At 70.1% G+C, this 111,902-nt stretch carries 110 protein-coding genes and 3 pseudogenes (2 of these 113 cut by a window edge); 50 read left to right on the top strand and 63 right to left on the bottom strand.

Going from position 1 to position 111,902, the window contains the following annotated elements:
- From SROS_RS36965 to SROS_RS36910, 13 genes are all read right to left on the bottom strand, one after another.
- Positions 1–31: the start of a DegT/DnrJ/EryC1/StrS family aminotransferase gene (locus SROS_RS36965; protein ID WP_012894065.1), read on the bottom strand. 1,130 nt of this gene lie to the left of the window's left edge; the window shows 31 of its 1,161 coding nt (coding positions 1–31); it begins with the start codon at positions 29–31; the stop codon falls past the left edge of the window.
- The gene (locus tag SROS_RS36960) at positions 28–1,119 is read right to left on the bottom strand and encodes a GNAT family N-acetyltransferase (RefSeq protein ID WP_012894064.1); all 1,092 of its coding nucleotides are present in this window, start codon (positions 1,117–1,119) and stop codon (positions 28–30) included. Before SROS_RS36960 ends, SROS_RS36965 begins: the two co-directional genes overlap by 4 nt.
- Entirely contained in the window at positions 1,116–2,027 is a 912-nt protein-coding gene (locus tag SROS_RS36955; RefSeq protein ID WP_012894063.1) for a glycosyltransferase family 2 protein, read from the bottom strand. Before SROS_RS36955 ends, SROS_RS36960 begins: the two co-directional genes overlap by 4 nt.
- Positions 2,028–2,130: 103 nt before the next feature.
- Positions 2,131–3,369 (bottom strand): cytochrome P450, encoded by a 1,239-nt coding sequence (locus SROS_RS36950; RefSeq protein WP_012894062.1) that lies wholly within the window; start codon positions 3,367–3,369, stop codon positions 2,131–2,133.
- On the bottom strand, positions 3,370–5,529 hold the full coding sequence (locus tag SROS_RS46470) for a lipopolysaccharide biosynthesis protein (RefSeq protein ID WP_012894061.1): 2,160 nt from the start codon (positions 5,527–5,529) through the stop codon (positions 3,370–3,372).
- Positions 5,522–6,346, bottom strand: a complete 825-nt coding sequence (locus SROS_RS36940; protein WP_012894060.1) for a polysaccharide deacetylase family protein — start codon at positions 6,344–6,346, stop codon at positions 5,522–5,524. Before SROS_RS36940 ends, SROS_RS46470 begins: the two co-directional genes overlap by 8 nt.
- Positions 6,343–7,284, bottom strand: a complete 942-nt coding sequence (locus SROS_RS36935; RefSeq protein WP_012894059.1) for a glycosyltransferase family 2 protein — start codon at positions 7,282–7,284, stop codon at positions 6,343–6,345. Before SROS_RS36935 ends, SROS_RS36940 begins: the two co-directional genes overlap by 4 nt.
- Before the next feature lie 2 nt (positions 7,285–7,286).
- The gene (locus SROS_RS36930) at positions 7,287–8,117 is read right to left on the bottom strand and encodes a glycosyltransferase family 2 protein (RefSeq protein WP_012894058.1); all 831 of its coding nucleotides are present in this window, start codon (positions 8,115–8,117) and stop codon (positions 7,287–7,289) included.
- A gap of 153 nt (positions 8,118–8,270) precedes the next feature.
- Positions 8,271–9,401, bottom strand: coding sequence for a GNAT family N-acetyltransferase (locus SROS_RS36925; protein WP_012894057.1), 1,131 nt, complete (start codon positions 9,399–9,401; stop codon positions 8,271–8,273).
- On the bottom strand, positions 9,398–9,769 hold the full coding sequence (locus SROS_RS48220; protein ID WP_012894056.1) for a hypothetical protein: 372 nt from the start codon (positions 9,767–9,769) through the stop codon (positions 9,398–9,400). Before SROS_RS48220 ends, SROS_RS36925 begins: the two co-directional genes overlap by 4 nt.
- A 152-nt stretch (positions 9,770–9,921) precedes the next feature.
- A complete protein-coding gene (locus SROS_RS36920) occupies positions 9,922–11,700 on the bottom strand; it encodes a sigma-70 family RNA polymerase sigma factor (RefSeq protein ID WP_012894055.1) in 1,779 nt (592 codons plus the stop codon).
- Between the two features lie 186 nt (positions 11,701–11,886).
- A complete protein-coding gene (locus tag SROS_RS36915; RefSeq protein WP_245564418.1) occupies positions 11,887–13,656 on the bottom strand; it encodes a substrate-binding and VWA domain-containing protein in 1,770 nt (589 codons plus the stop codon).
- A gap of 175 nt (positions 13,657–13,831) precedes the next feature.
- Positions 13,832–14,455 carry a cation efflux transmembrane domain-containing protein gene (locus SROS_RS36910; protein WP_012894053.1) on the bottom strand — a complete coding sequence of 208 codons (624 nt, stop codon included), beginning with the start codon at positions 14,453–14,455 and terminating at the stop codon, positions 13,832–13,834.
- 158 nt (positions 14,456–14,613) lie between these two features.
- Here SROS_RS36910 and SROS_RS36905 point away from each other — a divergent pair, with 158 nt between their 5' ends.
- Positions 14,614–15,396 (top strand): DUF4184 family protein, encoded by a 783-nt coding sequence (locus SROS_RS36905; RefSeq protein WP_012894052.1) that lies wholly within the window; start codon positions 14,614–14,616, stop codon positions 15,394–15,396.
- Positions 15,389–16,267, top strand: a complete 879-nt coding sequence (locus SROS_RS36900; protein WP_012894051.1) for a TrmH family RNA methyltransferase — start codon at positions 15,389–15,391, stop codon at positions 16,265–16,267. Before SROS_RS36905 ends, SROS_RS36900 begins: the two co-directional genes overlap by 8 nt.
- A gap of 110 nt (positions 16,268–16,377) precedes the next feature.
- Here SROS_RS36900 and SROS_RS36895 read toward each other — a convergent pair whose 3' ends face one another.
- Positions 16,378–16,749: a winged helix-turn-helix transcriptional regulator gene (locus SROS_RS36895; RefSeq protein WP_012894050.1), complete on the bottom strand. Its 372-nt coding sequence runs from the start codon at positions 16,747–16,749 to the stop codon at positions 16,378–16,380.
- 108 nt (positions 16,750–16,857) lie between these two features.
- On the opposite strand from SROS_RS36895, the gene SROS_RS36890 reads away from it, so the two are divergent.
- The 3 genes from SROS_RS36890 (at position 16,858) to SROS_RS36880 (ending at position 19,683) form a co-directional block, all read left to right on the top strand.
- Complete coding sequence (locus SROS_RS36890) at positions 16,858–17,484, top strand: NAD(P)-dependent oxidoreductase (protein WP_012894049.1); 627 nt, start codon at positions 16,858–16,860, stop codon at positions 17,482–17,484.
- A 176-nt stretch (positions 17,485–17,660) separates the two neighbouring features.
- Positions 17,661–18,590, top strand: coding sequence for a zinc-binding dehydrogenase (locus tag SROS_RS36885; RefSeq protein ID WP_012894048.1), 930 nt, complete (start codon positions 17,661–17,663; stop codon positions 18,588–18,590).
- Positions 18,591–18,774: 184 nt separating this feature from the next.
- Positions 18,775–19,683, top strand: coding sequence for an NADP-dependent oxidoreductase (locus SROS_RS36880; protein ID WP_012894047.1), 909 nt, complete (start codon positions 18,775–18,777; stop codon positions 19,681–19,683).
- 284 nt (positions 19,684–19,967) lie between these two features.
- Here the strand turns inward: SROS_RS36880 and SROS_RS36875 are convergent, their stop codons facing one another.
- The 6 genes from SROS_RS36875 to SROS_RS36850 form a co-directional block, all read right to left on the bottom strand.
- Positions 19,968–20,759 (bottom strand): SDR family NAD(P)-dependent oxidoreductase, encoded by a 792-nt coding sequence (locus SROS_RS36875; RefSeq protein WP_012894046.1) that lies wholly within the window; start codon positions 20,757–20,759, stop codon positions 19,968–19,970.
- Positions 20,760–20,807: 48 nt separating this feature from the next.
- Positions 20,808–21,500, bottom strand: a complete 693-nt coding sequence (locus SROS_RS36870; RefSeq protein ID WP_012894045.1) for a GntR family transcriptional regulator — start codon at positions 21,498–21,500, stop codon at positions 20,808–20,810.
- An 82-nt stretch (positions 21,501–21,582) separates the two neighbouring features.
- Complete coding sequence (locus tag SROS_RS36865) at positions 21,583–22,353, bottom strand: acetoacetate decarboxylase family protein (protein ID WP_012894044.1); 771 nt, start codon at positions 22,351–22,353, stop codon at positions 21,583–21,585.
- A gap of 49 nt (positions 22,354–22,402) precedes the next feature.
- The gene (locus SROS_RS36860) at positions 22,403–23,152 is read right to left on the bottom strand and encodes an amino acid ABC transporter ATP-binding protein (protein WP_012894043.1); all 750 of its coding nucleotides are present in this window, start codon (positions 23,150–23,152) and stop codon (positions 22,403–22,405) included.
- Between the two features lie 4 nt (positions 23,153–23,156).
- Entirely contained in the window at positions 23,157–24,260 is a 1,104-nt protein-coding gene (locus tag SROS_RS36855; protein ID WP_012894042.1) for an amino acid ABC transporter permease, read from the bottom strand.
- A 2-nt stretch (positions 24,261–24,262) separates the two neighbouring features.
- Positions 24,263–25,135, bottom strand: a complete 873-nt coding sequence (locus SROS_RS36850; RefSeq protein ID WP_012894041.1) for an ABC transporter substrate-binding protein — start codon at positions 25,133–25,135, stop codon at positions 24,263–24,265.
- A gap of 233 nt (positions 25,136–25,368) precedes the next feature.
- Between SROS_RS36850 and SROS_RS36845 the strand changes: the two genes are divergently transcribed.
- Entirely contained in the window at positions 25,369–25,899 is a 531-nt protein-coding gene (locus SROS_RS36845) for a GNAT family N-acetyltransferase (protein ID WP_012894040.1), read from the top strand.
- A gap of 108 nt (positions 25,900–26,007) precedes the next feature.
- Entirely contained in the window at positions 26,008–27,099 is a 1,092-nt protein-coding gene (locus tag SROS_RS36840) for a winged helix DNA-binding domain-containing protein (protein WP_012894039.1), read from the top strand.
- 32 nt (positions 27,100–27,131) lie between these two features.
- Here the strand turns inward: SROS_RS36840 and SROS_RS36835 are convergent, their stop codons facing one another.
- Both SROS_RS36835 and SROS_RS36830 read right to left on the bottom strand, forming a co-directional pair.
- On the bottom strand, positions 27,132–28,064 hold the full coding sequence (locus tag SROS_RS36835; RefSeq protein ID WP_245564417.1) for a D-alanyl-D-alanine carboxypeptidase family protein: 933 nt from the start codon (positions 28,062–28,064) through the stop codon (positions 27,132–27,134).
- A 156-nt stretch (positions 28,065–28,220) separates the two neighbouring features.
- Positions 28,221–28,754: a DedA family protein gene (locus SROS_RS36830; protein WP_012894037.1), complete on the bottom strand. Its 534-nt coding sequence runs from the start codon at positions 28,752–28,754 to the stop codon at positions 28,221–28,223.
- A gap of 149 nt (positions 28,755–28,903) precedes the next feature.
- Between SROS_RS36830 and SROS_RS50275 the strand changes: the two genes are divergently transcribed.
- Positions 28,904–29,425: a hypothetical protein gene (locus tag SROS_RS50275; protein ID WP_012894036.1), complete on the top strand. Its 522-nt coding sequence runs from the start codon at positions 28,904–28,906 to the stop codon at positions 29,423–29,425.
- Here the strand turns inward: SROS_RS50275 and SROS_RS36820 are convergent.
- The 3 genes from SROS_RS36820 to SROS_RS36810 are packed head-to-tail and all read right to left on the bottom strand — an operon-like array spanning position 29,415 to position 34,727.
- Positions 29,415–32,798 (bottom strand): ATP-binding protein, encoded by a 3,384-nt coding sequence (locus SROS_RS36820; protein ID WP_245564416.1) that lies wholly within the window; start codon positions 32,796–32,798, stop codon positions 29,415–29,417. The genes SROS_RS50275 and SROS_RS36820 overlap by 11 nt on opposite strands.
- 41 nt (positions 32,799–32,839) lie before the next feature.
- Positions 32,840–33,901, bottom strand: coding sequence for a lysylphosphatidylglycerol synthase transmembrane domain-containing protein (locus tag SROS_RS36815; RefSeq protein ID WP_012894034.1), 1,062 nt, complete (start codon positions 33,899–33,901; stop codon positions 32,840–32,842).
- A 34-nt stretch (positions 33,902–33,935) separates the two neighbouring features.
- Complete coding sequence (locus SROS_RS36810; protein WP_012894033.1) at positions 33,936–34,727, bottom strand: PIG-L family deacetylase; 792 nt, start codon at positions 34,725–34,727, stop codon at positions 33,936–33,938.
- A 102-nt stretch (positions 34,728–34,829) separates the two neighbouring features.
- On the opposite strand from SROS_RS36810, the gene SROS_RS36805 reads away from it, so the two are divergent.
- Complete coding sequence (locus SROS_RS36805) at positions 34,830–35,948, top strand: glycosyltransferase family 4 protein (protein ID WP_012894032.1); 1,119 nt, start codon at positions 34,830–34,832, stop codon at positions 35,946–35,948.
- A 134-nt stretch (positions 35,949–36,082) separates the two neighbouring features.
- On the opposite strand, the gene SROS_RS36800 is transcribed toward SROS_RS36805, so the two are convergent.
- The gene (locus SROS_RS36800; protein ID WP_012894031.1) at positions 36,083–36,469 is read right to left on the bottom strand and encodes a hypothetical protein; all 387 of its coding nucleotides are present in this window, start codon (positions 36,467–36,469) and stop codon (positions 36,083–36,085) included.
- A 134-nt stretch (positions 36,470–36,603) separates the two neighbouring features.
- Between SROS_RS36800 and SROS_RS36795 the strand changes: the two genes are divergently transcribed.
- Positions 36,604–37,971, top strand: a complete 1,368-nt coding sequence (locus tag SROS_RS36795; RefSeq protein ID WP_012894030.1) for an APC family permease — start codon at positions 36,604–36,606, stop codon at positions 37,969–37,971.
- Positions 37,972–38,148: 177 nt separating this feature from the next.
- Here SROS_RS36795 and SROS_RS36790 read toward each other — a convergent pair whose 3' ends face one another.
- The gene (locus SROS_RS36790) at positions 38,149–39,378 is read right to left on the bottom strand and encodes a hypothetical protein (protein ID WP_012894028.1); all 1,230 of its coding nucleotides are present in this window, start codon (positions 39,376–39,378) and stop codon (positions 38,149–38,151) included.
- Positions 39,379–39,741: 363 nt separating this feature from the next.
- Between SROS_RS36790 and SROS_RS36785 the strand changes: the two genes are divergently transcribed.
- Positions 39,742–40,107, top strand: a complete 366-nt coding sequence (locus SROS_RS36785; protein WP_012894027.1) for an STAS domain-containing protein — start codon at positions 39,742–39,744, stop codon at positions 40,105–40,107.
- A 38-nt stretch (positions 40,108–40,145) separates the two neighbouring features.
- Here SROS_RS36785 and SROS_RS36780 read toward each other — a convergent pair whose 3' ends face one another.
- Entirely contained in the window at positions 40,146–41,288 is a 1,143-nt protein-coding gene (locus SROS_RS36780) for an ROK family transcriptional regulator (RefSeq protein WP_012894026.1), read from the bottom strand.
- 45 nt (positions 41,289–41,333) lie between these two features.
- On the opposite strand from SROS_RS36780, the gene SROS_RS36775 reads away from it, so the two are divergent.
- Positions 41,334–42,530: an MFS transporter gene (locus SROS_RS36775; protein WP_012894025.1), complete on the top strand. Its 1,197-nt coding sequence runs from the start codon at positions 41,334–41,336 to the stop codon at positions 42,528–42,530.
- A gap of 155 nt (positions 42,531–42,685) precedes the next feature.
- On the opposite strand, the gene SROS_RS36770 is transcribed toward SROS_RS36775, so the two are convergent.
- Entirely contained in the window at positions 42,686–43,522 is an 837-nt protein-coding gene (locus SROS_RS36770; RefSeq protein ID WP_012894024.1) for a helix-turn-helix transcriptional regulator, read from the bottom strand.
- 102 nt (positions 43,523–43,624) lie between these two features.
- Here SROS_RS36770 and SROS_RS36765 point away from each other — a divergent pair, with 102 nt between their 5' ends.
- The gene (locus SROS_RS36765) at positions 43,625–44,347 is read left to right on the top strand and encodes an SDR family oxidoreductase (RefSeq protein WP_043653699.1); all 723 of its coding nucleotides are present in this window, start codon (positions 43,625–43,627) and stop codon (positions 44,345–44,347) included.
- A gap of 8 nt (positions 44,348–44,355) precedes the next feature.
- Positions 44,356–44,724 (top strand): hypothetical protein, encoded by a 369-nt coding sequence (locus tag SROS_RS36760; protein ID WP_012894022.1) that lies wholly within the window; start codon positions 44,356–44,358, stop codon positions 44,722–44,724.
- Positions 44,725–44,929: 205 nt separating this feature from the next.
- Here the strand turns inward: SROS_RS36760 and SROS_RS36755 are convergent, their stop codons facing one another.
- Both SROS_RS36755 and SROS_RS36745 read right to left on the bottom strand, forming a co-directional pair.
- Entirely contained in the window at positions 44,930–46,156 is a 1,227-nt protein-coding gene (locus SROS_RS36755) for an ROK family transcriptional regulator (RefSeq protein WP_012894021.1), read from the bottom strand.
- 417 nt (positions 46,157–46,573) lie between these two features.
- Positions 46,574–46,858, bottom strand: a complete 285-nt coding sequence (locus SROS_RS36745; RefSeq protein WP_012894020.1) for a hypothetical protein — start codon at positions 46,856–46,858, stop codon at positions 46,574–46,576.
- A 229-nt stretch (positions 46,859–47,087) separates the two neighbouring features.
- On the opposite strand from SROS_RS36745, the gene SROS_RS36740 reads away from it, so the two are divergent.
- From SROS_RS36740 to SROS_RS36730, 3 genes are read left to right on the top strand one after another with little or no spacing between them, the layout of a single operon-like run.
- Positions 47,088–48,521 carry a helix-turn-helix domain-containing protein gene (locus SROS_RS36740; protein WP_012894019.1) on the top strand — a complete coding sequence of 478 codons (1,434 nt, stop codon included), beginning with the start codon at positions 47,088–47,090 and terminating at the stop codon, positions 48,519–48,521.
- The gene (locus tag SROS_RS36735) at positions 48,521–49,429 is read left to right on the top strand and encodes a phosphotransferase enzyme family protein (protein ID WP_012894018.1); all 909 of its coding nucleotides are present in this window, start codon (positions 48,521–48,523) and stop codon (positions 49,427–49,429) included. Before SROS_RS36740 ends, SROS_RS36735 begins: the two co-directional genes overlap by 1 nt.
- Before the next feature lie 24 nt (positions 49,430–49,453).
- A complete protein-coding gene (locus tag SROS_RS36730) occupies positions 49,454–49,888 on the top strand; it encodes a hypothetical protein (RefSeq protein ID WP_012894017.1) in 435 nt (144 codons plus the stop codon).
- Between the two features lie 178 nt (positions 49,889–50,066).
- Here SROS_RS36730 and SROS_RS36725 read toward each other — a convergent pair whose 3' ends face one another.
- Both SROS_RS36725 and SROS_RS36720 read right to left on the bottom strand, forming a co-directional pair.
- The gene (locus SROS_RS36725; RefSeq protein ID WP_043653692.1) at positions 50,067–50,942 is read right to left on the bottom strand and encodes an SRPBCC family protein; all 876 of its coding nucleotides are present in this window, start codon (positions 50,940–50,942) and stop codon (positions 50,067–50,069) included.
- Complete coding sequence (locus SROS_RS36720) at positions 50,935–51,492, bottom strand: helix-turn-helix domain-containing protein (RefSeq protein ID WP_012894015.1); 558 nt, start codon at positions 51,490–51,492, stop codon at positions 50,935–50,937. The genes SROS_RS36725 and SROS_RS36720 overlap by 8 nt, the downstream gene beginning before the upstream one ends.
- 157 nt (positions 51,493–51,649) lie before the next feature.
- On the opposite strand from SROS_RS36720, the gene SROS_RS36715 reads away from it, so the two are divergent.
- From SROS_RS36715 to SROS_RS36705, 3 genes are read left to right on the top strand one after another with little or no spacing between them, the layout of a single operon-like run.
- Positions 51,650–52,828, top strand: coding sequence for a 4-hydroxybenzoate 3-monooxygenase (locus SROS_RS36715; RefSeq protein WP_012894014.1), 1,179 nt, complete (start codon positions 51,650–51,652; stop codon positions 52,826–52,828).
- Entirely contained in the window at positions 52,821–53,498 is a 678-nt protein-coding gene (gene pcaH / locus SROS_RS36710) for a protocatechuate 3,4-dioxygenase subunit beta (protein WP_012894013.1), read from the top strand. Before SROS_RS36715 ends, pcaH begins: the two co-directional genes overlap by 8 nt.
- A complete protein-coding gene (locus tag SROS_RS36705; protein WP_012894012.1) occupies positions 53,498–53,965 on the top strand; it encodes a peptidase associated/transthyretin-like domain-containing protein in 468 nt (155 codons plus the stop codon). The genes pcaH and SROS_RS36705 overlap by 1 nt, the downstream gene beginning before the upstream one ends.
- 41 nt (positions 53,966–54,006) lie before the next feature.
- Here the strand turns inward: SROS_RS36705 and SROS_RS36700 are convergent, their stop codons facing one another.
- The 3 genes from SROS_RS36700 to SROS_RS36690 form a co-directional block, all read right to left on the bottom strand.
- A complete protein-coding gene (locus SROS_RS36700) occupies positions 54,007–55,764 on the bottom strand; it encodes a bifunctional metallophosphatase/5'-nucleotidase (protein WP_012894011.1) in 1,758 nt (585 codons plus the stop codon).
- A 102-nt stretch (positions 55,765–55,866) separates the two neighbouring features.
- Positions 55,867–56,511, bottom strand: coding sequence for a response regulator (locus SROS_RS36695; protein ID WP_012894010.1), 645 nt, complete (start codon positions 56,509–56,511; stop codon positions 55,867–55,869).
- Complete coding sequence (locus SROS_RS36690; protein WP_012894009.1) at positions 56,508–57,674, bottom strand: sensor histidine kinase; 1,167 nt, start codon at positions 57,672–57,674, stop codon at positions 56,508–56,510. The genes SROS_RS36695 and SROS_RS36690 overlap by 4 nt, the downstream gene beginning before the upstream one ends.
- Positions 57,675–57,784: 110 nt before the next feature.
- Between SROS_RS36690 and SROS_RS36685 the strand changes: the two genes are divergently transcribed.
- Complete coding sequence (locus tag SROS_RS36685; RefSeq protein ID WP_012894008.1) at positions 57,785–58,459, top strand: hypothetical protein; 675 nt, start codon at positions 57,785–57,787, stop codon at positions 58,457–58,459.
- 130 nt (positions 58,460–58,589) lie between these two features.
- Here SROS_RS36685 and SROS_RS36680 read toward each other — a convergent pair whose 3' ends face one another.
- Both SROS_RS36680 and SROS_RS36675 read right to left on the bottom strand, forming a co-directional pair.
- Complete coding sequence (locus SROS_RS36680; protein WP_012894007.1) at positions 58,590–59,570, bottom strand: aldo/keto reductase; 981 nt, start codon at positions 59,568–59,570, stop codon at positions 58,590–58,592.
- The gene (locus SROS_RS36675; protein WP_012894006.1) at positions 59,567–59,929 is read right to left on the bottom strand and encodes a MerR family transcriptional regulator; all 363 of its coding nucleotides are present in this window, start codon (positions 59,927–59,929) and stop codon (positions 59,567–59,569) included. Before SROS_RS36675 ends, SROS_RS36680 begins: the two co-directional genes overlap by 4 nt.
- 266 nt (positions 59,930–60,195) lie before the next feature.
- Here SROS_RS36675 and SROS_RS54635 point away from each other — a divergent pair.
- The 4 genes and pseudogenes from SROS_RS54635 to SROS_RS36655 all read left to right on the top strand — a co-directional run.
- Positions 60,196–60,732: pseudogene (locus SROS_RS54635) on the top strand (DUF998 domain-containing protein); the annotation flags it as partial.
- A gap of 88 nt (positions 60,733–60,820) precedes the next feature.
- Positions 60,821–61,153 (top strand): YnfA family protein, encoded by a 333-nt coding sequence (locus tag SROS_RS51420; protein ID WP_012894004.1) that lies wholly within the window; start codon positions 60,821–60,823, stop codon positions 61,151–61,153.
- A gap of 70 nt (positions 61,154–61,223) precedes the next feature.
- Complete coding sequence (locus SROS_RS36660; protein ID WP_012894003.1) at positions 61,224–62,291, top strand: AI-2E family transporter; 1,068 nt, start codon at positions 61,224–61,226, stop codon at positions 62,289–62,291.
- Positions 62,292–62,393: 102 nt separating this feature from the next.
- Positions 62,394–63,836, top strand: coding sequence for a WGR domain-containing protein (locus SROS_RS36655; protein WP_012894002.1), 1,443 nt, complete (start codon positions 62,394–62,396; stop codon positions 63,834–63,836).
- A gap of 117 nt (positions 63,837–63,953) precedes the next feature.
- On the opposite strand, the gene SROS_RS36650 is transcribed toward SROS_RS36655, so the two are convergent.
- Positions 63,954–64,424: a hypothetical protein gene (locus tag SROS_RS36650; protein ID WP_012894001.1), complete on the bottom strand. Its 471-nt coding sequence runs from the start codon at positions 64,422–64,424 to the stop codon at positions 63,954–63,956.
- A 106-nt stretch (positions 64,425–64,530) separates the two neighbouring features.
- Here SROS_RS36650 and SROS_RS36645 point away from each other — a divergent pair, with 106 nt between their 5' ends.
- A complete protein-coding gene (locus SROS_RS36645; RefSeq protein ID WP_012894000.1) occupies positions 64,531–65,055 on the top strand; it encodes a GNAT family N-acetyltransferase in 525 nt (174 codons plus the stop codon).
- Positions 65,056–65,179: 124 nt separating this feature from the next.
- Here SROS_RS36645 and SROS_RS36640 read toward each other — a convergent pair whose 3' ends face one another.
- From SROS_RS36640 to SROS_RS36625, 4 genes are all read right to left on the bottom strand, one after another.
- Positions 65,180–67,573 (bottom strand): Tex family protein, encoded by a 2,394-nt coding sequence (locus SROS_RS36640; RefSeq protein WP_012893999.1) that lies wholly within the window; start codon positions 67,571–67,573, stop codon positions 65,180–65,182.
- 118 nt (positions 67,574–67,691) lie between these two features.
- Positions 67,692–67,901, bottom strand: a complete 210-nt coding sequence (locus SROS_RS36635) for a hypothetical protein (protein WP_012893998.1) — start codon at positions 67,899–67,901, stop codon at positions 67,692–67,694.
- A 50-nt stretch (positions 67,902–67,951) separates the two neighbouring features.
- A complete protein-coding gene (locus SROS_RS36630) occupies positions 67,952–68,797 on the bottom strand; it encodes a DUF4097 family beta strand repeat-containing protein (RefSeq protein WP_012893997.1) in 846 nt (281 codons plus the stop codon).
- Between the two features lie 57 nt (positions 68,798–68,854).
- On the bottom strand, positions 68,855–69,379 hold the full coding sequence (locus SROS_RS36625) for a toxin-antitoxin system HicB family antitoxin (protein ID WP_043653688.1): 525 nt from the start codon (positions 69,377–69,379) through the stop codon (positions 68,855–68,857).
- Positions 69,380–69,759: 380 nt separating this feature from the next.
- On the opposite strand from SROS_RS36625, the gene SROS_RS36620 reads away from it, so the two are divergent.
- From SROS_RS36620 to SROS_RS36570, 12 genes are all read left to right on the top strand, one after another.
- Positions 69,760–72,324, top strand: a complete 2,565-nt coding sequence (locus SROS_RS36620) for a glycosyl hydrolase family 18 protein (RefSeq protein ID WP_012893995.1) — start codon at positions 69,760–69,762, stop codon at positions 72,322–72,324.
- A 327-nt stretch (positions 72,325–72,651) separates the two neighbouring features.
- Positions 72,652–73,770 (top strand): ABC transporter substrate-binding protein, encoded by a 1,119-nt coding sequence (locus SROS_RS36615; RefSeq protein WP_012893994.1) that lies wholly within the window; start codon positions 72,652–72,654, stop codon positions 73,768–73,770.
- Positions 73,770–74,522, top strand: coding sequence for an ABC transporter permease (locus tag SROS_RS36610; RefSeq protein WP_012893993.1), 753 nt, complete (start codon positions 73,770–73,772; stop codon positions 74,520–74,522). The genes SROS_RS36615 and SROS_RS36610 overlap by 1 nt, the downstream gene beginning before the upstream one ends.
- Positions 74,519–75,265, top strand: a complete 747-nt coding sequence (locus SROS_RS36605; protein WP_012893992.1) for an ABC transporter permease — start codon at positions 74,519–74,521, stop codon at positions 75,263–75,265. Before SROS_RS36610 ends, SROS_RS36605 begins: the two co-directional genes overlap by 4 nt.
- Positions 75,262–76,038 carry an ABC transporter ATP-binding protein gene (locus SROS_RS36600; protein WP_012893991.1) on the top strand — a complete coding sequence of 259 codons (777 nt, stop codon included), beginning with the start codon at positions 75,262–75,264 and terminating at the stop codon, positions 76,036–76,038. The genes SROS_RS36605 and SROS_RS36600 overlap by 4 nt, the downstream gene beginning before the upstream one ends.
- Positions 76,022–77,392 carry an amidohydrolase family protein gene (locus SROS_RS36595; RefSeq protein WP_012893990.1) on the top strand — a complete coding sequence of 457 codons (1,371 nt, stop codon included), beginning with the start codon at positions 76,022–76,024 and terminating at the stop codon, positions 77,390–77,392. Before SROS_RS36600 ends, SROS_RS36595 begins: the two co-directional genes overlap by 17 nt.
- Complete coding sequence (locus SROS_RS36590; protein WP_012893989.1) at positions 77,377–78,177, top strand: MBL fold metallo-hydrolase; 801 nt, start codon at positions 77,377–77,379, stop codon at positions 78,175–78,177. The genes SROS_RS36595 and SROS_RS36590 overlap by 16 nt, the downstream gene beginning before the upstream one ends.
- Positions 78,162–79,013: a sulfurtransferase gene (locus SROS_RS36585; protein WP_012893988.1), complete on the top strand. Its 852-nt coding sequence runs from the start codon at positions 78,162–78,164 to the stop codon at positions 79,011–79,013. Before SROS_RS36590 ends, SROS_RS36585 begins: the two co-directional genes overlap by 16 nt.
- Positions 79,010–79,618, top strand: a complete 609-nt coding sequence (locus SROS_RS36580; protein WP_012893987.1) for a YceI family protein — start codon at positions 79,010–79,012, stop codon at positions 79,616–79,618. Before SROS_RS36585 ends, SROS_RS36580 begins: the two co-directional genes overlap by 4 nt.
- 54 nt (positions 79,619–79,672) lie before the next feature.
- Positions 79,673–80,371 (top strand): GntR family transcriptional regulator, encoded by a 699-nt coding sequence (locus SROS_RS48210; protein WP_052317115.1) that lies wholly within the window; start codon positions 79,673–79,675, stop codon positions 80,369–80,371.
- Positions 80,368–81,801, top strand: coding sequence for an MFS transporter (locus tag SROS_RS36575; protein ID WP_012893985.1), 1,434 nt, complete (start codon positions 80,368–80,370; stop codon positions 81,799–81,801). The genes SROS_RS48210 and SROS_RS36575 overlap by 4 nt, the downstream gene beginning before the upstream one ends.
- Positions 81,802–82,010: 209 nt before the next feature.
- On the top strand, positions 82,011–82,568 hold the full coding sequence (locus SROS_RS36570; protein ID WP_012893984.1) for a hypothetical protein: 558 nt from the start codon (positions 82,011–82,013) through the stop codon (positions 82,566–82,568).
- Positions 82,569–82,708: 140 nt separating this feature from the next.
- Here the strand turns inward: SROS_RS36570 and SROS_RS48205 are convergent, their stop codons facing one another.
- The 3 genes from SROS_RS48205 to SROS_RS36555 form a co-directional block, all read right to left on the bottom strand.
- Positions 82,709–82,918, bottom strand: coding sequence for a hypothetical protein (locus SROS_RS48205; protein ID WP_218919745.1), 210 nt, complete (start codon positions 82,916–82,918; stop codon positions 82,709–82,711).
- 210 nt (positions 82,919–83,128) lie between these two features.
- Complete coding sequence (locus tag SROS_RS36560) at positions 83,129–83,512, bottom strand: VOC family protein (RefSeq protein WP_012893983.1); 384 nt, start codon at positions 83,510–83,512, stop codon at positions 83,129–83,131.
- Positions 83,513–83,715: 203 nt separating this feature from the next.
- Entirely contained in the window at positions 83,716–84,321 is a 606-nt protein-coding gene (locus tag SROS_RS36555; RefSeq protein WP_012893982.1) for a hypothetical protein, read from the bottom strand.
- Between the two features lie 210 nt (positions 84,322–84,531).
- Between SROS_RS36555 and SROS_RS54630 the strand changes: the two are divergent.
- The 4 genes and pseudogenes from SROS_RS54630 to SROS_RS36540 form a co-directional block, all read left to right on the top strand.
- Positions 84,532–84,693, top strand: a pseudogene (locus tag SROS_RS54630) (helix-turn-helix domain-containing protein); the annotation flags it as partial.
- A gap of 116 nt (positions 84,694–84,809) precedes the next feature.
- Positions 84,810–85,043 (top strand): annotated as a pseudogene (locus tag SROS_RS54625) (integrase core domain-containing protein); the annotation flags it as partial.
- Positions 85,044–85,362: 319 nt separating this feature from the next.
- Positions 85,363–85,527 (top strand): 50S ribosomal protein L33, encoded by a 165-nt coding sequence (rpmG, locus tag SROS_RS36545; RefSeq protein ID WP_012893981.1) that lies wholly within the window; start codon positions 85,363–85,365, stop codon positions 85,525–85,527.
- A 2-nt stretch (positions 85,528–85,529) separates the two neighbouring features.
- On the top strand, positions 85,530–85,775 hold the full coding sequence (locus SROS_RS36540; protein WP_012893980.1) for a type B 50S ribosomal protein L31: 246 nt from the start codon (positions 85,530–85,532) through the stop codon (positions 85,773–85,775).
- Between the two features lie 192 nt (positions 85,776–85,967).
- On the opposite strand, the gene SROS_RS36535 is transcribed toward SROS_RS36540, so the two are convergent.
- On the bottom strand, positions 85,968–86,813 hold the full coding sequence (locus SROS_RS36535; protein WP_012893979.1) for an LTA synthase family protein: 846 nt from the start codon (positions 86,811–86,813) through the stop codon (positions 85,968–85,970).
- Positions 86,814–87,203: 390 nt separating this feature from the next.
- Here SROS_RS36535 and SROS_RS51415 point away from each other — a divergent pair, with 390 nt between their 5' ends.
- Positions 87,204–87,581 carry a patatin-like phospholipase family protein gene (locus SROS_RS51415; RefSeq protein WP_052317114.1) on the top strand — a complete coding sequence of 126 codons (378 nt, stop codon included), beginning with the start codon at positions 87,204–87,206 and terminating at the stop codon, positions 87,579–87,581.
- Positions 87,582–87,674: 93 nt separating this feature from the next.
- Here the strand turns inward: SROS_RS51415 and SROS_RS36525 are convergent, their stop codons facing one another.
- The 11 genes from SROS_RS36525 to SROS_RS48905 all read right to left on the bottom strand — a co-directional run bounded on the left by SROS_RS36525 (position 87,675) and on the right by SROS_RS48905 (position 97,470).
- Positions 87,675–87,986, bottom strand: coding sequence for a hypothetical protein (locus tag SROS_RS36525; protein WP_012893978.1), 312 nt, complete (start codon positions 87,984–87,986; stop codon positions 87,675–87,677).
- A 299-nt stretch (positions 87,987–88,285) separates the two neighbouring features.
- The gene (locus tag SROS_RS36520) at positions 88,286–88,996 is read right to left on the bottom strand and encodes a hypothetical protein (protein ID WP_012893977.1); all 711 of its coding nucleotides are present in this window, start codon (positions 88,994–88,996) and stop codon (positions 88,286–88,288) included.
- Positions 88,997–89,083: 87 nt separating this feature from the next.
- Positions 89,084–89,341, bottom strand: a complete 258-nt coding sequence (locus SROS_RS36515) for a cellulose binding domain-containing protein (protein WP_081453305.1) — start codon at positions 89,339–89,341, stop codon at positions 89,084–89,086.
- Complete coding sequence (locus SROS_RS36510) at positions 89,310–89,744, bottom strand: VOC family protein (RefSeq protein ID WP_012893976.1); 435 nt, start codon at positions 89,742–89,744, stop codon at positions 89,310–89,312. The genes SROS_RS36515 and SROS_RS36510 overlap by 32 nt, the downstream gene beginning before the upstream one ends.
- A gap of 151 nt (positions 89,745–89,895) precedes the next feature.
- Positions 89,896–90,381 (bottom strand): cellulose binding domain-containing protein, encoded by a 486-nt coding sequence (locus SROS_RS36505; RefSeq protein ID WP_043653677.1) that lies wholly within the window; start codon positions 90,379–90,381, stop codon positions 89,896–89,898.
- A gap of 166 nt (positions 90,382–90,547) precedes the next feature.
- Positions 90,548–91,582: a lytic polysaccharide monooxygenase auxiliary activity family 9 protein gene (locus SROS_RS36500; protein WP_148269312.1), complete on the bottom strand. Its 1,035-nt coding sequence runs from the start codon at positions 91,580–91,582 to the stop codon at positions 90,548–90,550.
- A 471-nt stretch (positions 91,583–92,053) separates the two neighbouring features.
- A complete protein-coding gene (locus SROS_RS36495) occupies positions 92,054–92,725 on the bottom strand; it encodes a hypothetical protein (RefSeq protein WP_012893973.1) in 672 nt (223 codons plus the stop codon).
- Positions 92,722–93,951: an AAA family ATPase gene (locus tag SROS_RS36490; protein ID WP_012893972.1), complete on the bottom strand. Its 1,230-nt coding sequence runs from the start codon at positions 93,949–93,951 to the stop codon at positions 92,722–92,724. The genes SROS_RS36495 and SROS_RS36490 overlap by 4 nt, the downstream gene beginning before the upstream one ends.
- A 217-nt stretch (positions 93,952–94,168) precedes the next feature.
- Positions 94,169–94,834, bottom strand: a complete 666-nt coding sequence (locus SROS_RS36485; protein WP_012893971.1) for a hypothetical protein — start codon at positions 94,832–94,834, stop codon at positions 94,169–94,171.
- Between the two features lie 41 nt (positions 94,835–94,875).
- Complete coding sequence (locus tag SROS_RS36480) at positions 94,876–95,766, bottom strand: 5'-methylthioadenosine/S-adenosylhomocysteine nucleosidase family protein (protein WP_012893970.1); 891 nt, start codon at positions 95,764–95,766, stop codon at positions 94,876–94,878.
- A gap of 9 nt (positions 95,767–95,775) precedes the next feature.
- Positions 95,776–97,470, bottom strand: coding sequence for a hypothetical protein (locus tag SROS_RS48905; protein WP_012893969.1), 1,695 nt, complete (start codon positions 97,468–97,470; stop codon positions 95,776–95,778).
- Positions 97,471–97,611: 141 nt separating this feature from the next.
- Between SROS_RS48905 and SROS_RS36470 the strand changes: the two genes are divergently transcribed.
- Positions 97,612–98,325, top strand: a complete 714-nt coding sequence (locus SROS_RS36470) for an NUDIX hydrolase (protein WP_012893968.1) — start codon at positions 97,612–97,614, stop codon at positions 98,323–98,325.
- Between the two features lie 82 nt (positions 98,326–98,407).
- Here SROS_RS36470 and SROS_RS36465 read toward each other — a convergent pair whose 3' ends face one another.
- Positions 98,408–99,622, bottom strand: a complete 1,215-nt coding sequence (locus SROS_RS36465; protein WP_245564413.1) for a DNA sulfur modification protein DndB — start codon at positions 99,620–99,622, stop codon at positions 98,408–98,410.
- Between the two features lie 661 nt (positions 99,623–100,283).
- On the opposite strand from SROS_RS36465, the gene SROS_RS36460 reads away from it, so the two are divergent.
- From SROS_RS36460 to SROS_RS36450, 4 genes are read left to right on the top strand one after another with little or no spacing between them, the layout of a single operon-like run.
- Complete coding sequence (locus tag SROS_RS36460; RefSeq protein WP_245564411.1) at positions 100,284–101,987, top strand: DNA methyltransferase family protein; 1,704 nt, start codon at positions 100,284–100,286, stop codon at positions 101,985–101,987.
- A 50-nt stretch (positions 101,988–102,037) separates the two neighbouring features.
- Entirely contained in the window at positions 102,038–103,672 is a 1,635-nt protein-coding gene (locus SROS_RS36455) for a class I SAM-dependent DNA methyltransferase (protein ID WP_012893965.1), read from the top strand.
- Positions 103,673–103,685: 13 nt separating this feature from the next.
- On the top strand, positions 103,686–104,873 hold the full coding sequence (locus SROS_RS48190) for a restriction endonuclease subunit S (protein WP_169369469.1): 1,188 nt from the start codon (positions 103,686–103,688) through the stop codon (positions 104,871–104,873).
- A complete protein-coding gene (locus SROS_RS36450) occupies positions 104,870–108,088 on the top strand; it encodes a type I restriction endonuclease subunit R (RefSeq protein ID WP_012893963.1) in 3,219 nt (1,072 codons plus the stop codon). Before SROS_RS48190 ends, SROS_RS36450 begins: the two co-directional genes overlap by 4 nt.
- Positions 108,089–108,147: 59 nt before the next feature.
- Here the strand turns inward: SROS_RS36450 and SROS_RS36445 are convergent, their stop codons facing one another.
- Together SROS_RS36445 and SROS_RS36440 are read right to left on the bottom strand one after the other, a co-directional pair.
- Positions 108,148–108,447 carry a DUF397 domain-containing protein gene (locus tag SROS_RS36445; RefSeq protein ID WP_012893962.1) on the bottom strand — a complete coding sequence of 100 codons (300 nt, stop codon included), beginning with the start codon at positions 108,445–108,447 and terminating at the stop codon, positions 108,148–108,150.
- Positions 108,448–108,486: 39 nt separating this feature from the next.
- Positions 108,487–109,350, bottom strand: coding sequence for a helix-turn-helix domain-containing protein (locus SROS_RS36440; RefSeq protein ID WP_012893961.1), 864 nt, complete (start codon positions 109,348–109,350; stop codon positions 108,487–108,489).
- A gap of 216 nt (positions 109,351–109,566) precedes the next feature.
- On the opposite strand from SROS_RS36440, the gene SROS_RS36435 reads away from it, so the two are divergent.
- Together SROS_RS36435 and SROS_RS36430 are read left to right on the top strand one after the other, a co-directional pair.
- Positions 109,567–109,842: a hypothetical protein gene (locus SROS_RS36435; RefSeq protein ID WP_012893960.1), complete on the top strand. Its 276-nt coding sequence runs from the start codon at positions 109,567–109,569 to the stop codon at positions 109,840–109,842.
- Entirely contained in the window at positions 109,839–110,246 is a 408-nt protein-coding gene (locus tag SROS_RS36430; protein ID WP_052317113.1) for an ATP-binding protein, read from the top strand. The genes SROS_RS36435 and SROS_RS36430 overlap by 4 nt, the downstream gene beginning before the upstream one ends.
- Positions 110,247–110,306: 60 nt before the next feature.
- Here SROS_RS36430 and SROS_RS50265 read toward each other — a convergent pair whose 3' ends face one another.
- Both SROS_RS50265 and SROS_RS36425 read right to left on the bottom strand, forming a co-directional pair.
- Entirely contained in the window at positions 110,307–110,879 is a 573-nt protein-coding gene (locus SROS_RS50265) for a hypothetical protein (protein ID WP_012893959.1), read from the bottom strand.
- Positions 110,876–111,902, bottom strand: the 3' portion of a protein-coding gene (locus SROS_RS36425) for a hypothetical protein (protein ID WP_012893958.1). It continues 1,175 nt past the right edge of the window; only the last 1,027 of its 2,202 coding nucleotides appear in the window; the start codon falls outside the window, past its right edge; the stop codon is at positions 110,876–110,878. The genes SROS_RS50265 and SROS_RS36425 overlap by 4 nt, the downstream gene beginning before the upstream one ends.

Raw genomic sequence — 111,902 nt, 5'->3', positions numbered from 1 at the left:
CACGCATGATCGACTCAAGTGCGGTGCTCATCGGGCCCTCATCCGGGTCCGCAGGCCGCCGTAGCGCTTCATGGCCCGGTCGGCCGCGCCGTACAGGGCCGGGGTGTCGAGGATGAACTGCCGCACCCGCCGGACCGGCGCGCTGCGCAGCCAGTGCGCCGCCGCGCCCGCCGACCGCCGCCGCACGCATCCCTCCGTCACCGGCTCGCCCCGGCTGCGCAGCGCCTCCTTGTACTCCGAACCGGTGCCGACCCCGAGGTCCATCGAGCGGATCCCGGTCGCCGCAGCCGCCTCGGCCATCCTCAGGTGCTGGATCAGGCCGGGGGAGTATCTGGCGAAGGCCGGGTCGTAGGCGGGGAACCAGCCGACCAGGGTCGTGTCCGAGCGCAGGCCGAAGTGACCCGCCACCGGCCTGCCGTCGCAGTAGAGCATCGACAGCGGCCCCGCGAAGTCGGCGGTGTCGATCGCGTGCAGCCGCTCGGCGAGCTCGACCACCCACGGCCTGCCGAACCGGTCCGGGCGGCCCATCCGCAGGTACTGCTCCGACTTCCAGCGGCGCAGCAGGCGGAACTGCTCCTCGTCGCGGACCGCGAAGTCGAAGGTGAGCTCGCCGGCGTCGCGGCCGAGCTTGCGCTCCTTGTAGAGGGTGGACTTGAGGAACTTGGGGGAACGCTCGCGCAGCCCTTCCAGGTAGGCCGGGTAGCCGCCGGCGAGGTCGAGGACGACCGCCTCCTGGCGCAGGACCTCGAACGGCTGGAACCACGGCTGCCCGCCGACCAGGCAGCCGAACTCCCACACGTGCAGCCCGCAGCCCCTGAGCAGTGCCTCCGCGCCGAACTCCGCGCCGGGCGCGTGGACCACCCCCTGGCAGAGCGACACCCAGGCGCCCAGCGCGGTGCCCACCCCGCCGGAGTGCCGTTCGAAGGGGAAGAAACCGGCCGGCCCGCTCCCCTCGGAGATCACCGCGACCCGTGCCCCGGCGCTGACCTCACCCATCGCGATCACGAAGTCAGGGCTGAGGAACGGGTTGGCCAGGTGTGGGGTGGCGCGCTGCATCGCGCGCCAGGCCGTGACCTCGGCCGGGCCGAGCTCTCCCGGCCGGATGACGTCGATCCTCATATTCCGCGGCCCATCCGGTGCAGCCGGCCGACGATCGCCCCGGCGGGCACCCCGGCGGTCACGGCCAGCGCCAGGTAGGCGCGGGGCTCCCAGGGACGCCGCCGCACGGTCCGGCCGATCCAGCGCAGGGCCTGCGAGCCGCGCCCCAGGGCGGCCTCGGCGAAGGCGATCTTCCCGGCGAGCTGGGCGTAGCCGCCCGGCGCTCCCGCGAACTCCGGGTACCGCTCCAGCATCCAGCGCAGCGCCGAGGAGATCGTCTCGCTGGACTCGACGACGGAGAAGTGGGAGGCGTTGTGCAGCCTGACCTGCACCCCCGTCCCGGCCAGGTTGGTGATCGGTCCGTACCGGGCGGCCCGCAGCAGCAACTCGTAGTCCTCGCCGTACCCGCCGGGCAGTTCCTCGCTGACCAGCCCGAAACCGTTGACCAGCGCCTCGCGGCGCATCAGGTAGGTGGAGGGATGCATCGAGGGGAGCTGCCCGCGCAGCAGGTCCCGCAGGGTCACCGTCGGCGCGGTCACGGATCTGGCGAAGGCGACCTCGTCGTTGAACAGCTCGATCCCGCATGTCGCGAAGTGGCCGGCGCCGAGCGCGGTGACCTGTGACCTGAGCCTGTGCGGCAGCCAGAGATCGGTGTCGTCGCAGAAGGCGACCAGCTCTCCGTCGTCGAGGAGCACACCGGTGTTGCGGGCCCCGGCGATCCCCGGGCTCCGCGTGTTCGAGGTCACCACGACCCGGCGGCCCGGGGTGTCGAGGGCGAACGACCCGTCCGGCGGGCTCTGGTCGAAGACGGCGACACAGGTCAGATCGCCCGGGTAGTCCTGGCCGAGGATCGAGTCGATCGTCTCCTGGAGCAGCCCGGTGCGGTTGCGGGTCGGGATCACCACGCTGATCGCCGGCCAGTCGTTCACGGCGGGTCCTTTCTCTCGGAAGCCGGAGCTCTCGGAAGCCGGAGCCCCCTCACGGGCCAGAGCCCCTGGAAGAAGCCGGAGCCCTGGGAAGATCGGTGCCCTCTCAGAAGTCGAAGCCCAGGCGCCGGACGCCGTTGTCGAAGTTGGAGGGCGGGTGTTCGGGCTCGCCCACGGCCCGGATGCCGGGGAGCCGGGTGAACAGCTCACGGAAGATCACGGTGATCTCCCGCCTGGCCAGGTGGGCGCCGAGGCAGAAATGCGGGCCCGGCCCTCCGAACCCCACGTGCGGATTGGGCGAGCGGGTGATGTCGAAGGCGTCCGGCGCGGTGAAGACCGACCCGTCACGGTTGGCCGAGACGTAGAGCAGCGCGACCCTGTCCCCGCGCCGGAAGGCGTGGCCGTTCAGGTCGCAGTCCTCGGTCACCGTACGGCGGAACTGCATGATCGGCGTCGCGTGGCGGACGATCTCCTCGACCGCCGTCGGGATGTGCCGGTCGTAGTCGGACAGCAGCAGCTCACGCTGCTCGGGATGGACGGAGAGCAGGTGGAGCCCGTGCGCGATCGCGTTGCGGGTGGTCTCGTTGCCCGCCACGAGGAGCAGGGTGAAGAACGAGCCCAGCTCCCGCGCGGTCAGTCGCTCGCCGTCGACGTTCGCGTGGACCAGCGCGGAGACCAGATCGTCGGACGGCTCGTCCCTGCGCCGCCGCCCGAGGCGGATCACCAGGCGCTGCAGGCTCATCAGCGCCGAGGCGTTCCGCACCCCCATGCGCAGTGCCCGCAGCACGTCGGAGCGGACCCCCGAGTATTCCGTGGAGGTGTCCACATGCCGGTGCACCTCGCTCCGGAGCTCGCCGGGGATGCCCATCATGTCGCAGATGACGGCGATGGGCAGCCGGGCGGCCACGGCCGCGACGAAGTCGCGTGGACGGCGGGCGAGCACGTCGTCCACGATCTCGGCGGCGGTCCTGCGCAGGTCCTCCTCCGTCTTGGCCAGCATCCGGGGGGTGAACGCGCGGGCCACGATCCGCCGCAGCCGGGCATGGCGCGGATCGTCCATGTCGACCATCGCCTCGCCGAACACGTGCCGCACCCACCCGGGAGGCTGCGGGCTCGACACCGAGGGCTCACTGCTGAAGACCGTGGGGCGCCTGCTCGCCTCCACCACGTCGGCGTGCCGCACCAGGGCGTGGAAACCGGTGCCCGAGCGGAGGAGCGGCACGCGGCGCTCGGCGAAGAACCTCGGTTCCGGCAGCTCGCGCAGCCGGGCGAAGGCCGCGAGCCGGACCTGCGGGGGCTGGGTCCAGAACGCCAGATCGGCCAGGTCGTCGGTGGTCGGGTTCAACTAGGCCGCCCTTCTCAGTGTCCGGTCGTCGTCCGCCGCCGCCTCGGCCCGCCGCCGCCCGCCGCGCACCAGGGTCAGGAACAGGGCGAGGGCGCAGATGCCGAGCAGGCAGACCAGAGACGTCTGGATGTGCTCGGCGGGCGCGAGCCAGAGCCCCACCGCCACCAGCATCACCGCCGGCCACCGGAACCGCTCGTCACGGAGGAGTGCTCTGGCGGCCAGCAGCGCGGGGGCGAGCGCCGCCACGGCGAAGGCGACGGGGGCCCACACCAGCAACGGGGTGGGGTCGGTGAGCCCCATGGCGCGGGCGACGAAGGCGGGCAGGGCCAGGAGCCGGTCCCCGCCGGTGGCCCGCCCGGTGGCCATGATCCGTGTCACCTTCCCCGCGAGGCTCCCGGCCGAGCCGGCCAGAGCCTCCATCCCGTGCAGGCACAGGGTCACGGCGACGAGCTGCGTCCACAGCACCGACCGCCTGCGGCTCATGGCCAGCTCCGCGGCGAAGGCCACGGCCACCAGCCCGGCGCCGCCGAGAGCCATCACGGCGGGTGGCGGCAGGCCCGGCGGCCCGCCGGCCACGGAGGCCAGCGCGACGGCCGCCAGGCCCTCCGCGGTGATCAGCGGGGGCAGCCACCGCCTCGCCCGCACCGGCCACGGCACGCGGGGCCGCGCGGGCTCCGCCACCTCGGGAAGGGGTGTCCTGGCGGGGGCGGCGGCCAGGGTGGGCTGCGCGTCGACGATCATCATCACCAGCGTCGGCGTCTCGTCCGGGGTCAGCCCGCCGCCCGCCGTCCGCGCCCCTCGCACCACCTTGAGCAGGCCCGGGGCGACGACGGCCATGACGATCACCTGGGCCGTGAGGGTGCCGAGGCCCACGCCGGTGATGCCGTAGAACTGGAACAGGACGAACGACAGCCCCACCACCAGGACGCACAGCAGCGCCTGGAGCACGAGCAGTGCCCGCGCCCTGCTGCGGGCGCGGAGCACCCCCAGGTAGATCTCGATGACCGCGTGCGGGATGGACGCCAGGGCGAGCAGCCGCAGCACGTCCGCCCCGTGCTCGGCGAACGACGGGCCCCAGCCGAGCCGGAGGACGAGCGGCGCGGCCAGCGCGGCCACCAGCACCACGGGGACCAGGAGCATCATGGTCCGCCGGAGCGCCAGCACGCACTTGCCGGCCAGCAGCGAAGGGTCCCCCGACCCCTCGATGGTCAGCGAGATGGCCATGTTGAGCGCCAGCATGTCGAAGACGCCGACCAGCGTGACCGCCGCGGCGTAGTAACCCGCCGTCCGGGCGTCCACTCCGGCGAACACCAGCACCGGCATGAGGTAGACGCTGGCCAGGATGAACAGCGTGCCGGGGAAGTCTCCGGCGAGGAAGCGGCCTATCCGGCGGAGCCGGGGCGGGGCCCGATGGGCGTCGCGGGCGGCGGCCCGGGGGGCCAGCCTGCAGAAGATCGCAATGCTGACCGGGACGACGGTGAGGGCCACCGGGATCGTCCAGGCCAGGAAGATCCCCGCGCCGGGGAAGGCGGGCGCGAGCACGACCAGCAACCCGATCTTGGCCACCCCGACGGCTATCCCGATCAGAGGCACCCAGGTGGCCCTGCCCAGCGCGGTGAGCACCACGTCCTGGACCGTGAACACGCACCACAGGAAGACCGACAGCAGGAACCAGCCGGCCATGCCGGACCCGTTCAGCCCGCTGAAGTTGGGACCCCACATGTCCAGCGTGGCCAGGAAGAACACGGTGGCGGCGGCCGCCGCGCCGCCGCCCACCAGGTAGGTGCAGCCGACCAGCCGTCCGGTGGCCCGGCCCCCCTCGGGCAGGAAGCGGGTCAGCGCGCCGACGAACCCGAACGCGGTCAGCGCCGCGAGCAGGCGCATCGCGGCGATCAGCGCGGAGGCGCGGCCGTAGTCGCCCTCGCTGTAGAACCGGACCGCGACCGTCCAGTAGGCCAGGCCGAGGGCCCCGGCGGCCCCGGCGTTGACGATCAGCGAGTAGGCGTTGCGCAGCAGGGGGTCGTTCAGGTCCCTGGGGAGGCGGCTCCACAGGGGCCGCGGCGCCCCCTGCCGCCGGTCCTGCCGCCGGCCACGCCGGAGACTCCGCCGCCGCTCCCGCCGCCGGTCCGCCGTCCCACCGGAGAGACCCGTGTCAGTCACCTCCCGATACCCGTCCGGGCGCGTACCGCGAAGAGATCCGCCGCAGCGCGTAACGCGTCCGCCGCACCAGCGCGTATCCCTTGGTGAGAGCCCGTTCCCTCATGTAGAGCACCGGGAGACCCCGTCCGTCGATCGCTCCGCCGAACTTGACCATGGAGGTCTGCTCGGTAACCGTCAAGCGGGGCAGCGCCAGCATCTCGTCGCCCTCCCGGAACGCGTCGTTGGCCACCGCGCAGGCGGTCCAGTAACCCGCCCTGCGCACCTCCCGGCGGACCCGCGCGCTGGAGTAGCCGTAGGGGTAGGCCATGGTGGCCACCGGCCGGCCGATCCGGTCTTCGAGCAGGGCCTTGTTCGTGCGCAGCTCGTTGCGGAGCTCCCGGTCCGGCAGCTGGTCGAGCTGCGGATGGCTGTGGCTGTGGCCGCCGATCTCCATGCCGCAGGAGACGGCCTCGCGCACCTGGCTCCAGGCCAGCATGGGAGCCGGCCGCCGCCCGGCCGACACGGGGCCGGAGTCCTGCACCCAGCCGCTGGTCACGAAGACCGTGGCCGGATAGCCGAACCGCTCCAGGATCGGCAGCGCCTCGCTGTGGAAGTCGGCGTATCCGTCGTCGAAGGTGATCGCCACGGGCCTGCCGGGCATGGTCGCCGTCCGGTGCATCCCCGCGACCAGGTCCGACAGCGTCATCGGGGTGAAGCCCCGGTCGCGGAGCACGCCGAGCTGCTCGGCGAAGCGTCCCGGCGAGACCGCGAGCGGCCGTGTCTCGTCGTTCGGGTGGTCGCTCACCGAGTGGTACATCAGGATCGGGACACGGGTCATGCCCGCCTCAGCTTCAGGCGGGCCGTACCCACCGCGTAGCCCCAGGTGGTCCAGGCCAGGCCGACGACGATGGCCGCGGCCCTGCCGAGCCCCGGCAGGTCGCCGCGGAGCGCCTCACCGACGCCGCGCAGCACCCCCAGGGGCAGGACCCTCATCACGTGGGCCCGCTCGCTCGACAGCCCGTCGCCGGCGCCGACGCTCGACGCGACCAGGGCCTTGGACAGGCCTTCGGCGTAGCACCGCGACCTGAAGTAGGCGAAGCGCGCCCGCTGCGCGGAGACCCTGTGCCCGATCACCGCGCCCGGCTCGAACAGCATCACCGAGCCGGGGCGGCTCTGGGACAGCCGGATGCAGAACTCCGTCTCCTCGCAGCCGAGCGGGCGGCTCCCGCGTCCCTGGACGCTGCGCCCCATTCCGGTGTGGAAGCCGCCGATCCCGCCGACGGCCTCCCTCCGGAAAGCCGCGTTCCCGCCCATGACATTGCGGATCCGCGCCCGTCGCGTCGGCATGCCCCGATAGGTGCATCCCACGGTCCAGTCGAACTCGTGCGGGAACCACCGGGGGCGGCGCCCCCCGGCCCACAGCGGCCTGGTCAGCCCGCCCACCCCCACGATGGTCGGGTCCTGGAAGCCCTCCTCCAAAGCCTCCAGCCAGCCGGGCTCCGCCACCGCGTCATCGTCCAGATAGGCCACGATGTCGCCCGAGGCGGTCGCCGCGCCGGTGTTCTTGCCGCCGGACAGCCCCCGCTCGTGCGTGTTCTCCACCACGATCGCGCCGGGATACCGCCGCTTGAGCCGCAGGTGGAGGTCCGGGTTGTGGTCGACGACCAGGATGATCTCGTACGGCCTGCGCCGCTGGTTCTCGACCGATTCGACGGCCGCCTGGATGTCCTCCCAGCGTTCCTCGGTGTAAACACATATGACGACACTGCTCTTCATGGCTAGGCCGCGCCCTGGTCCGCCGCCGGGGCGGCGTGGGGCTCCGGCGCAGGGGCGTACGGCCGCTGGCGCCACTCCCGGATGATGGTCCTGAGCACGCGCAGGCCGTCGCGGACCGCGCGCAGGTTGCTCTCGCCGTGAATCCGGCACCGCTCGTGGCTGGGCACCTCGTGGACGCGGAGCCCGGCCTTGGCGGCGCGGATGTTCATCAGCGTCTCGACCTCGAAGCCCTCGCAGTCGAGGTCGAGCGCTTTCAGGTGCCGGGCCCAGAATGCGTTGTAGCCGTAGCACAGGTCGCTGTAGCGGGTGCCGTAGATCATGTTCACTAGGGTGGTGAGGACCTTGTTGCCGGCCCGGCGGCTGAAGGTCAGGTCGTCGCTGCCCCCGCCGGCGGCGTAGCGGGACCCCTTGACGAAGTCCGCCCCGGTGACCAGGGCGCCCACGAACTGGATGATCTCGCGGCCGTCGGTGGAGCCGTCGGCGTCGATCATCACGATGATGTCGCCGGTGCACGCGGCGAAGCCGGCGGCGAGCGCGTCGCCCTTGCCCTTGCCGCTCTGGGTGATGATCCGTACGTTGGGCCGCAGCCGCCTGGCGACGGCGACGGTGTCGTCCACCGAGTGGCCGTCGACGAGCACGATCTCGTCTATCCACTGCGGGAGCGTGGCGAAGACGTGCGGGAGGTTCTCAGCCTCGTTCATCGCGGGCACGACGACGCTGACGGTCGGGGAAATGGCCATGTGAGGGGTGAGCGGGGTGAACCGCTCAAGCGGCGGCATGGAACGTAACATGCCGATCTGCTTACCGTTCTGCCTGACGGACTCGGGATTCATGATGGCGGATATTCCTTTTGTCCTTCCGTGCGCTCGCCCCCGGCGTGAGATGGGAACGGCGCAACTGTGATCAAGAGTGGCCTTACGTCGGGAGTGAAGGATTACCGGAAAACGCGATCTGAGGGGTTGCGGTTACTGCTGTGAGGAATGCGGTTACTGTGCCTCGGGTGATCGTTCTGCGGTGGGAGGGGATATGGGGCGGGACAGGAGAGAGGATCTCGCTCTGCCGTAGCCCTTGAGTAGCCGGTCCGCGGCTCGGAAAAGGGAGGGGTTGTCCACTACGACGGCGCGGAGTCTGCTGATGGGGACCCGGCCCAGCCACTGGGCGGCGGCCACCGGAGACGGACGCGAGATGCGTGCCTCGGCGATCATCAAAACGCCGGTTTTAAGCCATTCCTTGTATTCGCGGCCGCCTTTCCCCATGTCCACCTGGTGCAGCCCCGCGTTCGCGGCGTGTTCGGCCATGTGCAGGTGGTGCATGATCCCGGGGGAGTAGCGGGCGAAGGCCGGGTCGTAGGCGGGGAACCAGCCCACCAGGGTGTGCGCCGTACGGAGGCCGAAGTGCCCGGCGACGGGGGTGTCTCCGGCGTAGACCATGGTGAGCACGCCGGCGAAGTCGTCGGAGCGCCGGGAGTGCAGCTCCTCGACGAGCCGCACGATCCACGGCTGGGCGAAGCGGTCCACCCGTCCGGTCCGCCGGTACTGGTCCGATTTCCAGGCCATGACCGCGCGCAGCGTCCCGATGTCGGCGGAGTCCCACTCGAACCGGATCTCGCCCCGTTCGCGGCCGAGCTTGCGCTCCTTGTAGCGGACGGTCTTGTAGTTCTTCGCCGAGCCGGCGCGCACCCGCTCGACGTAGGCGTCGAAACCGCCGCTGAGGTCCATGACGGGGGCGGGCCGTACGTCCGTCTCGTAGGGCGCGAACGTGGGCTGGCCGGCGACCAGGTGGTCGAAGTCGATGGCCGACAGCCCGCAGGCCCGGAGCAGGTCACGTGGGTCGATCTTCAGCTCGGGGACCGAGACCAGCCCCTGGCAGGTGGTGAGGTAGCCGCCCAGCGGCCTGCCGACGCCGAAGCCGTGCCGCTCGTGGGGGAGGAATCCCGCGATCTCGCCGCCGTCCTCGATCACCGCGACCCTGACGTGGTCACGGAGCCTGCCCATGGCCAGGGTGAAGTCCACGGAGAGAAAGGGGTTGTCGAGGCTGGGAGAGGCTTTCTGGATCTCGCGCCATCGGTGGGACTCGGCCTCGCCGAGGTCCTGCGGGCGCACCACAGTGATCTTCACCCTGACCCGGCCCCCTGTTCGGTTCGCAAGCTTCCGCTCCCCCGCTGCAACAGGCGCAGTACATATGTGAAGCCGCCGAGCACCGCGATCGTCGCTACTCCGGCACGGGGCGACCATGACTCAAAGGACAGCATCGCTGTGGCGAGAAGAACGTTCGCGAGCAGACTGACCGTCACTCCAACTGATATTGCAGTAAGAGGATCACGATCACGCAACAGTCCCGCCGCGGCGACCCCGGGGACCGCCAGAAGGAACAGCGGAGTAAAGATCATCCGTAGCGGAGAGGAGAGGTCGGCGAGTGCGACGACGGCCCCCGTCGCGCACGCAAGGATGAGCGCCCATTTGAGCACTTCGCGGTCTTTCGGCATCTCGCCGCTCCAGGCTGGTGATCGATTCGCTGATCGCATATTCATGTGACCAACCAGCCCGCATGCGCGTCAATGCCGACGCGTGGCATCGCCCCACGGTTTACCGGATTGCAAAGTTAAGTCATGGAGTTGTCGACAACCTAGTCAGAAGATCATGTTTTCTCCGGTTCTGTACTGGGAGTAGCGGCAGTCGTGGGTGCCTCGGTGGGGAGAGGGGGCGGGTCGCTGGGCGGATCCGAGACCTCCGGCTCCGGACTCTCCCAGGAGATCGCGCAGCTGGAGCCGCCCCCGGCGGAGGTGAACGCGACCCGTCCCGTGCCGCTCTCCCCGGGATCGGCGGCGGTGACCCAGATCATGGCCCCGGCTCCGGCCTTGAGCCGCCCCTGCCGGGGATGGACGTTCAGCCCGCCCGAGGTGGTCGCCGACCACGAGAGCGCGGCGTCGCGCGCGGAGAGCCGGATCTGCCCCGCGCCCTCCCCGATGTCCGTGGGACACGAGACGGCCAGCCGTCCGGCCTTGGGCGTGCGGGCGGGCGTGCGGGTGGTGCGGGGCCGCTCGGGAACCGGCCGCCGGGTCGCCGCCTGCCGGGCCGGGGCGGGAGTGGGGGCCGGGGTCCTGGCCTTCGCGGTCCTCTCGGTCCGCTCCGGGGTCGGCGCCGGGGTCGGCATCGGGAGCGGGGCCTGGTCCGCCGGAGAGCCCTGCCCGGGGCCCGGCTCCAGCGTGATCAGCGCGGGTTCCCGGCCCGGCGCGGCCTCGGCCCGCCGCACCGGCCCGCCGGCCGGATCCCGCCCGGCGACCACGATCATGACGCAGGTGGCCGCCAGCACGCACGCGGCGGCCGCGATCACGGGTGCCGTCCGCCGTCTGGACCCGCGCCGCTGCGCCGTCACGGCCGCACGCCGGGACTCGGCCCCCTGCCGGTGGCTGCCCGCGTCCGGGACCGTGCGCCGTGGGGCGGTCGTCGCCTGCGGCCCGCTTTCGGTGTCCGGAATCGTGTGAAGCGGTACGGCCGCCTGCCGGTGGTTCCCCCTGTCGCGGCCCCGCTCCGTCCCGGCGTCCCTCGGGCCGGCCCACCGGCGTCCCTTCGTGCGCCGTTCCGCCGGGATGGGGAATCCGGCCCGGTCGAAGCGGTCGCCCGCCTCGACGATGGAGGCACGCGCCCCCGCGAGGCCGGGGTTCACACAGGTCTCGATGTAGCGGCGGCGCAGGGAGAGCGGGGGGAAGGCCGCCGGCACCATGTCGAGCAGCCGCCCGGCCGAGACGTGCCGGTCCCGCCGTTCGAGACAGACCTCGCAGCGGCCGATATGGCTGGAGAGCCGTCTGCGCAGCATCGTGGTGAGCGGGCCCTCCCACGAGTCGACCATCGCCGACAGGTCCGGGCAGTGCGCCCGGCCGACCTTGGCCAGCACCACGGCGGCGGCCGCGTTCTCCAGGTGCTCGCGGGCCCGGCCGAGCCGCGTCGCGGCCTGCCGGGAGGACATCCCGAGCACCGCGCCGACCTCGCCGGTGCTGAGATCGTGGCGGAGCGACAGCTCCAGGACCTCGCGCTCCTGCCCGCTCAGCTCGGCCAGCGCCTCGTGCACCAGCGCGGCCAGCTCGCGCTCCTCGGGGGTGTCGCGGTCGTCGAACACCGGCGCGGGCGCCGGGCGCCGCGGGTCCCGCGCCCCGGCCGCGCACCGGGCCAGCGCGTACAGCCACGGGCGCAGCCGGCCCGGCTCGCGCAGCCGCTCCACGCATCCGTGCGCGACGACCAGGGCGTCGTGTACGGCGCCGGCGGCGGCGTCGCGGTCGCCCAGCAGCGAATGGGCGTAGTCGTTGAGACGTTCGGCATAGGAGTCGTAGAGCTTCGCGGGAGCCTGGGCGTCGGCACGCCGGAGCGCTCCCACAAGTTGTTGGTCGTCGGTTCGGCCGACGGCCGGCCATCCGGGCACGGACATTCCTCCCCGCAACGGGCTCGTTCACGGGCCATGCCCGAGACCCCACACGCGTAGGACGCCACCTGTCCGTGACGGGTTGTCCTGACCAGTCGATACCATGCCGACCTGGTATGAACTGGTAAAACTGAAACTATTGGGGCGCGTGGGACGCCGGCCGTACAGGACGGGGAGGACCGGCGCTCAGCAGTTGGGCGCGCAGATGCGGCGCTCCATGCCCTTCAGGAAGAACTTGCGGACCTGCAGGATGTCGCGGGCGATGAACGCCTCGCCGCCGGTCGCCTTGGCCAGCGCGTCCATCTGCTTCTTGCCCGCGGCGGCCTCGGGGCCGAAGGCGATGAGCAGGATGCTGACCGGCTTCTCCGGGTTGTAGGTCTTCTTCAGGTACTGCAGCATCTCCTCGTTGGAGACGCCGCCGTCCGGGTCGTCGTTGCCGGCGCCGTCGGTGAGGATCAGCACCGTGTTGATCTTGTCGCCCTGGTACTCCCTGGTCATCTGCCCGTAGGCGGCCTTGAGCGTGTCGTTCAGGCCGGTGTCCCCGGTGGGCTTGGCCTGGATCGTGGAGAGCTTCTGGACGAGCAGGTCCTTGCGGAGCACGCCGTCGATGCTCCCGGCCAGCGGGCCGACGGGGACGGTCTTGCGGAAGTCCACGCCCTGGCCGGCGAGGTGCGTCGAATACTCCCACACGCCGATCTCGCTCTTGGCCGGGAACAGCTGCATGCCCTCGATGGCGATCTTGGAGATCATGCGCATCCGGTCCGCGCCCGTCCCGGGGACCGGTGTCGCCATCGTGCCGGAGACGTCCAGCAGCGCGAGCAGCCGCGTGCCGAGGTTCAGCCGGGACCAGGACTGCGACATCCTCGCGACCGACTTGACGTCGGGCGTCTTCAGCGCCTGGGGGGCCTTGGCCTGGAAGCCGCCGCTGTCGGCGACCGGCTTGCCGCCCTTGCCGTCCGGGGTGCGGAAGCCCTGGTCCTGGAGCGTCTTCCTGGCGGACTCGGTGCCGAGCTCCTTCCCGAAGGCCTCGGCGGCCTTGCGGACCTTGGCGTCCTTGGTGGTGATCACCACGGGGTAGTCGAGGTTGAGCGTGCCCTCGGCCGGATAGAGCGGCACGGCCGGGACCTCCGGCTTCTTGGCGTTGTTGAACGCCCAGACGCCCTGCTCCGAGGCGACGCCGAGCGGAGCCCGGGTGCCCTTGACGCCGAGGCTGGACAGCAGCGCGTCCTGGTCGCGGACCGCCGACCCGGACAGGGTCTTGAGCGCCCCGACCAGCTGCTCCTGGCCGACGCCCGAGGCCGTGGCCACTCCGGAGGCGGCCAGCAGCGCGCCGAGCCCGGCGGCGTTGAAGGAGGGGTCCAGCGCGAGCACGCGCACCTTGCGGCCCGGTCCCTCGACGTTGGCCACGTTGGCGGCGTTGATCATGCCGCCCCAGCTCGCCTCGCCGAAGCTCTTCCTCAGCTTCGGGACCACCGAGCCGGAGGCCACCATGACGATGGGGGAGTGGGCCACGGACGCGCCGGCCTCGGGGGCCTGCGGGTTCTTGGCCCGCAGGTTGGCCACCCACAGCCCGGAGTCCGGGATCCACACGTCCATCGCGCCGGTCTTGCCGCCGGCCAGCCCGGAGGCCACGGTCGCCGGGACGCCCTCGGACACCGTGACGGTGGCGCACCCGCCCTCGACCTCGTGAGCGGCCTTGTTGAAGCGCTCGGCGATCTGGGACACGGCGGGCCGGATGTCGGGGGAGGCGGTGACCCGCAGCGCGATCTCGTCCCCGGCGCATCCCCGGTCCCGGTTGATGATCACATAGGCGGCGACGCCGAGCAGCACCGCGAGGGCCACGGACCCGGCCAGCGGGACCAGCACCATGCCACGTCCGCCACGGCGCCGTCTGGGCGGTTCCTTGGAGGAGGCGTAGCCGTCCTCGAGTTCATCCGTCCGGTGACGTCCGCCCACGATGCCCTCTTCGGTGTCGATGTCCTGAGCTAGCGGGTCACCCTATCGGGAGGTTCTCCGCAATGTTCACGGAACTGTACTGGGAACACATAGTGCGGCAAAACGCCTCTCTTGGTGCGGGTATTACTGTACGCGACAGTAACTAACCTCTGTGATCTTCCGTGGAGAGCCGGGATCAGTGGCAGCAGGAGTGTCCGCGCCAGGCCTTCCGGCCCTCTCGTACGGCTACCGCCGCCAGCAGCACCGCCATGACGGGATCCGCCCACCAGCATCCGATGGCGTTCAGTCCGAGCCCGGCCAGAACCCCCGCGGCCAGCAGCGCGCACAGCAGGTTCTGGGTCCCCTCACCCGAGGTCGCCGCCGAGTGCAGCCGCGCGCCGAGCCGCCGCTTGGCCCGTCCCAGGAGCGGCATGCTGACCAGGCTGACCGACGTCACCACGATGCCCAGCACGCTGGGCACGGCCCGGTGCCCCGCCTCCAGGTCGTGTGCCACGTGGACCAGCAGGTAGGGCGCGAGCAGCCAGAAGCTGATCGCCACCGCCTTGCGGGCCTTGTCCTCGGCGTCCGCCGAGCGGGTCCGCGACCCGGTGAACCGCCAGACCACGATGAGGCTGGCCAGAGCCTCCACCAGTGACGACACGCCCCAGCCGATCAGCGCGACCGAGTGCGACCCCAGCCCGGCGGCGAGGCCGAGCGCGCTTTCGGCGCCCAGCCAGGCCAGGGTGGCCAGGGAGAGGGTGCGCGCCCTGCGGGCGTCGCGCAGCCACTCGTCGGTCGTCGCCGGCCGTGCCAACACCATCTGGTCAGCCACAATGCCCCCCGCATCCCGGTACCACAACGCTCAGCAACTTACACGTCACCGTGCGTGGTATCGGCGCGAAGTCGCGAGATCTCGGCGACGGCCGGGACGGCGTAGTCTCCCCGGGAGCGCGTCAGCAGATTCTCGGGGGGAAGCACGTGCCGTTCACGCCCAGCCACGTCGCCGCGGTGCTGCCGCTGGTCTCCTCGGCGCGGATGCGCCGGGTGCTGGACCCCTGGGCCCTCGCCCTGGGAGCGATGGTGCCCGACCTGCCGATCTTCCTGTCCTTCCTGCCCTTCCTGCCGGACTACATGACCTGGCACTCCTACCGGGGCGTCCTGACGATCGCCCCGCTCGCCGTCGTCATGCTGCTCGCGGTCTTCCACGGACTGCTCCGCGACCCGCTGACCGCGCTGTTCCCGCCCGCTCTCGCGGGCAGGATCGCCTCGCTGGCCCCCGCGCCGTACGGCCTGCGCCGGCTGCCCGCCGTGGTCGCGGGCGGTGCCGTCGGCGCCTTCACCCACAAGCTGTGGGACTCCTTCACCCACCACTACAGCTCGGCCGTGTGGGGCTGGGACTGGCTGGACACGCGGGTGGCGGGGCTCCTGCCCGTCTTCCGCCTGCTGCAGTACCTCTCCACGGTCGTCGGCCTGGCCGTCGTGGCCCGGTGGGCCTGGCTCGGGCTGTCCCGGATGGAACCGCAGGCGCCGCCGGAGCGTCTGGCGCTCTCCGCCCGGACCCGGCGCGGCGTCCTGCTGGCGGCGGTCGTGGCCACGCTGCTGGGCGCGGCGATCTGGCCGGTCGTCTTCCCGCCTCGCGGCTGGGCCGAGACGGTCCACCGGGTGGGGGCCGGGGTGGTGGCCGGCTGCTGCGTCCTGCTGCTCGTCTATGCGCTGATGTGGCAGCTCAGGCGGGTCATGGCAGTATTCGAAGGTGTTTAACGCCTCGGATCCCCGCCTCGCCGACTACGCCAACCTGCGCGACGTCGAACTGCGCAAGAGCATGGAGGCCGAGCACGGCCTCTTCATCGCCGAGGGGGAGAAGGTGATCCGCCGGGCCGTCGCGGCCGGTTACCCGGTGCGTTCGGTGCTGCTGACCCGGCGCTGGGCCGACCCGCTCGCCGATCTGCTCGACGGGCTCGGCGACCGGGTGTACGTGGTGGACGACGACGTCATGGAGGGGATCGCCGGCTTCCCGGTGCACCGGGGCGCGCTGGCCGCGATGGAGCGCCGGGAACTGCCCCCGGTGGACGAGGTCCTGCGCGGGGCCTCTCACGCGACCGCCGGCGCCGTGGACGAGGGCGGGCCCGTCCGGCCGCCCCGCCGCCTCCTCGTCCTGGAGGACCTCGTCGACCACGGCAACGTCGGCGCGATCTTCCGATGCGCCGCCGCCCTCGGGGTGGACGGGATCATCCTCTCGCCGCGGTGCGCCGACCCCCTCTACAGAAGATCGGTGAAGGTGTCGATGGGGGCGGTCTTCGCGATCCCCTATGCCCGGATGGGCAACTGGTACGACGGGTTGGAGGAGATCCGGGCGGCGGGTTTCCAGACGCTGGCGCTGACTCCCGACCAGGACGCCACCCCTATGGACACCGTCGAGATGCGTGAGCGGGTGGCGTTGCTGCTCGGCTCGGAGGGGGACGGCCTGTCCTCGCGCTGGTTGCGGGAGGCCGACGAACAGGTGTGCATCCCGATGAGCCCCACGGCGATGGCGTCGGGCGTGGACTCGCTCAACGTGGTGGCCGCCGCCGCCATCGCCTGCCACGGGCTCATGCGCGGCACCGCCGTCCCTCAGGGCCGGCGGCAGCCGTAGCGGGGCCCATGCGGGTGTATGTGATCATCCTTGCCTCGACCGGCGACGCGTCGGCGCAGGGTGGGAAACAGCTGCGACGGGGAGATCCGCTCCGCGGAGCATGCGCGGGGCTACGGGGCCCTGTACTGCTCTCGCGCGTCGAGTAGCTCGTCCCAGTGCTCAGTCGCCCAGGCGTATACGGCTTCCAGTGGTTCCAGCATGCTGTGGCCCAGCGGCGTCAGCGCGTACTCCACCCGCGGTCTCGGAGCGGCGTGCGCCGTACGTGACACGAGCCCGTCTCGCTCAAGGCCGCGTAGCGACTGTGTGAGCACCTTCGGGGTGACGCGGCGCAGTGGCACGCGGAGCTCGGAGAATCGGCGCGGGCCGTCTTCCAGGCAGCGGATGACCAGGGCCGCCCACTTGTCGCCGAAACGGAACGGCAGCAGCGAGGACGGGCACAGCTCGTCGAACATGTCGGGAGGCAGTGGCTGCGGGTGCGTCATGGTGGTCTCCTGTCTCGCGGTTGGGGCGGTATCCGGTCTCGGTATCCAGGAAGTAACCACACTTCAGGCTATTTTCCGGAGCATCGACTCAATCGGAGGTATTCAAGTATGGGCAAGATCGTGGTTTTCGGGGCAGGCGGCCGAGCCGGCCGGCAGGCCGTCGCCGAAGCGCGCCGGCGTGGACACCAGGTCACCGCGGTGGTGCGCGACCCTTCGCGCTACGGCGGCTTGACGGACGGCGGCGTACGGATCACCGCCGGCGACGTCACCGACGTGGCGGACGTCGCCGCCCTCGCGGCCGGGCACGACGCCGCGATCAACGCGGCCGCGGGAACCGATTCGGACGCGTTCTTCACCGACGCCGCACATGCCCTCGTCGACGGCCTGCGGCAGGCCGGAGTGGACAGGCTGGTCGCGGTCGGGCTGTCCGCGCTGCTGCCCGTCCCCGACGGGACCCGGATGCTGGACACGCCCGCCTTCCCCGCCGAGTTCCGGCCCTTCTGCCTGGCGCACGCCGCCGGTCTCGAGGTGCTCCGCGCCGAAGGCGGCGCGCTTGACTGGGTGTACGTCAGCCCGGCCGGCGACTTCGACCACGAGGGCGAGCGCACCGGCCACTACGGCATCCGCGAACACGGCGACGCCGCAGACCGCATCTCCTACGCCGACTTCGCTCTCACCTTGCTCGACGAGGCCGAGACCCCGCGGCACCATCGCAGGCACCTGGCCGTGACATGACGCCAGGACGGTGACATCGATACGACGAGGTTCAGGAGACGGGCACGCGGGTGGCCGGCGTTGACGGACGGCGGCCATGACACGCCATCCACAGGTGAGGCCTCTAATAAGCATTCGCCTCTGAGTGGCACTATAGTGCTGGAAGTCAACGTGCTCTCCGCGAAAGGTGTACGCCCATGCGTGCTCTGGTCGTCGATCGCTCCGTCCCCGCCGGGCTGCGGCTCGCGGAGGTTCCCGATCCCGAACCGGCTCCGCATCAGGCCCTGATCCGGGCCGCTGCGACCTCGCTGAACTACGGCGAGGTGAAGTACGTCATCGCGGGGCAACCCGACGGGGCCGTCCCGGGCTGGGACGCGGCCGGTGTGGTGGAGCGCGCCGCGAGGGACGGATCGGGACCGGCTACGGGAACCCCGGTGGTCACCCTGGCCGACGGCGGCGCCTGGGCCGAGCTCCGGGCCGTGGACACCGCGTTGATCGGCACGGTCCCGGCGGGCGCCGACCTCGGGGCCATCGCCACCGTCCCGGTCGCGGGCGCCAGCGCGCTGCGCGTCCTGCACAGGATCGGCGCCCTGCCCGGCAAGCGGATCCTGGTCACCGGGGCCACCGGCGGCGTCGGCAGATACGCGGTCCAACTCGCCCACCAGGACGGCGCTCACGTGATCGCGGTCACCGGCGATCCGGAAGCGCACGGGGCGAGCCTGCGACGGCTCGGCGCCGACGAGGTGATCGCCGCGCCATGGGAGCTCGGCGAGCCGGTGGACGGCGTCGTCGAACTGGTCGGCGGCGCCCACCTCGTCGACGCGTACGCCCGGCTCGCCGAACACGGCCACCTGGTCTCCGCCGGTCACGCCGTGCAGGAGGACATCACCTTTCCGCCAGGAGCGTTCCTGGGCAACGAAGGCCGTCACAACCGGTCGATCTCCTCCTTCTACCTGCTGGCCTGCACCGGCCTCGGGCCCGACCTGACCCGCCTCGCCGAACTGGTCGCCCGGGGCGCGCTCGACCCGGGTATCGCCTGGCGCGGCACGTGGGACAAGGCCGCCGAAGCCCTCGACGCCCTGCGCGAACGCCGCCTGCACGGCAAGGCCGTACTCGACCTGACCTGACAGGCGACCGCTGGGCAGGCGGACGGCCCGGCGCGCGTGGCCGCGGCAGCGTCGCCGCAGGACGGCGCGGGACAACGCCTCCACGGGAGCACGCCCCCAGACCGGATCGACGCGCCGCGTACGCGGGTGACGGACTGCCATGAACGGTCACCCGCGACCACCGACACGAGGAGAGGACTGTTTCATGCGTGCCATCAGGATCAACCGGTTCGGCGGCCCCGAGGTGCTGCAGGTACTGGACGTCGCCGGACCCGCCGAGCTCGGGGCGGGCGAGGTGCTGGTCCGTACCGTCGCGACGAGCATCAACCCCGTCGACGCCAAGACCCGTGAAGGCGCCATCGGCGAAGGTACCCCTCCGCTGCCGATGACACTGGGCTGGGACCTGGCGGGCATCGTGGTCGACGGCGGCGGCACCGGCCGGCAGGTGGGAGAGCGCGTGCTCGCGATGTCCCACCAGCTCGGCACGGGCCGGGGGACGTGGGCCGACCTGGTGGCGCTTCCCGCCGACGCGCTGGCGACCGCACCGGCGGCGATCAGTCTCACCGAGGCGGCCACCTTGCCCCTGCCCGGCCTGAGCGCCCTGCAGACGCTCGACTGGCTGGCCGTCTCCGCGGGTGAACGGCTGCTCATCACCGGGGCGGCGGGCGCGGTCGGCGGTCTGGCCCTCCAGCTTGCCGTGGCTCGAAACGTGCGCGTCGACGTCCTCGTGTCGCGCGAGGAACAGCTCGGTTTCGTCCGGGAACACGGCGCGGACTTCGCCACCACCGACCGGGCGGATCTGAAAGACCGTCACTACGACGCCGTCTTCGACACCTTCGGGGCCCTCGTCACCGACGCGGTGGCCGACCACGGACGTTACGCCTCCATTGCCACCCAGGCCGGACCGGTCCCCGACCTGTCCGCACGCGGGGTCCGCACCACCGTCAACCAGGTCCGCGAGGACGGCAAGGGACTGAGCGAACTGAGCCGGCTCGTCGAGGAGGGAGTTCTCACGCCTCGCGTCGATTCCGCCTTCGCCGTGCGTGAAATCCGCGCGGCGCATGAGCACTTCGGCAGAGGCGGCCTGAACGGCAAGGTCACCATCACCTTTTAGGACCTCTCGCGGAATGATCTCTGTTGGGTTCTGATCTCTCGCTGTGGCGACGGCGCGGTTGAAGCCGTGTCAGGTCAGTGGCGAGTCGCGGCAGGTCATCGAGCTGTTGCTACCGAGGCGTGAGCGTCGCTCCGTCATCCGGGGCGCGAACGGCTCGATGGTCGGCCGGGGCGCGAACGGCTCGATGGTCGGCCGGGGCGCGAACGGCTCGATGACCGGCCGGCCCTGCGGGGCATCTTGTCCGTGCTGCGCACCGGGATCACCCGGGAGCACCTGCCGCGGGCCTACATCGACGCCACCCAGCCGCCGTCGACCGTCAGCGTGTGGCCCGTGACGTACGCCGAGGCCTCCGACGCCAGGAAGATCACGGCTCCGCTCAGGTCCCGAGGCTCCCCGACACGGCCGAGCGGGACATGCGTTCTGACGAGATCGTCCTCGACCTCCTTGGTGGGCAACAGGTCGGTGGTCATCGCGGTGCGCATGTAGCCGGGCGCGATGGAGTTGACCCGGATCCCGTACCTGCCCCATTCGAAGGCCATGTTCCTGGTCACCTGGACGACGGCCGCCTTCGACGCGTCGTACACCGAGGACCGCTCACCGTCCACGACGAGACCGCCGATGGACGACACGTTGACGATCCGCCCGCCACCGTGCCCCCGCATCCTCCGCGCGGCCCGCTGGGCGATGAAGTACGTGCCCCGCAGGTTGATGGAGAGGGTGGTGTCGAACTCCTCCGGCGTGGCCTCCAGCGCGCTGTTGCGCAGGGAGACGCCCGCGTTGTTGACCAGGATGTCCGGGATCTCGCCGGCGGCGTCGAGCGCGTCGAACGCGCCGTCGATGCTCTCCAGCGACCGGGCGTCGATCTCCAGGGGCAGGCACTCGACGCCGTTTCCCTCCAGGTGGTCGCAGGCCTGCCGGGCGGCCTCCATGCTGACGTCGGACGCGATGACCCTCGCGCCGGCCGCGCCCAGCGCGAGGGACTGCGCCCGGCCCAGGCCTCCGGCCGCGCCGGTGACCAGGGCCGTCAGCCCTTCCAGGGAGAAGAGGTCGTGCAGGGTGGATGGGGTGACCGGCATTTCGCGGAACTCTCCTTCACGGCGCCCGGTCGGGGAGACGTCGAGCGCCTACAGTCCGTAGTTGGTGAGAATGTCGACGATCTGCTGAGAGTCGTGCAGCACGTGCTCGCGGATGTGCCTTCCGGCGGACTCCGCGTCCCCTCCCGCGATCGCCGCGGCCAGCGGCCGATGGTCGACGCCGGTCCAGTCCGGGGTCTCCACCACCTTCGAGCAGAAGTACCACTGCCGCAGGGCGAGGTTGAAGTGGATCTCGGCCGTGGTGGTGAGGTAGTCGTTGCGGGTCATCCGGTAGATGCCGTGGTGGAACGCCGCGTCGAGGTCGATGCACTGCTGCAGGTCGTCGGTCTCGAACTGCCGCTCCGCGATCGCGACCAGCTGCTCCTTCTCCGCCTTCGACCCCCGGCCGCACGCCAGTTCGGCGGCGAGCCCCTCCAGCTGGAGCCTCAGCTCCATGACGGACCGCGAATCCTTCAGCGCGATGTCGGTGGCGAACGTGCCGCTGCGGGGGTAGATCACGATCAGCTTCTCGAATTCGAGCCGCCGGATCGCCTCACGCACGGGGGACGTCCCGACACCGAGGCTGGAGCGGAGCTCCGGCTCGCTGAGCCGCTCGCCGGGCATGATCTCGACCCGCACCAGACGCGACCGCAACGTGGCGCACGCGGACTCGCTCAGCAGGTGCGGAGCCGACGGTTCGCCGGCGCCCGTCCTCGCGTTGTCGGCGACGTAGGCAGAACACACTTTTGCACGACCTCTCTGCGCGTGGCTCCGCCCGTCCGGCCCGCGAACGCCACCGCATGCACAAACTCTCAGCGGGTATCGATCAGAGCGGGCGGGCCTCGCCTGGGCCTGCCAGCAGGTCGTCGATCACGGTGGAGATGCCGTTCTCGACGGTGCACGCGTAGTCGCCGACGGAGTACTCGCCGCCCAGGACCTCGACGACCTTGAGCTCCACGCCGTTGACCGAGAGCCCCGAGCCCAGCTCGACGTCGGCGGGCCCGAAGGACTTCCGCTTGAGCGTGAAGTCCTTCGAGGTGTCCCGGGAGACGATCTCGAAGGTCGTGAAACCGGGCCCGTTGGCCTGGGGAAGCGCGTGGACCTGCAGGTGGGGGTACATCGTCATGTCTGCCCAGGACTCGTTCGAGTGGCCGGCGGCGGGGGTCATCGAGATCCCGAAGATCAGCTTACCGGCTCTCCTCACCGTGCCGGAGACGCCGCTCTCGCCGTCCGTGAGCTCGATCTCCCCGTAGTGCTTGGGGTAGCCCCAGACCTCGCGGCCGAAGGCCACGCTCCACGGCTGGTCCTCGTACTCGAAGTAGTAGTTGACGCCGACGTGGTCCTTGTACCGGACCGGGATCACCACGCCGGAGTCGTAGAAGGCGCCCGGCGTCGCGTTGCCGAAGTCGGCGATCTGCACGACGAACCGGTCGTCGGCCAGCTCGAACGGGGTCGGCTCCAGCAGCGCCTCGAGGTTGGCGACATCGCCCCGGCAGTACACCGACAGGCTCCGCAGGTCCTCGCACCAGTACGGCCGGTCCCCGCTCGGATAGCCGAGGTAGGTGAAGAAGTTCTTGACGTCGTAGTTCTGCTTCATGGTCAGTTTTCCCGTGGTTGTGATTCGGTCTCGCGGCCTGCCGGAACGGTCAGTCCCGGCCGGCCTCGTGGATCTTGCGGAGAAACGTCCTGAGTTCCGGAGCGCGGGGCGCGCCGAAGATCTCTTCTGGCGGTCCCTGCTCCAGGATCGAGCCCTTGTGCAGGAAGCAGATCTTGGAGGAGATCTCGCGGGCGAAGGGCATCTCGTGCGTCGTCATCATCATCGTGATGCCGTCGCCCGCCAGCTCGCGGACCAGGTTGAGCACCTCGATCACCAGCTCGGGGTCCAGAGCCGAGGTGATCTCGTCCAGCAGCAGCACCTGCGGCCGCATCAGCATGGCGCGGGCGATGGCCACCCGCTGCTGCTGCCCGCCGGAAAGCTGGTCAGGGTAGGCGCCGACCTTGTCCTTCAGCCCCACCCGTTCGAGCATGACGCGGGCGTCGGCCTCGGCCTGGTCCCTGGTCGCCACCCCCGCGCGCACCGGGGTGAGCGTGCAGTTCTTCAGCACCGTCATGTGCGGGAACAGGTTGAAGCTCTGGAAGACGATCCCGACCCGGCGGCGGAGCCTGACGAGGTCGACCCCCTCCCCGGAGACGACGTCCCCGTTCAGGGAGATCCGGCCGCCCTGGATCGTCTCCAGCCCGTTGACGCAGCGCAGGAGCGTCGACTTGCCCGATCCCGACGCCCCGATGAGGGTCACGACCTCGTGCCGGTCGACGGCCAGGTCCACCCGGTCGAGGACCGTGTGGTCGCCGTACTTCTTCGTGACCTGGTCGAGCTCCACGAATGCGGTCGACATCGGCTCAGACCCCCTTCTTCCTCGTGCTCGACCGTGCGAGCAGGTAGTCGACGAGACGGGTCTGCGGGATCGTGATGAGGACGAACAGGAAGCACACGGCCGTCACCGCGGAGAGGTTGAAGTCGTTGGCCGAGTAGATCTTCGCCTGGCTGAAGGCGTCGATGATGCCGACGACGATCACGAGTGCGGTGTCCTTCTGCAGCCCGATGAACGTGCTCAGCATCGGCGCCGCGATGTTCCGCGACATCTGCGGCAGGATCACGAACCTGAGGACGTCGGGCTGGGACAGGCCCATGGAGAGCGCCGCGGAGGTCTGGCTCTTGTTGATGGACTCGATGCCCGCGCGGTAGAGCTCGGCGTTGTAGGCGCTGTAGGTCAGCGACAGCGCCACGACCGCGTAGAGGATCGGGTCGCCCTCGCTGAGGATCGGCACCTCGGTGAGCGGGAGCCCGAAGCACACGAGGTAGATCAGCACCACGGACGGGATGCCGCGGAAGACGTCGATGTAGGCGATGCAGAGCGCCCGTACGGGCCAGAACCCCTTGCCGGGCAGCAGCCTGCCGATGGCGAGGAGGAGCCCGAACACCATCGCGAGGATCTGCGCGCCGATGGCGATCTCCACGTTGATCAGCAGCGCCTTGCCGATGTCCGCGGCGCTCTTGACCATGAACTCGCCGTTGAGGAACGTCTTCTGCACGGCGCCGTCGTTGGTGAAGACGAGCAGGCCGGCCAGCGAGACGATCGCGATGAAGCCGGTCAGTCCCAGCGAGGCGATCGACGCGTTCCTCGACCGCGCGGCGGCCACGCGTGCCGCGACGTACCGGCCGGCCGCCCATTCCTGGTCCGACAGGCTGCTGCCGCGGTAGGCGGCCAGCAGCGGGCCGCCCACGATCACCGCCGGCAGCACGATCCCGAGGACGATGCGGAGCGGTTGCCCCGCGGGCAGGGCCGCGCCGGCGAACGCGTAGCACACCACGACGGTGAGCAGGGCCAGGACCGCCGCGCCGCTGAGGTATCCGCGCGTGCTCAGGGGGCGGGCGGGCTCGGAGGCGTTGTCGCCGGGGGCGAGCCCGTCCGTCATCCTCGTGCCGGATGCCTGGACGTTCATGATCAGGCCGCCCAGTCAGGGAGCTTGCCGGGGTCCCCGCCGAGGATCGGGTTGAGCCACTTGTCCATGATCGCGTCCAGGGTGCCGTCCTTCTTCATGTCGGCGAGGATCCGGTCCACGACCTGGACGTTCGCCGAACCCTTGGGGAAGAGGGCGGCGACGTCGCCGCCGACGGGGTAGGCGCCGACCACCTTGAGCTTGCCGCCGGAGTTGGCCGCCCGCGGCATCACGGTGGCCGTGTCGTTCAGGGCGGCGTCGATCTGACCGGCGAGGACGGCGTTGAAGAGGTCGTCGTTGGAGCTGAACACCCGGAAATCCTTGGGCTTCAGGGTCTCCTGGACGTATTTGAGCTGCACCGAGCCGGCGAGCACGCCGACGGTGGCATCCTTGATCGTCGAGGCCGCGAGGCTCGATCCGGACTTGACCAGCACGCCGGTCCCGTAGGTGTTGTACGGGGTGGAGAAGTCGACGACCTTGCGGCGTTCCGGGGTGTCGTAGATGTCCCAGACCGCGAAGTCGAAGTTGGAGGACTTGGCGGTGACGAGCGCCTCGAACGAGGCGTTGACCAGATTGATCTTCTTCAGGCCCGCGCGATTGGCGATCTCGGCGTCGAGGCAGTACATGTAGCCGCCGTCCACGCTCTCCAGGGTGTTGCCCCGGTAGCCGGCCGGGAACGGCAGCGAGGCCGCCACGGTGAGCACGCCTTCCTTCATCGTGCTCAGCTTGTGGGTGGGCGGGTTCTCGGTGACCTCGCACTCTCCGAAGGACGATCCGCCCTGCGCGGTCGCGGTGGTCTCCTGGCCGCCGCAGCCGGCGAGCGCAACGAGCCCCGCAGTCAGTGCGACGGCGCTGCTGATCTTTAGTGGCCTCTTCACGCTTCACCTTCCTCTGGTTGGTCTCCGGCGGCGCCGGAACGGTCCGCACTGCGCCTCGGCACTTTGAAATTCCACTGATATTTCAGTGATGTGTGCGTTACCTTACACAGCTGTTGGGGCTTTGGCTAGAGATGGGCGAAATGCCCCGTTGGGGGAGGTGGGCCGATGTGTGCGGCCTCTGGTGGGGTGCCAGACTTGCGCATTCCGTCGGTTCCGGTCAGGGAGGATCTCGCGTGACCCGCGTAACGCTGCGCCCCGTGCTCGAAGAGGATCTGACGATCTTCGAGGAGGAGTTCTACGGTCCGGAGGGGGTGGGCCCCTACCAGTGGTTCGGCCACCGCGCCCCGGGCAGGGAGCGGCGCGCGTTCGCCGAGACGGGCCTGCTGCGCGACGACGGCGGCACGCTGACCGTCTGCTCCGGCGGGGAGGTGACCGGGCGCGTCGAGTGGTTCAAGGCATCCTGGGGGCGGCCGCTCACCTCGTGGTGCTGGGAGATCGCCATCGGCCTGCGGCCGAGCTTCCAGGGACGCGGCATCGGGACCGAGGCGCAGCGGCAGCTCGCCGCCTACCTGTTCGAGCACACCCGGGCCCATCGCGTCCAGGCCTTCACCGACATCGAGAACCGCGGCGAGCAGCGCGCGCTGGAGAAGGCCGGGTTCCAGCGGGAAGGGGTCATCCGCGAGGCCCAGTGGCGCGGCGGGCGCTGGCACGACCAGGTCCTCTACTCGCTGCTCCGTCCCGGCGCCGGCCGTACCGAGCCGTAGCCGGGCGACCGCCGGCGGTCGCCCGCGCCGGACGGGACCCGGCGTCACGGTCGATCCGCTCGCCCGTACCTGCCAATGGTTGTCAGGTACGGATGCCAGCATGAACGCATGGAAACCCTCACGACGCGACGCCTCAACCGCGCGACGCTGGCCCGTCAGATGCTCCTCGCACGTGACAGAACCGACGTCGTCACGGCGGTGGAACGGCTCGGCGGCATGCAGGCGCAGGAGGCCAGGCATCCGTTCACCGGCCTGTGGACACGCCTGGAGGGGTTCCGCCGCGAGGACATGCACCGGGCGCTGCACGACCGCCTCCTCGTACGCGGCACGATGATGCGCGCCACGCTGCACCTGATGAGCGCGGCCGACTACGCGGCGTTCCGCCTGACGCTGGGCCCCGCGCTCGCCCCGGCGGCGACCGGCCGCGGCGACCTGTTCGCCGGAGTGGACCTCGACAGGCTGCTGCCCGTGGCCCACGCGCTCCTCCGGGAACGGCCCCGCGACTTCACCATGCTGCGCGACCTGCTCCAGGCGGAGTTCCCCGAGGCCGGCGACCGCGGGCTCGGCTACGCCGTACGGACACAGCTGCCACTGGTCATGGTGCCCACCGAGGACCGGTGGGCGTTCCCCCGGACGGCGGACTTCGCGCCGGCGGACGTCTGGCTGGGCGTGGAACTGTCACGGAAGCCGGTCGAGGAGCTGGTGCTGCGCTACCTGGCGGCCTTCGGCCCCGCCTCCGCCGCCGACGCGCAGACCTGGTCCGGGATCAAGGGGCTGCGCGCCGTGCTGGACGGCCTCCGCCCGGGGCTGCGCGTCTTCCGCGACGAGCGGGGCCGCGAGCTGTTCGACCTTCCCGACGCCCCGCGCCCGGACGAGGACGTCCCGGCCCCCGCGCGGTTCCTGCCCGACTTCGACAACCTGGTGCTCGCGCATGCCGACCGCACCCGGCTGGTGGCCGAGGAGCATCGCGGGCGTCTCACCACCAAAAACCTCCGCGTGCGGGCCACGTTCCTCTGGGACGGATCGGTGTGCGGCACCTGGCAGGTGGAGCGCAGACGCGACACTGCGGTCCTGCGGATGACCCCTTTCGAGCCCCTGCCCGGCGACGCCGTCTCCGGCCTGACCGAGGAGGCCGGCGCCCTGCTGCGCTTCGCGGAGCCGGACGCCGCGACCATGGACGTCCGGATCGAGCGCCCCTGACGACCCCGGGGCGCCCCGCGCCGTACGGCCCGCTAGAGGTCCTCGGTGATGTCGGCCTCGCTCGCCACCTGGTCGCCGGCCCAGTCCAGCAGCCGGCCGGCGGTCTGGAAGCGCCGGTCGGCCCGGGTGTCGCCGAGGATGACACCGATGAGCCGGTGGCCGTCGCGGTCGGCGGCGAACGACAGGCAGTAGCCGGCGGCGCGGGTGTAGCCGGTCTTGACGCCCAGGGCGCCGGGCGCCTCGCCGAGCAGCTTGTTGGTGTTGGTCCAGACGTGGGCCCGGTGCACCTTCGACTTGCGCACGACGTAGCGCCTGGTGGAGGCGATGGTCCGCAGCACCGGGTCGCGGAGCACGACGTCGGCCAGCCTGGCCTGGTCCTGGGCGGTGGAGTAGCCGGGACTCGGCTTGGGCAGCCCGTCGGAGTTGCCGTAGCGGGTGCCGGTCAGGCCCAGGGAGCGGGCGGCGGCGTTCATCTTGGCCACGAACCTGCTCTCGCCCGGACCGTAGACGCGGGCCAGCGCGTGGGTGGCGTCCGCCCCCGAGGGGAGCATCGCCCCGTAGAGCAACTCCCTGACGGTCAGGCGCTCACCGGCGCGGAGCGCGGCGGCGGTCGCGTCGTTCGTCGCCGCGTGCCGGACGTCTCCGGCGTTGACCGTGACGATGTCGTTCAGCCCGGCCTCCCGCAGCACTACATAGGCCGTCATGACCTTCGTCAGGCTGGCCACCGGCATCCGGCGGGTGGCCTGCTTGCTGAGATGGACCGTTCCCGTACCGGGGTCGAACAGGTAGGCGGCCCGCGCGGGCACCGCCGGAACGGCCCGATGGGCGGCGGGCCGGACGAACTGCTGGGCGGCCGGCTGGACGAGCTGCCGGGTGCCCCGCTCGGCGTGGGCGGGCGTGGCGAGCCCGGTGACCAGAGTGGCCAGAGTGGCGCAGACGATGAGGCGGATTCCCCCGGTTTGCATGGGAGCCATGGTGACAGAGGTGACCGTCAATATGTGGATCTTGGCATTTTGGCTATCGAAACGTTGACATCCGCGCCGGATGACGAAGATCGGGTGGAAACCATCCTTGCCGGGCTCGCTCGATGCCGGCCGGCGCGCGGAGCCTCGCGGCGGGGCTCACACCTTGGTGAGCTCCTCCTCCGCGCGCTGTGAGGCGCGGCGGCGGCGGCGCCGGTGGACGACGGCGGCGACCAGGGCGACCGCCGCCACGGCGGCCACGCCCGCCAGGAGCGGCGACTCGGCGGCCAGCCGCAGCCAGCCCCAGATCACCGAGTAGAGGCCGAAGGACGTCACCGGCACCCAGGTCAGGCAGCCGAGCGCGCTGGCCACGGCGTACCAGGGGTAGGAGATCCGCAGGACCCCCGCCACCCAGGGCAGCGTGTGCCGCAGGCCGGGCACCCAGAAGCAGCCGTAGACGGCGAGCGCGCCCCACCTCCTGACGGCGTTCTCGACCTTGAGGATGTTCTTGTCGCCGACCTTCCGGCCCAGGCGGGAGGCGTAGAGCTTGGGGCCGACCTTGTAACCGACCCAGTAGTAGACCTGGAACGCGCCGAAGAGGCCGATCCCGCCCAGGACCACCCAGAGCCAGAGCGGCATGCCCAGGAAGGAGAGGGAGTTGGGATCGGTGATGTCCGCCGCGAGAAGCCGCATCCGACCATCCCTCCTTCTCTCCGCTGTCCGCATCCGATATTAGGGCAGGCTTACCTGAATAAACACTGCGGCATCCCTGCAAGCGGACATCAAGCAGAGATCAACCATCCCGGCATACACCTGTGAGTGACGAAAGAGAGGTGTCTGTCATGAGTCCGCGGAGCAGTGTGGCGCCGGTGGTGGCGAGTGGGACCGCAAGCGTCGTGAAGCTGCTGGTGGCCACGTTGGCCTTCACTGGAGCCTATGCGGGAGTGGAGACCTCTCGGGGCGCCTCCGCCCAGGCTCCGGCGAGCGCGGCGGCGCAGGCGCAGCCGGTGACCCTGTCGTCGAAGTCGATGCCGGCCACCACGGTGGAGGCCCCGGCCGCCGGCACGATCGCCGTCAGCGCCCTCACCGTGTCCCGGCCGTGCCACAGGCCCTACCTGATCCAGAGCGTGGTCGACAACCCCCGGCCCGACAGCGCCGTCTCGTACGGCTGGCGCCTGCAGCGCTGGAGCACCGCCACCCGGACCTGGCGGACCTACCTCACCAGCCACTCCGGCTTCGCCGGCCGGAGCCAGACCGCCGAGTGGCAGCCGAGCGTGGTCGACAACCCCGGCTGGTACCGCGCGGAGCTGTCCGTGTCGGGTGGCACCCGGCTGCGCAGCGCGAAGTTCCTCGTCAGCTGCTGAGCGATCGCTGCGCCGCCTCGACCCAGCGCGTCACGCCGACCCGCTGGGCCACCGCGAGAGCCTTGTCGTAGTGCGGCTTCACCGCGTCGGTGAAGCCCAGCCGGAGGGCCAGGTCCCCGAGGGTCAGCGCGACCGGCCACAGCGCCACCACGCCGGTGCCCGCCCCCGCGATCCGCTCGGCGAACGGCTTCAGGGTGTCGTAGGCCTCGACCATCCGCTCCCGGTCGTCCAGCAGCATGCCCGCCAGGGCCCGCCAGATCATCGCCAGTTCGTAGAGGAAGTCGGGGCGGACCGGGGTCTTGACCGCGATGACCGCCCGCGCGTCACGCATGTGCCCGGCCGAGGCCAGGGCCACCGCGTAGGCGTCGAGGGTCCACTTGGCTCCGCGCTGGTGGGCCTCGGCCAGGGGCTCGACCATGTCGGCGGCCCGGCCGTTGACCAGGTGCAGGCAGAACGTGGTGATGAGCGGCAGGTCCTGACGGCCCTCCAGCATGCCGGCCCGCGCCGTCAGCCGGGCGGCGTCGCGGTAGGCGCGCTCCGCGCCGGGGAAGTCACCGGCGATCATCAGGCGCTGCCCGGCGTACCAGGCGCCGACCGCCGCCGGCGCGGGCAGGCCGTACTGCCTGGCGAGGCGCTCGGCGGCGGCCACGTGCGCGTCGGCGTCGGCGAACGCGCCCGAGGCGGCCGCGCACTCCATCAGCACGAGATGGGCCAGGGCCTGGACCGAGACCTGGCCGGTCGTCTTGCCCACCTCCAGCAGCTCCCGGCCGATGACCTCGCGCTCGCCGACCGGGGTGATGCCGTAGGACTGGCGCAGCCGGCCGCTCAGCGCGGTCGCCAGCAGCGCGGGGTCACCGCTCCGCCGGGCCAGCTCCTCGGCCTCCAGCGAGGCCTGCTCGCCCCGGGGGGTGGCGGAGCCCTCCAGCTCCAGCGCGAGCGTGGCCAGCAGGCTCGCCCGTAGCGCCTGCTCGCCGGAGGGCAGCTCCACCAGCGCCTTCTCGGCGACGTCGACGATCTCCCACGCGGTGCGGGTGAAGTCGCGCGCCATGCCCTTGTGCGGCACGGCCAGGGAGGCCGCCACCCGGGCGGTGAGCTCCAGGTTGCCCAGCGGCAGGGCCGCGTCCATCGCCTCGCGCCGCCGCACGCGGGCCGCGGCCATGTCGCCGCAGAGCGCCAGTGCCTTGATCAGGCTCAGGGTCAGCAGCAGGCGTTCCCTGGTGCTGTCGGGGGTGTCGGTGACGCCCGACCGGTCGAAGGCGGCGATGGCCTGCTCCCGCAGCGAGGCGGCCTCGCGGTGGGCGAACCGGCGCTCGGCCTGCTCGGCGGCCAGCCCGGCGTAGTGCACCGCCTTGATGGCCGTCTCGGCGGTGCCCGCCGCGTCGTAGTGGTGGGCGAGCGCGGCCACGTCGCCGGGGTTCCTGCGCTCGATCACCGCGGCCACCGAGGCGTGCAGCCGGGAGCGGCGCAGCCGGGAGGCGTCGGAGTAGAGGGTGTCGCGGACCAGGTCGTGGTCGAAACGGAGCATGCCGGGGCCCGGCTCGGTGACCAGCCCGGCGAGCAGTGCCGCCTCCACCGCGTCGACCACGGCGTCCTCGTCGCCCGTCACGTCGACCAGCACGTCGACGTCGACGTCGCGGCCGATCACCGCCGCCTGCAGCAGGATCTGCTGGGCCGCAGCGGGCAGCCGCGAGATCCGCCGCCGCAGCACGTCGCGGACGCCGGAGGGCACCCCGGAGATCACCTCGGCGGCCGTCGCGCGGTCGCTCACGGCCTCGGCGTCGAGCAGGCGCACGGTCTCCCGGACGAAGAACGGATTGCCCGCGGTCCGCTCGACGATGCTGTTGACCGCGTCCTCGTCCACCTCGCGCACGCAGGTCGCCCGGACCAGCTCGGCCACCGCCTTGGGATCCAGGCCGGCCAGGCCCACCCGGACCGGCCCCAACCGGGCCAGGGCGGCCAGCACGTCGGCCTGCTGGTCGCTCAGCTCGCTGTCACGGCAGGTCACCACCAGCAGCACCCGGCTGGTGGCCAGCAGGCTCGGCAGCGCGCGCAGCAGCGCCAGGGTCTGGTCGTCGGCCCAGTGCAGATCCTCCAGCGTCAGCAGGATCGGGGTGTCCTTGGCGACGGCCGCCAGATAGCCGCCCACCGCCCGGTGCAGCCGGAAGCCGCCGGAGACCTGGTCGTCGTCGGGCGCGGGGGCCGCGTCGTCCAGCAGCGGGGCGAGCAGCGGGGCGTACTCCCCGGGCCCGGCCGCGTTCACCAGGGTGCGCAGGATCTCCACCCACGCCCAGCCGGGAGGGGTGGCGCTGCTGTCGGGGCAGGCGCCGGAGGAGGTGCCCCAGCCGTCGTCGGAGAGGCGTTTGGTGAGCTGGCGGACCAGCGTGGTCTTACCCGCGCCCGCGTCGCCGCTGATCAACGCGACGGTGAAGCGGCCCGTCCGGGCCGCCGCCGTGGTCAGCCGGTTGAGCTCGGCGTCCCGGCCGACGAACGGCTCGGGCTCCAGCGGCGGCAGCTCCACCGGCGCCGCGGTGGGCCGGGGCGGCCAGGTGTCGGCGGGCGCCGGAGGACGCTGACGGCCCGTCGACGAGACGGCGAGCTGCAGGCCGGGATCCTGGGCCAGGATGTCGGACTCCAGCTTGCGCAGCGCCGGGCCCGGGTCGATGCCCAGCTCGTCGGCGAGGATCATGCGGGCCTTGCGCAGCGCGGCCAGCGCGTCGCCCTGCCGTCCGCACCGGTAGAGGCCGAGGGCGAGCAGCCGCCAGCCCTCCTCGCGGAGCGGGTGCTCGGTGGTCAGCGCCTCCAGGTCGGGCACCGCCTCGGAGGCCATGCCCAGGCGCAGGCCGCTGTCGGCGTGCCGCTCACGGGCCACCAGGCGCAGCTCGGCCAGCCGGTTGACCTCGGCCTCGGCCCACGGCTGGTCGGCGAAGTCGGAGTAGGGGGTGCCGCGCCACAGCCCCAGGGCCTTCCCCAGGCGGAGCCGCGCCGAGGAGGGGTCGTCGCCCTCCAGATGCTCTCCGGCGCTGCGGACCAGCGCCTCGAAGCGCAGGGCGTCCACCTGGTCGGGGGCGATCCGCAGCGCGTAGCCGGAGGCGACCGTCACCAGCAGCCGGTTGGGGCCCCCGCGCGGACGGCCGGGTTCGAGGACCCGGCGCAGGCGGGAGATGTAGACCTGCAGGCCCGACTGCGCCCCCTTGGCGGCGTCGTCGTCCCACAGGTCGTAGAGGAGAGAGTCGACGGGCACGACCTGCCCGCGTGCCACCAGCAACCGGGCGAGGACAGCACGCTGCCGCAACCCGCCTAGGTCGAGCTCGTCCTTATCGGAATGCGCCTCGACCGGACCGAGAACCCGGAACGCCACCATGTCAGCCGCCACGCTATGCGGGCCTTCGAATCGCGCACAAGGTATTTCCCAATCTAGCGGCTGATCGGCTCCTTGTCGGAGGCCGAGGCGGCGTTCTCACGCCGGCGCAGAAGCGCCCACGCGCCGAGCGCCAGGCCGCCGAAGGGGATTTCGACAGTGTAGGTCCAGAAGCCGAAAAGCAGCGCAGCGGCGGTCGCGGAATCGAGCGGCGCACCGAAGAAGACCAGCGCGCCGACGGTCCCCGCCTCCATGATCCCGGTCCCGCTCGGGGTCACCAGGGCGGTGGTCAGCACCCTGGACAGGGCGAACACGGCGATCGTCTGCGCCAGCCCCGGGTAGGCGCCGGTGGCCTGCAGGCAGCAGACCAGGAGCAGCCACTGCAGCCCGAGGAAGAAGATCATGCCCAGGGTCAGTCCCCGCCAGCGGTGCCGTACGACCTCGGAGGTGTCGGCGCGCAACTTCTCCAGCGCCCGGGAGAGGGTGTGCTCGGCGGGGCGTACCTTGCGGGGGAGCAGTCGGGCGACGGCGTCGAGGGCGCGGCCGAGCACGGCGGCGGCGCGGTCCCAGTAGAGGGCGGCGGCCACCACGACGACCAGGGCCAGCAGGGACAGCGAGCCCACCCAGCCCGCGTTGGTCACGGCCGGGCTGAGCTCCTGCCCGCTGAGCAGCAGGGCCACGATGCCCACGGCGGGCAGGACGAACCGGAACATGGTGTTCCAGATGCCGCTGGAGAGCGTGGAGACCACGACGGCCCGTAACGGGAAGCCCCAGCCCTTGGTCATCGCGATCGTCATCGCCACCCCGGCGGCGCCGCCGAACGGGAGCAGGTTGCTCACCGCGCTGCCGGCCGCGTTCAGCGTCAGGGCCTGCGAGTGGCTGAGGCCGGGCAGGGAGGCGGTCAGCACGAACGTGTAGGCCAGCAGGCTCGCCAGCCATACGACGGCCATCAGGGCGACCATCGGCCAGCTCAGCCTGGCGAACTGGGCGCCGATCTGCGACCAGGAGACGTGCTTGCCGGTCAGGGCCTCCACGATCTGCGGCAGGAAGCGCACGAGCGTGGCGGCGAGCGCCAGAGATGCGACCGACAGTCCGATCTGGACCCACTTGTTCTTCATGTAACCCCCTCGACCAAGTGTGCCGGTCCGCGGCTCATCCTTTGGGAGGAACTTCGAACGGGTGCCTCAGCCTCGTGCCGGGCGGCAGGCCGCGCCGGACGTACCACTCGGTGCCGAAGACGAGACGGTAGAGGGGCTGGGGGATCTTGAGCATCGCGCCCAGCGTGCGGGTGTCCGCGCCGGTGGCCTGGGAGGCGTGGGCGGCCATGCTCGCCCGCTTCTGCCGGGCGAAGCGCCGCACGCCGACCCGGTGGGTGATCGCCTCGGCGGGGGAGTAGGCCCGCTCGAAGGAGCGGATGTCGAGCTGGGGGTAGAACCTGCGGACCAGGCGGAGCCCCTTGAGCAGGGGGTCGCGGTTGACCGTGGCCTCCAGCACGATCGGGGTGCCCGCGATCTCGGCGGCCCGGCCGCCGACCCGGTGCACCTGGACGTGGTCGGGGTGCCCGTAGCCGCCGGCCGGGTCGTAGGTCGTCAGCAGGTCGGCGCCCTCCTCGGTGAGGATCGCGGCGAGGCGCCGGGCCGCCTCCTCGGCGTCGGCGTCGATGAACGCGTTGTCCGGGCGGTCCTCCGCCATCCCGCCGCCGGGAGCCAGCCCGGAGTCGCCGTAGCCCAGGTTCACCACCCGGGCGCAGCCGAGCGCCGCCGCCGACTTGTACAGCTCGGCGATGCGCGCGGCGCCCAGCGCCTCGCCGGGTTCGAGGTCGGCCTGGCCGCGCTCCCCGGAGGTCGCCACGACGAGGACCACCCGGTGCCCCTCGGCGGCGAGCATCGCCATGGTGCCCGCCGTCAGCAGGGCCTCGTCATCGGGATGGGCGTGGAAGAACACAGCTGTCTTGACGGTGTCGATTGCTGCTCACTCCGTTCGGGCGGTCGGTGCCCGCCCCTGCGGGCACGCAGGCATGATCTCACGCGGGGCTACGCTGGCACGGTGAGGATCCTCCACGTCAGTGACTGTTACCTGCCGCGCCTCGGCGGGATCGAGGTGCAGGTCGGCGATCTGGTCCGGATGCAGAGGGAGGTGGGTCACGAGGTCGAGGTGGCCACCGCCACGCCAGGCGAACCCCTGCCCGGAGTGCACCGGATCGTAGCGAAACTCCCCTTTGATCTGCCGGTCCACCCGTTCGGGGTGGGCCACCTGCTGCGGCTGATGCGGACGCGGCGCCCCGACGTGGTGCACGTGCACACGGGCGCGGTCTCGCCGTTCGCCTGGATGGGCGTCCGCGCGGCCGTCCGCGTGGGGCTGCCCGTGGTCGTGACCGTGCACAGCATGTGGGACCCGGTCACCCGGGGCGTCTACCGGGGCCTGCGGCTGCTGTTCGAATGGCACCGTTGGGGGCTGGTGGGCACAGCGGTGAGCGAGGCCGCCGCCCTGCCGATCCGCGCGGTGGCCGGGCGCCGGGTGCCGGTGCACGTGGTCTCCAACGGGCTCGACGTCTCCGGCTGGCGCTCCTCCGGCCCGGTACGGCACGGGCCCGGCGACGAGGCCGTGCACGTCGTCGCGGTGGGGCGGCTGGCGCCCCGCAAACAGCCGGTCCGGCTGCTCAGGCTGCTGAAGGAGGCCCGCGCCCAGGTGCCGCGGGAGACGCCGATGCGGGCGACCATCGTCGGGGACGGCCCGGCGCGCTCGCAGATGGAGCGCTACCTGCGCGCCAACGGGATGGGCGGCTGGGTGTCGCTGCCCGGACGCTACAGCCGCGGGCAGATCCGCGACCTGCTCGCCTCGGCGGACGTGTTCGTCGCCCCGGCGCCCCGCGAGTCGTTCGGGCTGGCGGCGCTGGAGGCCAGGTCGTCGGGTATCCCGGTGGTCGCGCGGGCCCAGAGCGGGGTGGCCGACTTCGTCCGGCCGGGCAAGGAAGGGCTGCTCGGGGAGAGCTTCGAGGACCTGGTGGCGTCGGTCGCCCGGCTGGTCCGCGACCGCGAGCTGCGCGAGGCGATCGCGGCGCACAACCGCGAGACCGAGCCCGTCCGCAGCTCCTGGCCGGCGGTGCTGGAGGGCTTCGAGCAGTGCTACGAGGAGGCCCGCGCGGGCCGTACGGGCGGGAGGTAAAGGCGGAAGCCCCTGCCGTGCGGGGCAGGGGCTTCGCGAGATGTTCGGCACGGCCGTCGCGCCGCGCTGCCCCCCGCAGGCGGAGCGACGGCCGTGCCGGAAGTGCCTCCTCTCCCCGGGAGGCACAGGTCCTGTCAGGCGCAGGTGGTCTGGATCTTGGCACCCGCCTCGGTCAGTTTCTTGGTGAACTCCGGGAGCGCCGCGGCGAACGCGGCCGGGTCCTTTTCGTCGATCTTCAGCCCGCCCATGCTGGTGGAGAAGTCGTTCAGCGCGGCGGCGAGGTCGCCGTCGGTCGTGCCCGCCAGCGCCTTCAGGTCCTCGCTGAGCTTCTGGTTCGCCGCCTTGTACTTCTCCAGGTCGGTGACGTTCGCGGCGACGGAGCTGGTGTAATCCGTGATCAGCTTCGTCGCGCTGGCGCAGGCCTCGGCGTTGGCGCTACCGCCGCAGGCGGCGGTCATGGAGATGAGAGCGGCTCCCGCGACGGTGACGGCGATACGGCGGGAGGAGAGGACGCTAAGCATTTCTGCCTTTCATTGCATTTCGTGACAGATCACACCGTAGGAGCGCATCCTTGCGGATCACTTTCATGCCGCTTACAGAAACAGGTTCTTGTGACTCCGGGTGATTCTCCCGCTGCGACGGGTAAGGAAGGGGTATGGCTGAGGCGATCGTTGGCTCTGGTCCGGCCCAGCACTCGCTCAAGCGGGTGATCGGACGCAAGGTCCTGCTGTTGTTCGTGGTGGGAGACATCCTTGGCGCGGGGATATACGCCCTGGTGGGGAAGGTGGCGGGATACGTCGGCGGGGCCCTGTGGCTGCCGTTCCTCGTCGCCTTCGTGCTGGCCGCGCTGACGGCGTCCGCCTACGCCGAACTCGTCGGGAAGTATCCGCAGGCCGCCGGGGCAGCGTTGTATGCCAATAAAGCGTTCAATATTCCTTTTGTCACTTTTATTGTGGCCTTCGCCGTATTGATGAGCGGGATCACCTCGGCGAGCGCCGCGGCCCGGGCGTTCGGCGGCAAATACCTGGCCGAGTTCGTCACGATGCCGGTGGTCGTGGGCGCGTTCATCTTCCTCGGCATCGTGGCGCTGGTGAACTTCGCCGGGATCTCCGAGTCCATCAGGGTCAACGTCGTGCTGACGATCATCGAGGCGTTCGGCCTGCTGGTCATCATCGCGATCGGCGTCTACGCGCTGCTGTCCGGTGACGGCGAGCCCGCGAGGGCTCTGGAGTTCCATCCGGCCAACGGCGCGTTCCTCGGCGTCCTCGGCGGCACCGCCCTCGCCTTCTACGCCCTGCTCGGCTTCGAGGACTCGGTCAACCTCGCCGAGGAGGCCAAGGATCCGCAGCGCGACTATCCCCGTGCGCTCTTCGGCGGGCTGGTCGTGGCCGCGCTGATCTACATGGCGGTCGCGTTCACCGCGACCATGCTGGTGGACACCGAGACGCTGGAGAGCTCGACCGGCCCGTTGCTGGAGGTCGTCAAGGTCGCGGGCTTCGCCTTCCCGCCCAAGCTGTTCGCGCTGATCGCGCTGCTCGCGGTGGGCAACACCGCGCTGATCAACATGATCATGGCCTCGCGCCTGGTATACGGCATGGCGCGCCAGGGGATCGTGCCGAAGGTCTTCGCGGCGGTCCATCCCACGAGGTCGACCCCGTGGGTGGCCATCGTGTTCACCATCGGCATCGCGGCGGTGCTGGTCGCCACCGGCGACGTGAGCAACCTGGCGGACACGACGGTGCTCCTGCTGCTGTGCGTGTTCGCGCTGGTCAACGTGGCCGTGCTGATCCTGCGTAAGGACGTCGTGGAGCACTGGCACTACCGGGCGCCGAGCTGGATGCCCGTGCTGGGCACGGTGGCCTGTCTCGTTCTGGCGCTGCCCGTCACGGGTCGCGGCGGTGACGTCTACATCCGTGCGGGCGTGCTGGTCGCCGTGGGCGTGGTTCTCTGGTTCGTGAACCGGCTGTTCCTGGCGGGCCGGGGTGACTCCGGGGGCGCCTCAGAACGGCAGGAGCCGTCCTGAGGGCGTGCGCAGGTCGAGGGGGGTGGGCTTGCGGGGCGGGCGGGGCCTATGGACGATTCGAACCTTTTTCATCTCATACTCCTTTTTGTTGGAGTTTGAGAGAGACTACGTCAGCCCACCGACAGTTGCGCACGCCTCACGGCGGACGCGTCCCGGTCCGCCGGATCCCCGGCGGTCTCAGTGCCGGAGCACGAAGTCGTCCTCGTCATCCCCCACGCCGACCGATCCCACCGCCCACAGCGCGGTGGTGCCCGGCACCCGGGCGATGCCGGTGTGGTTGACGTCGTCGGTCTCCTCGTACTGCTGGTCCTCCTCATGGACCCGGAACAGCGGGCCGTACTCGCGGGACCACTTCGCGCCGTCGAAACGGAGGAAGAGCACCTGTCCCGCGTGATCGGCGTCGATCCCGCTGATCCACAGGTCGCCCGGCCCGGAGGCGGTGATGCCGTGCAGGGCGCCGAGACGGACCGGCACCTCCACCCGGCTCCAGCTCGATCCGTCCCAGCGCAGGACCAGCGGCTGCCCCGCCCGGTCGCCGGGGCCGGCGGTGACCTCCCCGACCGCCCACACCTCTGAGGGCGAGATCTGCCAGACCCGGTTGAGCCTGCCCCCCGGGATCTCGGGCGCCGGTGAGGACTCCCAGGCGCCGTCGGCGGTGCCGTGCCAGATCAGCGGCGTGTGCCTCTCGCTCGAACCGACCGCCCAGACGTGCCCCTCCCTGGCGGTGATCGCGTCGAAGGCGCCGCCGGTGCTCAACGCGTTGCCGAACTCCCGGCCGTCCCACTCCAGGACGACCGCCTTCGACGGGCCGCTCCCGGCGAACCACGCCGTGCCGCCGGTCGTCGCGACGTCCGCCAGTCGGTAGTCCTCCACCACCCCGAAGGGCTTCTCCGGCGCCCAGCGGCGCCCGTCCCAGTGCGCGGCGAACGCGCTCTCGCCGTTGCCCACCACCCACACGTCGTCCGGTCCGGCCGCGCTGACCCCCTCCAGGTGGTAGACGTCGTCTCCCGGCAGCGGGACCTCGCGCCAGCGGCTCCCGTCCCACCGGAGGACGGCGGGCGCGCCCTCCCGGTCCTCGGCGCTGTCTTTGTATCCGACCGCCCACGCGTCGCGGGGGCCGGTCGCCGCGACGTCGAGCAGCGCGGAGCTTCCCGGCAGGCCGGTGCCTCCGGTCGCGGCCCACGCGGTCGAGGCGGCGACCGCCCCGGTGGCCGCGCCGCTCGGCGCGGGGCTCCCGGACGCCGTACGGCCCGGCGCGGGATCCCCGGACGCCGTGCGGTCCGGTGCCGGGCTCTGCGACACCGCGGGGCTCGGCGGAGGGGCGGGCGTCGCCGTACGGCCTGGGCCGCACGCCGCCGCGAGAGCCGTCCCGATGAGCGCGACCGCCGCCAACCGAGGGTTTCGCATCCCAGCCATCCTCCCAGTGTGCCTGCCTGGCGCCCCCTTGCGGCGGGGTCCGGGTCACCTCACCGGCGGGTGCCGGAATAGTCCCGTATGCCCTGGGCACTCCAGACAGAAGGGGGAGAGGTCCGCCGGATCTCGCCGGCCCCTGCGGAGCGACGGCCACGCCGCCCCGGAGTGGGGGAGCCGTCCGGCGGACGCGGCACGGTGGAGGATGCGGTCGGCGCGTCCCCCGCCGAGAGTTAACTCGGACGGGTCCCGGGTGTGCCATGTGAGGACCGGAATGTTCCGTGCCCCTGGCTCGCCAGAACGACTTGTCCCATATGAGAAAGTTACATGGCTGGGAGAGGCCGGGGTAGAAGGTTGATCATGTTCGTGGGAAATGAACCGGAGTCGAGTTTCACCGCCACGTCCGGACTGCACGGCACGACGCTCGTCGTGCAGGCCAGTGGTGAGCTGGACCATTACCACACCCCGGTGTTACGGGCGGAGATGAACAGGGCGTGGAACGCCCTGCAGGCGCCGACCCTCATCCTCGACCTCTCGGCCCTCACCTTCTGCGACTCCTCGGGGATCGGCGAACTGCTCCAGGCGCGCCACCACGGCCAGGTCGAGGGGGTCCGGTTCATCATCACCGGGATCCAGGGGAACCTGGCACGACGGCTCAACCTCGCCGGCCTGACACAGGTGTTCGAGGTGTTCCCCTCCGTCGCCGAGGCGCTTGAGGCCGCCTAGGGAGCCGAGACCGTCCGGGGGAGCCGGGGCAGCCCGGTCTACGCCGGCACCTCGCCGAAGATGTCGCGGTGGGCGATGGACAGGGCGGTGAGAAGGGCCCCGTGCAGGATCGCGTTGCCCTCCACCGTGCTCGGGCGGACCTGGGTCGGGACGGGGGAGAGTGCGGCGAGGCGCTCGCCGACCCGGGCGGCCAGCGCGTCCCCGCCGGAACGGCCCGTCTCCCCGCCGAGGACGACGAGCCCGGGGTCGAGGACGGCGACCGCGGTGAAGGCGCCCTCGGCGATCCTCTCCGCGAGGGAGTCCTGGTCGAGGCCGCCGATGGACCCGGCGCTCGCCAGGTCGCAGAACAGCCCGCCCCGCAGGCCGAGGGTGCCGACCTCGCCCGCGCCCCCCGACGCTCCCCGGCGCAGCCTTCCGTCCAGGGTGATCGCCGCGCCCACCCCGTCGTCCAGCCAGAGCAGGACGAAGTCCCCGCGTCCCCGGGCGGATCCGATCCGGTGCTCCGCGACGGCGGCGAGGTTGACCTCGTTCTCCAGGGTGACCGGTGCGTCGATCCGGTGGCTCAGGGCCCGCAGCAGGTTCGGCCGCCAGCCGGGCACGCCGTTGTCCGCGGCCAGCTCCCCGCTGTGCGGGTTCACCATTCCCGGGGCGCCCACGACGACCGCGTGCATGCTCCTCGGGCCCGCCGCCTCCGCGACGGTGCCGGCGATGATCGTGACCAGGTCGTCGCCGGGCTCTCCGGAGCGTCCGGGCTCCACGGGCCGGCCCGCTCCGGGCGGGCGTCCGGCCCCGGCGGGGCCTCCGGTGTCCGGCGGGCATGCGGTGTCCGGCGGGCGTGCGGTCTCCAGCGGGCGCGCGGCGGAGCCGACGGTCCGGCCGGTGATGTCGGCGACGGTCACGTTGACCGTGTCGCGCCGTACGTCGACCCCGGCCACGTGGGCGCGGTCGGCCACGATGCCGTAGACGCGGGCGTTCGGCCCCCGCCGGTCCTCGCCGCTCTCGCCGACGACCGTGATCAGCCCGTTCACCCGCAGGCGCTCGACGAGGTCCGACACGGTCGGGCGGGACAGGCCGGTGAGCGCCCGTAGCTGGGGAGCGGTCAGGGTCCCGTGCTCCAGCAGCAGGTCGAGGGCGAGGCGATCGTTGATCGCCCGGGCCATCTGTGGGGTCGCGGTCTTCATCCGTCCTCTTTTAATCAGGGAGCCTTCCTGTTAATTTCTAGCATCATGCGCAATGACAATCAACGTGCCCGCATCGCGATCACGGCCGTGTTCGCCGCCCACGGCGCGGTCTCCGGAAGCATGGCGACCCGTATCCCGTGGCTGCAGGAGCACCTCCAGCTCGGCCCGGCCGCTCTCGGACTCGCCCTGTTCTGCCCCGCCGTCGGCGCCTTCGTCGCCATGCCGATGGCCGGGCGGCTGGTCCACCGCTACGGAGGCCGTGTCGCCACGCGGGTCCTGATCGCCTTGTGGTGCGCGGCACTCGCCCTTCCCGCGCTCTCCCCCGGGCTGCCCTGGCTGTGCGCCGCGTTCCTCGCGTACGGCGCGGCGGCCGGCATGTGCGACGTCACGATGAACGCGCAGGGAGTGATCGTCGAGCGGCGCCTGGAGCGCTCGATCATGTCCGGGCTGCACGGCATGTGGAGCGTGGGCAGCCTGGCCGGGGCGGGGATCGGAGTGGTCGCGGCGCACGCCGGGATCGACGCGCGCGTCCACCACTCCGCGGCGGCGCTGGCACTGCTGGTCTTCGGAGTCATGGCGAGCCGTGGCCTGCTGGACACCCGGCCCGAGCCCGGCGAGCAGGCGCCGCCCCGGTTCGCCGCGCCCTCGCGGGCGATCCTCGCCATCGGCGCCGTCGGATTCTGCGCCACCTTCGCCGAGGGCGCCAGCATGAACTGGGCCGCCGTCTACGTCAAGGACGTCACCGGCGCCGGTCCGGGCGTCGCCGCCGCCAGCTATGCGATCTTCGCCCTGGCCATGGCGGTCACCCGGCTGGCCGGCGACCTGATGATCCGCAGGCTCGGACCGGTCGTGACCGTCCGCGCCGGCGGCCTGCTCGCCACCCTCGGCGGAGCCGTGATCGTCATGGCCCGCACCCCGGTGCCGGGAATCATCGGGTTCGCCCTGCTCGGACTCGGGGTGGCCGTGATCGTGCCGCTCTGCTTCGCCGCCGGCGGCAACGCCACCGCGACGCCCAGCCTGGGGGTCGCGGGAGTCGCGACGATCACCTACCTGTCCGGGCTCATGGCCCCCGCCGTCACCGGCTGGATCGCCGACGTGACCTCGCTGCCCGCCACGTTCGGCCTCATCGCGGTCATCACCCTGGCGGGTGCCCTCCTCGCCGGAGCCCTGCGCCCCGCGGCCCTCGCCTCCGGGGGAGCGGGACCGCGCGCCCGTGACCCGCATGACGCGTCGCGCGGATGACGGCGCCGGCCGGCCCGGTCACCGCCGACCGGCGCACCGACCCCTCCGCGCAGAGGGCCCGCACCGCCTCCAGCGCCTCCGCCCCGTACGGCCGGCGGGAGAGCTCCTCGACGGCCCGCACGTCGGCGAGGCCGGCGATGGTCTCCCCCGGCGCCTCAGAGACGCTGCAGTCCGGTCACCCGCAGCATGTCGAGCGCCGTGGCTTCGGGGGTTCCCGGCTCGGCCGAGTACACGACCACGGTCTGGTTGCTGTCGGGGAGCAGGAGGGTGTCGCAGTCGAGCGTGATCGTGCCCAGGCTGGGATGGCTGATGCTCTTGGTCGCGCTACGCCATGAGGAGGATTGCCCCTCCCGCCACAGCTCGTCGAATCGCGGGCTGCCACGGCGTAGTTCCTTGATCATTTGCGCCAGGTCGGGGTCGCCGGGGTAACGGGCCTGGGCTGCACGGAGCGTGCCGACCGAGGCGTGAGCGGCCGCGTCGTCCTCGTCCGGGTCCGAGGCGACCTGGCAGCGGCTGCTGCCGAGGAAACGTTGCCAGACGAGATTGCGTTGCCGCTGCGGCCACGCGGACATGTCGCCTTGAAGCGCCGCCCCGAGGGGGTTCCAGGCCAGCACGTCGCCCTTGGCCGACAGCACCAGCACGGGCAGATCCGCCATCCGGTCCAGCAGCCGGAGCACGCTCGGCCGTACGACCATCGCGATGCGCCCGGGCTGAGGCGGCTCGTGGCCGGCGAGCCGGAACACCAGGTCGCGGTCATCGTCGTCGAGTCGCAGGGCCTGGGTCAACGCGGCGATGACCTGGCTGGAGGGCCGTGGCCCGCGCCCCTGCTCGAGCCGGACCACGTAATCGACGCTCAGGCCCGCGAGCATGGCCACTTCCTCCCGGCGCAGGCCCGGCACCTGGCGGCGCGTTCCCGACGGCAGTCCGACGTCCTGCGGTCGCACACGAGCCCGGGCTGTGCGGAGTACTTCGGCGAGTTCGGCGCGGTTCACTTCTCGATGATGCCGCACGGGCCGCGCCGGCCGGGTGGTACCACGGGTCCCATGCCTCAGCGGTCCTGGTGGGGCCGGGCGCGCGCACCGATGATCGACCCCATGACAGAGGTGAAGACGGTGGCGCTGGTCACCGGAGCGAACAAAGGGCTGGGCCAGGAGACCGTACGCCGCCTGGCCGGCGAGGGATGGCGAGTCTTCCTGGCCGCACGGGACCGGGAACGCGGCATGCGCGCCGCGGACACGCTGGCGGGTGAGGGGCTCGACGTCGAGTCCGTCGAGCTCGACGTGACCTCGGACGAGTCCGTGGCGGCGGCCGTGAAGGCCGTCGCCGGGCGCGTGGAACACCTGGACGTGCTGGTCAACAACGCCGGAGTCGGCGGTCCGCTGCTGGATCCGGCCGACATGGACGCCGACATGCTACGGGAACTGTACGAGGTCAACGTGTTCGGTCAGGTGCGGGTCACGCACGCTTTCCTGCCGTTGCTCCGGAAGTCGGAACGGCCCCGTGTCGTCATGGTGTCCAGCGCTCTCGCCTCGCTGACACACGCCGGCGACCCCGCCCGCCCCGAGTCCGGTTTCCTGTGCCTGGACTATGCCTCGTCGAAGGCGGCGCTCAACATGATCGTGTCCCAGTACGCCCGTGCGCTGCCCGGGTTCAAGGTCAACGCCGCGGATCCGGGCAACCCCGCCACCGACATGAACCATCACACGGGGGTCCACACCGTCGCCGAGGGGGCCGATGCGATCATCAGGCTGGCCACCCTGGACCCTGACGGGCCGACCGGAGGCTTCTTCGACCGCAACGGTCCCGTCCCATGGTAGGAGCGAGGATGACCAGGATTCTGGCGATCGGGCTGCATCCGAGCGCGATCGACTACACCAGGCACCCCGGCCTCGACGAGGCGACGCTCACCGCACGGGTGGAGCAGGGCAGCGCGGCTCTGCGGGCGGCGGGTCTGGACGCGGTGTCGTGCCTGATCGGTACCGACCCGGACGAGGCGGAGCGGATCGTCCGTGAACGGTTGTCCGAGGGGCCCTTCGGCGTGGTCATGATCGGAGGTGGTGTGCGGATGGCGCCCGAGCACACCCTCCTGTTCGAACGGCTGGTCAACGTTCTGGTGGCGACGGCACCCGGCATCCGGTTCTGCTTCAACACCTCACCGGAAACGACGATCGACGCCATTCGCCGCTGGATATAGCCCTCCGTGGTCGCGCGGGGCGGAGAGTTCGACCGCAACGGCGGGCCGCCCCGAACGGGCGTCCCCGCTACGGCGGATCGGTGACGGCGCGTATCAGATGAACCCCTTCCGACCGCCGTGTCGTCAGATGCGAGCGATGCTTCTGCCCCGTGTCCGAGCGAGATCCGCGTCAGGGATCATCGTGGGATGCCGGCCGGCGCGCGGGCTACGGTGACGTGCGGGTGAGCACGCCCAGCGGGTTGGCCAGCAGCTCGGAGAAGCCGAGTTCGGCGGCGCCGACCAGGGTGGCGTCGTCCCCCAGCGCCGAGGTGCGCAGCCGTACCCGCTCCCGGGCGACGGGCAGCACGTTGGCGGCGATGCGGGCGCGTACCTGGGCCGCCGCGCCCGGGTACATCTCGCGCAGCATCCCACCGAAGATCACGATGCCCGGGTTGAAGAGGTTGATGAGGTTCGCCACCCCGATGCCGAGCCAGTCGCCGACGTGGTGCAGCGCGTCCCGGGCCGCGGGATCGCCGCGGTCGGCGTCGCTCACCACGGCCCGTACGGCGTCGCGGCCGGACAGCTCGGCGGGCCGGTGCGCGGCGTCGAGCAGGGCGCGCTCGCCGACCTCCGCCTCCAGGCAGCCATGTGAGCCGCACCCGCAAGGGCGCCCGTTGTGCGGGTTCACCACCATGTGGCCAAGTTCGCAGGCGTATCCACTGTCGCCGTCCAGCAGCTTGCCGCCGACGATGATGCCGCCGCCCACGCCGACGTCCCCGTGCAGGTAGATCAGGTTCTGGAAGCCGACGCCCGCGCCGCGTTGCTGTTCGGCCAGCGCGCCGAGATGTGCCTCATTGCCCACGGACACCGGCAGACCGAGCCCCAGCCGGCGGCCGAGTTCGCTGCCGAACGCCTGGTCCACCCAGCCCATGTCGGGTCCGAAGCGCACCATGCCGTCGCCGGGCCGGATCATTCCGCAGTACGACGCGCCGACGCCGACGCACACCGAGTCCGGAGGCGCCGCCCGGTGCAGCTGGCGGCCGAACCGGGCGAGCACCTCGACCACGCGGTCGAGGTCGGCCCCGGCGCGCGGGCGGACCGCTTCCCTGCGGTCCAGCATGATCCCGCCCAGCGTGACCCGGGCGGCGACCAGCCGGTCCACGGCGACGTCGAAGGCCAGCACGTACACCCGGTCGGACTCGGGCCGGACCATCAGCGACGGCCGGCCCGCCCGGCCGGTGTCCGCGGGAAGCTCCTCGCGGACCAGGCCCGCCGCGGTGAGCTCGGCTGTCAGCGCCATGATGGTGCTGCGGTTCAGCCTCATCCGCTCGGCCAGTGCCGTGCGGGAGACCGGGCCGCCCAGGTGCACGTGTCGGAGCAGGGTGCCGGCATTGTGCCGGCGGATCTCCTCCTGGGCCAACCCGACCTCCGGAGTCGTCTGGTTCATCAGCATCGCGGAGACTTTATTGGATGGACGTGTCTGAACCGGACGATACTCCGGCAGGCGGCGACCGGGATCCCCGTGCCCGCGGCGTTCGGCTCCGGAGCGGATCTCGCCGACCGTCAGGCCGCCGGGTCGGAGGACCCCCTCGACCGGATGGATCCGCGCCTGGTCGCCGCGCCTGTCGCTCTCCTCCTCCGGGGAGGGAGGATCGCTGCGGGGCCGTCCTCCGGGGAGGGAGGATCGCTGCGGGGCCGCGACGCGCCGGGCCGCTAGAAAGGCAGCTGCCTCCCCGACGGGCTCCGTAGATCGAGCGGCGCGGGCTCGCGCGGTGGACGCGGACGTTGGATGACCTGGATCCTTTTCACGGTCGCGCTCCCTTCTGGGGCTTGATCACCGGGTGTTACCCATGTGGAGCCCAAGAATCACCTATCTGCGTATCACATGAAGCACACTAGCCACACGCTCCGCAGCCGTGGCGACATCTTCGGCATGTCCGATGCGGCCGGCCCAGGACAGCCAGAACCACCATTCGCCGTCGGCCTCGTGAGCGGCGAGCACGTCCTCTGTCATGGCGGGGACCATCGGATTGATCACGTGGAGGCGCGGGAAGAGTCCCGCGGGCGCTTTCAGGCGCACCTGGAAGGAGTGCGCCTCCAGCTGGGCGGCTAGCCGTCGCAGATGGTCGACGGCCTCGCCGTGCTCTGCCGTCATCCGGATCACTCCTGGCGGACGCTGGTGGCTTTTCTTCTCTGCAGAGTGCGGTTTCGCGGCAGCTCAGGCAATCGGCTTCCGTCCGAGGTAGGGCAGGATCAGTGGAATAGACCGGAAACTCACCGATGTTCCGTGGAAAACCTGCGGATAAAGGGAATGCAATGCACAGGCACGCTTACGCTGTGGTGCGCTCTCGTTAATCTTGTGTAAACAGCGACCGGGAGGCGCCGTGGCCCGAGGTGAGCATTCCCCCGCATGCGCGCGGCGCTGGCGCGAGCAGGCCGAGTCCCGTCAGTGGACACTCTGGCAGACGACGCAGGCCATCCACGGCTGCTGCGGGGTGAGCCTGCTCAAGGCGCACCGGCTGGCCCGGGGGTGGTCGGCCAGGCAGTCGGTCCAGGAGCTGGAGGAGCTGTGCGAGCGCCAGGATCTCGGTGAGGCGCGGGCCAGCATCGACCTGCTCAACGCGTGGGAGAACAACCGCGCCAGGCCCCGGCCGCAGACCATCGACCTGCTGGCGCGGCTCTACCGGGCCAACGCCGTACGGCTCGGCCTGGCCGGCGACTACTGCGAGGACGACGGCGGGACGAAGGTCGTGGTCGTCTCCGGTGCCGAGGGCCGCCCGCCGTACCCGGCGGAGGAGCGCTTCGACGACGACATGGAGCGCCGCGCGCTGTTCCACCACGCGCTGCTCGGCTCCCGGTTCGCGATGAGCGGCCGGCTGCTCGCCGAGGTCGAGCGGACCCGCCAGGACCTGGACCGCACGCTCGCCCTCACCACCGTCTCCGAGGAGCAGCTCGACCGGCTCGACGAGCAGGTGCTGCGCTACCGCCGCGAATACATCACCAGCGCCCCGCTGCCGATGCTCTACCGGCTGATGCTGGAGCTGTCGGACGTGCGGGCGCTCTCCGCCACCCGCCAGCCCGCGATGACCCACCGCCGCCTGCTCAACGCCACGGTGATGCTCGCGCTGCTGTCGGCCGACGCGCTGATGAAGCTCGGCGACACCCGCCAGGCCCACGCCTGGTACGGCACCGCCCGCACCGCCTCCGACGACATGGGCGACCTGCGGCTGCGCGCCCTGGTCCGGGCGCAGCAGGCGATGCTCCCCTACTACTACGGCGACCTGGCCGAGACCGTACGGCTCGCACGCGAGGCCAGGATGCTCGCCGGCAGCGCGCCCAGCTCGCCGGCGGCACTCGGCGCGGCGGCGGAGGCGCGGGCGCTGGCCAGGATGGGCGAGCACAAGGCCGCCAGGGTCGCGCTGGCCGAGGCCGAGCGGATCTTCGCCAGGATGCCTCCGGAGGGCCACGACCACCTGGCCTTCCGCTTCTCCGAGCGGCGGCTGCAGTTCTACCGGATCGGCACCCTGATCGAGCTGGGCGAGGAGGTCGACTGGTCGCCCGGCCCCTCCGGGCCCTACGCCATCGACCCGGTGCTCATCCTGCTAGACCAGGCCGCGCACCTGATCCGCGACGGCAAGGTCGAGGACGCCTGCCATCTGGCCCAGAAGGCCCTCCTCCAGGTGCCGCCGGAGCACCGCACCTCCATCGTCCTCAACCGCGCACGGGCGCTGCTGTCGGAGGTGCCGCCCACCCGGCACAAGGCGGTGGCGGTGCGCCGCCTGACCGAGCTGCTCTCCGACGCCACGCCGGTCAGCTGATGGGCGGCCCGCTCGCCGAGGAGGCGTTCGCGGTGCTGCGTGACGTCTGCGATGGCCTCGGCATCGACCACAGGGACGCCGAGCTGCTGCGGGTGCGCAGCAACGCCGTCTTCAAGCTGCGCAGCGAGATCGTGGTCAGGATCGCCACCGCGCCCAACGCGCTGACCCGCCTGCCGATGGTGCTCGCGGTGGCCCGCTGGCTGGCCCAGCAGGGCTTCCCGGCGGTCCGCCCGGCCGACGAGATCTCCGAGCAGCCCGTGGTGCACGAGGGCAGGGTCGTCACGTTCTGGCACTACGTCCCGGCCAGCGGCCGTCCCACCACCACGGAGCTGGGCGAGATCCTGCGCAGCCTGCACCTGCTGCCGGTGCCGCCGGTGGCGCTGAAGCGGTTCGCCGACCCGCTGGCGGAGGTGCGCCGCGCGGTGGACCGCTCCGAGGAGCTCACCCCCTGCCAGCGGGCCTGGCTGCGCGACCGCATCGCGGAGCTGACCGAGCGCTGGTCGGGCCTGGGCGTGGACGGCTCCCCGGTGCTGCTGCACGGCGACGCCTGGATCGACAACCTGCTGCGCTGCACCGACGGCCACGTGGTGCTCTGCGACTGGGACGGCGTCGCGGTCGGCCCCCGGGAGTGGGACCTGGTCCACACCTACCACGGCCAGCGCCGCTTCGGCCTGACCGCCGCCGACGTGGACGCCTTCGCCGACGCCTACGGCAGCGACCTGCGCTCCTGGCCGGGCTACTCCACGCTCATGGAGGTCCGGGACATGTACGCCGTGGGCATCCACATCCGCAACGCCGGGGCCGACCCCTTCTCCCGCCGCGAACTGCCCCGGAGGCTCGATTCCCTCACCCGAGGTGAGCAACATGCCAGGTGGTACATGGCGGAACCCGTTACTGTCTCCCAATAAAGATCTTCATACGGGGGCAGAACGGTGCCAAAGGCCACGCTTCGTCATACCTTTCACGTCCGTAACACTCCGGCGGCGCTCCAGGCGCACCTGAGCCAGCCGCAGAGCTACGTGGGGCTCTCCCCGCTGGTCATCGCGGTCAAGGACATCCGGCAGAACGGGGAGGAGACCCGCTACACCTCGGTCGAGCGCTTCCGGTTCCTCGGCATGGTCAAATACGACAACCTGATCAAGGTGACGCTGCGCAGCACGCCGCGGACGGTGGAGGGGGAGGTGGACAGCCCCGGCGGGGTGCGGCTGGACTACCGGTTCGCCCTGACCGAGAGGGACGGCGGGACCGAGGTCGAGGACACGCTCGTGGTGCACGCGTGGAACGGCCCGCTGCTGGGCTACGCGGCGAAGAAGGCCCGCCAGGTGCAGCTCGCCCGCGCCGGGATCCTCACCTCGCGCCTGGGCTGAGGGGCGTCCGCGTCCAGGCCGGGAGACACGAGGGCGCCGGCCGGTGACGTCCGCGTCCCGTCGGGGTGGGAGGCGGACGTCACCGGCCAGGGGTGGTCAGAGGGCGGCGAGGTCGACGGCGGCGGACCAGCCCCGCGGGGCGCGGCCGTGATGTCCCGCGTGCCCGCCGTGGGCCCGATCAGCCGGTCGCCGTGACCTCTTCGGGCGCGCCGGCGGTGTCGGTGGCGATCCAGATCGGGCGCCAGTCGGCCAGTTCGTGGAAGCGGCGCAGCTCGGCCATGCCGCTGAGCCAGCCGTTCCAGGCGGGGTAGGGCGGGCGCCGGGTGTCGAACCCGCTCTGCATGAACGTGAGCCGGGTCCTGCCGTCGGACTCCTCCAGCTCCCAGGTGGTGACGCCCACGGTGTCCCAGTCGACCGACATCGTGCGGCCGGGCTCCAGATCGATGATCTTCGCGGCGGGGCCCGCGTCGAGGCCCCCCATGGCGAAGCGCCCGCCGACGTGCGGCTCGATCCCGATCGGGTAGCCGAACCACCGGCTGGCCTTCTCCGAGTCGACGAGCGAGTCGTACACCGCCTCGGGCGAGGCGTCGATGAGGAACTGTCCCCGCAGCTCCGGGGAGGTGAAGTCGCACTTGGAGGTGAGCTCCCGGCCCTCCAGGTAGTCGACCAGGTTCGCGATCGACAGCGCCCAGAACGTCTGCAGCACGCCGCGGACGCTGGCGCCGCTGATCACGTCCTGGAAGTCGAAGTGGCTCTGGGACAGCGACACGACGGTGGAGCCGTCGCCCTCCTCCTCCAGGTGGAACTCGACCGTGGTCTCCTCGCCGTCCAGCAGCCAGGAGAAGCGCAGCGTGTGCTCGTCGACGTGCAGCGGGCGCTGGTGGGGCGCCTCGCCCTCGGGGGTGTGGCGGCCCCAGAACTCGTACCGGTGCGGCAGGTCGACCTCGGCGTGCTCGGCCAGCCAGGTGCGCAGCGCCTCGGGGTCGGTCAGCGCCTGGTGGACCTCCTTGAGCGGGGCGGCCACGCGGGCGTGGAGCTTCATCGGTTCACTCACGGTCTTCTCCCTTGGGGTAGCAGGCCACGGCGAGCTTGAAGGTGTCGCCCTCGGCGCCGCCGTAACGGGTGAAAAGGTCCCGCAGCACGGTCTGCAGGTCGTTCAGGAACTCCTGGCGCTGCTCCGGTGGCACCCGGATCTCGCCGGACACGCCGACGGACGGCAGCTCGGGCGCGGTCCGGTCGAGCGCGGCGATGTCGGACTGGACTTCCTCCATGAGATCCAGCAGGTAGCCCAGGCTCAGCTCGTCCTGCGCCTTGCGCAGGCCGATCCGGCCGACCAGGCGGGGGGAGAGCCAGTAGGAGCGGGCACCGGCCTGGTAGATGCCCTCGTGGATGCCGCGCACCTTCCGTTCGGACACCTGCTCCACCAGGCCCGCCTCGACCAGGCGTTTGACGTGGTAGTAGACCCGTTGCGGGGTCTGGCCGAGCCGGGCCGCGACCTCGGTGCAGGTGCGGGGCTCGGCGAGCTGCCGCAGCACCTCGATGCGCTGCGGTTTGAGCAGGGCCTCGGCCTGCTCGATCTGTTCCAGGTACAGGACGTCTCTCATCGCAAAAACAAGCTTGTATATAAAATTATATTTTGTCAATGGATCCGGGGACGGCCCGATCGACCGCGGCCCGGTCACCCGCGCGGCTCCGGGAGCGGCTTCCACTGAGCGGAAGCCGGGAGTACGGATATCGCGGCCGGTGGGGAATGCTCGGCCCATGCGAACTCAGGTCGGGATCGTCGGGGCGGGCCCCGCCGGGCTGCTGCTGTCCCATCTGCTCCATCTGCGGGGCATCGACTCGGTCGTGCTGGAGGCGCGCAGCCGGGAGTACGTCGAACAGCGCGTCCGGGCCGGCGTGCTGGAGCAGGGCACGGTCGACGTGCTCAACGAGGCGGGCGTCGGCGAGCGGATGCGCGCCGAGGGGCTGCCGCACCACGGCATCGAGCTGCGGTACGGCGGGGCCGGGCACCGCATCCCGTTCGAGAGGCTCGTCCCCGGCCGGGCCATCACCGTGTACGGCCAGCAGGAGGTCGTCAAGGACCTGATCGCCCGGCGGCTGGCCGACGGCGGGAAGATCCTCTTCGACGTCCCGGACGTCGCCCCGCACTCACTCCAGGCCGACCCCTACCTCACCTTCGGGGGCGAGCGCCTCGACTGCGACGTCATCGCGGGCTGCGACGGCTTCCACGGCGTCTGCCGGCCGTCCATCCCCGACGGGGTTCTGTCGATCTTCCAGCGGGACTATCCGTTCGCCTGGCTCGGCATCCTCGCCCAGGTCCCGCCGTCGGCCGAGGAGCTGATCTACTCGCGCAGCGACCGGGGCTTCGCGCTGCACAGCATGCGCTCCCCGGAGATCAGCCGCTTCTACCTCCAGGTCCCGCCGGACGCCTCGCTGGACGACTGGCCGGACGAGCGGATCTGGGCCGAGCTGCGGGCGCGGCTGGAGACGGTCCCCGGGTTCGCGCTGACCGAGGGGCCGATCATCTCCAGGGACCTGTCCGCGATGCGCTCGTTCGTCGCCGAGCCGATGCGCTACGGCAGGCTCTACCTCGCCGGGGACGCCGCCCACATCGTGCCGCCGACCGGGGCCAAGGGCCTCAACCTGGCCGTCGCCGACGTGCGGGTGCTGACCGAGGCCCTGGCGCACCTCTACGCGACGGGCTCCACCGACCTGCTGGACGCCTACTCCGCCACCTGCCTGAAAAGGGTCTGGCGGGCCCAGCACTTCTCCTGGTGGATGACCACGCTGCTGCACACCTTCGACACCGACGACGCCTACGGCAGGCGCCTGCAGACCTCCCACCTCGACTACGTCACCTCCTCGGAGGCCGCCGCGACCACGCTCGCGGAGAACTACGTCGGCCTGCCCCTCGACTCCGGAGCACCCCGTGACTGACGACCCGCACCCGCGCTACCTCACCCCCTCCTACCGCAGCACCGTGCTGCGCGCGCCCGCGCAGCCGCTGGTGCGGCCCGCCCTCGACCCCGAGGCGGCCGAGCTGCTCGACCCGGTCTACGGCCACCAGCCGGTCGGGCCCCTGGACCACGACCTGACCAGGCAGCACGCGGGCGAGCCGATCGGCGAGCGCATCATCGTCACCGGACGGGTCCTCGACAGCCGGGGCCGGGCCGTACCGGACACGCTGGTGGAGATCTGGCAGGCCAACGCCACCGGCAGGTACGCCCATCCGGTGGACCGGCACCCCGCCCCGCTGGATCCCAACTTCACCGGCTCCGGCCGTTGCCTGACCGACGCCGACGGCCGCTACCGGTTCGTCACGATCAAGCCGGGCGCCTACCCCTGGCGCAACCATCCCAACGCCTGGCGGCCGGCGCACATCCACTTCTCGGTGTTCGGCACCGCCTTCACCCAGCGGCTGATCACCCAGATGTACTTCCCCGGCGACCCGCTGTTCGCCCATGACCCGATCTTCCAGTCGGTGCCCCGGCCGGAGGACCGCGAGCGGCTCGTCTGCGCCTTCGACCTGGACACCACCGAGCCCGAATGGGCGCTCGGCTACCGGTGGGACGTCGTGCTGGGCGCGACCCCCTTCGAGGAGGACTGATGCCGGCACTGCCCCCGACCCCGTCGCAGACGGTGGGCCCGTTCTTCGCGCACGCCCTGCCGTACGCCGAGGGGCCCTTCGCGGTGCCCGAGGACCATCCGGACGCGATCGAGCTGCACGGCCGGGTCCTGGACGGCGCGGGCGAGCCGGTGCCCGACGCGCTGCTGGAGATCTGCCAGCCGGGCCTGTTCGGGCGCTGCCCGACCGGGACGGACGGCTCCTACCGGTTCCGCACAGCCAGGCCGGACACCTACATCCCGCTCCTGGTCTTCGCCCGCGGCCTGCTCAAGCCGGTCTGGACCCGCGTCTACCTCACCGCGGGCGCGCCGTTCCTGGCCGGCCTGGACCCGGTACGGCGCGGCACGCTGATCGCCTCCCCCTCGGGAGAGGGGTCCTACCGCTTCGACGTCCGCCTGCGGGGTGACGGGGAGACGGTGTTCCTGCACCACGTCCCCCCGCCGGACTGATCTCCGCGCGGCCCGCCGACGCTCCGGGACGCGCGGGACCGTCAGAAGAGCGGCTTGCCGTCCCGGGTCAGCTTCCAGCCGGCCTCGGCGAACCCGGCCGGGTCGATGACCCCGGTCGCCGTCGCGTAGTCGATCAGCGCCTGGCGGATCTCCACCTGCGCGTTGTAGACCACCGGAGCGGTCGTGACGTGCGGGAAGCCGCCGCCGCCCGACTGGCGGTAGTTGTTGATCGCGACCACGAACTGCTGGTCGGCGGCGACCGGCTGCCCCTGGTGGGACAGTCCGGCGATCCGCCGGCCGACCGGCTGGGCGACGTCCACGTCGTAGGTGACGCCGGAGAGCTGGTCGTAGTTGTAGTCGGGGGTGCCGTTGGCGTTGGTCAGCGCGGCCAGGTCGACCGGGGCGTCCGGCGCGAGCTGGTTGTAGTACCGGGCCGAGTACTCCAGGTAGTCCTTGAGCTGGGCCCCGGTGAGCTTCACCGCCATCAGCGTGTTGTCGTAGATGTACAGGCCCGCCATGTCACGCACGCTCACCGGCCCGGCGGGGAAGGTGGCGCTCCTGCTGAACGGCGCGGAGATCGACAGCACCGGCAGCGAGGCGTCGGCCGTACCCTCCAGGGCCTTCCGCACCGTCTCGGTCTGGACCTTCTGGATGTAGTCCAGGATCGGGGTGTCCTTGTACGGGGACTCGGCCGCCGACAGCTGCTCCTTCGACTGGGCCACCACCGTGTTGACGTACTTGACCGTGGTGTCGTGCTGTTCCTTCATGAGCGCGACGATCTTCGGGTCCTCGTCCACCGTGTTGGTGTTCAGCGTGGTGGAGGACTTCCCGGTGACCGCCCACTTGCCGCGCTTCTTGGTGAGCTGGAAGTCGATCACGCTCAGCCGCTGGCCCCACTTGCCGGGCTCGGTGAGCAGCACCTGCCGGCCGGTGGCCTTGTTGGTGACGAACTTCTGGGCCACCTCGTTGTGCGCGTGCCCGAACAGCACCGCGTCCACGCCGGGGACCTCCTCGGCGACCATGGCCGAGGCGTTCTCGACGGGCAGGTCGCCGCCGTAGGAGGACATCCCGCTGTCGCCCGCGTGCGCGGTGACCACGACCACGTCCGCGCCGAGGCCGCGGATGACCGGCACCCACTTCTTGGCACTGTCGACCAGGTCGGTGAAGCGCAGCCTGCCCTCGACGTTGGCCTTGTCCCAGATCGCCACGCCCGGGTTGGTCAGGCCGAGCACGCCCACCCGGACCGGCTTCTCGCCCTTGATCCGCATCGTCTTGATGGTGAACGGCCGGTAGGCGGGCAGGCCAGACCTGGCGTGAACGGCGTTGGCGCCGAGCACCGGGGCCTTCATCTGCCGCACCCACGTGGCCAGCAGCGGCAGGCCGTAGTTGAACTCGTGATTGCCCAGGGTCACCGCGTCGTACCCGATGGCGTTCATCGCGCGGGCCATCGGGTGGAGCCCGCCCGTCTCGTCGACCGGCTCCATCTTGGCGTAGTAGTAGGCCAGCGGCGTGCCCTGGATGGTGTCGCCGGAGTCGAACAGCAGGGTCCGGTCCGCGCCGCGCTCGGCGCGGATCTTGTTGACCAGCGTCGAGACCTTGGCCAGGCCGACGTCGTTGCCCTTACTGTCGGTGAACTCGGTGTTCTTGAAGTAGTCCCAGTTCAGGGTGTTGCCGTGCAGGTCGGAGGTGCCCATCACGGTCACCGTCACCGACGTGTCGGGGGAGGCGTGCGCCACCGCCGGAGCGGCAAGAGCCGCCAGGGTGGCCACGCCGACGATGGCGAGCTTCTCACTGTGCATGTGACCGAAGGGTAACCATCCGAGGTCGCCCGGCGGTCACGGCATCCTTACGGGTCGGCGTGCCCGCGCGCTGGCGCGGTGACCACCGGGCGCGCGGCCCGGTCACCTGCCCTCGCGGGGGCGGACGAGCCCGTGCTCGTAGGCGTACCGGACGGCCTCGGCGCGGTCGCGCAGGTGGAGTTTCGCCAGCAGGCGATTGATGTGGGTGCCGACCGTCGACTCGGTCACCGACAGGGCGGCGGTGATCTCGCGGTTGGTCAGGCCGCGGCCGATCAGGGTGAGGACCTCCCGCTCGCGCGGGGTGACGGTGCCGGGGATCGCCGGAGCGCCCACGTAGCCCGCCATGACCCGGGCGGTGACCGCCGGGTCGAGCGTGGCCAGGCCGCTCACCGCCGTGCGGATCGCGGCGAAGAGCTGCTCGGGCGGCGACACCTTGAGCAGGAAGCCGCTCACCCCCGCGCGCAGGGCGCCTTCCAGGTTCTCGTCGGTGTCGTAGGTGGTGAGCATGAGGATCTTCGGCGGATCGGGGGCGGCGAGGAGCTCGTGGGCGGCGGCGATGCCGGTCATGCCCGGCATCGCGATGTCGAGCAGCACCAGGTCGGGCCGGAGCCGCCTGGCCGCGGCGACGGCCGCCCGGCCGTCCGCGGCCTCGCCGACCACCCGGAGGTCGGGCTGGGTGCCGATGACGAGCCGGAGCCCGTGGCGGATCATCGCCTGGTCGTCGGCGAGGAGGACGGAGACGCTCACGCGACCACCTCGCCCGGCCTGACCCGCGCGGCCAGCGGGAGCGTGACCCGGACGCCGTACCCGCCGCCGGGCAGCGGCCCCGTCGACAGCCGGCCCTGGAACAGGGTGACCCGCTCGCGCATGCCGATCAGCCCGTGCCCCGGCCCGCCCCCGTGCCCGGTACGGCCGGGGCGGGGACCCTGGTCGAGGATCTCCAGGGACAGCACCCGGGGCCGGTAGGCGATCGTCACTCCCACCCCGGTGGGGCCCGCGTGCCGGAGGGTGTTGGTCAGCGCCTCCTGGACGATCCGGTACGCCGACAGGTCCAGACCCGCGGGGAGCGGAACAGGCTCGCCCTCGACGTTCAGCGTCACGTCGAGACCGGCCGCGCGCATCTGCTCGACCAGGTCGTCCAGCCGGGCCAGGCACGGCTGCGGCGCCAGCCCGTCGCCCTCGGGGCCGGTGCGGAGCAGCCCGAGCATGCGGCGCAGCTCCTCCACCACCTCGCGGCCCGTCTCCTCCACCACGTTCAGCGACTCGCGCTCGGTGACCTGGTCGGGCCGGAGCATCAGCCGCGCGGCCCCCGCCTGCATGACCATCACGCTGACACTGTGCGCGACGACGTCGTGCAGCTCGCGCGCGATCCTGGTCCGCTCCTCGCTCACCGCCTCCCGGGCGAGCAGCTCGGCGCGTTCCTGCGCGTGGACCGCGAGCTGCCGGTAACGCCGTACGGCGACGCCCGCGCCGCCGGCGATGGAGGTCATCACCACCGCGACCGCGAGGTCCCCAGCTCCCGAGGGCTCGGCGGGCGCGAGCACCATCGTGCCGACGAACGCCGCCGTCACCGCCACCCCGGCGACGGCCCGCGGATCCCGCGGCGACAGCTCGCTGAGCAGGGTGAAAAGCAGCAGAAGCTGGATGTAGAACTGCCACGCCGACGCGATCTCGTCGAAGTGGACGAACGCCGCGATGGTCGCCAGCGAGTAGAGGCACGTCACGGTGGCCGGCGCCCGCCGGCGCAGGAGGACCGGCACCGCGGTGGCGATGGCGGCCACCATCCACCAGCCGGTATGCGGGCTGTCCGGCCCGAGCGTACGCCCGCCAGCCTCCTCGGCGACCGCGAACAGCGCCATGACCACCGCGAGCAGCACGTCGGTCGCGTTGGGGGGCGGGCGATGGCTCATGAAGCGAGGGTAGAGGGGGCGCCCGGAGGATGAAATCCGTCTTGAGGCGGATGGCGGATCGAAGCCCGCCTTGACGACCCCGGACCCGGCCGCTCCATAGCCTCCCCGGCATGTTCGATCTCACGAATCCAGACGCCTTCCGCCGCCGGGCGGCCGGCGCCAGCCTCGTCCTCGCCCCGCTCTGCCTGCTGCTGGGCATGATCGTCGACCCGCTGGAGGCGGGGGGCGACGACGTGCTCGGCTACGCGAGCAATCCCGCCGCCACCGGGATCAGCGCGACACTGCTGCACTACGCCTGGGTGCTCTGGGTGCCGGGCGTGATCGGCCTGGTCCACCTGGTGCGGCGCAGGGGGGTCGTCCTCGCCCACCTGGCCGGCGCGGTGACCGTGCTCGGCCTGATCAACTTCTCGTCGCTGATGATCGCCGACTTCTTCGACATCGTGCTCTACCAGCGCCTCCCCGTGGACCAGGCGACCCGGATCCTGGAGGACGCGGCCCAGCCCGCCATGGTCGTCGCCTGGCAGATCCCGGGCATGATCGGTTCGTTCCTCGGCCTGATCCTGGTCGCCGTGGCCTACACCCGGGCCGGCCGGGCGGGCTGGTGGTTCCCCGTCGGGGTGCTCGCCGGCATGGTCGTGTGGCTGGTGGGCGCGCGGAGCTGGAACCCGGTGTTCGGCTACGCGGGACCGGCGATCCTGCTGGCCGCCTTCGGCGCGGTGGGCGTGGCGATGATCCGGATGACCGACGAGGAGTGGAACCCCGCGCGGGAGCCGGTTCCCGCGTGAGAGGGAACGCCTCCCCGCCGGTCGGCGGAGAGGCGGATCCCGCGTGGAGGCCGGGGCCGCGTGGAAGAGGTGCTCCCCGCCGGCCCGCGCGGGAGCCGGCCGTCGCGTGGGACCGCGGCTCCCGTGCGGGTCAGCGCTCGATGGAGGACATGTCCGGGTAGCGGTCGCCGAGGGCGGCCCCGGTCGGTACGGCGGCTTCGAGCGCGGCGAGCTGGCCGGAGGTCAGCGTGACGTCGGCCGCCGCCGCGTTCTCCTCCAGGTAGCGCAGCCGCTTGGTGCCCGGGATCGGGATGACGTCCTCGCCCCGGCTCAGCAGCCAGGCCAGGGCGAGCTGGGCCGGCGTGCAGCCCACCTCCTTGGCGATCTTGCGGACCTCACCGACGAGAGCCTCGTTGCGCGCCCCGTTCTCCCCGGTGAACCGGGGCAGGTGCTTGCGGAAGTCGTCGTCGGGCAGCTCCCCGGCAGGGGCCAGCGTGCCGCCGAGGAGTCCCCGGCTGATCGGCGAGTAGGCCACCAGCGCGATGCCCAGCTCCCGGGCGGCCGGCAGGATCTCCTCCTCCAGCCCCCGGGTGAACAGCGAGTACTCGCTCTGCAGGGCGGCGATCGGGTGCGTGGCGTGCGCCTTCCGCAGCGTCTCGGCGCTCACCTCCGACAGGCCGATCCGGCCGACCTTGCCCTCGGCGACCAGCTCGCCCATCGCGCCGACCGTCTCCTCGACGGGCACGTCCGGGTCACGCCGGTGCAGGTAGTAGAGGTCGATGTGGTCCACGCCCAGCCGCTGGAGCGAGGCGTCGGCGGCCTTCTTCACATAGGCGGGGCTGCCGTCGATACCGCGGCGGGCCGGGTCGTCGGTCCGGACGATGCCGAACTTCGTGGCCAGCACCACCTCGTCCCTGCGGTCCCTGATCGCCCGCCCCACCAGCTCCTCGTTGTGGCCCCTGCCGTACATGTCGGCAGTGTCGAGGAAGGTCACCCCGAGGTCGAGGGCGCGGTGGACGACCTCGACCGACTCGGCCTCGTCGGCCGCGCCGTAGAACTCCGACATTCCCATGCAGCCGAGCCCGATGGCCGAGACCTCCGGGCCTCCCTGGCCGAGACGGCGCTTGTTCATTGATGCTCCTGTGCGCTGTAGAAGTCGATCTTGTAGTCGAGGACGTCCAGGTCCCCGGTGAGCTGTGCGATCTGTGCTCTGACCCGTTCCCGGTGGGTCTCCAGCATCCGCCGCCGCTCGGCGACCGTCTCCGGCCCCCGCCTGCGCAGCTCGGCATAGCGGCACATGTCCGCGATCGGCATGCCGGTCGCGCGTAGTTTGATGAGGAAGTCGAGCCAGTCCAGATCGGGCCCCGCGTAGGTGCGGTGCCCGTTCGGGGCACGGTCCACCTCGTGGATGAGTCCGATGCGCTCGTAGTAGCGCAGGGTGTGCGCGCTCAGCCCCGACCGGCGCGAGGCCTCCTGGATGGTGATCCCCATGGACACCACCTTGCGCCTTGGAGCGCGCTCGAAGTCAAGCGGGGTCCCCCGGAGCCCCACCCCCTGCCGGCAGGGGCCCCCGGAGCCGTGACCCTGAGGGGGCAGGCACTACCATCCGCCTTGTTCGCCCAGCTCACAGCCGTGGCGCCGGGGCTGTCCCCCTGATGCGGGCACTACGCCGCCCCGGACCTCCTCCGGGATCGCTCAGGGATGACTGGGGATCATTTCCGGTACTGCGGAAAGTGGCCCGTCGCCATGGTTGAGCCATGGCAAGTCAGGTTTTTTCGGGATCCAGGATGATCCTGGGCGGCTACGCGGCGATCGGCGCCGGAGCTGTGGCAATGCTCGGGCTGCACGTGGCCACGGGCCTCGATCCGGTGCACACCGTGATCAGCGAGTACGCGTTCGAGCCGGACGGCTGGCTGCTGCCCGTCTCGCTCACGTCCTTCGCCGTGGGCGCGACGGCCTTCGGGGTCGCGCTGGCCCGGCGCGGCGCGGACCGCAGGGCGGCGCTGCTGGTCGGGGTCTGGGGCCTGTGCATGTTGCTGATCGGCGCCTTCCCCACCGACGAGCCGGGGGTGCCGCTGTCGATGTCCGGGGGCATCCACCGGTATGCGGCGTTCGTGGCCTTCCTGACGATGCCGGTGGCGGGCCTGATGCTGGCCCGGCGGCACGCCGCGAGCCCCTATGCCCGGTCGGTGCGGCTGCTGAGCCTGGCCTCCCTGGGCGTGCTGGTCCTGGTGGTCCTGCCCTACGTCGCGCGGATGGCCGGGATCGACCTGACCAACGACGACATCCCCGCCGGGGTCACCCAGCGGCTGGTGGTGGTCTTCGAGGTCGCGGTACTGGTCATGCTCGGCCTGGTGCTGGCGGCTGGGTACAGTCGTCGGCGTGACCGTCGCCCGATCCCTGCTGCTGTTCGTGTTCGCCGCCCTCGCGGAGATCGGCGGCGCGTGGTTGGTCTGGCAGGGCGTGCGGGAAGGGCGGGGACCGCTCTGGATCGCCGGCGGAGTGATCGCCCTGGGGGCGTACGGGTTTGCCGCCGCGTTCCAGCCCGATCCCGACTTCGGCCGGATCCTCGCGGCCTACGGCGGGGTGTTCATCGCAGGTTCCCTGATCTGGGGGATGGTCATGGACGGGTTCCGGCCTGACCGCTGGGACGTGGCCGGCGCGCTCATCTGCCTGGCGGGAGTGGCCGTCATCATGTACGCGCCGCGCGGCTGACCCCCGGGCGCGACCGTATCGGCCCAGCTCAGCAGGGTTGCTGTCGATCCGTGCGGGGAAGGTGCCCAGCATGGGGGAGCGCATCGGCCCCGCCCCCGCGGGGGACGGGGGGCTGCGGCGGGCGGGTGACACGGCCTGGCGCCTGCTCGCGATCATCGCCCTGGCCGCCGTGATCCTGTGGGTCCTCTACGTGGTCCAGGTGGTGGTCATCCCCATCGTCCTCGGAATGGCGATCACCACGCTTCTGCTCCCGCCCTACCAGCGGCTCAGGAGGCACGGGCTGAGCCGGGCGCTCGCCACCACCGCGGTCTGTCTCGGCGGCTTCCTCCTCCTGGCGGCGTTGGTCGCGCTGCTCGTGCCGCCCACGGTCGCCGGTGTGGCCGAGCTGCGGCGGAGTTTCGGGAAGGCGGGCGGTGACCTGCAGATGTTGGCGTCGTCCCTCGGCCTGGACGAGAAGAAGACCACGGAGCTGTTCGAGCAGGCCAAGCAGTACCTGAGCGGGCGGGGCGGAGAGATCGCCAGCGGGGCCCTGGCGGGCGTGCGCACCGTGGGGGAGATCCTGTTCGGCGTGGTGCTGGCCATGATCCTGTCGGTCTACTTCGTGCACAGCGGCGACCGTCTCGTCGGGTGGGTCATAGATCTGGCTCCCCGGGGGGCCAGGCGGACCCTGCGGGAGAGCGGTGCGGTGATCTTCGACGTCGTCAGCCGCTACATCCGCGGGGTGGCGCTCGTCGGCCTGGTCGACGGGTTCTTCATCGGGATCGCGCTGTGGATCCTGGGCGTGCCGATCGCCCTGCCGCTGGCTGTGCTGACGTTCGCCGGGGCGTTCCTGCCGGTCGTGGGCGCGTTCGCGGCGGGCCTGCTGGCGGCGGTCGTGGCCTTCGTGGCCAAGGGCTGGCTGGTGGCGCTGATCGTGGTCGCGGTCACCGTGCTGGTCCAGCAGCTGGAGGGGCACGTGCTCGCCCCGCAGATCTACGGCCGGGCACTCGACCTGCCCAGTGCGGCCATTCTGATCATCATCGCGCTGGGCAGCGTCCTCGGCGGGATCGTCGGCGCCTTCCTGGCCGCCCCGGTGGCCTCGGTCGCCGTCGCGCTGATCCATCACCGCCAGGAGGAGCAGGAGGCGGGCGCCCGCTGAGCCGCGAGGGTCCGGCGTCCGTTCCCGTTCGCCGGTTCCGGTCGGATTTGTCGCCCGCCTGCCGTACGCTCCGCGGAAAGTCGATCGACCGAGAGGTGTGGCATGGCGGCGCGGAGCACGTACCTGGAGCTGTCCGAGGACGACGGAAGCTCGCACAAGTTCTACGAGGTCGTGCTCGACGGGCTCCAGGTGACGATCAGCTACGGCCGGATCGGTGAGCCGGGGCAGTCCAAGGTGTCGGCCTTCGCCACCGCGGAGAAGGCCGAGGCCGCCGCGGCGAAGAAGATCGGCGAGAAGGTCCGCAGGGGCTACGCCCCCGCCGTACGCGGGGGGCGCCAGCGCCGCGCGGTCACCCGGCGCAGCGTGGCGAGCGTCCGCTCCACCGCCACCCAGGCGCCGGTGCTGTGGCGCTTCGCCAGCGGCGCGGCGGCATTCGGGATCTTCGTCGACTCCGAGCGCTGCTGGGTCGGCAACCAGAACGGCGACGTCTACACCGTCACCCACGGGGGCACCGTCACCGGCCGCTTCCGGCTCCCCGACGGCGTCAAGTGCATCGTCGCCGACGACTTCTGGATCTACGCGGGCGCCGACGACGGCAAGGTCTACGACCTCAGCGGGAAGGTCCCCCGGCTCGCCTACGAGATCTCCGAGGACGTCGACATCTACTGGCTGGACATCCACGAGGGGGTGCTGGGCGTCTCCGACCAGGCGGGCCGGATCACCACCATCGACCACGAGGACGAGTTCCAGTGGGCGCGCAAGGGGCGGGGCGACTCGGCCTGGATGGTCCGCTGCGACGACGAGGCCGTCTACCACGGGCACTCCACCGGCGTGGCCCGCTACGACGCCGCCGCCGGCGCGCCGGTCTGGGAGACGGGCCTCAACGGCGCGGTGCTGTTCGGCTGGCAGGAGGCGGGCTCGGTCTACGCCGGCACCTCGCGCGGCGCCGTGCACCGGCTCAGCAAGTCCGACGGCGCGACCGAGGCGGTCTACCGCTGCGACGCCACCGTCTTCTCCTGCGCCACAGCCCCCGGCGGCCGTTACGTCTTCGCCGGGGACAACCACTCCTCGATCTACTGCTTCGACCAGAGCGGCGAGCGCCTGTGGAAGCTGGCCACCGGCTGCGGCTCGGCCTTCTCCATGCAGTATCTCGACGACCGCCTCTACATCGTGACCACCGACGGCACCCTGGCCTGCATCGACGCCACGGAGGAGGCGATCAAGGCGGCGCAGGGGGGCACCGTCCCCGAGCCGGTGGACGTCAAGGCGGCGGCCGGGCTGGCCGTGGTGGAGCCGACGGCGACGCTGGAGACCGTGACGCTGGAGACCGTCTCCGGCGCAGGGGACGGCGTGGTCGTGGAGTGCTTCCGGGAGGGGGAGCGGCTCCGGGTGCGGGTGGTCAGCGAGGGCTACGACGTCCGGCGGAACGTGCAGTTCCCCAAGGGGGTGCGCGAGGCGGGCGCCCGTTATCTCGTCGAGGGCGTGCGCTTCTCCGAGCGGGGCGGCTTCTACCGGGCCTACGGCGACATCAGGCGCCTGCTCTGACCGCGCCGGCCCTTCCCCCGCGCCGCACAGCCGCGGGGCGGCGCGAGGACCACCGGCCCGAGGCCGCCCCGGCCTGAACGGCGCCGCACCGGGGCCGTCGGGTCCGCGGCACCGGGGTCAGGGCTTGGCGGGGTGACCGTACGGCGCCTCGCCGTGGACGGGCAGCACCGACCAGTCGATGCACAGCTTCAACGGGTCCGCCGGATCCGTCCGGACCTGCACGGTCATCCCCGGCAGCACCCCGCCGAGCAGGATCGGCGGGACCTGCTGCCGGTGCTCGGGCACGTCGTACGGCATGCCCGACGCCGGGGTGACCCGCAGCCCGAAGACCACCACGTGCCGGCCGTCGACCTGCCATCCGGTGGCGCCCATGCCGGTGATCAGCGCGCCGGCGGGCGTGCCGGTGCGCAGGAGGTGGGAGTTGCCCGAGGCGCCCGAGACGAGGAAGCCCATGAGCACGAAACCGCTCAGGCAGACGATGAAGACCCCCACCCCCCAGAGGCCGACGCCGCTCGTGGCCGCCAGCATCCCGGCGATGGCGAGCGGTAGCAGCGCCACCCAGATCAGCTTCATCCTGGCGCGGTTCATTGGTGTTCCCGATCGTTGCGTGTGCTGTGTCCCCCATGGGTAACGGCGGCTGCCTGCGGGCCGCTTGACGATCGGTTGCACGCCGCCCGGCGTTAGAGTTCCACTCATGCTTCGTGGAGACAGGGTTCTGCTCAGGGCCGTGACCAAGGACGACCTGGTCGCGCTCCACCGGTTGCACGACGACGTGGAGACGGCCGTCGTCTCAAGCGCGGAGCCCTGGGTCCCGGAGACGGCCGACCAGGCGATCGCCCGCTACGAGCGGCGGGAGCCCGACCCGGCCAACGTCGCCTTCGCCGTCGAGTCCCTCACCGGAGGCGACCTGCTGGGCTCCTGCCTGGTCTGGGGGATCGACGCCCTCAACCGCAACGGCCACCTCGGCATCTCGCTGCTGCCCGAGGCCCGCGGCCGGGGCTACGCCCCCGACGTGCTGCGGGTGCTGTGCGACTACGCCTTCCGGATCCGCGGCCTGCACCGGCTGGGACTGGAGACGCTCGTCACCAACAGCGGCATGATCGCCTCCGCGGAGAAGGCCGGCTTCCGGCGCGAGGGCACGCTCCGCGACCATGCCTGGGTGGCCGGGGCCTTCGTCGACGAGGCGCTGTTCGGCCTGCTCGCCGCCGAGTTCTCCTGACCGGCGCTCATCGTAGGGCGACGGCACGGGGCAGCCGTGCCCGATCGAGGAGACGCCGCCCGTCCGCGAGCCGTACGGCCTCCTCCTTCGGCGGTGGGGGAGGAGGCCGGGGGCGCTGCGGCCTTTAGCGGTTGCCGCCGGAGCCGTCGAGCCCGGCACGGCGCAGCGCGTCGGCCATCGCGCCGCTCGGCGCGCTGCGCTGCTGGCCGCCACGGTCCTGCCGCTGCTGGCCGCCGCGCCCCTGTCCCTGGCCCTGCTGACGGCCGCCGCGGCCCTGGCCGCCCTGCTGACCTCCCTGCTGGCCGCCCAGGTTGCCTCCGTCACGCCGTCCGCCGCCCTGCTGGTCGCGCTGGCCGGAGCCCTTGGCGGGCTCGTCCTCCAGCCGGAGGGTGAGCGAGATGCGCTTGCGGGGGATGTCGACGTCGAGCACCTTCACCCGGACGATGTCGCCGGGCTTGACCACCTCGCGGGGGTCCTTGACGAAGTTGTGCGAAAGGGCCGAGACGTGGACGAGCCCGTCCTGGTGCACGCCGACGTCGACGAACGCGCCGAAGGCGGCGACGTTGGTGACCACGCCCTCCAGCAGCATGCCGGGGGTGAGGTCGGAGAGCTTCTCCACGCCCTCCTTGAAGGTCGCGGTCTTGAAGGCCGGACGGGGGTCGCGGCCGGGCTTCTCCAGCTCGGACAGGATGTCGGTGACGGTCGGCAGGCCGAAGGTGTCGTCCACGAAGTCCTGCGGCCGCAGGGCCCGCAGCACCGTGCCGTTGCCGATCACCTTCCTGATGTCGCCGCCGGCGGCCGACAGGATCCGGCGGACCACGGGGTAGGCCTCGGGGTGCACGCTGGAGGCGTCGAGCGGGTCGTCGCCGCCGGGGATGCGGAGGAAGCCCGCGCACTGCTCGAAGGCCTTGGGGCCGAGCCTGGCCACGTCCTTGAGCGCCTTGCGGGAGCGGAACGGGCCGTTGGCGTCACGGTGCTGGACGATGTTGTCGGCCAGGCCGGAGCCGATGCCCGAGACCCGGGTCAGCAGCGGCGCCGAGGCGGTGTTGACGTCCACGCCCACCGCGTTCACGCAGTCCTCGACCACCGCGTCGAGCGAGCGCGAGAGCTTGGTCTCGGCGAGGTCGTGCTGGTACTGGCCGACGCCGATCGACTTGGGATCGATCTTGACGAGCTCGGCCAGCGGGTCCTGGAGCCGCCGTGCGATCGACACGGCGCCGCGCAGGGACACGTCCATGCCGGGCAGCTCCTGGGAGGCGAAGGCGGAGGCGGAGTAGACCGAGGCCCCGGCCTCCGACACCACGATCTTGGTCAGCCCGGGGACCAGCTTCACCAGCTCGCCGGCGAGCTTGTCGGTCTCCCTCGACGCGGTGCCGTTGCCGATCGAGACCAGCTCCACGTCGTGCTTCCTGGCCAGCGCGGCCAGGGTGGCCAGCGACTGGTCCCACTGGCGGCGCGGCTCGTGGGGGTAGATCGTGTCGGTGGCCAGGACCTTGCCGGTCGCGTCGACCACCGCGACCTTCACGCCGGTGCGCAGGCCCGGGTCGAGTCCCATCGTCGCGCGGCTCCCCGCGGGCGCGGCGAGCAGCAGGTCACGCAGGTTGGCGGCGAACACGCGCACCGCCTCCTCCTCGGCGGCCTGCCACATGCGCATCCGCAGGTCGATGCCGAGGTGGACGAGGATGCGGGTGCGCCAGGCCCAGCGGACGGTGTCGGCCAGCCACTTGTCGGCGGGACGCCCCTGGTCGGAGACGCCGAAGCGGTGGGCGATGCGCCCCTCGTAGGTGCCGGTGGGCTCCTCCTCCGGCTCCAGGGTGAGGGTGAGGATCTCCTCCTTCTCCCCCCGGAACATCGCCAGGATCCGGTGGGAGGGCAGCTTGGTGAACGGCTCGGCGAAGTCGAAGTAGTCGGAGAACTTGGCCCCCGCCTCCTCCTTGCCCTCGCGGACCGCCGCGACCAGGCGGCCCTTGCCCCACATCCGCTCGCGCAGCTCCCCGACCAGGTCGGCGTCCTCGCCGAACCGCTCGACCAGGATCGCGCGGGCGCCGTCCAGCGCGGCGGCGGCGTCGGCCACCCCCTCGCCGACGAAGGCCGCCGCGGCGGCCTGCGGGTCGACCGACGGGTCGCCGAGCAGGCCGTCGGCGAGCGGTTCGAGCCCGGCCTCCCTGGCGATCTGCGCCTTGGTCCGCCGCTTGGGCTTGTAGGGCAGGTAGATGTCCTCCAGCCGGGCCTTGGAGTCGGCCGCCACGATCTGCGCCTCGAGGGCGTCGTCGAGCTTGCCCTGGCCGCGGATCGACTCCAGGATCGCGGTGCGCCGCTCCTCCAGCTCGCGCAGGTAGCGCAGCCGCTCCTCGAGCGTACGCAGCTGCGTGTCGTCGAGCATCTCGGTGGCTTCCTTGCGGTACCGGGCGATGAACGGCACGGTGGCCCCGCCGTCGAGCAGCTCCACGGCCGCCTGCACCTGCCGTTCGCGCACACCAAGCTCTTCGGCGATCCGCTGATGAATAGACGTCGTCACGATCTCTCTTCCCTCGTGGTGGCAGCTGTGATGGGCGGCCGTGGTGAGCAGCCCCCAAGCTACCGCGTCGCTCCGGCATCGGGCCGGTCGGAGAGACAGGTCGACTCCGAGCAGGCGGTCAGACGGCCGTCGGCCTGTACGGCGTGGCGCGGCGGTCGTATCCGCGGGCCGGTGCCGGGCCGATCCGGTCGGCGAGTCCGTGGAGGAACCGGGCCGCCCACCGGCGCGAGGCGCCGGGGTGCTTCGGCACGCCGCGCCAGGCCTCCGCCTCGGCGATCATCTCGGCGTGCCGCAGGCGGGAGAGGGTGTAGACCTGCGTGTCGTTCATCAGGGTCTCCTTCGGGGGTCTCACGGGTGGGCGCGGGGTCCGGGGGTGTCTCACGGGTGGGCGCGGGTGATGGAGATGTCGCCGGACGTGGTGCGGACGTGGATCTCGACCTGCTCCGCGCCGGCGGCGGGCTGGTCGGCCTGGTCGAGGGAGGAGCCGACGCCGCCCGAGATCGAGGAGACGTCGAGCCACGCGTTGGTCCCCGTGACGACGCCGATCGTGACGTCACCCGAGGAGGATTTGACGGAGACGTTTCCGCGGGCGACCGCGTCGACGGTGATGTCGGCCGAGGTGCCCTTCACCTGGACGGAGTCACCGGCGGTCCGGATCCGGACGCGCCCGGAGGCGCTCTTGACGGTGGCGGCGCCGCCGACCACGCCGAGCTCGGTCCTGCCCGAGGCGGTGGAGATCTCCGCTCCGCCGCGCACCTCCCGCAGGCCGACGTCTCCGGACGCCGTCTTCACCTGGGCGCTGCCCTCGGTGACGTCACAGATGACGTCACCGCTCGCCGTCTTGGCGGCAAGATCGGCGCAACGGTCGATCCGCACGTCGCCGGAGGCCGTTCCGACCGTGACGCCGTCCAGGGCGCCGGTCATCCGGACGTCGGCCGAGGCGGTGGTGGAGTCGATCCGCGATCCCTCCGGCAGGCCGACGACGACCTCCAGCCTCGGACTGCGGCCCAGCGTCAGGTGCCGTTCGGGCGCCTCGATGAAGATCGTTCCGTCGATCTGCTCGACGCGGGTCCGCTCGGCGCACTCCACGTCGACGGACCTGGACGGGTCGGCCGGCCGTACCTCGACCAGGGTGTCCTCGCGGGGCGTGGCCGTGATGCGCAGATCGCCCGCGGGAAACTTCACCTGGAGTGTGACGGGGCCGGGAGTCTGGAATACGGGCATGGCGAAATCTCCCTTGCGGGTCGTGGGGGTCTTGTAGGTCGTGCGGGGTGGGGCAGGTCAGCGGGCCCAGCCGCTGATGCGCTTTCCGGTGGTGGACGGGCGGGGCTCGTGGGGGGCGCCGGCCAGGGCGGTCGAGACCGCGCGGACGAGCCAGGCGTTGACGGAGACGCCCTCCTGGCTCGCGGCCTCCTCGATGCGGCCCTTGAGCGTCTCGGGCATCCGCAGCGTGAGGCGCGCGGTGCCCGCCTCGCCGGAGGGCAGGGGCGGCTCGGGGGGAGCGGGGGGGTGCGGCGGGCCGGGTGGCGGGGGCGGGAACGACGGGCTGAAGGTGTCCGCCGCCGGAGGCGGCGTCACCACGAACTCGGGCTCGCGGTTGCGGATCCGTACCTCGACGGAGCCGGGTGCGAGCTCCCTGGTGACCTCGTCGGCCGCCACGGAGAGCGCGTCGATGAGCATGAGCCTGACGGAGGAGTCCAGTGCCGTCGTGAGGTTCTCCACGGCGGCCCGGGTCTCGGGGTCGGCGACCGCCGCCGACGCGGCCAGTGCGCGGCGGAGGTTCTCGACGAAGGGCGTGACGTCCATAAGCATTACTATGACGTCATGTTGACGTCATTGCAACCCCGGTGACGTCATTTCCGGGCGACCGTCTTGACGGCGGCTGAACGGCTCCGGCCTTTCGGTGCAGCGCGTCGGCCGTCTCGTACGGTGCGTCGGCCGTCTCATGCGGCGCGTCGGCCGTCTCGTGCGGTGCGCCCGTCCCCGCCGTGCGACGCGGCTCATCTCGTACGGCGCCGGCCGTCCGCCCGGCGTGTCCGGCGTGGTCGGCGGGGCCCTCGTGGCCGTCGGATCCACCGCGCCCACCTCCGCTCGAACTGCGCCGTTTTGGGTCTTGTCGACATGGAGCGCCAGGTTTACGATCCGCGTAATTGTTAGGAAACTTTCCTTTAAGAAAGAGTCCACGCATGCGCCGAACCGCCTCTGTGCTGTTGGTTCTCGTCCTGGCGACCGCCCTCGCCGCCATCAGCGCTCCCGCCAACGCTGCCGCCCGCCTGACGGCCGCCTTCACCCTGGCCGGCAACCAGGGCAAGTTCGTGGTGAGCAATCCCGGCGCCACCCCGGTCACCGGCTGGTCGATCACCTTCGACCTGCCCGCCGGGGTCACCGTCAGCGGAGCCCAGAACGCCACCACCACCCAGAGCGGGACGCGGGTCAAGCTGACCCCCGCCTTCTACATCAATACCGTGCGTGCGAACGGCAGCACCGAGCCGTACAGCCCCACGTTCACCCTCAGCTCGGCGGTCCAGCCGACGAGCTGCACGATCAACAACGCCAACTGCGACGGCAGCGGCGACCCGCCGCCGCCGGACGCGCCCGTCACCGCCACCTACTCGGGCAGCGGGACGCAGGGCAAGTACGTGGTCAACAACAACACCGACGCCGCGCTCAACGGCTGGTCGATCACCTTCGACCTGCCCGCCGGGGTCACCGCGAGCGGGGCCGAGAACGCCTCGATCAGCCAGAGCGGGCGCCAGGTCACGCTGAGCCCGGCCCACTACAACACGACGGTCGCGGCGCGCGGCTCCACCGAGCCCTACAGCCCCTCCTTCCGGCTCAGCGCGGCCGCCGAACCGGAGAACTGCCGGGTCAACGACGTCAGGTGCGACGGTTCGGCCGACACGCCGCCCGCCGCGCCGGGCAACCTGCGCTCACCGGTCAAGACCACCAAGACCGTGTCGCTGGCGTGGGACGCCGCGACCCCGGGGAGCCTGCCGATCGTCGGCTACCAGGTCTACAACGGCGCCACCCTCGCCACGACGGTCACCGGGACGGCCACGACCCTCACCGGCCTGACCCCGAACACCGAATACACCTTCACCGTCAAGACCAAGGACAGGAAGGGGACCCTCTCCCCGGCCAGCACCGCGCTGAAGGTGACGACCAACAACGCCGGTGACGACACCCAGCCGCCCACCGTGCCCGCCAACCTGCGCAGCACGGGCAAGAGCTCGTCGAGCGTCTCCCTCGCGTGGGGGGCCTCGACCGACAACAAGGGCATCGCGGGCTACGAGGTCTACGTCGGCGCGACCCTCGCGGCCACGGTCACCGACACCTCGGCCACGGTCAGCGGGCTGTCGCCGTCCACCGAGTACACCTTCACCGTCAAGGCCCGTGACCTGTACGACAACCTCTCGGCCGCCAGCAACGCGCTGAAGGTGAGCACCGACGACATCGTCGGCAGCGGCTACGCCAGGGTCGGCTACTTCGTGCAGTGGGGCATCTACGGCCGGCAGTACTTCGTGCGCAACCTCGACACGACCGGTGCCGCGGCGAAGCTGACCCACCTCAACTACGCCTTCGGCAACATCGACCCGGTGAACCTGACCTGCCTGCAGGGTGTGACCAAGGGCACCACGGCCAACCCCCAGGACCCGAACCAGGGTGACGGCGCGGGCGACGCGGACGCCGACTACGGCAGGCCGATGAGCGCGGCGCAGTCGGTGGACGGCGTCGCCGACACCGGCTGGGAGAAGCTGCGCGGCAACTACAACCAGCTCCGCAAGCTCAAGGCGAAGTACCCGAACCTGAAGGTGCTGATCTCGCTCGGCGGCTGGACCTACTCCAAGTACTTCTCCGACGTGGCGGCCACCGACGCCGCCCGGAAGAAGTTCGTGAGCTCCTGCATCGACACCTACATCAAGGGCAACCTGCCGACCTACAACGCCGCGGGCGGTCCGGGCAGCGCCGCCGGGATCTTCGACGGCATCGACCTGGACTGGGAGTGGCCGGGTGCGGAGGGCCACGCGGGCAACCACATCGGCGCCAACGACAAGGCGAACAACACGCTGCTGATCGCCGAGTTCCGCAAGCAGCTCGACGCCCTGACCCAGGAGACCGGCAAGCGCTACCAGCTCACCGCGTTCACCCCCGCCGACCCGGCGAAGATCGAGGCCGGCTGGGACCTGCCCGAGGTCGCCAAGTCCCTGGACATCTTCAACGTCCAGGGCTACGACTTCCACGGCGCGGGCAGCGACAACTCGTGGGAGCCCAACCGGGCCGGCCACCAGGGCAACCTGTACGCCGACACCGACGACCCGTACTCGTTCCACTTCAGCGTCGAGAACGCGGTCAACGCCTACCTGCAGGCCGGGGTGAACCCGCGCAAGATCACTGTCGGCCTCGCCTACTACGGCCGCGGCTGGCAGGGCGTCGCCGACGGCGGCAAGTCCGGCGAGTGGCAGTCGGCCACCGGCGCGGCGCCGGGGCAGTTCCCGGACGAGGCGGGCACCCGCGGGTACAGCAACCTGCTGGCCGGAGTGCCGGGCTGCACCATCAAGCACGACGAGCAGTCGGTCGCGACCTACTGCTTCACCGGCAACGGCGGCCAGTGGTGGACCTTCGACGACGCCTGGTCGATCGCGAAGAAGACCGCGTGGCTGCGGAGCAAGGGCCTGCTCGGCGTGATGATCTGGGAGATGTCCGGTGACCCCGGCACCCTGACCAGCGCCGTCGACGCCGGCCTGAGGTAACCCCCTTCCGGTGGCCGGGCCACCCTCGCCGCATCCGATGCGGCGAGGGTGGCCCGGCCACAGTCATGTCCGGGGCCGTGCCCGCCGTACCGCCCGTGGCGCGGCGCGGCCCTGGAATGGATGCAATCTCGCGGGCCGCGCCTCGCCGGCTCCCCTGCGGCCTCACGGTGATCTTTCATGCCGACTGTCCAGATCTGAAGCCCTGTTTGCCATCTCCTGGGGGCGTGTGTCATCTTAATTGCACTTTCCCTACTTGTTTAGTGGGGAGCGGCAAGTCTTCATCGGACCTGCCGTTGTATCCAATCTTCATCCCCCCGGAGGTACCCGATGAGCCGGAAAGCCCACCGGCCGACGCGCTACGCAGTGCTGGCCCTGTCGGCGCTGCTGCTCGCGGGATGCGCCGACAATCCCGGTGCCGGGGCCGCGCCCGGCGCCGCGGCGTCCGGCGCCCGCGCGGAGGACGCCGCAGCGCGGCGGCCGCCGGTCCAGCCGCCCGCCTCGATCGAGGAACTGCGGGCCAAGGTCCAGGGCAGGCGGATCTCCGTCGCCAGCGCCGCCTTCCCCAACCCGACGCTCACCGGTCTCCACAAGACCCTCGAACTGCTGAAGAGCGACTTCGGAGTCGAGGCCGACTTCAGGCTGATGGACTCCACCCCGCTCAACGCCGCCCTGATCGGCGGTCAGGTCCAGGTGGGCCACGTCTCGCTCGGCGGCCTGGCCGCGGCCAGGGAGGCCGGCGCCGACCTGCTGGCGGTCGCCGGCAACGACCAGAAGAACGCCTTCCTGGTCGCCGGCCGCGGCCCCGCCGCCTCCCTCGCCGACCTCAAGGGCAAACCGTTCGCCGTCTCCCAGAACCTCACCTCGATCGTCGGGCAGACCGCGTCCCGGTGCTTCGAGCAGGCCGGGCTGGACGTCAGGAAGGACGTCCAGCTCCTGCACCTGTCCAACATCGGGCAGATCGTGGAGTCGCTGGAGGCGGGCAAGATCGAGGGCGGCATGTCGGCGACGTTCCGGCAGGCCGAGCTGGACCTGGCCAAGCCCGGCGCCTACACCGTGCTCTGCAAGGGCTGGGAGGCCAACCCTCAGCTCAACGACGTCTGGGCGGTCGACCGCTCCTGGCTCGACGCCAACTCCGACCTCGCGCTGGCCCTGGCGGTCTCCGAGATCAAGGCGGCCAGGTGGACCCACGAGGACAGGGCCGGCTGGCTGGCGCTCGCCCAGGCCAAGATCGACGGGCTGTCGGCCGAGGCGGCGGAGAACAACTACCGCACCCTGGTCACCGAGCTCGACGACTGGCCGGTCAACGGCGCCCTCGACGAGAAGATGTGCGACTACACCCTGGCCACCTCCAAGGAGTTCGGGGTGGTCAAGCGCGACTACGCCTGTGCCGACCTGGTGACCTTCGACTACCAGAAGGCCGCCGTCGCCTTCCTCGGCGCCAGGTGATGGCGCCGGCCCGCGACTGGGCGGTCAGGATCGGCACCCTGGCCCTCCTGCTGCTGGTCTGGCAGCAGGTCGCGCAGCGGATGTCGGCCGCGATCCTGCCGACCCCGGCCCGGGTCGGCGCCGCCGCCGGCGACCTGCTCGCCGGCGGTGAGCTGGCCAGCGCGTGGGGGCAGACCGCCGTCCAGGTGACGGTGGCCATGGCGGTGGCCGCCGTCGCCGGGGTCGGGCTGGGCCTGCTGTTCGGCTGGTACCGGCCGCTCGACCGGTTCCTCTCCCCGCTGCTCGGCGCGCTGTTCCTCACCCCGCGGATCGCGCTGGTGCCGCTGATCGCCCTCTGGTTCGGCCTGCAGGACCTCGCGAAGATCGTGCTGATCCTGGCGTTCGGTTTCTTCGAGGTCTTCTTCACCGTCCGCGACGGGGTGCGCGACCTCGAACGCTCCCACGTCGAGCTGGCCCGCGCCTACTGCGTGCCGCCCGGCCGGATGCTGCGCAGCGTGGTGCTGCCCGCCGCCCGGCCGTACGTGCTGACCGGGCTCCGCCTGGGCCTCGTGCACGCCCTGGTCGGCGTGGTGCTCGCCGGGTTCTTCCTGGAGACCAGCGGCATCGGAGGCCTGATCTACAACCTCGGCGCCGCCTTCCGCACCGCCGAGCTCATCGCGGCGCTGCTGTCGGTCATGGCCGTCGGGCTGGCGGTCAACGTCGGGCTGCGGCGCCTGGAGGTCAGGCTCACCCCCTGGCAGGTGGCCCGATGACGGTCAGAGCACCGCACCTGGCCGGGGCCGCGCTGGCGCTCGCCGGCTGGCAGGTCGCGGGCGCCTTCCACCCCGACTTCACCTCCTCGCCGACCCTGGTCGCGGCCGAGCTCGTACGGCTGGCACACGACGGCGACCTGATCTCCCTCGTCGCCGGGACGGTCGCCACCCTGCTGGGCGGGTGGGTCCTGGCGGCGGTGCTCGGCGTGCTGACCGGTTTCCTCATCGGCCGCCACCACCTCCTGGCGGTGGCGCTGGAGCCGTACCTCGTGGCGCTCTACTCCGTGCCGCTGATCGCCCTCGTCCCCCTGATGATCATCTGGTTCGGCATCGGCCAGGGCTTCCTGCTCGCCACGATCGTGCTGTCCACCGGGATCATGCTGGTCTTCCCCGCCGCCACCGGCACCCGGGAGAGCGTGCGCGCCTACGGCGAGCTGGCCCGCGCCTACCGGGTCACCGGACACCGCCTCCTGCTCAAGGTCGTGCTGCCGGGGGCTCTGCCGTACATCGCGGCGGGGCTGCGGATCAGCGTGCAGCGCGCGCTGATGGCAGTCGTCGTCGGCCAGTTCCTCGTGGGCCACCCCGGCCTCGGCACCCTGCTCAGCGATGCCCGCGCCCGGCTGGACGCCGACGAGGTGTTCGCCGTCGCGCTCGTCTCGCTGGCCGTCGGAGCCCTTCTCACCGCACTGGTCGGCTGGGCCGGCCGCAGACTGTCCGCCTGGCGCCCGGAGGTGACTGCGTGACCGCGATCGAGGTCGACGGTGTCGGCAAGTCCTACACCGGAAGGAAGAAGCGCACCGACGCCCTGTCGGGAGTGCGGCTCAGCGTCCCGTCGGGCGGCTTCGTCAGCCTGCTCGGGCCGAGCGGGTGCGGCAAGACCACCCTGCTGAAGTGCATGGACGGGCTGATCCCCGTCACCGAGGGCGAGATCCGGGTCGGCGGCGCGCCGATCACCGGTCCCGGCCGGGACCGGGCCTTCGTCTTCCAGGACTTCCGGCTCCTGCCCTGGCGCACCGTGCTCGGCAACGTCACCTTTCCCCTGGAGGGCACGGTCTCCTCCCGGGCCGAGCGCGAGGAGATCGCCCGCAGGCACATCGAGATGGTCGGGCTGGCCGGCTTCGAACGGCACCACCCGCACGAGCTGTCGGGCGGCATGCAGCAGCGCGTCGGCATCGCCCGGGCGCTCGCCGTGGACCCCGACATCCTGCTGATGGACGAGCCGTTCGGCGCGCTGGACGCCCAGACCCGCGAGCTGATGCAGATCGAGCTGCTGCGCATCTGGGAACTCACCGGCAAGACCGTCGTGTTCGTCACGCACAGCGTCGACGAGGCGATCTTCCTCTCCCAGCGGATCGCGGTGTTCTCCGCCCGGCCCGGCACCGTCGCCGCCGAGTTCGAGGTGCCGTTCGCCTACCCGCGCGACGAGCACGCCGTCCGCGGCGACTCCCGCTTCACCGGACTGCGCCACGACATCTGGCGCCTGCTCAAGGGGGACACCCATGCCTTCTCCGAATGATCACCTGCTCATCAGGGGGGTGACCGCCCTCACCGTCGACGACGACCTCGGCGACCTCGCCGGAGCCGACATCGAGATCCGGGACGGGCGCATCGCCGCGGTCGCCCCCGGCCTGGACGCGCCGGACGCCGAGGTGATCGACGCCACCGGCATGATCGCCATCCCGGGCTTCGTGGACTCCCACTGGCACCTGTGGGGCACCCTGCTGCGCGGCGTCGTCGGCGACGGCCCGAAGAACGGCTGGTTCGCCCGCAAGGGCCGGCTCGCGCCGTACTTCACCCCCGGCGACACCCACCTCGGGGTACGGCTGGCAGCCGCCGAGGGCATCGCGGCGGGGGTCACCACCGTCCACGACTGGGCGCACAACGTGCTCGGCCCCGAGCACGCCGACGCCGACCTGCGCGCCCTGCGCGAGCTCGGCCTGCGCGCCCACTACTCCTACGGCGCCCCCTCCGCACACCCCTCCATGCCCGCGGAGGAGATGCGCCGGCTGATGGGCGACCGGGGCAGGGGCTTCGACGAGGCGATGGACTTCGCCGACGTCGAACGGCTCCGGGACGCATACGCCGGTGACCCGCTGATCTCCGTCGGCGTGAACGTGCGCGGCCCCGCCCGCTCGGCCCGGCAGGTCTACCGCACCGAGTTCCAGGCAGCCCGGGACCTCGGCCTGCCCCTGGCCATGCACTGCGCCGGCACTCGCGCCGAGGTGGAACGCATCCACCAGGTCGCGCTGCTCGACGAGGACGGACTGCTCGGCCCGGACCTGCTGCTGGCCCACTGCCTGCACCTGCCCGACGCCGACCTGGCCAGGGTCGCCGAGCACGGCATCCCGGTCACCGTCAGCCCGATGTCGGAGCTGCGGCTGGCCATGGGCCTGCCCCCGCTGCCCCGGCTGCGCGCGGCCGGGGTGCGGGTCAGCCTCTCCCTCGACACCACCGCCATCGCGGCGAGCGCCGACCCGTTCCAGGCGATGCGGGTCGCTCTCGGCCTGGCCAACACCGAGGCCGGCGACGCCGAGGCGGTCACCCCGCGCGACATCCTGCGCACCGCCACCCTGGAGGGCGCGCACGCCCTCGGCCTGGCCGGGGTCACCGGCTCGCTCACCCCCGGCAAGCGGGCCGACATCGTGCTGATCCGCGCCGACCGGCTCAACCTGGCACCCGTCGCGGACCCGGCGGTCGCCGTCGTGCACTCGGCCCAGCCGGCCGACGTCGACACCGTCCTGGTCGACGGGCGGGTGCTCAAGCGCGGCGGGCGGCTGACCGGCGTGGACGAGGCGGAGCTCGTGACCGCGGCCGGGCACGCGCTCCGCGAGCTGTGCGGGAGGGCGGGGTTCACATGGCCGTCCGAGTGAGGGCGGGCGCGGCGGAGATCGTCGCGCTGCGGGACGGCGAGCACCCGCTGAACCGGGAGTGGCACTTCCCCGACGTGCCCGCCGAGGCATGGGAGGGGCAGGACGAGCGCCCCCTCAACTTCGGCGGCTACCTGGTGCTGACCGACGGGAAGACGGTTCTCGTCGACACCGGCTGGGGCCCCTACCTCGGCCCGCCCGGAGGGCTGGCCGCTCCGGCGGGACTGCTGTCGGAGCTGGCCTCCGCAGGCGTCACCCCCGACGACGTCGACCTGGTGGTCTTCACCCACCTGCACCCCGACCACGTCGGCTGGAACCTCGTCCTGGAGGAGCCGGTCCGCCCCCGCTTCGGCAACGCCAGGTATCTCGTGCCCCGCGCCGACTGGGAGCACTACCGCGCCCTGGAGCAGATGCACCCCAACATCGTCCAGCAGGCGCTGCCGCTGGAGGACCTCGGCGTGCTGGAACTCATCGACGACGGGCACCGGGTCACCCCGTCGCTGCGCGCCGTCGCGCTGCCCGGCCACACGCCGGGGCACACCGGCTACCTGCTCGGCGACCGCGACGCGTTCCTGCTCGGCGACCTCGCCCACCACCCCGTGGTCCTCGACGAGACCGGCTGGGTCCAGCGGTTCGACCTCGACCCCGAGCTCGCTGTCGCCACCCGCGAACTCACCCTCGCCCGGGTGGAGGAGGACCGCACCCTCGTGGGGCTCGGCCACTTCCCCCACCCGGGCCTCGGACACGTGATCAGAAAGGAGGGGCGGCGCGCATGGCTGCCCTTGTAGACCCCCACTGGCTGGCCGAGCGGCTCGACGACCCCAAGACGGTGGTCGTCGAGGTGCAGTACGAGCCCGACATCGACGAATACTCCACCGGGCATGTCCCCGGGGCCCGGCATGTCTTCTGGAAGGACCTCTGCTGGGACCCCGACGAGCGCGAGTTCGTCACGCCCCGGCAGGCGGCCGGCATCCTCGGCGCCCTCGGCGTCGGCCCGGACACCACGCTCGTGCTCTACAGCGGGCGCGGCCAGTTCGCCGTCTACGGCCACTGGGTGTTCGGAACGCTGAACGGCCACCCCGATGTGCGGGTGCTGAACGGCGGCAGGGGAGCGTGGACGCGGGCCGGGTTCGAGCTGTCCACCGAGGAGCCCGACGTGGCGGCCGTGCCGTACGAGCCGGTGCGCGCCGCCCGCGACGACGCCAGCCGGATCGGCCGCGACGAGCTGCTCGGGCTGGTCGGATCACCGGACACGCTGCTGCTCGACGGCCGCTACCCCGAGGAGTACCGGGGCGAGCGGGTCAAGCCCGGGGCGGGCTTCGACCACGGAGCCGAGCGGCACGGCCGCATCCCCGGCGCCGTCAACCTCTTCTTCAGGGACCTGCTCGACGAGAGGTTCACCATCCGGCCGCCCGAGGAGCTGGAGCGCGTCTTCCGCGCCGCCGGGGCCGCGCCGGACCAGACCCGGCAGGTCGTCGCCTACTGCAGGCTCGGCCACCGCGCCAGCCTGCTCCGGTTCACCATGCACGAGCTGCTCGGCTGGGACCACGTCCGCGTCTACGACGGCTCGTGGACCGAGTGGGGCAGCATCGTCGGATCACCGATCGAAAGGGAAGCACGATGACCGCGACCAGCGGCAGCACCGGCAGCGCCGTCACCTCCGAGACCACCCCCGCCGGCTGGCCCGCCGCGGGCGTCTGGGAGATCGACCCCCGGCACACCAGCGTGCAGTTCACCATCCAGCACCTGGTCGTCGCCCGGGTACGGGGCCGCTTCGACACGGTGACGGGCAGCTTCGAGGTAACCGACCCGGCCGAGGGGTCGCGGCTGTCGGTCGGCATCGAGGCGGCCGGCGTCAGCAGCGGCGTCGCCCGCCGCGACGACCACCTGCGCTCGCCGGACTTCCTCCACGCCGAGGCCTTCCCCGCCATCACCTACGTCTCCACCGCGGTCCGGCCCGGCGAGGGCAGCGCCTTCACGATCGAGGGCGAGCTCACCCTGCGCGGCGTCACCCGCCCCGTCGAGCTGGCCGCACGCTATCTCGGCGCGCACTCCGACGGAGGGGTGCCCCTGCTGGCGTTCAGCGCCACCGGCTCGGTGGTCCGCGAGGACTTCGGGGTCACCTTCAACCGCGCCCTGGAGGCCGGCGGCCTGGCCATCGGCAGCCGGGTGGACATCGAGATCCTGCTTGAGGCCCTGCCCGAGGGAACGCCGAGGCATGTGCTGTGATGGGGTCTTCGACCCGGTCCGACGGGAAGGGCCGGGGCAGAGGGAGAGGTGACGGTGGGCCACGCGCGTCACGACTCCGCTGAGGGGCGCACCTTCGCCGACGTCGTCGCCCGAGCCTCCGGCGGCGCCCGCACCGCCGGCCAGCTCTCCTACGACGTGATCCGCGAGTGCATCATCACCGGGCTGCTGGCCCCCGGCGAGCACCTGCGGCAGGAGGACCTGGCCGAGCGCATCGGGGTGTCCCGCATCCCGGTGCGCACCGCACTGATGCAGCTCGAATCGGAGGGGCTGGTCTCCTTCCATCCGCACCGCGGCGCGGTGGTGCGCGCGCTCACCGTCGAGCAGGTCCGGGAGATCTACCAGCTGCGGGCGCTGGTGGAGGCGCACGCGCTGCGCAAGTCCGTCGCCCGGATGACCTCCGCCCGCGCGGCACGCCTGCGCGAGCTGGCCGAGGTGCTCGACGGGCCGCACGAGAAGGGCACCCTGCACGGGCAGCGGACCGACTTCTACCGCGAGCTCTACGACGCCGGCGACAACCCGTTCACCATCGGGATCATCGAGGACCTGCGCAACGTCGTCAACCGCTACCTGGTGGGGCGGCACGTCGCCCACGGCCTGCGCTACCACCGCGAGCTGGCCCGGCTGGCGGCGCGCGGCGACGCCGACGCGGCCGAGGAGGTGCTCCGCGGCTACCTGGCGGAGTACTGCCGCAGGGTCATCGAGACCATGGCGGACGAGGGCGAGCCCGCGTGACGCGACGCGGGCCGATCGTGGCCGGGCTCATGCTCAGCACCGCGCTGGCCGCGATGGACGGCACCATCGTGGCCACCGCGGTCCCGGCGATCGTGCGCGACCTCGGCTCCTTCTCCCTGTTCCCCTGGGTGCTGGCCGCGTACATGCTGGCCCAGGCGGTGTTCACCCCGATCTACGGGCGGCTCGCCGACGTCTACGGGCGCAAACCCGTGCTGCTCGCCGGTGCTTCGATCTTCCTGGCCGGGTCGTTGCTGGCAGGCGTGGCCTGGAGCATGCCCGCCCTCATCGTGGCGCGGGCCGTACAGGGGGTGGGGGCCGGGGCGATCCAGCCGATCACGCAGACGATCGCCGGCGACCTCTACCCGCTGGCGCGGCGGGGGCGGATCTCCGCGCTGCTGTCCACGGTGTGGGGGGTGTCGGCGCTGCTCGGGCCGGCTCTCGGCGGCCTGCTGTCGGAGTTCGGGCTGTGGCGATGGATCTTCCTGCTGAACCTGCCGGTGGGGATCGCCGCGCTGGTCATGATCACGGTGTTCCTGCGGGAGTCGGTGGAACGCCGTCCGGGCCGGCTCGACCTGCTCGGCGGGGCGCTGCTGTGCGCCGGGGTCGTCGCCGTGATGACCGGCCTGCAGAGCTCGGACTGGCGGGCCGTCCTGGCCGGCCTGGCGCTGCTGGCGGCCTTCCTGCGCTGGGAGCGTCACGTCCCCGAACCGGTCATCCCGCCGTGGATCTGGCGCGACAGGGCACTGCTCGGCTCGTTCCTCGGCAGCGCGGCGGTCGGCATGGTGCTGATCGCACCGACCCTCTACCTGCCCGTCTACGCCCAGACCGTGCTCGGCGCGGGCGCGGTCGCCGCGGGGGCCGTGCTCGCGGTGCAGTCCATCGGCTGGCCGCTGGCCGCCGCCGGCGCGCACCGGCTCTACATGAGGTACGGCTTCCGCGACACGGCGCTGGCCGGGCTGGCGCTCATCGTCGTCTCGACGGTGATGTTCGCCCTGCTGACACCGGCCTCGCCGCTCGTCTACGCGGGGGCCTGCGCGTTCGTCAACGGCGCCGGCCTCGGCCTGGTCTCGGTCTCCTGCCTGGTCGGCGCGCAGTCCATGGTGGGCTGGGAGCGGCGCGGCGCGGTCACCGGAGGCGTCGTGTTCTTCCGCATCGCCGGCGGGGCGATCGGCACGGCCGTCTTCGCGGCGGTCGCCAACGCCTCCCTGCTCTCCTCCGGCGCGGTGGCCTCGGTCGACGAGGTGGGCGGGGCGCTGGACCTCGCGGCGGGGGAGGCCGTCCGCGCCGCCCTGGCCGCGGCGGTGCACCACGTCTTCCTCACGATGATCGTCGTGGCGGTCCTCGGCGTGCTCGCCGTCCTGGTCATGCCCAGCAGACGGGAGACCGCCGAGGGCGGCGGCGAGGCCGGCGACGTGGTCCCGGCCGACTGATCCGGCGGTCGCCGGGGCGGCCCGCGTATGACGTCGCCAATCGTCATACGCGGGCCTTGTCGCGGATGTTCATCCGCTGGTTCATATGCGTTCTCCGCACATGATCCGAATGAATTAAGAATGGCCGGTCGCCTCCGGCGGCGCAACGTGTTTCCGGTGCGGGAAATCCAGGTGAAAAAGGCGCCCACCGGCGGGAAGAATCATTCTTCATGAGGATCAGGAAAGATCTCCGCAGGGCGCTGGGGGCGGGGCACCCCGTCAGGGTGCGCCGCGGGATCAAGGGAGCGGACAGGATAGACGGCTACGTCGTGGGCATCGGATGCAAATGGGTGCTCCTTCACGAGATCTCCTCCGAGATCCGGCTCGACGGCTACGCGGCCGTACGGCTGCGCGACGTCGTATCCGCCTCCGACTCGGGCTGGGCGGGCTCGGGCTTCGTGCACCGGGCCCTGAAGACGGCCGGCGAGCCGCCCCGCCCCCTGCCCGAGGCCGACCTCGACTCGACCACCGGCCTGGCGGAGACGCTCGGCAAGGGGTTCCCGCTGCTCGGCCTGCATGTCGAGGAGGTCGACCCGGACGTCATGTATGTCGGCCACGCGCGGGGGGTCGTCCGCAAGAAGCGGCTCCTCCTCCAGGAGATCAGCTCGAAGGCGCACTGGGAGCCCGCGTGCATCAGGCACCGGCTCGACGACACCACCAGGATCGACGCCGGTGGAGGATATCTCGACGCTCTGCACCGGGTCGGCGGCGCCCCGCCCGCCTGCTGAGCCGAGGCCCCCGGCGGGCGGCCGTGCTCCCACTCCGCCGGGCCCGCACCGCCTGCCGTGCCGTGTTCCACCCGTCCGCCGAGCCTTCTCCGCTCGGTGGACGGGTGGCTCTCAGCCGAGCAGTTCGCCCTCAAGCATGCTCATGAGGACCATGTCATGCCACCTGCCGTCGCGGCGGAAGGCGTCGCGGTGCCTGCCGTCCTTGACGAACCCGAGCTTCTCGTGACCCGGATCGCCCCGGCGTTCTCGGCGACCTGGGCCAGTGACTCGGGATAGCCGCCGTCGATCCAGCGCATGACTTCGGGGTCGCTGTTCCAGCGCCACAGGGATTCCGCTTCTGGCGGTTCCATCGGTCGCAACCGCACAAGTTTTCCAGAAAGCAAGAATCCGCTCTGTCCGTCGATTGGCCCATACGGATCGAAGACATGCCCAGTGCCGCAGCAGGCAACGTTCGCCCTGTTGTGATGTGATGCGCCGCCCGGACTCTGTCGCGCGCGGCGCGCGGCCGTCATGCTGTGCGGGTGGCAGAGCGTGTACGGGCCGAGGGTGGCATCGGTGGCTTACGCCTCAGCCCAGACGCCCAGTTCGTTCCCGCTCGGATCGGTGAAGTGGAACCGGCGTCCACCGGGGAACTCGTACGGCCCGTTCACCACCTGGCCGCCCGCGTTCTTCACAGCCTCCACAGACCGGTCCAGGTCGGTGGAATAGAGCAGCAGAAACGGGCCGCCTGCCCGCACCTCCTGGCCTGTGCGGAGACCGCCCACTTCGGGTGCGGCTTCACCCTGCGGGCTCTGGATGCCGGCGTACCCTGGCCCATAGTCGTTGAATCGCCAGCCGAACGCTTCGGTGTAGAAGCGCTTGGCCTGCTCAAGGTCGGTGACCGTGAGTTCCACGTAGTCGATGGCATGGTGTCGGTGCGCAGATAGCTGAGTCGTGTGCTGCATTATGTGCTTCGGCTACGACATCGTGCGCTGGCAACGCCGGCTCGCGTCGCGGAGCGGCAACATGCGGGTTGGCTGGGCAGGGGATGGCCACGAGCCGGGCGGAATAGCCGACCACATGGCTGGTCTTCTTGAGGTGGCCGTAGAGCTTGTCTTTGCCCAGGTCCAACGCGGCGAACAGATGCGGGACCTCGCGCGGGCGGGTGTCACATCACAACAGGGCGAACGTTGCCTGCTGCGGCACTAGCCAGGGCGTCATGAGGCATTCCCTGACCGCGGGCGGGGCGACGGCGCACGTGGTAGGCGTAGGCCAGGGCGAGCACTATCGGGCCCCACAGCGCAACCGGGGTGATGCACACCCTGGCCAGCGCCTGCCACCAGTCGTTCTCGTACGCTATACCGTCGGAGACGCCGACCCAGGTGAGCGCCATCCAGACCGAGATCACGGTCAAAAGCAGCCCACCGACCACGGCAGGGACGACCGCCGCCGTCGGCGGCACACGTCTGCCGCCGATGACCGGGATCCAGCTCGGGACCACCTCGCCCCAGCCGCGCACCAGACCGATGCTGAGCAGCGCCACCAACTCAGTGAGCACACTGAGCCCGAAGACATAGGGGATTGTGATCCACAACGGTGCCAGAGGCGCGTCGTTGAGCTGGCCCATGTCGAAGTGAAAGGCAAACGGCAACCGCCACAGGCACGAGGAGAGCAGCAGCCAGGGAAGCGCGTAGGCGGCACGGAGCGCCCAGCGTGGGACGGGCTGTTCGGTGTCGCTGGTGGCCGGTGCCGCATGGAGCAGTTTGATCGCCATAGCTGTACTTTCTCGCGGCATTTAAGGACAAATGATCCCCTTTGAGGGCGAACCGCCGCCCCCGCGCGAGCTAGTTGTACTTGGCCAGCAGGTTGGTGACACGCCGTGGCTGATGCTTGATCAATAAGAAGACCTCCGGATGTGGTGGAGATTGCCGTCCTCACCACTCAACCGGAGGTCTTCGTGGCCCACGCTAACGCCCGCCTGACCATGCACGGCCGTACCCTGCTGATACGGCACGTCCGCCTCGACGGCCGGCCCGTCGCGCACGTGGCCAAGGAACTGGGCATCTCCCGCCAATGCGCCCACCGCTGGGTGCGCCGCTACGACGAGGACGGCCGGCCCGGACCGCAAGAACGCTCCTCGCGCCCGCACCGCGTGGCCAACCGCACCCCCGCAGCCGTCGAAGAGCACGTCGTGACCTGCCGCCGCGCCCTGCGCTGCGGACCGGCCCCCACCGCCGCTCAGCCGCCTTCGCCGCCGCGGTCGCCGCCATCGGAGCCCGGCAGAAATTCATCAAGCCGCACTGCCCCTGGCAAAACGGCAAGGTCGAACGCTTCAACCGGACCCTGCAAACAGAGTGGGCCTACCGGCAGGCCTACACCAGCAACACCGAACGCGCCGAGGCACTGCAACCATGGATGGACTACTACAACACCCAACGGCGTCACAGCGCACTCGACGGTCTTCCACCGATCAGCCGACTGTCACCAACCTCATGACCGAGTACAGCCAGCAGCTCGCCGACCGGCGGTTCAAACCATTTATCCGGCCGGCCGGACGGGGAGCAAAGGAAAGGGGCGCCCTCTCGTGCGGGTCACGGTGCGGGAGGTCCGCCGGGGTGGCCGGGGGCGGTAGTACGGCGGCCGGCCGCGGGGTCTCCTTCCCGTACCGGGGCCTCGGTGACCGGCCGGGGCTCGGCCGGGTCCTGCGGCCCGGCGATGAGAACGGCGGAGGCGGGACCTTCCCGCGGGAATGTCTCAGCAATGAAAACGGTTATCGATGGCGTCGCATGATCCGTCAACCGGAGAGGAGCCGAGCTTGGCCAGGAACGAGCTACGTCCCGTGATCAAACTGCGGTCGACCGCGGGCACCGGCTACACCTACGTGACCCGCAAGAACCGTCGGAACGACCCGGACCGTCTCACGCTCACCAAGTACGACCCGACCCTCCGCAAGCACGTGCTGTTCCGAGAGGACCGATAGCCATGAAGCAGGGCATCCACCCCGACTACCGCCCGGTCGTCTTCCGCGACCCGAGCGCGGGCTTCGCCTTCCTGACCCGCTCGACCATGTTCGGCGACAAGACCGTCGAATGGGAGGACGGCAACGTCTACCCGCTGGTCGACGTCGACGTCTCCTCCGCCAGCCACCCCTTCTACACCGGGCGCGGCAGGGTGATCGACACCGCCGGTCGCGTGGAGCGCTTCAAGCAGCGCTACGGGAAGCGCTGACGGCCGGCCCGCCGGGGGCGGGCACCGGGGTGCGGTATGCGCCGTCGAGGAAGGACGGGATCGGCCTCGCCGGGCCGGTCCCCGGCGCGGAGGAGCACCGGCCCCGGCACAGGACGGCCTGCTGCCCGGTGGCCCCGCTCGACGGCGGGAAGCTCAGCGGCCGGGTCATCCTGCAGGACCCGGCCGCGGCCGTCACGGCGCCGGCGGCTGTGCCGGGAGGGGCGAAGGCGGCTGCGCCGGGAGGGGCGAAGGCGGGGCTGGCTGATGGCGCGGGTCGGCGAGTTCGTGGGCGGAGCGGGCCAGCCAGATCAACATCAGGGCGTTGGCGGCCGACATGGCATCGTAGACGTTCCCCGCGACCACGAGCAGCCCGCTCGCCAGCCCGAGACCGATCGGCGCCAGCAGGGAGGCGACGCCGTACAGGATGGTGGCCCGCCGCCAGCGGCCGTCCCGGCGCTGCGCCCGCAGGATCATTACCGTCCAGATCAGGCCCGCCAGGCCGCAGATCCAGGACAGCCAGCCGGGCGTGGGCCGGTCGAGGACGTCGAGCACCTCGACGGCGGCGGTGCCTCCGTACGCCAGCACACCCGCGCCCCGCAGGTGATCGGCATACTTCAGGTTGCCTACCAGCACCGGGTGGAACAGCAGCACGACCACCCACATCACCACGGCGTCGAGCACCGTCACCCACCAGGGCCATGACGGTATGAGGAAGTAGAACAGCCAGGACGCCGCCGCGGCGTACAGCGCCACCCGCAGCCGCCGCGCGTCCCGGTCCAGCTCGGGCGGCGGCCCCGCCAGTGGTCCGCGCAGGCTCTGCCACAGCGCCCAGGCCCATACTGAGCCGGCCAGGACCAGGATGAGCACGTTCGGCCACGTCGCCGCGGCGTCTTCGTTCACCTCCGTGAACAGCGACAACCGCCACAACACGCCGAGGTCGCCGATGGTCAGCGCGATCACGGCGGCGACCGCCAGTGCGACGGCGTACACACTCACGATGAGCAGGGCGGGAATGCCTGAACGATAACGGCGGGGCATGTGCCACTTCCTGGGGGGCGAATGCGATCTGGGGGGTGAATGCGATCGAACGCCCCACCTTAATGAGTCGTCGCCGCGAAGTCGATCATGCATTCCGGTGGCCGGACGGCTGTTCCGATCACGCGGTCAGCCGCACGGCCAGGCGCAGGGCGGGCGAGTCGCGTGAGGGCGTGGTTGATGCGTTTTATGGTCCAGCCATGGCTTTCACCGCTGCTGAAGCGGCGTATCTGGCTGGTCGGCAACGCGGACGGCAGGCGACGGTCGCGCCTGACGGCACACCCCAGAACAAGCCTGTCGGGTTCGACTGCAACGCCGAGCTCGGCACGATCGACATCTACGGCTTCGGGATGGAGTCGTCGGCGAAGTTCCGCAACATCAAGCTCCGCCCGGATGCGGTACCTGGTCGGCGCAGAGGAATGGCCGTACCGGCCGCTCCTGATCCCAGCGGTGGACGCCGAGACCGGCGAGGCGGTGATATGGGACAGGCACGGCTCCGCATCACTGCCCGAGGCCGTGGCCGCCGGCATCGCCTTCCCTGCGACCGCGCCGCCGATCACCATCGATGGGCGTCGCTATATCGATGGTGCTCTCAGGGCCGGGGCCAACGTCGATCTGGCCGGTGACGCGCGCGTCCTGATCGTCGCTGAGCCGATGGCGCACATGTTCGGTACGGACGGTGTCACGGCAGGCGGAGGGGTGGTCGTACGGCTGGTTCCGGACGCCGAGGCGATCGAGGCATTCGGACCGGACATCACCGAATTTCGATAGGAGCTCTTCTTGATAGGAGCTCTTCGCCGGAAGCACCGCAGCCGGCCACGCCCCGGCGGTACCGCCCCTCGTGGCGGTACCGCCGTACCCGCGTCAGGGGAGCGGGCGCACGTCCACGCCGTAGCTCAGGCGGTCGATCCACCATGGTCCGCAGCTCGCTATGCTCCACTGGCCGCTGTTGGTCGTCACCCAGCCGCCGTCCCTACGGCCGTTGACGCACTGGACCCACGCGCGAAACTCGTAGGCGGGGCCGTTCGTCGCGCATCGGGCGGAGAACGAGTTCTGACCGAAGGTGTAGTCACAGTCATTGACTCGTGCCGACGCCGGGCTCAGCGCACTCGACCCGACGGTGACGACTCCCGCCGCGAGCACGGTCGCGGCGAGGACGCGCAGGGTTCTTCTCATACCCTCTCCTAGTACTGGTGACGGATGGCCGTTTCACGTTCCGTACGCCCCGATTCGCGCCTTACTTCGGGGATCTGCAACAGAGGAAACTCTTAGGAAACTTTCCTAAGTGAAAGATACGTGCCAACCGGGGCGCGTCAACCCTGCGCGTACCGACAACCCCATCCGCCCAGCGGGCGCCGGAAGAAGAGCGCCTGACAGAATGCCTGCCGCACTGTCTTTGAGGATCTCTTTCCGTGGGAGCGGAGGGACTCGATGCCCACCATGAGCGTTGCCGGACATCGGCCGAGAGCCGGCAATCATCCTCGCCGAGTACACACGCCGGGAAGGTCGCAGACCTTCTTGGCCATCTTCTTCGCCCTGTTGGTGAGTATCTTGGTCGTGTCCTCGCCGGCCCAGTAGGAGTCGGCGGTGTAGAGGACCAAGGCGCTCCCGCGGCGGACGACGACGTACCGCTCTCCGCTGGAGATGTACAGCTTGCCCTTGAGGGGCTCCTCCGTGCCCCTTTCGTAGGAGCTCCCCTTGACCAGCAGAGCCTCGTCTGCGATGTTCACCTTCTTGCCGGTGTAGCGGTGAAAGCTCCCGGCCACGGTCGCCGTCTGCGGAGCCTTGGCCTTAGCGCATTTTTCCACGTCGGCGCGGAGCTTGCGGAACGCGGCCCCGGCGTTCTTCGCGCTGGGATACAGCACGAGCTGCTCGGTGACGTACGAGGGGGCGCTGGTCCCCCCGATGATGGTCCGCATCGCGATGCGGCCATCGCGGGGCTTCTCCTTGGAGCGGCAGGGGTTGAGCTCAAGCGGCTTGGTCAGCTTGTCGCTGACCGTCCACCACTCCTCGGCCGCCTGATCCTCAGTGAGGGGTTTGGTCGCCTCGGCCTCGGTCAGCAGAAACCCTTTGGGGATCTTGACGGTCTCCGCCTGGGCCGTACTGGCCGCGCCGACCGCCGAGGCCACCATGACCGCCGTTGCGATCACCGATATCATCGCTCTCTTGCCCAACTTTTCGATCATGGGCTGTTAGATGCGTGATCCTGCTGAAAAGTTGCCCGGCGTCGAGACGGGCAGGGGACACAGCGAAAGTCATTCCGTCAGGAGCTGTTAGCCGCAGGTGATCTGGGTGAAGGTCGGGGGTGAGGCGGCGGCGCCCACGAAGCCGATGTCGGAGACCGTGGCCCCCGGGGACAGGGCGGGTTTCCCGGCGGGGGCGTGGATCATCGCGACGGGACCGCTCTGCATGGGGGTGCCGTTCCAGGCCTGGGTGAGCGTCGCACCCCGGGGCATGATCCACTGGATGTACCAGTCCCGCAGCGATGGCTGTCGCCCCTCAGACCGAGGCCGCGGCGACGCAGAACTCATTGCCCTCCGGATCGGCCATCACAATGTGGTGCCTGTCGAACTCCTCCAGGACGTTCCCGCCCGCCCTTACCAGCCGCTCGGACTCCGCTATGACCCGCTCCCATCGCTCATCGGCACTGCCATGGCCCGGCACTTGGACGTCGATATGAAGCCGGTTCTTCGCCGTTTTGGGCTCGGGGACCTTGAGGATGGAGAGCCGGGGGCCGACGCCGTCCGGATCGCAGAGCCACGCGCCGTCCTCCACGGAGTCGTCCTCCGGCAGGTCGAATTGTGCGAACCACTCCTCGCGGGTTTCGAAGGGAGCGGGCGGAGGCTCGTCGACATACCCCAGCGCCGTCTTCCAGAACTCGGCGAGGAGTTGCGCATCCGTACAGTCAAGGGTCAGATCGATTCTGGCTGCCATGCCAGGACCGTACTGCGCGCCTCTGACAGTCGAGGCTTCGAGTCTCTTCGGCGATTGACAGGCAGGGTCTGAAACAGACCCCGGTTCAAGGAAGAGCCGGGCTGAGGGAGAGGAGCCCACCGCAGGTGCGCCATGATCGACCAGACAGACCCTAGCCGCAGGTGATCTGGGTGAAGGTCGGGGGTGAGGCGGCGGCGCCCACGAAGCCGATGTCGGAGACCCCGGCCCCCGGGGACAGGGCGGGTTTCCCGGCGGGGGCGTGGATCATCGCGACGGGACCGCTCTGCATGGGGGTGCCGTTCCAGGCCTGGGTGAGCGTCGCACCCCGGGGCATGATCCACTGGATGTACCAGTCCCGCATCGGCCGGCCGCCGGTGTTGCCGATCGTCGCGGTGCCCCGGTAGCCGCCCGGCCACGATTCGACGAGGGTGACCGTGGCCGTGCATCCGGAAGGGGAGACCGGCGGGTGCGCGACGGCCTGCCGGGTCGGCGGGTGCGTGACGGCGTGCCGGGTCGGCGGGTGCGTGACGGCGTGCCGCGCCGACGATCCCCCGCCGGCGCAGGCCGCCGCGACCAGGGCGGCCGCGGCCCCCAGCGAGATGAGACCCAGCCATGACGAGACCCTCTTTCCGGGCACCGCCCTTCCTTTTCCGGGCGCCACCTTTCCGGACACCACGGGGCTCCTTCCGCGAGAAGTGGGCAGCGGTCCAGGGAGGCGGACGGCGGTCCCGGCCGGTGACGACCGGCCGGGACCCGGTGTTCCCAGGGGCTTGGTGCGGGTGAGGGTGCAGGCCCCGGTGTTCCTAGGGGCTGGTGCAGGTGAGGGTGGGGGAGCCGCTGGTGCCCCCGCCGGTGAACCCGAACGTGGTCGAGCCGTTGGGCGCTATCGTCCGGTTCCAGTCGGCGTTCTTGGCGGTGACACCGGACCCGGACGTGGTGTAGGTGGCGTTCCACAGGCTGTTGACGGTGCTGCCGCTGCCGAGCGTCCAGTTCACCGTCCAGCCGTTGAGGCTGGAGGAGCCCCGGTTGGCCACGGTCACCTCGGCCTGGAACCCGCCCGACCAGGAGTTGACGGTCCGGTAGGTGGCGGTGCATCCGCTCCCCGGCCCGCCCGTGACGGTGGGCGTCGGAGTGGGGGTCGGCGTCACTGTCGGGGTGGGGGTCGGGGTGGGGCCTGGCCGGCCGACGCCGGTCACCTCTCCGTTGCCGCCGTCGAAGACGACGTCGGAGCAGTTGTAGAACGTCTCGTTGGAGTCGGACCGCTGCCAGACCGAGTAGATGATGTGACGGCCGGACTTGCCCGAGGGCAGCGTCGCGTTCCAGTAGTAGTGGGCGTCGTTGGTGCCCGGAGAGCCGACGCTCTGCGGGTGGTCGGCGGTGTGGAAGGGCTGCGACTCAAGGTCGTCCCAGGTGAGCGCCTGGTTGGGGTTCCAGCCGTCCTTGGTGACGTACAGGTAGAACCACCCGGGGTGGGCGGCCCACTTGTTGTACTTGAACTGGATCCCGGCTCCGGCGGTCAGGTGGGTCACCGGCCAGTCGGCGCGCGGGAGGTCGAACCCGCTGTAGCCGGGGTTGCCGCCGCTGCACGCCTGTCCGTCGGGGATGAACCCGCGGGTCCGTCCGGCGCCGTCGGAGCGGAGCACGCTGAACCAGTTGTACAGCGAGTTGGGCCCGCTCTGGGCCACCGCCGCCCCGCAGGCGGGGTTGATGGGAATGATCTGTCCGGTCGACGACAGGCCGTCCTGCCAGCAGAAGAAGGTGCGGCTGCCGGGCACCATCATGGCGCCGTGCGCCGAGGCCTGGCCGGGCACGAGAACGACGGCGAGCAGGGTGGACATGAGCGCGACCGCAGCGGCAACAGCGATACTTCGCCATTTACTCACAGAACTATCCTCCCTTTCGGGGGATGAGGAATTACTGATCGACGGCGGTGAGGCGCTCACGCGAAACGGACTCTAAGTCGCCGTTACCGAGGTGTAAACGACACGCGTTCCTGCTGGTGGATCATAAGGCGTTTGCGCAGGTCAGAAAGGCGTTAAAAGGGTACGACGTATGAAACGTTCAGAGGTTTCGTCGGGGCTTGGCCGGCAGATGCCCCGGCGAAGAAAAGGATCTTGATGCGATATCGTCACATCGAGGGAGATGCTCATGACAGGCCGAGATCCAGGGGCCAAAACGAAGGTACGGCCCGGCACCTTGGCGGGCTGTCGCTTCCCCATGATGCTCGTCAATCAGGGCAGAGGCCCAGGCGCGGCCTTCCGATGCCCCAGGCAAACAAGCGATCTTCCTGCCCCATCAGCACAAGGCTTTCAGCCTGAGATGTGCTCCGCGCAGCAACGTCCGACGTCATCCCGTAGCTGCTTCCAGGAACGATTCGAGCCCAGAGGACTGCCGAGCTTCCCGAGGGAGATGGCCTTCTCCAGGACATCAGGCGCGTCGGACTCTCGATACTTCCTGCCCGACTTGCTGATCTCTTCCACCAGGATCCGCTTGGGATCAGTGAGCCTGCCAGTGTCCTTTCCCCAGTACTTCTGCGGAAGCTTCCACCCCGCTACCAGCGCCGCCAGAGCATCGGGAAACAGCAGGAGCCACGCCTCTGTCTCCCAAACGGCCAGAACGTGATGGGCGGAGTCGAATGCCTTCCCAAGCGCCTTTTCCACACGCTCCCGGATGGGATGGTAATCAGCCCCGTCTGTCCTGTCGAGGTCCTCGTGAATGAACACGCACGCGACCTCGGCGCTATCTCTCGCGGCTCGCGCGTTTACGAGCCTTCGGAGCCTTTCGACCCGTCTCTCCAGCTCGATGCCTGTCGCGTCACAGAGCCGCAGCGTGCCGTTGATCTCCACGAGGCGACCGCGCATGTCCGGGCAGTACGCCTCCAGGAGGATGCGCAGGCACCTGCGGTCGTTGCTGGCCTCTCCGGCGAGCACCACGATCGGCCGCTTGGTCGCCGCTATCCGCGTGCCGCCCTTCCGGCTCACAGATCGCCGCCCAGCGCTCCGGCGAACCACAGCTCACCCAGCGGTTCCCCCTCGCTCGCCTCCACGATCTCGATGATGCGCTGGACGGAGAGTGCCGGGATCGCGGAGGATCCGTCGTCCTGCCGCTGGCAGATCACCAGCTCTTCAGGCTTCAAGCGGTCGGCGAAGGCCGGAGAGTGGGTGGCGATGAGAAACTGGGTCCGCTCGCTCGCCTCACGGAGCCTCTCCACGAGTAGTTCGAGTGCCTGTGGATGGAGGCCGTGGTCGATCTCCTCCACGCAGGTCAGCGCGGGGGGTCTCGGATCGTAGAGCAGTGCCAGGAGGCCAAGAAGCCGGATTGTGCCGTAGGAAGCGTCGGCGAGTTGGGTGGGTCGGCGGAGCCCGCGTTCGTGGAGAACGACGACGACCTCTCGTGCCGCGCCCGACGGATACTCGAAGTCGATGGACTCAAGCTGGGGAAGCACCGTGACGGCATCCTCCTCAAGGCGGCTCCAGGCGTCGCTGTCTTCCTTTCGGAGCGTGAGCAGGAAGGCGGCGAGATTGGCTGCGTCGTCTTCGAGAGAATCACCCCCCCTCTGGAGAAGCCTGGACGGTCGCCGTGCGGCGTCGACGCTTACGTCGAAGACGCGGAACTCACCGAGCCGCGAGGCCAGGGCACGGACCTCCCGCGCTCCGGCTTCTTCCGAAAGCCGCGGCAAGGTAGACAGGCCGCTGCTGAGGCTGCTGATCCCCGTGGTGCGCATGTGCGCGTCGGACCGAAGGACATCGAGGATTGACGGAGTGTGGCGCACCGAGACGGCCCGCACTTCGACCGCGTCGCTTCTGATGAGGATCTCGTTACCCCCCTGGGGCCCTGGGAATTTGAATCGCTCAAATCTGGTGAGCTGTCCCTGAGACGCGGGGTCGTTCAGAGCAACGACCAGTTCATACTCATCGGAATCCTCAAGGGTGGCATGTGGAGTCCACGCTGCCTTCAGCTTGATCCGGAAGTGGTCAGGGATGCTCTCACCCCCCCGGAACAGGATCTCGTCGAAGCCGCCGTGCTCGTCCATCGCCGGAATCAAGTCGGTGCGGATCATGTCGGCGAGGAACCGGAAGACTTTCAGCACATTTGTCTTGCCAGCGCCGTTCGGGCCGATGAGCACGTTCACCGGACCTAGAGGGAGCTTGATGCTCCGCAAGCTTCGGAAATTCTCCACCTCAAGCTCGACGAGCCGTTTCTCCACGGTTCACATCCCCACCACTCATGATCGCCGTGAGACGGTCGCGGCTACTCAACAGGATCTACAGAGACTTACTTACACCACCATGCCCTTGTACGGCGGGCGTCTGCGCGTCCTCCACATCCTGCTTGTGCGGCATGGCCTCGACACCGATCTCGAAGAACCGGCGGCCCCTGTATCGAACGGGCACGAGTCGGCCGTATGACGTGATGTGGCGACATCAACCCTGACTCGACTCCGCCGGGCGGCTGTGGTCCCAGGCGGTGGTGAATAGAAGGAGCGCGTAGTCGTACATCAGCCCGGGACGGTGCGCGACGATGCATGGCGAGTTACGGCCGTGCTTCGCCTGCTGGTAGATGGTCAGGTAGGCGACGTTGTCGGTGGCGATGACGCGGTGCACGTTCGGCAGATCGTAGAACCGCAGCGAGACGTGCTCGCGGTGCCGGGCGACCTCACTCACATAGGCGGCGTTGATGTGAACCTGCTCGGCGAGAAGTCCGGAGGAGAAGCCCAGATCCACCCGGCGCATCTCCTCCTCCCGTCTGGAGAGCCAGGATCCGGGACCGAGGCTGGCGTCGGGCAGGAGGATTTGTACGGACTCCAGACGCCTGCCCGCGGCCTCCCAGACGGTGGCGAACCCGTCGCGGGTGAGCTCGTTGCCGCGGCCAGCGAGAACACGCACCCAGCGTGCGCGGGCCAGCTCGGTCGCCAACTCCCGGGAGGCCAGGGACTGCAGAGAGAGGACGCGGCGGACTCCCAGACCTGTCAGCCGGGAGAGAAGCGCGACAGGCCACTGGCGGGAACGCATGGAGAAAGCCCAACTTCCTACGACGGTGAGGGCGGTGGCGAGAAGAGAGCTCACCACACCGAGCGTGAACGCGTCCATCTCTCGTCTCCTTCATTGAAGGCCGCGGGAAAGTCAGGTCGTCAGGTCCTGCCGATCATCAGATAGGGCAGGAGGTTGCGCAGGACCGTCGCCGCGTGCCGCGCGGCGATCTCGTGGTAGTCGTCGTTCTTCTTCGAACTGGCATCGTCGGAGATCCCCCGTACGACGGCCCAGCCGATCACGGTCTGGGACCCGCCCCGCTCGTGGAAGGCCTGGGTTAGGCCGCCGGCTTCCATGTCCACGGCGAGGATCTTGTCGTTGAAGGCTTTCAGGTATCGGATGATCTCCGACTTTGCGTCCGCGATCACTGCTTCACCAGAGCCGATCGGTCCGGTGAGCACTCGGTAGTCGCGTATGGTGCCGTCGGTGTCGGTGGTGTGAAACTTGGCAGGCTCGCCGTAGTCGGTGAAGAAGGCGTGGACGGCGTGGCCGATCGCAGCCGGCGTTTCCCGCTCCTCACCTCTGTGTTGCCGTCCATCAGGGGTTTCCTTGCGGAGGTCGTAGTAGACGACCCGGGTGGCCAGGACGACGTCGCCGACTGCGATGTCCTTGTGGATGCCCCCGCCGATCCCGGTGAGGACGACGACCGCAGGGTTGTAGTGCCGCCGAAGATTGTCGAAGGCCATCATGGTCGACCTCTGCCCCTGAGCCAGGGCGCGGATCGCGGCGACCCGGGTGGCCACGCCGCGGACGTTCACGGTTCCGTCGAAGAAAGGGAGTTCGCTACTTGGGGCGCGCTCTAGACCGAGCACGTTGTGGACCGCTCTGGCCTCTTCGGTGAGGATGGTTATCACCCCGACGTCGGCGCGTCTGGCGTTCGCTGCTTTCTTCTCGCGGTCGGCCGGTATGTTGACCGTCGCCCCGTGCCCGACTGCGGACTGGCTGACCTCCATGGACCCTCCGTAGTTGACGATGCCGCTGTTGCCGTTCATGATTTCTCCTTACTCCATGGGGGAATCCCCGTGGCTGTCATCGGACTCGCGGGTGTCGGGGCGGACCTGAGCATTTGCGCCAACCGCCGACTGCTTCATTTCGATCTTTCCTCCCATGCTGAGCACGCCCATGTTCACGATACTGGTCGCCTTTTTATTGAATGCCGAGGTGTCGAGTTTTTTTAGCTCCAGGAATTCTTCGGCGGCCTTCAGAAGTCGCTGCTCGATGAGTTTCATATAGTCATATATCGTTGCCTTGTCCAGTTGCGCCTGGTTCCAAGGAACGGATTTCTCCTCTCTAATGCTCAACTGGGCGCCGATGGCCGCTCCGCGGCGAGGAACGAGTAAGCGGTTCCTCCGCGCCAACGCGGCGCCGATCAGGAATGATGGGGCTTCGACCAGATTCCGTACCTCCGCCACCCCGGCCGGCAGGTTGCGCAGCCCACGAAACGCGGAACGCAGCACCGCGCTTCTGTCGTTCTCTTTGAAAGCGTTGAGGAGGTGGTATTCGGCCGGCGTGCGGGTCAACGCACAGGCGGCGAAGTCAAGACTGAGAGCTCGGCCCTTGATGCTCACCCGCAGGAAAACCGTTGTCATCACCTCGCCGGTGACGCTTGTGCGGATCTCCAGAAAATGATGGGCGATGCCATGGGGGTCATCGACGATTCTTCCTATGTCGTCCCGATCGGGTCGCTCTCTCAGCCATTCAGGGTCAGGTGGAACATCGGCCTCTGCTATATAGAGCCGATCGTTTCTGTCGAAGCCTCGCAGTCTGGTCGGGTCGCTGACGTCTCCCATTGCGCCCATCGCCTCTTTCAGATGCGCAACAAGCTCGCGTGCTTTGAACGGCGGAGCCATCCGCTCGCGCTCCTCCATTGAAGTATCCGGCCCGCCTTCGCTGCTTAGAAGTTGAATTGTGAGCGGAGGAATCCACCGGTGAATAAGCTTGCCGCTTCCTATGAACGGACTCGTCTTGCTGTCCAGCAGATCGAAGTCGAGATCCTCTTTGCTTTTTTCGGTTTCCTGAGGCAAGGGCCTGCGATAAACGACATAGGGATGGGATTGCTGATCGTTGATCGTCTGCTCCCGCCGGGTGAGCTTGCGGGGGCGCAGGGGGCCCGTGCCGTGCATGCGGTTGAGGCACAACTGGTGGATGGCGCCCCTTCCTGCCACTGCGAGGACGATGAGCAGCGTGAAAAGCAGCGCCGCTGTCGCCATCTCGTCCAGAGACGTCTGGGAGATTCCGGCGATCAGGGGCGGCGCCGCGATGAGGGCGCCGCATCCCACACCACTGAGCTGAAGGAGGCGCGTCTGCTGCCGCAGTTCGTCTGACTCTCTGCGCCACCTCGTCCGCCACAGCAACCTGTCCATCGCCTCTTTGCTCCGGAGCGGGAGCACCGCCACGGCGCTTCTGACCATCAGTCGAGACAGGTGCCATAAGCCGAGCCCGCTGGCGACGGCGAGGATGGCCGGCGGATTGACCATGAAGCCGGTCCCGAACACCGCCAGGACGCACACGTGCTGCCCCATCTCCAGGCCCCATGACTTCCAGGCATGCCTCACGACCGGGACGAGGTCGAAGCCGTAGGACGGGGCGACCATGCGTGTCGTGTCGTTGTGCACCTGGCGAAGGACGACTCGGCGGAAGGCGGGATCGAGATACACGCCTGCGCAGAGGTGCCGCGTGGCCGCATCCTCCCTCATGGTCTCGCAGTGTTCTTTTCCGCTGCGTACTGCACTGGGTCGGGCCAAGTCGCCCTCCTCCACTCTTCGTTTAGGTCAGTCCGACCATAAGTTGCCCCGACGTTTTAAGTCAACATGACCTTTAGCTAAAGTGTTCTTGTGATGGAAAGATCCAGCCGAACCCGGGCGTCGGCCACTGTGACGGTCGATCTGGTGATCTTCACTGTCCGGCAGGGGCGGCTGCAGGTCCTGCTGATCGAGCGCGGCAATACGCCGTACCTGGGACAGGCGGCGCTGCCGGGCGGGTTCGTCCGTGACGGGGAGACCCTGGATGAGGCCGCGCTACGGGAGTTGAGTGAGGAGACCGGGCTTGACGGTCGCACGCTGCATCTGGAGCAGTTGCATGCCTACAGTGACCCGGATCGTGATCCGCGGGGCAGAGTGATCACGGTGGCTTATCTGGCGCTCGGCCCCGATCTGCCGCTGCCCGTCGCCGGCACCGATGCCACAGCGGCACGATGGGAGCCGGTCTCGTCCGCTCTCTCCGACGACACGTCACTGGCCTTCGACCACGCCGCGATACTCCGCGACGGGCTGGAGCGGGCGAGGTCGCAGCTTGAGCACACGACAGTGGCCGCGGCGTTCTGCCCTGAACCTTTCACCGTCGGCGACCTGCGCCATATCTATGAGGCCGTGTGGGGATTCAAGCTCGATCCCAGTAATTTCCGCAGGAAGGTGACACGGGCCGAAGGGTTCCTCGACCCCACGGGCGAGCGCCGCTTTCCCGAGACCGGCAGACCGGCAGCGCTCTACCACCGGGGATCCGCGTCGCTGCTCATCCCGCCGTTGTTGCGATCAGGTGAGGTCTCCTCCTGAGCTGAAGCTTGCGCCGAGTTTCGCCGGCGCGGATCCGGGCTACGTGGGTATGGCGGCGCAGCCCGGGCTCGCGCGACTTGCACTACCAGCCGCGGATCTTGCGGCCGTGCTCGGTGTCGGGGTGCAACAGGGCGTCGGCGACCCGCCCGCCGGAGTCCTTGGCCCCGCCGCCGAAGTTGAGGGTCCCCTGGGCGTTCGCACTGGCGGCGACGCCGTCCCAGTAGCGGGCCTCGCGCTCCCAGCGCACCGAGTCCAGCAACTCGACCAGCTCGTCCTGGCTCAGCTGTCGGCCTGAGACCGCCCAGCCGGTGGCCTGATGCGCGGCGATGCCGATCCCGGCGAGTACGGCGGGCGCGGAGACAGCACCGCGCACGGCGAGGTGCGGATACAGCTGCGTGATGAGCACCGACAGCAGGGGGACGAGCCGGCGCTCGGCCTGCTCGGCGGTGACCCCCTCCGGCAGGTCGTTCGCGTGCAGGGTCGCGGAGGACAGGCCGAGGCCGGCCCTCCCGTGCAGCGCGGTGATCACCAGCACCCGCAGGGCGGAGAGGGTGACGAGCTCCGGGTCAGTCTTGGTGAGCTGCCGCTTGCGGGACTGCACCAGCTTGGCGAACGACACGATCTTTCCGTCGTGGTCGACCTTGACCGCGCCGGCGAGGCGGTGGGCGAGCTGGGTGCCGATGTCGCGCTGGTCCATGGACATCGCCAGATTCTTGGCGACCGGCACCCCTTCGACGTTGCGGTCATAGAAGATCTGCCGGGCGTCCTCGACACCCAGCCCGAAATACAGTTCGAACGGCACCCGGACCGCACTCAACCGCTCGTAGGTGATCCCGAAGCGCTCCGGGTTGTCGTACAGCTCGTGCCAGGCGGCGACCTGGGTCTCCCCATCGATGGCCATCACCGGTGAGCCCGTGATCATCGTGATGGTGCGGATGCCGCTGCCGGAGACCAGTTCGTCGCCGACCGCGCCGGGCTGCCCGTCCAACCAGAGTGTGATCGGCGGAGTGGACCAGCCGGAGCCGTACTCACCGTTGAGGCCGGAGGCGATGTAGGAGGCGTAGGCGGTAACGTTCCGGCCCTTCTGGGTGGACTTCAGCATCCGCTGCACCAGGCTACGGAGCTCGGCGTGCCGGCGCAGGGTGCCGGGAGCGTACTTCAGCGCCCGCTTGTCCTCCTCGGTCTTCGGGGAGGGCACGAGCTGGAGCAGCGTGGGCAGCCCCATCGTGCCGATCACCGCGTCCGTGCGGAACGGGATCACGGTCAGCCGGATGCCCTCGACGGTTGTGGTCGGCATGGTCAGGTTCATCGTTCAGGCTCGCTCTCGACATGGGACGGCTGAGGCCCCGTGAGGTTTCACCAGATCCGGAGGGGTCCGGGGCGGTGTGGGTCGAGAGTGGCACCCTTCGCGCATCTAGCCGAAGAAATTACTGATAACCCCCCTTGTCAATAAAAGTGACTTCGTTTCTCCTTTCTGGTCGTAAGGTAGGCAAAGCCGAAGTCCGGCAATGGTTACGGGAGGGAGAAATCGTATGGCGCACACACCGTCCACGCTCCCGGAAACCTCTGATATCGGGCTGGTCTCGATGTCCGAAATTGCCGTTATGGCACAAGTGCAGCGCTCCGTGGTCTCTACCTGGCGCCGTAGGTACGCAGACTTCCCCTCGGCCGTCTCCGCCAGCGCCGGACGCCCGTGGTTCCACGGTCGGGAGGTGGTCGAATGGCTGCTCGCCACGGGGCTGGGTAAGGCCGACCCTGCCCAACTCCGGGCGGAATTGTCCCTTTATGTCATTACGGCCCATGCGGACCGGTTCGGCTCACGCAATCTCATCGAGATCGTCGGCAGCTTGCTCTGCCTACGCCACCTTGCCGAAAAGCCTCTTATTTCCGACAAAACAGTCAATGCACATATAAACGCGCATGACGAGTGGGGCACGCTCTGGCGCCGGGCCGAACGGATGGATCCGGAAGACGAGTTCGTCCTGCGCGAGCTGCGGGCCGCCGACGACTCGGCCGCCGCGCTGGCGCATCTCGCCGAAGACCTGGTTGAGGCCGCCTACACCAACGAGGGCGCATACGAGTGGCTCCTGGAGTTGCGGGCACGCCTCGGCCTCACCGAACTCGCCGCCGAGGCGCTCACTCTCGACCTTCGGCAGTTGCTCGTCCAGCTCGCCGATCCCCGGTCCACGGTGGAGCGACGCGGGAAGATCACCGTCGCCGACCCTCACGCCCAGGCGGGGGATCTCCTGGCGGCGATCGTGCGTGCCGTCGACGATCCCACGACGGTATGCGCCCTGGCCGCCGAGCCGGACGGCTGGCTCGCCCGACTCATCCGCCGTCGGCTGCTGCTCAGTGGCGTCGAAGAGCTCGACCTCGACGTCCAGGCCGGCAGCGATCTGGAGGAGCGGTTGGCGGATCCGGACCTGATCGTCACTCAGCTTCCCTACCAGGCGGGCGAGAAGCGTTCGAAGATCGCCGCGCTGGAGGGCGTCGAGAGGATCAGCGATCTGCTGGGTCCCGGCTGCACCGCTCTCGTGCTCGGTCCCGCCGACGCCCTCGTCGACGCGTTGCCGGGCACCGAGGAGGCCCAGCTCCGCTCGGGTCTGCTGCGCAGCGGTGTCGTCGAGGCCGTCGTCAATCTCCCCGGCGGCGTGACGCCGTACCGCCCCGGCTACCGCTGCGCGCTGTGGGTGCTCACCCGCGACCCGGTGGATGCCGCACGCGGATACGTGCTGCTCGCTGACATCAGCGACGAGTCGCTGAGCGAACAGGTGCGCACCCGGTTGGCCGAGGACGTCCTGCTCTGGCGTGCCGAAGGCCACCGCCGTGAGGATGGGCACGATCCCCGCTACGGGCGCATCGTCTCCGTCAAGCGGCTCGACGAGGACTTCGGTGGCCCGCTCACTCCACCGGGGCCGCCCATCTCCCAGGTCCTGGCCCGTACGGTGGACGAACGCCCCGCACTGATCGCCGAGGCCGAGGGCCGGTTGGCGCGGGCCGCCGAACACGCCCGAGGGCACGCCGAGGAGCACGACCGTCCGCGCGTCAACGTCGTACGGCGCACCGGCACCGTGCCCATGCCCGCCACCGTCGGAGCCCTCATCGCGGAGTGGCGCGTGGTAAAGGTCAAAGGCCACCGCATCGAACCCGGACACGTGGTGCCAGGCGGTCACCATGACGTGCTCGGCCCCGAGGAGATCTGCGGCGCCGCCCCGGTCGGCGCGCGACGCATCGACCGAGCCGTCCTCGCCACGTACAGGTATGCCGCCTTCACCGAGCCCGGCGACATCGTCTACACCGTCGCGCCGCGGCTCGGCCTGATGGTCGACCACGGCGGCTTCTCCATCGTCGAGTTCCCCGCCCGCATCCTGCGCATCATCCCCGACGCCGAACGTCCGTTCACCCCCCGCGTCCTCGCGGCCCTGCTCGGTGCGGCGAAGCACACCGGCCGCAGCCCCGGTGCGGTACGGCCCGCGCGGCGGATCGAGGACTTCGCGGTCCCCGATCTGGACCCGATGGACGTCGAGCGCTTCGACGCCTTCCTCGCCGACATCGACCGGCGCCGGGAGCTGTTACGCGCGCAGGACGACGCGCTCGTCGAGATCCACCGTCTGACGGTCGCGGGGTTCGCCGACGGCACCCTCACCATCGACGATTCCTGATCCATCACCACCTTTCATCACTGGCTCCCACCCCCTCGGAGAAGAGAACGATGCCCCCCCGCAAGCGAGCAACCCCCGGCCAGGGCGAACTGCTCAGCATGTCCAGCACCAAGGAGATCCAGGACATCCTGTGGAAGGCGGCGGACAAGCTCCGCGGCTCCATGGACGCTGCCCAGTACAAGGAGTTCGTCCTCGGCCTGGTCTTCCTCAAATACGTCTCCGACGCCTTCGCCGAACGCCGCGCCACGCTCGCGGCCGATCCGGAGCTGGCCGAGCTTCCCGAGCACCGCCGCGCGGCGTTCCTGGAGGAGAAGGACGAATACACCGAGGCCAACGTCTTCTGGGTCCCGCCGCCCGCCCGCTGGGACTACATCTCCGACAATGCGCAGAGCGCGGTGGACGGCGTCGGCAAGCTCCTCGATGACGCGATGGACGCGATCATGAAGGAGAACCCGACCCTCACCGGGGTCCTCCCGAAGATATTCAACCGGGACAACGTCGACAAGAAGCGGCTCAAGGAGCTCGTCGACCTGATCAGCGACGCCCGCTTCACCGGCCACGGTGCCCGTCCCGCGCAGGACGTGCTCGGCGAGACCTACGAGTATTTCCTGGAGCGGTTCGCCCGCGCCGAGGGTAAGCGCGCCGGGGAGTTCTACACCCCCGCGAGCGTGGTGCGGCTGCTGGTGGAAATTCTTGAGCCGTACGAAGGGCGGGTGTACGACCCGTGCTGCGGCTCGGGCGGCATGTTCGTCCAGGCCGGCAAGTTCGTCACCGCGCACGCGGGCCGTGACCACACCCATGACATCGCGGTCTACGGCCAGGAGACCAACGAGCGCACCTGGCGCCTGGCGAAGATGAACCTCGCCATCCACGGCATGGACCCCAAGGGCGTGGGCGACCGCTGGGCCGACACCTTCGACGATGACAAGCTGCCCGACCTCAAGGCCGACTTCGTGATGGCCAACCCGCCGTTCAACCTGTCCGACTGGGCACGGAACGTGGGCGACAGGCGGTGGATGTACGGCGTTCCGCCGCAGTCCAACGCCAACTACGCCTGGCTGCAGCACATCGTCTTCAAGCTGGGCGAGCGCGGCAGCGCGGGCGTGGTGCTGGCGAACGGGTCGATGGCCTCCAAGCAGTCGGGGGAGGGGGAGATCCGGACGAAGCTGGTTCAGGCGGACTTGGTGGCGTGCATGGTGGCGCTGCCTGGCAACCTGTTCCGCACCACGGCGATTCCGGCCTGCCTGTGGTTTCTGACCAAGGACAAGACCCCGCAGGGTGCAAAGGCACTGGCCGAACGGCGCGGTGAGGTGCTGTTCATCGACGCTCGCAATCTGGGGACGATGGTCGATCGCACCGAGCGCATCCTGACCGACGAGGACCTCGCCCGGATCGCCGACACGTATCACGCCTGGCGTGGGACCAGGTCAGCCAGAGCGAAGGGCCTGAAGTACGAGAACGTGGCCGGCTTCTGCCACTCGGCGAGTTTGGAGGAGATCCGTGAGCACGACTTCGTGCTGACGCCGGGGCGGTATGTCGGTGCGACGGAGGTCGAGGAGGACCCGGATGCCGAGCCGGTGGAGGAGCGGGTCGCACGGCTGACGAAGGAGCTCTTCGAGCACTTCGAGGAGTCGGCGCGGCTGGAGAAGGTCGTGCGCGAGCAGTTGGGAGGTATTAATGCCTAGAGGTTGGCCTCTTTTGGAGCTGTCAAAAGTTGGCGTCCAGGTCCATGATTGCGAGCATAGGACACCACCAGAAGCTGAAACTGGATATCCGTACATTGCCATCCCCAACATTGTTGATGGTCGACTAGACCTCACTCAGGTTCGCCTTATCTCGACAAGTGATCTGGAAGAATGGAATCGCCGCACGAAGCCCATCGCTGATGATGTTATTATCACTCGACGTGGACGGGTTGGCGACTCTGCTGTCATCCCTGATGATCTCGAATGTGCCATTGGTCAGAACCTTGTTATTCTGCGATCGAGCGGCATGGATGTTAATCAAAAATATTTGCGCTGGGCGGTGCGGGGGAAGTATTGGGAATCGGAAGTTGAACGTCTAATAAACGTGGGATCCATCTTCGATAGTCTGAATGTGCGAGATATTGCACGCATGAGGATTCCTGTTCCTCCAATGCAATTTCAGCTGGTCATAGCGGAAGTGCTTGGAGCGTTGGACGACAAGATCGCGGCCAACAAGCGCACCGCAGCGACAGCTCTCGAACTCGCCAGCGCAAAATATTCGGCTGCCGCTGCCATGTCTGCCGACTGGTGCACGGTCACGCTTGACGCTGCAGCACGATGGCTATCTGGAGGCACTCCAAAAACCAGCGAACCAGACTATTGGAATGGTGATATTCCATGGATTTCGGCTTTGAGCTTGAAATCGCCGTGGATCGATGACTCAGATCGGAAGCTGACGGAGGTTGGCGCTCGTTCGGGAACTCGAATCGTTCCAAGCGGCAGTGTAATTTTCGTTGTTCGCGGATCAAGTTTAAAGACTGAGTTCAGGGTCGGCATCACTCAACGAGAAGTGGCATTCGGGCAAGACTGCAAAGCACTTATAGCCGCCGAATCAATCGATTCACATGTGCTGTTCCATGCCATCCGATCCAGGACCCCGGAGATTATGGCGATGGTTGACGAGACGAGTATTGGTGCTGGGCGCCTTTCGACGGACTTAATTTCCAAGCTTGATATTCGGGTTCCGAAACATCAAAAGAACAAGACGGCGGATGAACTGCGTTCGCTCGATGAGGTTGCAGCGCGGTGCCAAAAAGAATCCCGTATCCTCGCTGCCCTTCGTGACACCCTCCTCCCTCAATTAATGTCCGGAAAGCTATGTGTCCGGGATGCGGAGCAGATCGTCGAGGACGCCTTATGACGACCGACAAGCACGATGGCAAGATGACCGAGTCCGTCTGGGAGCGGCTCGCCCTGGAGGAGCTCGCCGAGCTTGCCTGGGAGCCCAAGGCCGGAAAGGACGTCGCCCCCGGCTCCGGGAGCCGTAGGGCATGGGACGACCTGATCCTCTACGACGAGCTGCGTGCGGCGATTGGGCGGTTGAACCCCGCCCTGCCCCCCACCGCCGTGGACGAGGCTCTCAGCATCGCCACCACTCCCAAGTCCCTCGACGCCCTCCCCGAGAACCGGCTCGCCCACGACTATCTGACCTCCGGCATCCGGGCCGTCACCTACACCGACGACTTCGGCGCTGAGCACACCCCCACGATCCGGCTCGTCGACCTGCGCAACCCGGACGCGAATACCTACCACGTCGTCAACCAGGTCACCGTCATCGACAACGACCGCAAGCGCCGCTTCGACGCCGTCCTCTACGTCAACGGCCTGCCGCTCGCCGTCATCGAGCTGAAGAGCGCCGCCGACGAGCACGCCACGCTCAAGGACGCGCACGCCCAGCTGAGCACCTACCTCGACGAGTTTCCCCTCGCGTTCCGCTACAACGTGCTCTGCCTGATCTCCGACGGGATCACCGCCAAGTACGGCACGCCGTTCACCGCCTATGAGCACTTCGCGCCCTGGAACGTGGACGAAGACGGTGACCCGGTGGACACCAACGCCTCCGACCACGAAGGACCGGAGGCGCTGTTCCTCGCCCTGCACGGCCTGTTCAACCAGCCGCGATTCCTAACCTTCACTCGCGACTTCGTCAACTTCACCCCCCAGGGCAAGCGCATCGCGAAGCCGCACCAGTTTCATGCCGTTCAGAAGGCCGTCGAGGCGATCGTCGAGGCGTCCCGCAGCAACGGGCAGGCCGGGGTGATCTGGCACACGCAGGGCTCCGGCAAGTCCGAGGAGATGGTGTGCACCAGCGCGCTGGCCTCCAGACACCCCGCGCTCAACAACCCCACCATCGTCGTCATCACCGACCGCACCGATCTCGACGACCAGCTTTTCGGCACCTTCCAGGACAGTCAGACCCTTCTCGGTCAGACCCCGATCCAGGTGCAGACGCGTGAGGAACTCCGCGCGGAGCTGACCAACCGCCGGACTGGTGGCATCGTCTTCACCACGCTGCAGAAGTTCGGCCGCACGAAGGAGGAGAAGGACCTCGGCGTGGACCATCCGCTTCTGTCCGACCGGCGCAACATCCTGGTCATCGTCGACGAGGCGCACCGCAGCCACTACGACAACCTCAACGGCTACGCCCGGCGCCTGCGTGAGGCTCTGCCGTGCGCCACGCTCCTCGCCTTCACCGGCACACCCATTTCCAAAGCCGAGGCCAACACCCGCGAGGTCTTCGGCGGGGGCAAGGACTACATCGACGTCTATGACCTGAAGCGGGCTGTAGATGACGGCGCGACGGTCCGGGTCTACCACGAGCCCCGGCTCATTCCGGTCTCGCTGCCCCCGGATGTGGATCCGGAGACCATCGACCAGCAGGCCGACGACCTGACCGCAGGCATGGACGACGCCGAGCGCCGCCGGGCTCTGCACTACGCCACGCAGATGACCAACGTGTACGGTGCGCCCGACCGGATAAAGACCCTCGCTGAGGATTTGGTGGCGCATTGGGAGAAGCGTTCGGAGTTGATGCGCCCGCAGATCGGCGGGCCGGGCAAGGCGATGATCGTCTGTGCTACTCGGGACGTCTGCGTCAGGGTCTACGACGCCCTCGAAGAGCTGCAACCCGAATGGGCGGACGACGACCCGACCAAGGGCAAAATGAAGATCGTCTTTCATAGCGTTCCCAGCGACGAGAAGCACCTGAAAGCCCACGCCCTGCGCCCCTCCCAGCACAGGATCGTCCAGGCCCGGGCGAAGGATCCCGACGACGAGCTGGAGCTGCTCATCGTCCACTCCATGCTGCTTACCGGCTATGACGCCCCGCCGATCCACACCATCTACATGGACCGCCCCATGCAGGGCGCGAACCTGATGCAGGCCCTGGCCCGTGTCAACCGCCGTTTCCGCGGCAAGCAGGACGGCTTGCTCGTCGGTTACGCGCCACTCACCGAGAGTCTCAAGAAGGCCCTCGCCGAATACACCCCGAGTGACCGGCAGGACCAGACATTGGGCCGGGACGTCGAACGGGCCATCACCGAGGTTCGTAACGAGTATTCGACCATCTGCGGCCTGCTCGCCGGCATCGACTGGCGGGCGCTACTCGTCGACACCTCCACGTCTCAGCCGCGGACGCGCGCGTGCCGCTTGACGGCCAATCATCTGCGTGCTCCGAGCACCCCCGGCAACCAGAGCGAGCCGGGAGCCAAGACGCTCGCCGTACGCTTCCGGGAGAGCGCCACGCGGCTGGAGCGCTTCTACGGGCTCTGTGCGATGAGCAGGGAGATCTCAGAGCGCTTCGAAGACCTTAAAGCATGGCGCCGGGATATCGCCTTCTTCAGCGAGGTGCGGGCCTGGATGGTGAAGCTGGACGCCGCGGACCGCGAGGCCAGCGGCAAGCCGGTGGCGGCCGAGGTCAGCCTCTACCTGTCCCAGCTGGCGGCCTCCGTCGTCGACGCCGATGAGATCACCGACCTGTACGCCGAGGCCGGCATCGGGCAGCTCGACATCACCCAGCTCAGCGACCAGCACCTGCGCAAGATCCAGGAGTCCGAGACACCTCACCTGGTCGCCGAGGCGCTGCGCCGGTTGATCGAGCAGAAGATGCGTGAGGTGACCCGGCACAACATCGTCCGTCAGGAGAGCTTCACCGAGCGCCTCGAAGACCTGATGACCCGCTACATGCGGCAGCAGCTCACCAGCGCCGAAATGATCGCCGAGCTGGTCGCCATGGCAAAGGAGGTCTCCGCGGACGCCCGGCGCGGTGAGCGATTCGACCCTCCGCTCAACCATGCCGAACTCGCCTTCTACGATGCCGTGGCCAACCACGGCCTCGCGAAAGCTCTCATGGGGGACGACACCCTCGCGGAGATCGCCCGCGCACTGGTCACCGACATCCGCAAGAACCTCAGCGTCGACTGGCTCTCCCGCGAGCCGGTGCGTGCCAAGCTGCGCAGCCGCGTCCGGCGCCTGCTGGCGAAGTTCGACTACCCGCCCGAGGAGGAACGCGAGGCCGTGGACCTCGTGATCAAGCAGATGGAAGCCTTTGCCAACGAGTGGTCTCCGAAGGCGTAGCAATCGGTGTTCATGCTTGAACGTGGCAGTCGCTGAACCACCGTGCTCGTCTGGCGGCGTCAGAGCACCCGGTCCGCCGTGAGGGTGCCGTCCTTGATGGTGGTGAGGAAGGCGTCCCACTCGGCGGGAGAGAAGGCCAGGACAGGGCCAGCGGGATCCTTGGAGTCGCGGACCAGGAAGAGGCGGTCGGCGTCCGGGGTGGGGTCGGTTCCAGGGTGAGGGCTGTCGGCGAGGGCAACTTCGACACAGTTCTGGCCGTTCCCGCTGAGGGAGCTCTTGTGCCAGATGCCGACCTCGACACAGTTGGAACCGTTGCCACTCTGACTACTCTTACGCCATGCGATACGGGATACGTCCACTTCGGACCTCAGTCTTTCCGATGCAGTCCAGGTCGCTTTTCAGGAGGATTCCTCGGCCATCCGTGCGATCAGTCCCTTCGACTTGTCAGGACCGAGCGCCACTGCCCGCAAGTGATCGAAGGCAAGGGTATACCAGTAGATTTCCGTATCATTCTCTACATATAGGCTACTCGTCATGCTCTCGACGTATACCACGTCAGGGTCGTAAGTCTCGCGGAATTCCATGATGGCGAACGTGCCAGCAGTAGCCGGATGAACGCCAGCGGTGAATGGCAGCACCTGGATCGTGATGTTGTCGCGATCTGCAAGCTCAAGGAGTTTGTTGTACTGCCCCCGCATGGTGGCCGCTGAACCGATTTGGCGCGTAAGTGCGGCTTCGTCGATCACTGCCCAGAACCGGAGCGGGTTCTCTTTCCGCAATAGCAGGTTCTGGCGAGTCATGCGGACTTCGACGCGCCGCTCGACCTCTGTGGGCGGAGACAGTGCCATCAGAGCCGAGCGGATGACTTCACGAGCGTAATCCTCTGTCTGGAGCAGGCCGTGAACGAGCACGTTGTCGAAGCCGCGAACGAATGCCGTCTCAGCTTCGAGCTGGATATAGGTCGCATAATCACTGGGCAGGGAGTCCGCGTAAGCATCCCACCAACCTCTCGTGTTCGCCGTCCTTGCCAGAGCGTGCAAGGCGGTTCGCTTGCTCGCGTCGAGTTCGTACAGGTCAAGCAGTCGAGTGAGGTCGGGTGCCGTGATCCCGACGCGGGCCGTCTCGATCCTTGACACCTTCGCGGTGGACCAGCCGATGCGCTCGGCGGCCTCTTCAAGCGTCAGTGCCTTACGTTCGCGCAACCTGCGCAGTTCACCGGCCAGTCGTCGACGCCGAACGGTGGGACCACGTCCTGCTGCCACAACTACCTCCTGAGTCGACTACGGACAGTGTGCCGTCCACCACCACTCCGATACGGCGGAACTCACGAGAAGAATCAATCGGTAACTTTGCAGAATCGCTTGCTAGCTCAGCGTACGCGATGAAGTATCTGGTGGTGTTGCGAAGTCAGTTGCCACCGGGACGCATGGTGGACGACATCGCATGAGCTCAGGACTCAAGGGGAGGGCGGGCGAGGGATGAGAGTGCGTGATCTTGAGGGGTGGGGTGGGGAGTTGGTGGAGCTGGCCTGGGAGTTGAACGATCTCGGGTTCGACTCCGTGGTCAGGCTCGCTCCCGGCCGGCGGCCGAGTGTGGAGATCTTCGTTCCGCCAGGGGCGAGGGTCACCACGACGCAGCGGGGCCGTACCTCGGTGTTCACCTGGGACCGGCGCCACAGCCGGCCGAGCCGTGACCGGCCGGGTCGCAGCAGGATGCGGGAGGCGGCCGAGCGGCTCATGGAGATGGCCCGGTGAAGCCGCCCTGCCTGCTGGGGCAGATCTGCTTACCCGCCCAGGTCGACTCCGTACCCATAGCGCGGCAGTACGTCCGCCTCCTGCTGCAGGTAGTGGAACACGCCCAGGCCGACGACGCGCTGCTGCTCGTCAGTGAACTCGTCACCAACGCGGTGCGCCACTCCGACTCCGGCCGCCTTCCCGACGGACGGGTCGCCGTAGCCGTCGCCAACTACGATGGAACGCTCCACATCGACGTGATCGACGCCGGATCGACCGGACATCAGCCCCGAGTCTGTACGGACGTCGGCCTCGACAGCGGTGGGGGACGCGGCCTCTGGCTGGTCCAGGAGCTGGCCTCGGCCTGGGGCTGGCAGGAGACCCCGACCGGCCGCGTCGTCTGGTTCCAGCTGACGGGACCGTGAAGCGGCACTCCCTATGACGATGGGGAACGGACCGAGTCGCCGCGCACTCGGCTCACCCCACTACTTACCGGGCGTGCACGCGTAGAGCCGGCCATAGCGCTTCTGGGCGATCCGCATCAGCTCGATCATGTCCCTGATCGCATCCCTGCCCTTGGCGAACTGGGCGAAGAACATGGTGAGCAGCCGTTCTTTCCCGCCACAGCGAAACTTTGCGACCACCTCGTACGGCTGACCGGTGAGCGGTCCATTCGGCACGTGCACCGCCAACCCCTCGCCGAGGTCAGAAGGTAGTGTGACTGCCCCGTGCTCGGTGTAAGCCTTGCGTTTGTCTTCCAGGATGGAGCCGAAATCTCCTGTGGTTGCCCATCCGAGTCCCAGCGGATTGGGATAAGCGTCGGGTGTACGGCAAGCGCCGTCCTGATCGGTGCCGTCTGCTAGCTCCTTCAGTGGCCCGCTTATGCCGGTGACCAGCCGAAATGCTTGCTCGGGCACGAACTTGCAGAGGTAGGGGGCTGAATCGGCAATCACTCTCGTGCTGACCGGCGTAGAGGTGGAGGGGGGTAGGTCGCCCGCAGTGCATGCCGTACTGAGGAGCACGACGGCCAGCGCGACCGGCGGACGCAGAGACCTCACTTACCGCTCCCAGATGAGGATGGAATCTGGAGGTTGAGGTAGTCATCCACTCTGCTGGTCACGCGCAAGGTGCTGTTGAAGCGGTTGAGCAGGTCGCTGCTCCCACCTTTTTCGCGCACCCAACTGAGGAAGTTGCCGTACTCGGTTGGGCTCATCTCGGTGAACGGCTTGATTGTTGGCGGAGTGCCCGTCGCAAATATTCGACCTGCCAGGTCGGCCTCATTCAGCAGGCCCTTCCGCAGCATGGCGGTGGCGATCATCTGCTCTGCCAGCCTTTCCACGGCGATCCTGTTGTCGGCCAGACCCTGGTACGTCTCGTCCAGATTCAGCCCCTTCTGCGATACCAGCCCGGCGGCCCACTTGGCCGCCGCGTCGTAGCCGGCCCCGGTGGCCTTGTCGTACGGGGTGGTGAGCAGCGACCCGAAGGCGCCGGTGGCCAGCTCGCCCACCTGTTTGGCACCCGGCACCGGGATCAGCCCGATCGTGTCGCGGACCATGGTCTGCAACGCCGCGCTCGCCTTCTTGTCATCCAGCCCTTCGGCGATCAGCGCCTGGCGGCGGATCTCCACGAGATGAGAGAAAGGCTCCGCCTCTTCGACCGTGCGATCAAGAAGGAACTGCCCGACGTCGGTCTTGCCGATCCGGCCGTCCTCGTCGTAGTCGAAGGTCTTGAGATCGGCCATGGTGAAACCGAGCTGCTTGAGGTTGGAGCTGTCGAGGCCCACCGGGGGCATGCTGTCGAGCGCCGCTTTCATGTGCTCGGTCTGCGCCCGCATCAGTGCCTCGAACCCGGCGTCGTCGCGGGTGGCCAGGGCCAGCGCGTAGGACATGGCCGTGGCGTCGACCTTGCCGAACATCCCATGGTTGAGGAGGAGGTTGGAGACCTGGTCGATGTTCGCCGCCATCGCGCGGGCCAAGGGATAGCGCAGGGGGGCGAGCCGGTCGAGTGCGGCCCTGTCGGTGATCTCCAGGTTGCCGTCGCCGGCCTTGCCGAAGGCTCCCCGGACCTGGTCGGCCAGGGTC

This window comes from Streptosporangium roseum DSM 43021, from assembly GCF_000024865.1.
Taxonomy (GTDB): Bacteria; Actinomycetota; Actinomycetes; order Streptosporangiales; family Streptosporangiaceae; genus Streptosporangium; species Streptosporangium roseum.
Note: the sequence above shows the minus strand (reverse complement) of the source record. Positions and strands in the feature narration are given on the sequence as shown.

Excerpts from the sequence above, each read along its gene's own strand:
- SROS_RS36960 (WP_012894064.1), bottom strand. The coding sequence starts at position 1,119 with ATGAGGATCGACGTCATCCGGCCGGGAGAGCTCGGCCCGGCCGAGGTC.
- SROS_RS36940 (WP_012894060.1), bottom strand. The coding sequence starts at position 6,346 with ATGACCCGTGTCCCGATCCTGATGTACCACTCGGTGAGCGACCACCCG.
- SROS_RS36935 (WP_012894059.1), bottom strand. The coding sequence starts at position 7,284 with ATGAAGAGCAGTGTCGTCATATGTGTTTACACCGAGGAACGCTGGGAG.
- SROS_RS36930 (WP_012894058.1), bottom strand. The coding sequence starts at position 8,117 with ATGAATCCCGAGTCCGTCAGGCAGAACGGTAAGCAGATCGGCATGTTA.
- SROS_RS48220 (WP_012894056.1), bottom strand. The coding sequence starts at position 9,769 with ATGCCGAAAGACCGCGAAGTGCTCAAATGGGCGCTCATCCTTGCGTGC.
- SROS_RS36910 (WP_012894053.1), bottom strand. The coding sequence starts at position 14,455 with ATGGTGTTGGCACGGCCGGCGACGACCGACGAGTGGCTGCGCGACGCC.
- SROS_RS36895 (WP_012894050.1), bottom strand. The coding sequence starts at position 16,749 with ATGACGCACCCGCAGCCACTGCCTCCCGACATGTTCGACGAGCTGTGC.
- SROS_RS36890 (WP_012894049.1), top strand. The coding sequence starts at position 16,858 with ATGGGCAAGATCGTGGTTTTCGGGGCAGGCGGCCGAGCCGGCCGGCAG.
- SROS_RS36885 (WP_012894048.1), top strand. The coding sequence starts at position 17,661 with ATGCGTGCTCTGGTCGTCGATCGCTCCGTCCCCGCCGGGCTGCGGCTC.
- SROS_RS36880 (WP_012894047.1), top strand. The coding sequence starts at position 18,775 with ATGCGTGCCATCAGGATCAACCGGTTCGGCGGCCCCGAGGTGCTGCAG.
- SROS_RS36875 (WP_012894046.1), bottom strand. The coding sequence starts at position 20,759 with ATGCCGGTCACCCCATCCACCCTGCACGACCTCTTCTCCCTGGAAGGG.
- SROS_RS36865 (WP_012894044.1), bottom strand. The coding sequence starts at position 22,353 with ATGAAGCAGAACTACGACGTCAAGAACTTCTTCACCTACCTCGGCTAT.
- SROS_RS36860 (WP_012894043.1), bottom strand. The coding sequence starts at position 23,152 with ATGTCGACCGCATTCGTGGAGCTCGACCAGGTCACGAAGAAGTACGGC.
- SROS_RS36855 (WP_012894042.1), bottom strand. The coding sequence starts at position 24,260 with ATGAACGTCCAGGCATCCGGCACGAGGATGACGGACGGGCTCGCCCCC.
- SROS_RS36840 (WP_012894039.1), top strand. The coding sequence starts at position 26,008 with ATGGAAACCCTCACGACGCGACGCCTCAACCGCGCGACGCTGGCCCGT.
- SROS_RS36835 (WP_245564417.1), bottom strand. The coding sequence starts at position 28,064 with ATGCAAACCGGGGGAATCCGCCTCATCGTCTGCGCCACTCTGGCCACT.
- SROS_RS36830 (WP_012894037.1), bottom strand. The coding sequence starts at position 28,754 with ATGCGGCTTCTCGCGGCGGACATCACCGATCCCAACTCCCTCTCCTTC.
- SROS_RS50275 (WP_012894036.1), top strand. The coding sequence starts at position 28,904 with ATGAGTCCGCGGAGCAGTGTGGCGCCGGTGGTGGCGAGTGGGACCGCA.
- SROS_RS36815 (WP_012894034.1), bottom strand. The coding sequence starts at position 33,901 with ATGAAGAACAAGTGGGTCCAGATCGGACTGTCGGTCGCATCTCTGGCG.
- SROS_RS36800 (WP_012894031.1), bottom strand. The coding sequence starts at position 36,469 with ATGCTTAGCGTCCTCTCCTCCCGCCGTATCGCCGTCACCGTCGCGGGA.
- SROS_RS36795 (WP_012894030.1), top strand. The coding sequence starts at position 36,604 with ATGGCTGAGGCGATCGTTGGCTCTGGTCCGGCCCAGCACTCGCTCAAG.
- SROS_RS36790 (WP_012894028.1), bottom strand. The coding sequence starts at position 39,378 with ATGCGAAACCCTCGGTTGGCGGCGGTCGCGCTCATCGGGACGGCTCTC.
- SROS_RS36785 (WP_012894027.1), top strand. The coding sequence starts at position 39,742 with ATGTTCGTGGGAAATGAACCGGAGTCGAGTTTCACCGCCACGTCCGGA.
- SROS_RS36780 (WP_012894026.1), bottom strand. The coding sequence starts at position 41,288 with ATGAAGACCGCGACCCCACAGATGGCCCGGGCGATCAACGATCGCCTC.
- SROS_RS36775 (WP_012894025.1), top strand. The coding sequence starts at position 41,334 with ATGCGCAATGACAATCAACGTGCCCGCATCGCGATCACGGCCGTGTTC.
- SROS_RS36765 (WP_043653699.1), top strand. The coding sequence starts at position 43,625 with ATGACAGAGGTGAAGACGGTGGCGCTGGTCACCGGAGCGAACAAAGGG.
- SROS_RS36760 (WP_012894022.1), top strand. The coding sequence starts at position 44,356 with ATGACCAGGATTCTGGCGATCGGGCTGCATCCGAGCGCGATCGACTAC.
- SROS_RS36755 (WP_012894021.1), bottom strand. The coding sequence starts at position 46,156 with ATGCTGATGAACCAGACGACTCCGGAGGTCGGGTTGGCCCAGGAGGAG.
- SROS_RS36745 (WP_012894020.1), bottom strand. The coding sequence starts at position 46,858 with ATGACGGCAGAGCACGGCGAGGCCGTCGACCATCTGCGACGGCTAGCC.
- SROS_RS36735 (WP_012894018.1), top strand. The coding sequence starts at position 48,521 with ATGGGCGGCCCGCTCGCCGAGGAGGCGTTCGCGGTGCTGCGTGACGTC.
- SROS_RS36720 (WP_012894015.1), bottom strand. The coding sequence starts at position 51,492 with ATGAGAGACGTCCTGTACCTGGAACAGATCGAGCAGGCCGAGGCCCTG.
- SROS_RS36715 (WP_012894014.1), top strand. The coding sequence starts at position 51,650 with ATGCGAACTCAGGTCGGGATCGTCGGGGCGGGCCCCGCCGGGCTGCTG.
- SROS_RS36705 (WP_012894012.1), top strand. The coding sequence starts at position 53,498 with ATGCCGGCACTGCCCCCGACCCCGTCGCAGACGGTGGGCCCGTTCTTC.
- SROS_RS36700 (WP_012894011.1), bottom strand. The coding sequence starts at position 55,764 with ATGCACAGTGAGAAGCTCGCCATCGTCGGCGTGGCCACCCTGGCGGCT.
- SROS_RS36690 (WP_012894009.1), bottom strand. The coding sequence starts at position 57,674 with ATGAGCCATCGCCCGCCCCCCAACGCGACCGACGTGCTGCTCGCGGTG.
- SROS_RS36685 (WP_012894008.1), top strand. The coding sequence starts at position 57,785 with ATGTTCGATCTCACGAATCCAGACGCCTTCCGCCGCCGGGCGGCCGGC.
- SROS_RS36680 (WP_012894007.1), bottom strand. The coding sequence starts at position 59,570 with ATGAACAAGCGCCGTCTCGGCCAGGGAGGCCCGGAGGTCTCGGCCATC.
- SROS_RS36675 (WP_012894006.1), bottom strand. The coding sequence starts at position 59,929 with ATGGGGATCACCATCCAGGAGGCCTCGCGCCGGTCGGGGCTGAGCGCG.
- SROS_RS36660 (WP_012894003.1), top strand. The coding sequence starts at position 61,224 with ATGGGGGAGCGCATCGGCCCCGCCCCCGCGGGGGACGGGGGGCTGCGG.
- SROS_RS36655 (WP_012894002.1), top strand. The coding sequence starts at position 62,394 with ATGGCGGCGCGGAGCACGTACCTGGAGCTGTCCGAGGACGACGGAAGC.
- SROS_RS36650 (WP_012894001.1), bottom strand. The coding sequence starts at position 64,424 with ATGAACCGCGCCAGGATGAAGCTGATCTGGGTGGCGCTGCTACCGCTC.
- SROS_RS36645 (WP_012894000.1), top strand. The coding sequence starts at position 64,531 with ATGCTTCGTGGAGACAGGGTTCTGCTCAGGGCCGTGACCAAGGACGAC.
- SROS_RS36635 (WP_012893998.1), bottom strand. The coding sequence starts at position 67,901 with ATGAACGACACGCAGGTCTACACCCTCTCCCGCCTGCGGCACGCCGAG.
- SROS_RS36630 (WP_012893997.1), bottom strand. The coding sequence starts at position 68,797 with ATGCCCGTATTCCAGACTCCCGGCCCCGTCACACTCCAGGTGAAGTTT.
- SROS_RS36625 (WP_043653688.1), bottom strand. The coding sequence starts at position 69,379 with ATGGACGTCACGCCCTTCGTCGAGAACCTCCGCCGCGCACTGGCCGCG.
- SROS_RS36620 (WP_012893995.1), top strand. The coding sequence starts at position 69,760 with ATGCGCCGAACCGCCTCTGTGCTGTTGGTTCTCGTCCTGGCGACCGCC.
- SROS_RS36615 (WP_012893994.1), top strand. The coding sequence starts at position 72,652 with ATGAGCCGGAAAGCCCACCGGCCGACGCGCTACGCAGTGCTGGCCCTG.
- SROS_RS36610 (WP_012893993.1), top strand. The coding sequence starts at position 73,770 with ATGGCGCCGGCCCGCGACTGGGCGGTCAGGATCGGCACCCTGGCCCTC.
- SROS_RS36605 (WP_012893992.1), top strand. The coding sequence starts at position 74,519 with ATGACGGTCAGAGCACCGCACCTGGCCGGGGCCGCGCTGGCGCTCGCC.
- SROS_RS36595 (WP_012893990.1), top strand. The coding sequence starts at position 76,022 with ATGCCTTCTCCGAATGATCACCTGCTCATCAGGGGGGTGACCGCCCTC.
- SROS_RS36590 (WP_012893989.1), top strand. The coding sequence starts at position 77,377 with ATGGCCGTCCGAGTGAGGGCGGGCGCGGCGGAGATCGTCGCGCTGCGG.
- SROS_RS36585 (WP_012893988.1), top strand. The coding sequence starts at position 78,162 with ATGGCTGCCCTTGTAGACCCCCACTGGCTGGCCGAGCGGCTCGACGAC.
- SROS_RS36580 (WP_012893987.1), top strand. The coding sequence starts at position 79,010 with ATGACCGCGACCAGCGGCAGCACCGGCAGCGCCGTCACCTCCGAGACC.
- SROS_RS36570 (WP_012893984.1), top strand. The coding sequence starts at position 82,011 with ATGAGGATCAGGAAAGATCTCCGCAGGGCGCTGGGGGCGGGGCACCCC.
- SROS_RS48205 (WP_218919745.1), bottom strand. The coding sequence starts at position 82,918 with ATGGAACCGCCAGAAGCGGAATCCCTGTGGCGCTGGAACAGCGACCCC.
- SROS_RS36560 (WP_012893983.1), bottom strand. The coding sequence starts at position 83,512 with ATGCAGCACACGACTCAGCTATCTGCGCACCGACACCATGCCATCGAC.
- SROS_RS36555 (WP_012893982.1), bottom strand. The coding sequence starts at position 84,321 with ATGGCGATCAAACTGCTCCATGCGGCACCGGCCACCAGCGACACCGAA.
- SROS_RS36540 (WP_012893980.1), top strand. The coding sequence starts at position 85,530 with ATGAAGCAGGGCATCCACCCCGACTACCGCCCGGTCGTCTTCCGCGAC.
- SROS_RS36535 (WP_012893979.1), bottom strand. The coding sequence starts at position 86,813 with ATGCCCCGCCGTTATCGTTCAGGCATTCCCGCCCTGCTCATCGTGAGT.
- SROS_RS51415 (WP_052317114.1), top strand. The coding sequence starts at position 87,204 with ATGCGGTACCTGGTCGGCGCAGAGGAATGGCCGTACCGGCCGCTCCTG.
- SROS_RS36525 (WP_012893978.1), bottom strand. The coding sequence starts at position 87,986 with ATGAGAAGAACCCTGCGCGTCCTCGCCGCGACCGTGCTCGCGGCGGGA.
- SROS_RS36520 (WP_012893977.1), bottom strand. The coding sequence starts at position 88,996 with ATGATCGAAAAGTTGGGCAAGAGAGCGATGATATCGGTGATCGCAACG.
- SROS_RS36515 (WP_081453305.1), bottom strand. The coding sequence starts at position 89,341 with ATGAGTTCTGCGTCGCCGCGGCCTCGGTCTGAGGGGCGACAGCCATCG.
- SROS_RS36510 (WP_012893976.1), bottom strand. The coding sequence starts at position 89,744 with ATGGCAGCCAGAATCGATCTGACCCTTGACTGTACGGATGCGCAACTC.
- SROS_RS36500 (WP_148269312.1), bottom strand. The coding sequence starts at position 91,582 with ATGTCCACCCTGCTCGCCGTCGTTCTCGTGCCCGGCCAGGCCTCGGCG.
- SROS_RS36485 (WP_012893971.1), bottom strand. The coding sequence starts at position 94,834 with ATGGACGCGTTCACGCTCGGTGTGGTGAGCTCTCTTCTCGCCACCGCC.
- SROS_RS36480 (WP_012893970.1), bottom strand. The coding sequence starts at position 95,766 with ATGAACGGCAACAGCGGCATCGTCAACTACGGAGGGTCCATGGAGGTC.
- SROS_RS48905 (WP_012893969.1), bottom strand. The coding sequence starts at position 97,470 with ATGAGGGAGGATGCGGCCACGCGGCACCTCTGCGCAGGCGTGTATCTC.
- SROS_RS36470 (WP_012893968.1), top strand. The coding sequence starts at position 97,612 with ATGGAAAGATCCAGCCGAACCCGGGCGTCGGCCACTGTGACGGTCGAT.
- SROS_RS36465 (WP_245564413.1), bottom strand. The coding sequence starts at position 99,622 with ATGCCGACCACAACCGTCGAGGGCATCCGGCTGACCGTGATCCCGTTC.
- SROS_RS36460 (WP_245564411.1), top strand. The coding sequence starts at position 100,284 with ATGGATCCGGAAGACGAGTTCGTCCTGCGCGAGCTGCGGGCCGCCGAC.
- SROS_RS36455 (WP_012893965.1), top strand. The coding sequence starts at position 102,038 with ATGCCCCCCCGCAAGCGAGCAACCCCCGGCCAGGGCGAACTGCTCAGC.
- SROS_RS36450 (WP_012893963.1), top strand. The coding sequence starts at position 104,870 with ATGACGACCGACAAGCACGATGGCAAGATGACCGAGTCCGTCTGGGAG.
- SROS_RS36435 (WP_012893960.1), top strand. The coding sequence starts at position 109,567 with ATGAGAGTGCGTGATCTTGAGGGGTGGGGTGGGGAGTTGGTGGAGCTG.